This window comes from Paraburkholderia sp. BL6669N2 (assembly GCF_003387275.1).
Classification (GTDB): Bacteria; Pseudomonadota; Gammaproteobacteria; order Burkholderiales; family Burkholderiaceae; genus Paraburkholderia.
Window position 1 is genome coordinate 3,851,749 of the sequence record NZ_QUNA01000002.1, and the last position, 111,337, is coordinate 3,963,085.

At 60.7% G+C, this 111,337-nt stretch carries 109 protein-coding genes and 2 pseudogenes (2 of these 111 running past the window's edge); 56 read left to right on the top strand and 55 right to left on the bottom strand.

What is annotated here, in order from left to right:
• The 5 genes from B0G80_RS39830 to B0G80_RS39860 form a co-directional block, all read left to right on the top strand.
• Positions 1–187: the final stretch of a nucleoside hydrolase gene (locus B0G80_RS39830; protein ID WP_116123060.1), read on the top strand. The gene continues 917 nt to the left of window position 1, outside the view; the window shows 187 of its 1,104 coding nt (coding positions 918–1,104); its start codon lies off the left edge, out of view; its stop codon occupies positions 185–187.
• Between the two features lie 584 nt (positions 188–771).
• The gene (locus B0G80_RS39835; RefSeq protein ID WP_116123061.1) at positions 772–2,544 is read left to right on the top strand and encodes a CHASE2 domain-containing protein; all 1,773 of its coding nucleotides are present in this window, start codon (positions 772–774) and stop codon (positions 2,542–2,544) included.
• A 2-nt stretch (positions 2,545–2,546) separates the two neighbouring features.
• A complete protein-coding gene (locus B0G80_RS39840; RefSeq protein WP_116123062.1) occupies positions 2,547–2,936 on the top strand; it encodes a hypothetical protein in 390 nt (129 codons plus the stop codon).
• Positions 2,937–3,010: 74 nt separating this feature from the next.
• Positions 3,011–4,645: a M48 family metallopeptidase gene (locus B0G80_RS39845; protein WP_258879174.1), complete on the top strand. Its 1,635-nt coding sequence runs from the start codon at positions 3,011–3,013 to the stop codon at positions 4,643–4,645.
• Positions 4,646–5,109: 464 nt separating this feature from the next.
• Positions 5,110–5,442 (top strand): hypothetical protein, encoded by a 333-nt coding sequence (locus B0G80_RS39860; RefSeq protein WP_147309980.1) that lies wholly within the window; start codon positions 5,110–5,112, stop codon positions 5,440–5,442.
• A gap of 36 nt (positions 5,443–5,478) precedes the next feature.
• On the opposite strand, the gene B0G80_RS39865 is transcribed toward B0G80_RS39860, so the two are convergent.
• Positions 5,479–6,063, bottom strand: coding sequence for a hypothetical protein (locus B0G80_RS39865; protein WP_116123065.1), 585 nt, complete (start codon positions 6,061–6,063; stop codon positions 5,479–5,481).
• A 113-nt stretch (positions 6,064–6,176) separates the two neighbouring features.
• Between B0G80_RS39865 and B0G80_RS39870 the strand changes: the two genes are divergently transcribed.
• Entirely contained in the window at positions 6,177–6,719 is a 543-nt protein-coding gene (locus B0G80_RS39870; protein ID WP_116123066.1) for a MarR family winged helix-turn-helix transcriptional regulator, read from the top strand.
• Positions 6,720–6,784: 65 nt separating this feature from the next.
• Here the strand turns inward: B0G80_RS39870 and B0G80_RS39875 are convergent, their stop codons facing one another.
• Positions 6,785–8,008, bottom strand: coding sequence for an IscS subfamily cysteine desulfurase (locus B0G80_RS39875; RefSeq protein WP_116123067.1), 1,224 nt, complete (start codon positions 8,006–8,008; stop codon positions 6,785–6,787).
• Between the two features lie 276 nt (positions 8,009–8,284).
• Here B0G80_RS39875 and B0G80_RS39880 point away from each other — a divergent pair, with 276 nt between their 5' ends.
• The 11 genes from B0G80_RS39880 (at position 8,285) to B0G80_RS39930 (ending at position 18,112) form a co-directional block, all read left to right on the top strand.
• Positions 8,285–8,815, top strand: coding sequence for a flavin reductase family protein (locus B0G80_RS39880; RefSeq protein ID WP_116123068.1), 531 nt, complete (start codon positions 8,285–8,287; stop codon positions 8,813–8,815).
• A gap of 32 nt (positions 8,816–8,847) precedes the next feature.
• Complete coding sequence (locus B0G80_RS39885) at positions 8,848–10,326, top strand: 4-hydroxyphenylacetate 3-hydroxylase family protein (RefSeq protein WP_116123069.1); 1,479 nt, start codon at positions 8,848–8,850, stop codon at positions 10,324–10,326.
• 40 nt (positions 10,327–10,366) lie between these two features.
• Positions 10,367–10,753 carry a cupin domain-containing protein gene (locus B0G80_RS39890; protein ID WP_116123070.1) on the top strand — a complete coding sequence of 129 codons (387 nt, stop codon included), beginning with the start codon at positions 10,367–10,369 and terminating at the stop codon, positions 10,751–10,753.
• A gap of 2 nt (positions 10,754–10,755) precedes the next feature.
• Entirely contained in the window at positions 10,756–12,099 is a 1,344-nt protein-coding gene (locus tag B0G80_RS39895) for an amidase (RefSeq protein ID WP_116123071.1), read from the top strand.
• A gap of 59 nt (positions 12,100–12,158) precedes the next feature.
• The gene (locus tag B0G80_RS39900; RefSeq protein ID WP_116123072.1) at positions 12,159–13,394 is read left to right on the top strand and encodes an ABC transporter substrate-binding protein; all 1,236 of its coding nucleotides are present in this window, start codon (positions 12,159–12,161) and stop codon (positions 13,392–13,394) included.
• A gap of 56 nt (positions 13,395–13,450) precedes the next feature.
• Complete coding sequence (locus B0G80_RS39905; RefSeq protein ID WP_116123073.1) at positions 13,451–14,140, top strand: DUF2848 domain-containing protein; 690 nt, start codon at positions 13,451–13,453, stop codon at positions 14,138–14,140.
• Positions 14,141–14,190: 50 nt separating this feature from the next.
• On the top strand, positions 14,191–14,961 hold the full coding sequence (locus B0G80_RS39910) for an ABC transporter ATP-binding protein (RefSeq protein ID WP_116123074.1): 771 nt from the start codon (positions 14,191–14,193) through the stop codon (positions 14,959–14,961).
• The gene (locus tag B0G80_RS39915) at positions 14,942–15,712 is read left to right on the top strand and encodes an ABC transporter ATP-binding protein (protein WP_116123075.1); all 771 of its coding nucleotides are present in this window, start codon (positions 14,942–14,944) and stop codon (positions 15,710–15,712) included. Before B0G80_RS39910 ends, B0G80_RS39915 begins: the two co-directional genes overlap by 20 nt.
• A gap of 14 nt (positions 15,713–15,726) precedes the next feature.
• Positions 15,727–16,611: a branched-chain amino acid ABC transporter permease gene (locus B0G80_RS39920; RefSeq protein ID WP_116123915.1), complete on the top strand. Its 885-nt coding sequence runs from the start codon at positions 15,727–15,729 to the stop codon at positions 16,609–16,611.
• Positions 16,612–16,619: 8 nt separating this feature from the next.
• A complete protein-coding gene (locus B0G80_RS39925) occupies positions 16,620–17,666 on the top strand; it encodes a branched-chain amino acid ABC transporter permease (protein ID WP_116123076.1) in 1,047 nt (348 codons plus the stop codon).
• Between the two features lie 185 nt (positions 17,667–17,851).
• Complete coding sequence (locus B0G80_RS39930) at positions 17,852–18,112, top strand: hypothetical protein (RefSeq protein WP_116123077.1); 261 nt, start codon at positions 17,852–17,854, stop codon at positions 18,110–18,112.
• Positions 18,113–18,130: 18 nt separating this feature from the next.
• On the opposite strand, the gene B0G80_RS39935 is transcribed toward B0G80_RS39930, so the two are convergent.
• From B0G80_RS39935 to B0G80_RS46260, 3 genes are all read right to left on the bottom strand, one after another.
• Positions 18,131–19,468, bottom strand: a complete 1,338-nt coding sequence (locus tag B0G80_RS39935) for a HAMP domain-containing sensor histidine kinase (protein ID WP_116123916.1) — start codon at positions 19,466–19,468, stop codon at positions 18,131–18,133.
• A gap of 108 nt (positions 19,469–19,576) precedes the next feature.
• A complete protein-coding gene (locus B0G80_RS39940; RefSeq protein WP_116123078.1) occupies positions 19,577–20,311 on the bottom strand; it encodes a TetR/AcrR family transcriptional regulator in 735 nt (244 codons plus the stop codon).
• 124 nt (positions 20,312–20,435) lie between these two features.
• Positions 20,436–20,591 carry a hypothetical protein gene (locus tag B0G80_RS46260; RefSeq protein WP_181920165.1) on the bottom strand — a complete coding sequence of 52 codons (156 nt, stop codon included), beginning with the start codon at positions 20,589–20,591 and terminating at the stop codon, positions 20,436–20,438.
• A 233-nt stretch (positions 20,592–20,824) separates the two neighbouring features.
• On the opposite strand from B0G80_RS46260, the gene B0G80_RS39945 reads away from it, so the two are divergent.
• The 5 genes from B0G80_RS39945 to B0G80_RS39965 all read left to right on the top strand — a co-directional run bounded on the left by B0G80_RS39945 (position 20,825) and on the right by B0G80_RS39965 (position 26,338).
• Complete coding sequence (locus B0G80_RS39945; RefSeq protein ID WP_106278507.1) at positions 20,825–21,031, top strand: hypothetical protein; 207 nt, start codon at positions 20,825–20,827, stop codon at positions 21,029–21,031.
• Between the two features lie 319 nt (positions 21,032–21,350).
• Positions 21,351–22,862, top strand: coding sequence for a sugar ABC transporter ATP-binding protein (locus tag B0G80_RS39950; protein ID WP_116123079.1), 1,512 nt, complete (start codon positions 21,351–21,353; stop codon positions 22,860–22,862).
• A 17-nt stretch (positions 22,863–22,879) separates the two neighbouring features.
• A complete protein-coding gene (locus B0G80_RS39955; RefSeq protein ID WP_106278503.1) occupies positions 22,880–23,905 on the top strand; it encodes an ABC transporter permease in 1,026 nt (341 codons plus the stop codon).
• 85 nt (positions 23,906–23,990) lie between these two features.
• Entirely contained in the window at positions 23,991–24,929 is a 939-nt protein-coding gene (locus B0G80_RS39960) for an ABC transporter substrate-binding protein (RefSeq protein ID WP_116123080.1), read from the top strand.
• Between the two features lie 110 nt (positions 24,930–25,039).
• On the top strand, positions 25,040–26,338 hold the full coding sequence (locus tag B0G80_RS39965) for an L-fuconate dehydratase (protein WP_116123081.1): 1,299 nt from the start codon (positions 25,040–25,042) through the stop codon (positions 26,336–26,338).
• A 69-nt stretch (positions 26,339–26,407) separates the two neighbouring features.
• Here the strand turns inward: B0G80_RS39965 and B0G80_RS39970 are convergent, their stop codons facing one another.
• The 3 genes from B0G80_RS39970 to B0G80_RS39980 all read right to left on the bottom strand — a co-directional run bounded on the left by B0G80_RS39970 (position 26,408) and on the right by B0G80_RS39980 (position 29,524).
• Positions 26,408–27,478, bottom strand: coding sequence for a rhodanese-like domain-containing protein (locus tag B0G80_RS39970; protein ID WP_116123917.1), 1,071 nt, complete (start codon positions 27,476–27,478; stop codon positions 26,408–26,410).
• A 190-nt stretch (positions 27,479–27,668) separates the two neighbouring features.
• A complete protein-coding gene (locus tag B0G80_RS39975) occupies positions 27,669–28,325 on the bottom strand; it encodes a peroxiredoxin (RefSeq protein WP_116123082.1) in 657 nt (218 codons plus the stop codon).
• 356 nt (positions 28,326–28,681) lie between these two features.
• On the bottom strand, positions 28,682–29,524 hold the full coding sequence (locus B0G80_RS39980; protein WP_116123083.1) for a DMT family transporter: 843 nt from the start codon (positions 29,522–29,524) through the stop codon (positions 28,682–28,684).
• A 126-nt stretch (positions 29,525–29,650) separates the two neighbouring features.
• Between B0G80_RS39980 and gcvA the strand changes: the two genes are divergently transcribed.
• Positions 29,651–30,544, top strand: a complete 894-nt coding sequence (gene gcvA, locus B0G80_RS39985) for a transcriptional regulator GcvA (protein WP_116123084.1) — start codon at positions 29,651–29,653, stop codon at positions 30,542–30,544.
• 414 nt (positions 30,545–30,958) lie between these two features.
• Here gcvA and B0G80_RS39990 read toward each other — a convergent pair whose 3' ends face one another.
• Together B0G80_RS39990 and B0G80_RS39995 are read right to left on the bottom strand one after the other, a co-directional pair.
• On the bottom strand, positions 30,959–31,561 hold the full coding sequence (locus B0G80_RS39990) for an isochorismatase family cysteine hydrolase (protein WP_116123918.1): 603 nt from the start codon (positions 31,559–31,561) through the stop codon (positions 30,959–30,961).
• A gap of 244 nt (positions 31,562–31,805) precedes the next feature.
• Positions 31,806–33,482, bottom strand: coding sequence for an alkaline phosphatase family protein (locus B0G80_RS39995; protein ID WP_116123085.1), 1,677 nt, complete (start codon positions 33,480–33,482; stop codon positions 31,806–31,808).
• Positions 33,483–33,962: 480 nt separating this feature from the next.
• Here B0G80_RS39995 and B0G80_RS40000 point away from each other — a divergent pair, with 480 nt between their 5' ends.
• The 4 genes from B0G80_RS40000 (at position 33,963) to B0G80_RS40015 (ending at position 37,942) form a co-directional block, all read left to right on the top strand.
• Entirely contained in the window at positions 33,963–34,403 is a 441-nt protein-coding gene (locus B0G80_RS40000) for an SET domain-containing protein (RefSeq protein WP_116123086.1), read from the top strand.
• 77 nt (positions 34,404–34,480) lie between these two features.
• The gene (locus B0G80_RS40005; protein WP_116123919.1) at positions 34,481–36,235 is read left to right on the top strand and encodes an ABC transporter transmembrane domain-containing protein; all 1,755 of its coding nucleotides are present in this window, start codon (positions 34,481–34,483) and stop codon (positions 36,233–36,235) included.
• An 85-nt stretch (positions 36,236–36,320) separates the two neighbouring features.
• Positions 36,321–37,535, top strand: a complete 1,215-nt coding sequence (locus tag B0G80_RS40010; RefSeq protein WP_116123087.1) for a phytanoyl-CoA dioxygenase family protein — start codon at positions 36,321–36,323, stop codon at positions 37,533–37,535.
• A 161-nt stretch (positions 37,536–37,696) separates the two neighbouring features.
• On the top strand, positions 37,697–37,942 hold the full coding sequence (locus B0G80_RS40015; protein WP_116123088.1) for a hypothetical protein: 246 nt from the start codon (positions 37,697–37,699) through the stop codon (positions 37,940–37,942).
• 155 nt (positions 37,943–38,097) lie between these two features.
• On the opposite strand, the gene B0G80_RS40020 is transcribed toward B0G80_RS40015, so the two are convergent.
• From B0G80_RS40020 to B0G80_RS40045, 6 genes are all read right to left on the bottom strand, one after another.
• A complete protein-coding gene (locus tag B0G80_RS40020) occupies positions 38,098–39,858 on the bottom strand; it encodes a winged helix-turn-helix domain-containing protein (RefSeq protein WP_116123920.1) in 1,761 nt (586 codons plus the stop codon).
• Positions 39,855–41,144, bottom strand: a complete 1,290-nt coding sequence (locus tag B0G80_RS40025; RefSeq protein ID WP_258879175.1) for an MFS transporter — start codon at positions 41,142–41,144, stop codon at positions 39,855–39,857. The genes B0G80_RS40020 and B0G80_RS40025 overlap by 4 nt, the downstream gene beginning before the upstream one ends.
• 291 nt (positions 41,145–41,435) lie before the next feature.
• Positions 41,436–41,939, bottom strand: a complete 504-nt coding sequence (locus B0G80_RS40030) for a lipocalin-like domain-containing protein (RefSeq protein WP_258879176.1) — start codon at positions 41,937–41,939, stop codon at positions 41,436–41,438.
• 136 nt (positions 41,940–42,075) lie between these two features.
• Positions 42,076–44,313 carry a xanthine dehydrogenase family protein molybdopterin-binding subunit gene (locus B0G80_RS40035; RefSeq protein WP_116123091.1) on the bottom strand — a complete coding sequence of 746 codons (2,238 nt, stop codon included), beginning with the start codon at positions 44,311–44,313 and terminating at the stop codon, positions 42,076–42,078.
• Between the two features lie 24 nt (positions 44,314–44,337).
• Positions 44,338–45,345 carry a xanthine dehydrogenase family protein subunit M gene (locus B0G80_RS40040; protein WP_116123092.1) on the bottom strand — a complete coding sequence of 336 codons (1,008 nt, stop codon included), beginning with the start codon at positions 45,343–45,345 and terminating at the stop codon, positions 44,338–44,340.
• 11 nt (positions 45,346–45,356) lie between these two features.
• Positions 45,357–45,905, bottom strand: coding sequence for a (2Fe-2S)-binding protein (locus B0G80_RS40045; RefSeq protein WP_106278475.1), 549 nt, complete (start codon positions 45,903–45,905; stop codon positions 45,357–45,359).
• Positions 45,906–46,292: 387 nt separating this feature from the next.
• Here B0G80_RS40045 and B0G80_RS40050 point away from each other — a divergent pair, with 387 nt between their 5' ends.
• Complete coding sequence (locus B0G80_RS40050) at positions 46,293–46,580, top strand: DUF1330 domain-containing protein (RefSeq protein ID WP_116123093.1); 288 nt, start codon at positions 46,293–46,295, stop codon at positions 46,578–46,580.
• Between the two features lie 35 nt (positions 46,581–46,615).
• On the opposite strand, the gene B0G80_RS40055 is transcribed toward B0G80_RS40050, so the two are convergent.
• The 5 genes from B0G80_RS40055 to B0G80_RS40075 all read right to left on the bottom strand — a co-directional run bounded on the left by B0G80_RS40055 (position 46,616) and on the right by B0G80_RS40075 (position 51,089).
• Positions 46,616–47,050, bottom strand: a complete 435-nt coding sequence (locus B0G80_RS40055) for a YciI family protein (protein WP_116123094.1) — start codon at positions 47,048–47,050, stop codon at positions 46,616–46,618.
• Positions 47,051–47,192: 142 nt separating this feature from the next.
• Positions 47,193–48,437: a citrate synthase gene (locus B0G80_RS40060; protein ID WP_116123095.1), complete on the bottom strand. Its 1,245-nt coding sequence runs from the start codon at positions 48,435–48,437 to the stop codon at positions 47,193–47,195.
• A gap of 107 nt (positions 48,438–48,544) precedes the next feature.
• Entirely contained in the window at positions 48,545–48,934 is a 390-nt protein-coding gene (locus B0G80_RS40065) for a VOC family protein (protein ID WP_116123096.1), read from the bottom strand.
• A gap of 25 nt (positions 48,935–48,959) precedes the next feature.
• On the bottom strand, positions 48,960–50,276 hold the full coding sequence (locus B0G80_RS40070) for an MFS transporter (RefSeq protein ID WP_116123097.1): 1,317 nt from the start codon (positions 50,274–50,276) through the stop codon (positions 48,960–48,962).
• Between the two features lie 54 nt (positions 50,277–50,330).
• On the bottom strand, positions 50,331–51,089 hold the full coding sequence (locus B0G80_RS40075; protein ID WP_116123098.1) for an SDR family oxidoreductase: 759 nt from the start codon (positions 51,087–51,089) through the stop codon (positions 50,331–50,333).
• A gap of 313 nt (positions 51,090–51,402) precedes the next feature.
• Here B0G80_RS40075 and B0G80_RS40080 point away from each other — a divergent pair, with 313 nt between their 5' ends.
• On the top strand, positions 51,403–52,365 hold the full coding sequence (locus B0G80_RS40080; RefSeq protein WP_116123099.1) for a D-glycerate dehydrogenase: 963 nt from the start codon (positions 51,403–51,405) through the stop codon (positions 52,363–52,365).
• A 157-nt stretch (positions 52,366–52,522) separates the two neighbouring features.
• Here B0G80_RS40080 and B0G80_RS40085 read toward each other — a convergent pair whose 3' ends face one another.
• The 3 genes and pseudogenes from B0G80_RS40085 to B0G80_RS47565 all read right to left on the bottom strand — a co-directional run.
• Positions 52,523–52,996, bottom strand: a complete 474-nt coding sequence (locus B0G80_RS40085) for a PRC-barrel domain-containing protein (protein WP_106278459.1) — start codon at positions 52,994–52,996, stop codon at positions 52,523–52,525.
• A gap of 70 nt (positions 52,997–53,066) precedes the next feature.
• Positions 53,067–53,465, bottom strand: a complete 399-nt coding sequence (locus B0G80_RS47560) for a hypothetical protein (protein ID WP_258879177.1) — start codon at positions 53,463–53,465, stop codon at positions 53,067–53,069.
• Positions 53,438–53,584: pseudogene (locus B0G80_RS47565) on the bottom strand (haloacid dehalogenase type II); the annotation flags it as partial. The gene B0G80_RS47560 and the pseudogene B0G80_RS47565, both read right to left, overlap by 28 nt.
• A 50-nt stretch (positions 53,585–53,634) precedes the next feature.
• Between B0G80_RS47565 and B0G80_RS40100 the strand changes: the two are divergent.
• Entirely contained in the window at positions 53,635–54,144 is a 510-nt protein-coding gene (locus tag B0G80_RS40100; protein WP_116123101.1) for a hypothetical protein, read from the top strand.
• A 27-nt stretch (positions 54,145–54,171) separates the two neighbouring features.
• Here B0G80_RS40100 and B0G80_RS40105 read toward each other — a convergent pair whose 3' ends face one another.
• The 3 genes from B0G80_RS40105 to phaP form a co-directional block, all read right to left on the bottom strand.
• Complete coding sequence (locus B0G80_RS40105) at positions 54,172–54,498, bottom strand: H-NS family nucleoid-associated regulatory protein (RefSeq protein ID WP_116123102.1); 327 nt, start codon at positions 54,496–54,498, stop codon at positions 54,172–54,174.
• A 1,047-nt stretch (positions 54,499–55,545) separates the two neighbouring features.
• Positions 55,546–56,067 (bottom strand): hypothetical protein, encoded by a 522-nt coding sequence (locus tag B0G80_RS40120; RefSeq protein WP_116123104.1) that lies wholly within the window; start codon positions 56,065–56,067, stop codon positions 55,546–55,548.
• Positions 56,068–56,238: 171 nt separating this feature from the next.
• Entirely contained in the window at positions 56,239–56,733 is a 495-nt protein-coding gene (gene phaP, locus B0G80_RS40125; RefSeq protein ID WP_106278449.1) for a TIGR01841 family phasin, read from the bottom strand.
• A 415-nt stretch (positions 56,734–57,148) separates the two neighbouring features.
• Here phaP and B0G80_RS40130 point away from each other — a divergent pair, with 415 nt between their 5' ends.
• On the top strand, positions 57,149–57,637 hold the full coding sequence (locus B0G80_RS40130; protein WP_116123105.1) for an NUDIX domain-containing protein: 489 nt from the start codon (positions 57,149–57,151) through the stop codon (positions 57,635–57,637).
• Between the two features lie 135 nt (positions 57,638–57,772).
• On the opposite strand, the gene B0G80_RS40135 is transcribed toward B0G80_RS40130, so the two are convergent.
• On the bottom strand, positions 57,773–59,065 hold the full coding sequence (locus tag B0G80_RS40135) for an NRAMP family divalent metal transporter (RefSeq protein ID WP_116123106.1): 1,293 nt from the start codon (positions 59,063–59,065) through the stop codon (positions 57,773–57,775).
• A 403-nt stretch (positions 59,066–59,468) separates the two neighbouring features.
• Here B0G80_RS40135 and B0G80_RS40140 point away from each other — a divergent pair, with 403 nt between their 5' ends.
• Both B0G80_RS40140 and B0G80_RS40145 read left to right on the top strand, forming a co-directional pair.
• Complete coding sequence (locus B0G80_RS40140; RefSeq protein WP_116123107.1) at positions 59,469–60,275, top strand: transglutaminase family protein; 807 nt, start codon at positions 59,469–59,471, stop codon at positions 60,273–60,275.
• Positions 60,276–60,701: 426 nt separating this feature from the next.
• On the top strand, positions 60,702–61,238 hold the full coding sequence (locus tag B0G80_RS40145) for a hemerythrin domain-containing protein (RefSeq protein ID WP_116123108.1): 537 nt from the start codon (positions 60,702–60,704) through the stop codon (positions 61,236–61,238).
• A gap of 177 nt (positions 61,239–61,415) precedes the next feature.
• On the opposite strand, the gene B0G80_RS40150 is transcribed toward B0G80_RS40145, so the two are convergent.
• Both B0G80_RS40150 and B0G80_RS40155 read right to left on the bottom strand, forming a co-directional pair.
• Positions 61,416–61,808, bottom strand: coding sequence for a phasin family protein (locus tag B0G80_RS40150; RefSeq protein ID WP_116123109.1), 393 nt, complete (start codon positions 61,806–61,808; stop codon positions 61,416–61,418).
• A 210-nt stretch (positions 61,809–62,018) separates the two neighbouring features.
• Positions 62,019–62,294, bottom strand: a complete 276-nt coding sequence (locus tag B0G80_RS40155) for a hypothetical protein (RefSeq protein WP_116123921.1) — start codon at positions 62,292–62,294, stop codon at positions 62,019–62,021.
• 306 nt (positions 62,295–62,600) lie between these two features.
• Here B0G80_RS40155 and B0G80_RS40160 point away from each other — a divergent pair, with 306 nt between their 5' ends.
• The 6 genes from B0G80_RS40160 to B0G80_RS40185 all read left to right on the top strand — a co-directional run bounded on the left by B0G80_RS40160 (position 62,601) and on the right by B0G80_RS40185 (position 69,340).
• Positions 62,601–63,467, top strand: coding sequence for an SDR family oxidoreductase (locus B0G80_RS40160; RefSeq protein WP_116123110.1), 867 nt, complete (start codon positions 62,601–62,603; stop codon positions 63,465–63,467).
• Positions 63,468–63,767: 300 nt separating this feature from the next.
• Entirely contained in the window at positions 63,768–64,808 is a 1,041-nt protein-coding gene (coxB, locus tag B0G80_RS40165) for a cytochrome c oxidase subunit II (protein WP_116123922.1), read from the top strand.
• 33 nt (positions 64,809–64,841) lie between these two features.
• Positions 64,842–66,869: a cytochrome c oxidase subunit I gene (gene ctaD / locus B0G80_RS40170; RefSeq protein WP_181920166.1), complete on the top strand. Its 2,028-nt coding sequence runs from the start codon at positions 64,842–64,844 to the stop codon at positions 66,867–66,869.
• A 1-nt stretch (position 66,870) separates the two neighbouring features.
• Complete coding sequence (locus B0G80_RS40175) at positions 66,871–67,515, top strand: cytochrome c oxidase subunit 3 (RefSeq protein ID WP_116123111.1); 645 nt, start codon at positions 66,871–66,873, stop codon at positions 67,513–67,515.
• Positions 67,512–67,943: a hypothetical protein gene (locus B0G80_RS40180; protein ID WP_258879178.1), complete on the top strand. Its 432-nt coding sequence runs from the start codon at positions 67,512–67,514 to the stop codon at positions 67,941–67,943. The genes B0G80_RS40175 and B0G80_RS40180 overlap by 4 nt, the downstream gene beginning before the upstream one ends.
• A gap of 98 nt (positions 67,944–68,041) precedes the next feature.
• Entirely contained in the window at positions 68,042–69,340 is a 1,299-nt protein-coding gene (locus B0G80_RS40185; protein WP_116123924.1) for a cytochrome c, read from the top strand.
• Positions 69,341–69,401: 61 nt separating this feature from the next.
• On the opposite strand, the gene B0G80_RS40190 is transcribed toward B0G80_RS40185, so the two are convergent.
• On the bottom strand, positions 69,402–69,632 hold the full coding sequence (locus B0G80_RS40190) for a hypothetical protein (protein ID WP_309568808.1): 231 nt from the start codon (positions 69,630–69,632) through the stop codon (positions 69,402–69,404).
• A 243-nt stretch (positions 69,633–69,875) separates the two neighbouring features.
• Between B0G80_RS40190 and B0G80_RS40195 the strand changes: the two genes are divergently transcribed.
• Positions 69,876–71,030 carry a low temperature requirement protein A gene (locus B0G80_RS40195; RefSeq protein ID WP_116123113.1) on the top strand — a complete coding sequence of 385 codons (1,155 nt, stop codon included), beginning with the start codon at positions 69,876–69,878 and terminating at the stop codon, positions 71,028–71,030.
• A gap of 164 nt (positions 71,031–71,194) precedes the next feature.
• Here the strand turns inward: B0G80_RS40195 and B0G80_RS40200 are convergent, their stop codons facing one another.
• From B0G80_RS40200 to B0G80_RS40250, 11 genes are all read right to left on the bottom strand, one after another.
• Positions 71,195–71,872, bottom strand: coding sequence for an ABC transporter substrate-binding protein (locus B0G80_RS40200; protein ID WP_220377516.1), 678 nt, complete (start codon positions 71,870–71,872; stop codon positions 71,195–71,197).
• Positions 71,873–72,275: 403 nt separating this feature from the next.
• A complete protein-coding gene (locus B0G80_RS40205) occupies positions 72,276–72,587 on the bottom strand; it encodes a DUF4148 domain-containing protein (protein WP_116123115.1) in 312 nt (103 codons plus the stop codon).
• A 267-nt stretch (positions 72,588–72,854) separates the two neighbouring features.
• Positions 72,855–73,163 carry a helix-turn-helix transcriptional regulator gene (locus B0G80_RS40210; RefSeq protein ID WP_116123116.1) on the bottom strand — a complete coding sequence of 103 codons (309 nt, stop codon included), beginning with the start codon at positions 73,161–73,163 and terminating at the stop codon, positions 72,855–72,857.
• A gap of 170 nt (positions 73,164–73,333) precedes the next feature.
• Complete coding sequence (locus B0G80_RS40215) at positions 73,334–74,101, bottom strand: SDR family NAD(P)-dependent oxidoreductase (protein WP_116123117.1); 768 nt, start codon at positions 74,099–74,101, stop codon at positions 73,334–73,336.
• 203 nt (positions 74,102–74,304) lie between these two features.
• A complete protein-coding gene (locus B0G80_RS40220) occupies positions 74,305–75,216 on the bottom strand; it encodes a LysR family transcriptional regulator (protein ID WP_116123118.1) in 912 nt (303 codons plus the stop codon).
• Positions 75,217–75,393: 177 nt separating this feature from the next.
• The gene (locus tag B0G80_RS40225) at positions 75,394–76,365 is read right to left on the bottom strand and encodes an aldo/keto reductase (RefSeq protein ID WP_116123119.1); all 972 of its coding nucleotides are present in this window, start codon (positions 76,363–76,365) and stop codon (positions 75,394–75,396) included.
• Positions 76,366–76,458: 93 nt separating this feature from the next.
• Positions 76,459–77,250 (bottom strand): IclR family transcriptional regulator, encoded by a 792-nt coding sequence (locus B0G80_RS40230; RefSeq protein ID WP_106282789.1) that lies wholly within the window; start codon positions 77,248–77,250, stop codon positions 76,459–76,461.
• A gap of 36 nt (positions 77,251–77,286) precedes the next feature.
• Entirely contained in the window at positions 77,287–78,096 is an 810-nt protein-coding gene (locus tag B0G80_RS40235) for a sugar phosphate isomerase/epimerase (protein ID WP_116123120.1), read from the bottom strand.
• Between the two features lie 45 nt (positions 78,097–78,141).
• Positions 78,142–79,008 carry an intradiol ring-cleavage dioxygenase gene (locus B0G80_RS40240; protein WP_116123121.1) on the bottom strand — a complete coding sequence of 289 codons (867 nt, stop codon included), beginning with the start codon at positions 79,006–79,008 and terminating at the stop codon, positions 78,142–78,144.
• A gap of 10 nt (positions 79,009–79,018) precedes the next feature.
• A complete protein-coding gene (locus tag B0G80_RS40245) occupies positions 79,019–80,104 on the bottom strand; it encodes a maleylacetate reductase (RefSeq protein ID WP_116123122.1) in 1,086 nt (361 codons plus the stop codon).
• The gene (locus tag B0G80_RS40250) at positions 80,104–80,691 is read right to left on the bottom strand and encodes a nuclear transport factor 2 family protein (RefSeq protein WP_258879179.1); all 588 of its coding nucleotides are present in this window, start codon (positions 80,689–80,691) and stop codon (positions 80,104–80,106) included. The genes B0G80_RS40245 and B0G80_RS40250 overlap by 1 nt, the downstream gene beginning before the upstream one ends.
• A gap of 211 nt (positions 80,692–80,902) precedes the next feature.
• On the opposite strand from B0G80_RS40250, the gene B0G80_RS40255 reads away from it, so the two are divergent.
• Together B0G80_RS40255 and B0G80_RS40260 are read left to right on the top strand one after the other, a co-directional pair.
• Positions 80,903–81,658 carry an SDR family NAD(P)-dependent oxidoreductase gene (locus B0G80_RS40255; RefSeq protein WP_116123124.1) on the top strand — a complete coding sequence of 252 codons (756 nt, stop codon included), beginning with the start codon at positions 80,903–80,905 and terminating at the stop codon, positions 81,656–81,658.
• A 59-nt stretch (positions 81,659–81,717) separates the two neighbouring features.
• Positions 81,718–83,118, top strand: a complete 1,401-nt coding sequence (locus B0G80_RS40260) for an MFS transporter (protein ID WP_116123125.1) — start codon at positions 81,718–81,720, stop codon at positions 83,116–83,118.
• A gap of 28 nt (positions 83,119–83,146) precedes the next feature.
• Here the strand turns inward: B0G80_RS40260 and B0G80_RS40265 are convergent, their stop codons facing one another.
• A complete protein-coding gene (locus tag B0G80_RS40265; RefSeq protein ID WP_116123126.1) occupies positions 83,147–83,533 on the bottom strand; it encodes a MerR family transcriptional regulator in 387 nt (128 codons plus the stop codon).
• Between the two features lie 86 nt (positions 83,534–83,619).
• Between B0G80_RS40265 and B0G80_RS40270 the strand changes: the two genes are divergently transcribed.
• Both B0G80_RS40270 and B0G80_RS40275 read left to right on the top strand, forming a co-directional pair.
• On the top strand, positions 83,620–84,528 hold the full coding sequence (locus B0G80_RS40270; RefSeq protein ID WP_116123127.1) for an alpha/beta fold hydrolase: 909 nt from the start codon (positions 83,620–83,622) through the stop codon (positions 84,526–84,528).
• Positions 84,529–84,553: 25 nt separating this feature from the next.
• Positions 84,554–85,453, top strand: a complete 900-nt coding sequence (locus B0G80_RS40275) for an alpha/beta fold hydrolase (RefSeq protein ID WP_116123128.1) — start codon at positions 84,554–84,556, stop codon at positions 85,451–85,453.
• A 49-nt stretch (positions 85,454–85,502) separates the two neighbouring features.
• Here the strand turns inward: B0G80_RS40275 and B0G80_RS40280 are convergent, their stop codons facing one another.
• The gene (locus tag B0G80_RS40280) at positions 85,503–86,405 is read right to left on the bottom strand and encodes a LysR substrate-binding domain-containing protein (RefSeq protein WP_116123129.1); all 903 of its coding nucleotides are present in this window, start codon (positions 86,403–86,405) and stop codon (positions 85,503–85,505) included.
• A gap of 138 nt (positions 86,406–86,543) precedes the next feature.
• On the opposite strand from B0G80_RS40280, the gene B0G80_RS40285 reads away from it, so the two are divergent.
• The 6 genes from B0G80_RS40285 to B0G80_RS40310 all read left to right on the top strand — a co-directional run bounded on the left by B0G80_RS40285 (position 86,544) and on the right by B0G80_RS40310 (position 92,440).
• Positions 86,544–87,866, top strand: coding sequence for an FAD-binding oxidoreductase (locus tag B0G80_RS40285; RefSeq protein WP_116123130.1), 1,323 nt, complete (start codon positions 86,544–86,546; stop codon positions 87,864–87,866).
• Positions 87,867–87,895: 29 nt separating this feature from the next.
• Positions 87,896–88,636, top strand: a complete 741-nt coding sequence (locus B0G80_RS40290) for an amino acid ABC transporter ATP-binding protein (RefSeq protein ID WP_116123925.1) — start codon at positions 87,896–87,898, stop codon at positions 88,634–88,636.
• A gap of 49 nt (positions 88,637–88,685) precedes the next feature.
• On the top strand, positions 88,686–89,504 hold the full coding sequence (locus tag B0G80_RS40295; RefSeq protein ID WP_116123131.1) for an ABC transporter substrate-binding protein: 819 nt from the start codon (positions 88,686–88,688) through the stop codon (positions 89,502–89,504).
• A gap of 80 nt (positions 89,505–89,584) precedes the next feature.
• Positions 89,585–90,373, top strand: a complete 789-nt coding sequence (locus B0G80_RS40300) for an amino acid ABC transporter permease (protein WP_116123132.1) — start codon at positions 89,585–89,587, stop codon at positions 90,371–90,373.
• Between the two features lie 27 nt (positions 90,374–90,400).
• Entirely contained in the window at positions 90,401–91,738 is a 1,338-nt protein-coding gene (locus tag B0G80_RS40305) for an FAD-binding oxidoreductase (protein ID WP_116123133.1), read from the top strand.
• Positions 91,739–91,747: 9 nt separating this feature from the next.
• On the top strand, positions 91,748–92,440 hold the full coding sequence (locus B0G80_RS40310; RefSeq protein ID WP_258879180.1) for an SDR family NAD(P)-dependent oxidoreductase: 693 nt from the start codon (positions 91,748–91,750) through the stop codon (positions 92,438–92,440).
• A 544-nt stretch (positions 92,441–92,984) separates the two neighbouring features.
• Here the strand turns inward: B0G80_RS40310 and B0G80_RS40320 are convergent.
• Positions 92,985–94,274: an MFS transporter gene (locus B0G80_RS40320; protein ID WP_116123135.1), complete on the bottom strand. Its 1,290-nt coding sequence runs from the start codon at positions 94,272–94,274 to the stop codon at positions 92,985–92,987.
• Positions 94,275–94,349: 75 nt separating this feature from the next.
• A complete protein-coding gene (locus B0G80_RS40325) occupies positions 94,350–95,750 on the bottom strand; it encodes a M20 family metallopeptidase (RefSeq protein WP_116123136.1) in 1,401 nt (466 codons plus the stop codon).
• Between B0G80_RS40325 and B0G80_RS40330 the strand changes: the two genes are divergently transcribed.
• Positions 95,731–96,792, top strand: a complete 1,062-nt coding sequence (locus B0G80_RS40330) for a LysR family transcriptional regulator (RefSeq protein WP_258879181.1) — start codon at positions 95,731–95,733, stop codon at positions 96,790–96,792. The genes B0G80_RS40325 and B0G80_RS40330 overlap by 20 nt on opposite strands.
• Before the next feature lie 32 nt (positions 96,793–96,824).
• On the opposite strand, the gene B0G80_RS40335 is transcribed toward B0G80_RS40330, so the two are convergent.
• From B0G80_RS40335 to B0G80_RS40345, 3 genes are all read right to left on the bottom strand, one after another.
• Positions 96,825–97,298, bottom strand: a complete 474-nt coding sequence (locus B0G80_RS40335) for a hypothetical protein (RefSeq protein ID WP_116123137.1) — start codon at positions 97,296–97,298, stop codon at positions 96,825–96,827.
• A 583-nt stretch (positions 97,299–97,881) separates the two neighbouring features.
• Positions 97,882–99,459 carry a methyl-accepting chemotaxis protein gene (locus B0G80_RS40340; RefSeq protein WP_116123138.1) on the bottom strand — a complete coding sequence of 526 codons (1,578 nt, stop codon included), beginning with the start codon at positions 99,457–99,459 and terminating at the stop codon, positions 97,882–97,884.
• Between the two features lie 280 nt (positions 99,460–99,739).
• Entirely contained in the window at positions 99,740–100,249 is a 510-nt protein-coding gene (locus B0G80_RS40345) for an Lrp/AsnC family transcriptional regulator (protein ID WP_116123139.1), read from the bottom strand.
• Positions 100,250–100,408: 159 nt separating this feature from the next.
• Here B0G80_RS40345 and B0G80_RS40350 point away from each other — a divergent pair, with 159 nt between their 5' ends.
• On the top strand, positions 100,409–101,425 hold the full coding sequence (locus B0G80_RS40350) for a 1-aminocyclopropane-1-carboxylate deaminase (RefSeq protein ID WP_116123140.1): 1,017 nt from the start codon (positions 100,409–100,411) through the stop codon (positions 101,423–101,425).
• A gap of 284 nt (positions 101,426–101,709) precedes the next feature.
• Here the strand turns inward: B0G80_RS40350 and B0G80_RS46265 are convergent, their stop codons facing one another.
• The 4 genes from B0G80_RS46265 to B0G80_RS40375 form a co-directional block, all read right to left on the bottom strand.
• On the bottom strand, positions 101,710–102,111 hold the full coding sequence (locus tag B0G80_RS46265) for a hypothetical protein (RefSeq protein ID WP_181920167.1): 402 nt from the start codon (positions 102,109–102,111) through the stop codon (positions 101,710–101,712).
• Between the two features lie 294 nt (positions 102,112–102,405).
• Positions 102,406–103,716: an SUMF1/EgtB/PvdO family nonheme iron enzyme gene (locus tag B0G80_RS40360; RefSeq protein WP_116123141.1), complete on the bottom strand. Its 1,311-nt coding sequence runs from the start codon at positions 103,714–103,716 to the stop codon at positions 102,406–102,408.
• A gap of 129 nt (positions 103,717–103,845) precedes the next feature.
• Positions 103,846–104,649 (bottom strand): helix-turn-helix domain-containing protein, encoded by an 804-nt coding sequence (locus tag B0G80_RS40365; RefSeq protein WP_408969185.1) that lies wholly within the window; start codon positions 104,647–104,649, stop codon positions 103,846–103,848.
• A 255-nt stretch (positions 104,650–104,904) separates the two neighbouring features.
• Positions 104,905–105,372 (bottom strand): universal stress protein, encoded by a 468-nt coding sequence (locus B0G80_RS40375; protein WP_116123144.1) that lies wholly within the window; start codon positions 105,370–105,372, stop codon positions 104,905–104,907.
• A 290-nt stretch (positions 105,373–105,662) separates the two neighbouring features.
• On the opposite strand from B0G80_RS40375, the gene B0G80_RS40380 reads away from it, so the two are divergent.
• The gene (locus B0G80_RS40380; RefSeq protein WP_116123145.1) at positions 105,663–106,352 is read left to right on the top strand and encodes a FadR/GntR family transcriptional regulator; all 690 of its coding nucleotides are present in this window, start codon (positions 105,663–105,665) and stop codon (positions 106,350–106,352) included.
• Between the two features lie 188 nt (positions 106,353–106,540).
• Here the strand turns inward: B0G80_RS40380 and B0G80_RS40385 are convergent, their stop codons facing one another.
• Positions 106,541–107,134 (bottom strand): acyl-homoserine-lactone synthase, encoded by a 594-nt coding sequence (locus tag B0G80_RS40385; protein WP_116123146.1) that lies wholly within the window; start codon positions 107,132–107,134, stop codon positions 106,541–106,543.
• A 152-nt stretch (positions 107,135–107,286) separates the two neighbouring features.
• Here B0G80_RS40385 and B0G80_RS40390 point away from each other — a divergent pair, with 152 nt between their 5' ends.
• Positions 107,287–107,604, top strand: a complete 318-nt coding sequence (locus tag B0G80_RS40390) for a hypothetical protein (RefSeq protein ID WP_106276804.1) — start codon at positions 107,287–107,289, stop codon at positions 107,602–107,604.
• Here the strand turns inward: B0G80_RS40390 and B0G80_RS40395 are convergent.
• Positions 107,588–108,292: a LuxR family transcriptional regulator gene (locus B0G80_RS40395; protein ID WP_116123147.1), complete on the bottom strand. Its 705-nt coding sequence runs from the start codon at positions 108,290–108,292 to the stop codon at positions 107,588–107,590. The genes B0G80_RS40390 and B0G80_RS40395 overlap by 17 nt on opposite strands.
• Positions 108,293–109,176: 884 nt before the next feature.
• Here B0G80_RS40395 and B0G80_RS40405 point away from each other — a divergent pair.
• A pseudogene (locus tag B0G80_RS40405) lies at positions 109,177–110,117 on the top strand (SMP-30/gluconolactonase/LRE family protein).
• Positions 110,118–110,356: 239 nt separating this feature from the next.
• Positions 110,357–111,337, top strand: the 5' portion of a protein-coding gene (locus B0G80_RS40410; RefSeq protein ID WP_116123148.1) for an extracellular solute-binding protein. 189 nt of this gene lie beyond the right edge of the window; only the first 981 of its 1,170 coding nucleotides appear in the window; the start codon lies at positions 110,357–110,359; its stop codon lies off the right edge, out of view.

Consider the following 111,337-nt stretch of genomic DNA (forward strand, 5'->3'; position numbering starts at 1 on the left):
GAGTGCGTATCTGGATATCGATACGACGAGCGGTGAAGATCAGGGGCATGTGAAGGTATATCCGGACCAGCCGGCGGCAGGAGCTTCGCCGCAGAAGATCACTTATGTCACGCAGTTTGATAACGACCGGTTTTTTGGCCTTTATGTGGATCTGCTGACAAGGCCTGTGCCGATTGCGTTGCCGTAAGGTGATGGGTAAGCGTCCTGAGCCGGGAACGTTGCAGAGGCACACGCTCCCCGTTCAGACTTGATGGACGAGTTCTTCCGAGGGGCGTGCCATAGTTTCCGGCTGGTCGTCCGACTACTTAGCGCACGCTCGCCCAGCAGGGAGACGCCGCTCATTCCATTTTTCTCTTCAGCGCTCGCTTGATGCCACGCCGGTCGCAAAAGAAAGTGCGCCGAGCTCAATTGCCGATCTGGGCGAAAACGCGTGGCCACTGAATAGTCTTTATCCGCCAGTTGTACCTGCTCCGAACATCGTTTGCGAGCAGGGTTGGTGCGCAGGAGACTAATGGCGGCGAATGACTAACTATCGGCCGATGTGCCGGCGCTGACCCTGCCAGCGCGGAACAAAAGCAGTGGCAGAATCTTAGTCATCTAGACGAAAAAATCCAGGTTGCGGTCCGCGAACGACTTTATTCATACGTAAGGTGTTCACGCCCCGGACGCTTCGCCTCGCGTTTACCCGACGAAAATTAAGCTAACGTAAAGATAGAGGATTTTCTAGACTCCTTTCTGTTGTTTCGTTCCTCTGACATTTCAGGCCGGACAATGGCGAAGCAGAAAGAAGAACAGGGGCATAAAGATGCGAAGCACGAAGGCGGCGGCTTTTGGCATTTGTTCGGCCGGGCTGCTCTATCGGTAGTGCTGGGTATTGTGCTTGCTTTTCTGCTGCCCACACGGTTTGGCGAGGAAATGGGTGCGCAGACGATGGCGCGCTATGCGGCGCCGTTCTCAGGCTATCTGTTTGACCGCGCACGAGCGAAGGTGGTCGATAACAACCGGGTCGATTGGTACAGCAAGAGCATCACCGTGCTCGTAATCGATGCCGAGGTTCTCCGTGCTTGCAAAGAAGGCTGGCCGGCTCATTACTCTTTTTACAGCTGGCTTCTGCAATATCTCAACAGGTTTCCGCCGAAGGGTGTGTTCATCGACGTGATTCTTTCCCAGTCCAAGGGGCAGGATGCCGCGAAACGCAAAAAAGCCAAGGAACTCAAGGATCCAGAGGAACCCGAATGTCGCGATGAAACCGTTGATCCTGGTCCGATCGAGACATTGGATGAGTCTGACTTCGACCACTTCAGAAACGCGCTCATGCGCCTGACATCGCGGAATAATGTACCGGTGTTTCTGGCTGCTCGGCGGACGATTGAAAACACGCTCGTCACCAACCCGGATCTCGACAGCGATGACGACTTGAAGAAACTGAAACGTGTTGGCATTGAGTTCTCTGCCCATTCGGTCGACCGGCTGGCATGGACTTATCCACTCGTTTATCCCAAAGACGAATCGGCCGGCAAAAAAGAACCGAGCCTCGAGCAAACCGCGCATAGTATGCCGGAGCAACCCGGCACTTCGGAAGACGACTGTCCACGGAGCGCCGCCTTCTCGATTTTCAAGGAGTTGTACCACGGAACACTTGATGTGCCGTGCACCGAGGCTGCATTCATGTCGGTCACATGGCCGCTCGACACGGCGGCATACGGCTTGCATTGGCACGAGTCCATGGACGGAGAGCGGGAAGAGCGTCACGGGATCTGGCCGCGAGTGGATTCCAGGGACGGCGACGAGGACATGTACTGCACTTCGAACGAGAGTCAGATCAAACTCTTGTGGCGTGCGGAGGCACGTGCGTTCTTACGTCCATTGAGCCGGCCGCTCTGCGTACACTATCGGACTATTCACGCGAGCCAGTTACCAAAGCATATGGGTGACGGACCGAACGTTGCGATACCGAACGATCTGGAACTCAGCGACGCTGAACTCAACGACGCGTTCCGGGGCCGCTTCGTGATGATTGGCACGTCGTTCGCCTATTCCAATGACCTCGTGCTCTCCCCTCTTCAGGACCGTATTCCTGGCGTGTTTCTGCATGCCGCCGCGCTCGACAATCTCTTGACCGATCCCAACGATCTGGAAAAGGTCGAGGCCTGGGAACTCAAACTCAACATGCCCCTCAACCGGTGGCGCAAGATTCTCACGCTTGGCGGCGCCGGTTTCATCGGGTTCTTCATCATTGTGAGCATCAAGAAGAAAGTCAGGAAGGTATTTGCGGAGTTTCATCACGAGCGCACGCATTGGAGAAAGCGATTCCATCCGCACTGGTGGATCGCGAAGTCGATCACGGCCGGTTTCAATATCGCATTGCTTGTGATCAGCCTAGCTGTGCTCGTGTCATTCGGCGTGGCGATGATCCTGTTCGGCGCCTGGATGCATATTCCATTTCTCGTCGTGGCGCATATCCTCGCCTGCGCTATTGCAGTCGAATCGCTCGAGTGGAGCGAACATCTGTTCAACTGGATCACCGACAGCAAGGAGAAGTGATCATGCAAAAGGTTCGAGATGCCCGGCAGCGGGTCAAGCACGCCTTGCTGGCTGCAACGGCGGCCTTAGCGTTCGCTGCGACGGCAGGCGGCTACGTTTTTGCTCAAACACAGGCTTCTGTCGATGCGCTGAAACCTGGCGCAGCAGTGAAGCTTTACAGTGCGCCAGACACCAAGAGCAGTTCGGTGGACGCAGACGCCAAATCACTACCGCTTCCCATAGCGGGTGCGTCCCAAAAGGGCTTCTATCCCGTGAAAATCGGCCAGACGACATATTGGGCAGACGGCATGGCTGTGAAGATCGTTCGCAACGTGCAGGCCCGCTGCAGCCAATCTGCTGGCGTCCAGGCCGCCGGCACGCTGGGCGCTGCCGCCAACCGGTGTGGTAACTGATCATGCGCACCGGACGCCGATACTTTTGTGGTGCATGCGCAAGCCTTCTGCTTGGAGCGTGCGCGGACGTCAAAATGCCGGGCGGCTTGTCGAACCTGGGCATTGGCGGCGGTTCCGCGAAAGGACCGACGCTCGACACCGTCGGATCTCTTCCGCCGCCACCCGCTCGCAATTGGCCCGACATCAGGCTAGATCTGATGAACGCGCGCGCCGACGGCTGGGGCCTCGTGCCGATGCCCGAAATGGAAGCGTACCTGAACGGCCTGCTCGCAACGATCAAGAAAACCGCGGGTACGCCAAACTATCCGGGCTCAGTGCATATCATCTCGGAGAATGGACTCAACGCAAACTCGAGTCCGGGCGGGAACATTTTTGTGTCCGTGGGCTGGCTGCAATCGGCCGAATCGGAAGATGAGATATTTGCGATCCTCTCTCATGAGTTCGGCCATATCTACCTCAATCATCACGCGATCTTCGACGCGCGCACGGCCGGCGATACGTCGCTTGCCATTGTGTCGCTCGCCTGGACGGTGACGAACAAATCACCGACGTCCAGTTCATGGAGCGGCGTGGACAATATCGCGGTAGTGCAGACGCTCGGCACGCGGGTGCTGTTTCCCGCCTGGCAACGCAGCGTGGAGGAGCAGGCGGATCGGTTCGGCGCGACGATCAGCTTGCGTTGCGGCTATTCGTATGTCGACGGTTTCAAGGCTTTCTTCGAGCGCGTCATAGCATACGATCAGGATGCCAAAATACGACGTCAGAAGCTGCATGAAAAGCAGCTGCAGGCAGGGCGGGAGAAGGCGGGTCAACAGGCTGCGGCGCAGGCACACGCCCAGCCGGTCGCGCCGGTTGTCGGCGGTGGCGCAGCACAAACGGTGAACCAGCTCAGCAGCATCGGCGAGTTGCGTGACGCGGTCTCACAGTACACTTCCGCGCGTGCGGGGGCGCAGGCGAGCGTTGCGGAGAATCTCTTCGACGCGCGCGCGGTGATCGACGACCAGATCTCGGCCCAACTCGAAACGCTGCACGACGATCACGGCGATCCGGCCGCTCGCGAAGATAACCTGACCGAACTCGTGCGCCCGATGCTCGGAGACAAGCGGCCCGAGCCGCGCATCGAGCCGTGGAACGCCGCTCGAAAGCGCGGCTCGACCGCGCTCATTCTGGCTCACTATAAAGCCATCTCCGAGATGCAGGATCTGCAGGCTGCAGGTAACTACTCGCAGGCGCTGCAGGTAGCGACAACGGTCGCATCCGGTCCCACAGCGGACCATGCCTACCCCGTGTTTCTCCTGTCGAATCTGATGACGTTATCACGGTCTGCGCCGTCTGATACGCAGACGCTGGTGCTGCGGCGCAATCTCAATTCGCGCGACCGCTCATGGGCGGTACAGACTAATCTTGCCAATCGCATAGGGCAGAAAGACCCGAAGCAAGGCGAAGCGTTTTTGCTGCAACAGTTCGAGTACTTCGGCAGGACGTCGGTAACCTGGCCGAGCGTGGTCTCGTGGTATCGCGAACACGGAGATATCAACCACGCCAAGCAGTTGGCTACCACATGCTGGACAGAGCATCCGGAAATGCGTGCGGCCTGCGTCGCCGCTTCGCAGGCTCCGGCGCAAAACAAGAGCGACGGTCAGGCAGGCGGGTTCAGTAAGGCTTTCGACAAGGTGCTCGATCAGGCGAAGGGGCTGTTGCCGAAGTAATGGATCGGGTGACCGTGTGTCGAGGTGAACGCGGCAATCACCAATGAAGTGCATTACCCGGCGGCCAATGTGCGCGCACGCAAGTGCGCTCACCTGACCGTCGACCATCTCTCCCTCTGAGTTTCCCGAGACCAACTTGAGTCCGATGACCATATGGTCGACACGAAATTTCTGCCCGTGGCGCATCGGCATTCAATATCCGTGGATGCGGACGCGAGTGCTTTAATTGACAAGCTCCACAGCTACTCACGTGTCGATGTACCCAAGTGGCTATAGCATCAATCTTCGGCTAGCGCCCAGTCAAACAGATCGCGCTTCGTGCGAATGCCCAGCTTTGCGAACGCTCGTTTTACATACGACTCCGCGGTGGAGGGTGACGTCCAGGTGGCTCGCGGCGTTCGGAATAGTCTTTCCAGCGAGCAGCAACTTGCAGACAACTGAGTCCAGCGGGTACAGGTGTGGTCGTGCCGCGCGAAGACGGCTGGTTATTGCACACTAACCATTTCCTCGACCGCGCGTTCAGTGTGGACGAGAATTCGACAACTCGCTTGCGCTTCGAGCATCTTCAGCGGGTTGTGCCGCAGATGATCAGCGATAATCTGGCCGTTCGTGCGGACGTCATGTGCGGCGTCGACGGCGACGCGTCGCCGACTGGCTTTCACCCGGACATGACGCCGGCTGATATGCAGCGTTGGGAAACCTTACTCACTGTCGGGATCGACACTGCAAGCCGCGCTCTCGAATACGCGGCCGCGAATCCGTACGGCCTTTCCCAAAGCGGCCTCGTGCATTTCTAGTCCGGGTACAACCTGTCGCCGGACAGACGGACATACTTAATCGAAGGCCGCGGGTTGCCCGAACGGCAGGGCAAATGCAGCGTCCGAATACATGGCGATAAAGTCCGCCAGCCTGTCTTGTAGCTCAATAGGCGGAAGCCACGGATAAAGCAAGGCGCCTTGCAGTGCGCTCAACTTCTCCGCATGCGGGTCGGGCACGGCATCCATTCGTTCAATGTGAATATGCAGTTGGACGATCAGATCCTTGCCGCCCATTTCGCTACCGAAGCGCCAACGGTACATCCCTTTCCCGATCCGAAGCGACCCGGTCTCCTCTTGCCGCATGACAACTAGCCACGGCATCGAACAGGCTCGACCTTCATCCACCTGTGGCTTTGTGCACACGTAGTAGGTTCGGCACCTGTCGAAGCGTTCGCCGAAGTCGGCCACCAGCGTTTTGGCGATCGCGGGCGCGCCGATTACGCGACGGGGAAAATCGATGTTGTCCGTTGCAATTGAAAAGGTCAATTCAGCGTCGGGCGAGAAGCATTCGGATATCAACTCCGGGCGATTCAGGTCCTTCGCACGAAGGTAGCATTCAAGAAGTGACCGAACGGACGAAGTTGGAATGGCGGTGTTCATGTATGAGCCTCAGAACGGAAGCGAGAGGGGCGGCTGCGGCGGGGCGTTCTAACCTTTGAAGTATAATTACCTTTCAAAGGTAAAAGCGCGTGGCACCCAGGAGTGAAGATGTTATGGCAAAGAATCAAGAGGAGGTTGTTCTGACAGTAACGAACCCGGCCTGTCTGGTCGACGGCTCGGACGCGGAGTTTCGGCATCTGGTCAACGGATTGCTGCCGTTTGCGGCGCGCTTACTGTCGGTTCGGGATGGGTTCGGCACGCTGATCGGCCTCACGGGAATTCAGTATTCGTTGCTGATCGCCATTGCCCAGCTCTCACACGACGATGTCGTCACGGTCAACCAGTTGGCCGACCACCTGCATTTGAGCGGAGCGTTCATTACCATCGAAACCGGCAAACTCAAGAAACTGGGCTTGATCGACAAACGGTCTCATCCCGAAGACAAACGGAAGATGCGGCTGACTGTCACCGCAGCGGGTTCCAGGTTGCTGAAAGAGCTTGCCACGAAGCAGCAGCATATCAATGACGTGCTGTTCGAAGGTGTGACCAAAACCGAGTTCAAGGTGCTGTGTTCGGTGGTGGATCGGCTGGTCGCCAATGGCGATCGCGCCACGCTCGATCTTTCTCACCTGATCGCGCGACAGGAAAAACGCTGACGATTCGCTCACCGCTACCTGCCACGAAAGAGCGAATCGGCGCCGTGACCTTTCGCGCAGCCCACTCAGTGGGCGGCCCATTGAATCGTGTTCAGATCGATCCCTTCGAGATGCATGTCCCACAGCGGACTCAGCGCGCGCAGCTTCGTCACGGTGTTCTGAACCTGGAGAATCACCTGGTCGATTTCTTCCTCCGTGGTGAACCGTCCCAGCGTGAAGCGGATCGAACTGTGCGCCAGTTCGTCGCTGCGGCCGAGCGCCCGCAAGACATACGACGGCTCCAGCGAAGCCGACGTACAGGCTGATCCCGACGAGACCGCGACTCCCTTTATGCCCATGATCAAGGATTCGCCTTCCACGAAATTGAAGCTGACATTCAGGTTGTGTGCAATACGGTGCGTCATGTCGCCGTTGACGTAGACCTCTTTCATCTCTGTCAAACCTGCCAGCAGCCGGTTGCGTAAAGCCTCGACGCGGCGGCTCTCGGACACTATCTCTTCCTTTGCGATTCGAAATGCTTCACCCATGCCGACAATCTGATGGGCAGGTAGCGTTCCGGAGCGCATTCCCCGTTCATGTCCGCCGCCGTGCATCTGTGCTTCGATCCGAATGCGCGGCTTGCGGCGCACATACAGGGCACCCACGCCTTTCGGGCCGTACACCTTATGAGCCGTCACGGTTAGAAGGTCCACGTTCAGCGCGTTCACATCGATGGCAATCTTCCCCGCGGCCTGCACAGCATCGCAATGAAACACGATGCCTTTCGCGCGGCACATGGCGCCGATCTCTGCAATAGGCTGCACGACGCCGGTTTCATTGTTGACCATCATGACGGACACGAGAACCGTGTCGGGTCGTATTGCATTTTCTAGCGCACCCAGATCCAGCAGACCATCCTGCTGAACGTCCAGATAGGTCACTTCGAAACCCTGTCGCTCCAACTCACGGCACGTGTCCAGTACCGCTTTGTGCTCGGTTTTCACCGTGACAATGTGCCGGCCCTTTCCCTTGTAGAAGTTGGCCGCGCCTTTGATCGCCAGATTGTTACCTTCGGTCGCGCCGGAGGTCCAGACGATCTCTCGCGCGTCGGCCCCGAGCAACTCGGCAACCTGTGTGCGAGCCGTTTCCACTGCGTCGTCCGCTTCCCACCCGTAACTGTGGCTGCGCGATGCAGGGTTGCCGAAGCTCTCGTTCAGGAACGGAAGCATGGCTGCGACGACCCGCGGATCGACCGGTGTCGTTGCGCTGTAGTCCATGTAAATCGGGCGGGATAACTGCTTGGTTTGCATTGTTTCTATTCCATAAGGCTCGGTCGATTCGTATCGGGTGAATGCCGGTAGATGCAGCGAACGGAGTGTAGCGCGGAGTCGAGCGACTCCTGGCCAACATCCATCCAGCGAGTAGGGTCGTCGTTTCCATGCCATCTTCAAATCGGGGTTTACGATAACTTGATTAGCTTTATTGAGCAGCATGTAATAAAAGCTAAGCTACAAAGCTAATAAACAACGCTTTGTGTGATGAATTCTAGCATCGCCCGGTCGGCGGTGCACTGGAAGGAGGCCGAGATGAGTGAAAGCACCATGACGTCCGACGACAAGGTGGACACGCAACGCCAGTTTCGAACGGCATTGTCGATGTTCGCGACTGGGGTGGCCGTGATCACGGCGCCTAGAAACAATGCGCCGCCCATCGGTATCACCGTGGCGTCGTTCAACTCCGTTTCGCTCGATCCGCCCTTGATTCTGTTTTCCGTCGACCGGCGAAACCTGAGCTTGCCCGACCTGAGCGCGGTCGGAACCTACGCGGTGAACGTGCTCGAGGAAGCCCAGCAGGATCTGTCGAATCGATTCGCGAAGGCGAACAGCGACAAATGGCGAGGCATGCCGGGCGTTTCGGAAAAACGCGCTGAGGCGGTTCTGCTGCCCGACTCGCTGGCCACTTTCGAATGCGAACCCTATGCGCAGTACGACGGGGGAGACCACGTCATCTTCGTCGGACGCGTCAGGAAATATCAAACCCGGTCGGAAGGTCGGCCGCTCGTCTTCTTCGGCGGCCGATACCACACGCTCAACGGTGCGCACCAGCCTTCCGCCTGAGCGCGTAGCTGCCCCAATTTCTGGAGAACATCATGATCAAGAACGGCACTCAACATATCGCGTCGCTGCGCGACGGTCGGCAGGTCTACATCAACGGCCAGGCCGTGGGCGATGTGACGGCACATCCCGCGTTTCGCAATTCCATTCGCAGCTACGCGAATCTGTACGATTTCCAGGCTCGCCCGGAGAACGTTGAAAAGATGACCTTCGCGTCGCCGGATACTGGGCGTCGCATCAGCAAGATCTGGCAACTGCCGACTTCGTACGACGAACTGGTCGAGCGTCGCTCCGCGCTCGAAGCGTGGACGGAACTCCACTATGGCTTCATGGGCCGTTCACCCGATCACGTCGCATCGTGTATCTCGGGCATGTATATGGGCATCGATGTGTTCGAGCAGTACGATCCGGCGCGTGCCGGCGCCTTGCGGGATTACTACAAATACGCACGCGACAACGACCTCTTTCTCACCTATGTGATCGTCAATCCGCAGGCCAATCAGGCCAAGGCGGCGCACGAGCAGGAAGACAAGTATCTGGCGGTCGGCATCGTGGATCAGGACGCGGAAGGCATCACCGTGCGCGGCGCGAAGATGCTCGCCACCAGCGGCATCATGGCAAACGAGGTTTTCTGCAGTTGCATCCAGCCGCTGCGCCCAGGCGACGAGATGTATGCGTTGTCGTTCGCCATACCCATGAACGCCAAGGGTATGAAGGTGATGTCGCGCAAATCGTACGAAGAGAACTCGCCCTCGGTTTTCGACAACCCTCTGTCGAGCCGATACGACGAAAACGACGCAGTGCTGTACTTCGACGACGTCAAGGTGCCGTGGGAGCGCATCTTCGTGGCTGGCGACGTGGCGATGTGCGCGAAGCAATTCCACACGACACCCGCGCACAGCTATCAGAATTACCAATGCCAGGTACGCCTGATGGTCAAGTTGCGCTTCCTCGTCGGTCTGGCGATGAAGATCACGGAAATTAATGGGACCAACAGCTTCCCGCAAGTCCGCGAAACGTTGGGCCAACTCGCTTCTGAAGCGTCGATGGTGGAGGCGTGGGTCTACGGGATGGAAGCGAAAGGCCACGTGGAGAAGGGCTATTTCGTGCCGGACCGCAACATGGTTTACGGCTCGCAGGTGGTGACGCAGCAACTGTATTCGAAGGTGCTCAATACGCTGCGCGAACTCGCGGGCGGCGGAATGATCATGTTGCCGTCGAGCATTCGCGACTTCGAGAATCCGGACCTCCTGCGCATCATCGAAAAGACCCAGAAATCACCGGTCTGCAGCCCCGAGGAACGCGTCAAGTTTTTCAAGCTCGCGTGGGATGCCGTCGGCTCGGAGTTCGCGTCGCGTCACAACCAATACGAATTGTTCTATGCGGGGGCGTCGTTCGTGACGAAGGGCCACGCATTCCGCACGTACGACTGGCCGCGCGCGACGGGCCTTGTCGACGATCTGTTGTCGACCTATTCGCTCGGCGCCGAACTCGCGACGCTACAGGCCGCCTGATTTCACATTGCATCGATTCCAACTCACACAGGAGAGCAGCATGGCAATCAACAAACTTCATGACGAGTTCCGCACGCTGGAAATGCAGCGGGGCTGGAAATTGCCGGAAGGCTACGATCCCGCGTCCGGCGCGCAGGAACTGATTCTTTCCGGTTCGCTGGATACGGACAACAAGAAAGGCAGCCGCACGCGTTTGCTGCGCTTGCCTGCCGGGCTCTTTACGAAGAGACCGTTCGTGCACGACTACTGGGAAGAAGTGTTTCTGGTGGAAGGCGATCTGACGGTCGGCAACGATGAATCCGGTCAGGGTGGCACACCGTTCAAGGGCTACACCTATGCGGTGCGTCCGCCCGGCGCCTACCACGGCCCGTTCAAGTCGGAAAAGGGCTGCGTGCTGCTCGAGATTCACTACTTCGATCCGGCCTGATCATGTTGCCCGCCATCGACGCCCTGCTTATTCGGCTCGGCAATAGCCATCTCGATGCACAGGCACTGCTCGCCTCGTGCGTCGAGAACATCGAGGCCGATGCGGATGAGGGCCGGAGGGTCTTCCCGCATGGCATCAGTCCCGCGGCGGCCACGCAGGCGATGACTAGCGATGCGCTGCGTCGACACGGCATTGCAGGCCCACTCGCGGGAATCCCGATCTCGGTCAAGGACTTGTTCGACGTGCAAGGCGAGATCACCCGGGCGGGGTCGCGCATTCTGCCCGAGCAGGCAGCCGTGCGCGATACCGTCGCGATTGGCCGGTTGCGTGCGGCCGGCGCCGTATTCGTGGGCCGTACCAACATGACGGAGTTCGCGTACTCGGGTCTGGGCATCAATCCGCACTACGGCACGCCGGCGAATCCGTTTGATCGCGAGGTGGCGCGCATTCCAGGCGGGTCTTCGTCCGGAGCGGCGGTGTCAGTGGCGCACGGCATGGCGGCGGCCGCGATCGGCTCGGACACCGGCGGCTCGTGCCGGATTCCCGCGGCCTTGTGCGGCGTGATCGGTTTCAAACCCACCGCTTCGCGTATCTCGCTGGATGGCGCGGTGCCGTTGTCTTCCAGTTACGATTCGGTCGGGTCGCTGGCGCCGAGCGTCGCGTGTTGTGCATTGATCGATTCGGTCATGGCAGGTGACGCGGACGCGCCGACGCCGCTTGCTTCGGTGCGTGGCTTGCGGCTCGCCGTGCCGACGAAGCTGGTACTCGACGACATGGACACACACGTGGCCAGCGCCTTTGAGCACACGCTCTCCAGACTGACCGCAGCCGGCGCGATTCTGCGAGAAGTGGAATTCGACAGTTGGAACGCTCTCGCCGAGTTGACGCAGCACGGCGGTCTTGTGGCAGCGGAGGCGTGGGCGTGGCGCGTCAACATGATCTGCAGCCAGGCGAATCAGTATGACCCGCGGGTTCTGTCCCGCATCCGTTTCGGCAGCCAGCAAAGCACAGCCGAATATCTCCGCACCAAAACGCGCCGCTCGCTGCTGTGCAAGCAGGCTGACGTCGAATTGCAGCCGTTCGACGCCGTGGTGTGTCCGACGGTGCCCATTATCGCGCCGCGCATCGCGGATCTCGCCGACGAGCGTGTCTACACGTCCGCAAACCGGCTGCTGCTGCGCAATCCGTCGATCGCCAACATGCTCGATCTGTGCGCCTTGTCGATTCCCTGTCACGAGGTGGGCCGCGCGCCCGTCGGCGTGATGTTGATGGGGCGGCATATGAGCGACCGGCGCCTGCTTGCGGTCGGCGCAGGTGTCGAGGCAATTCTGCGTCAAACCGGCTGACAACGCGCACGGGTCAGCCGTCCGGCACCACGCTCGCTATCCATATCAAGGAGAAGTCCATGTTCAAACGTCTCGCGCTTACTGCCGTGCCAGCCGCGGCCATGCTATGCGCCGCTCTATCGCATGCTGCCGAACCGGCCATGACCAATGGTGGGGTAGTGAAAATCGGTGTGCTCACCGATATGTCTTCCATCTTCTCCGACATCGGCGGAAAGGGTTCGGTGGTTGCTGCGCAGATGGCGGCGGAGGATTTCGGCGGAAAGGTCAATGGCGTCCCCATCAAAGTGATCAGCGCCGATCATCAGAACAAGACCGATGTGGCCGCCACTGTCGCGCGAGACTGGTTCGATAACCAGCACGTGGACATGGTCGAGGATTTGTTGCCGTCATCTGTCGCGCTGGCGGTGTCGAACGTGGCGAAGGAAAAGCATCGGATCGCCATTGCGAGCGGCGCCGGGACCACGCGTCTCAGCAATGAAGACTGCTCGCCGTACACGATTCAATACTCGTACGACACGTATGCATTGACCACGAGTCTCGTGAAGTCGATGGCGCGCAGCGGCGACAACACATGGTTCTTTCTGACCGTCGACTATGCGCTCGGCGCGTCGCTGGAAAAGGATGCGACCGCCGCGCTGACCGCATCTGGCGGCAAAGTGGTGGGCAAGGCAAAGCATCCGATCAACTCGTCGGATCTGTCGTCTTATCTGTTGCAGGCTCAGGCATCGAAAGCAAAAGTGATCGGCCTCGCCAATGCGGGCAGCGACACCGTGAACGCGATCAAGACGGCGCGCGAATTCGGTGTGATCGGGCAAGGCAAGCAAAAGATCGCGGGCTTGCAGTTGTTTATCAGCGACATCAACAGTCTTGGCCTGCAGGCGGCGCAGGGAATGATGCTGACCACGCCTTTCTACTGGGACCGCGACGACGCAAGCCGCGCCTGGTCGCAACGCTTCTTCGCGAGAACCGGGCGCATGCCGACGCTGGTCCAGGCGGGCGTCTATTCGTCGACGCTCCATTACCTGAAAGCCGTTCAGGCGAGTGGAACCGATGCGGCCGATACCGTCATTGCGCAAATGAAGAAGACCCCGGTCGACGATTTCTTCGCGAAGAACGGCACGATTCGCGCCGACGGCCTGATGGTTCACGACATGTATCTGGCCGAGGTCAAGAGCCCGCAACAGTCCAGGAAGCCGTGGGACTACTACACGATCAAACAGGTCATTCCGGCGCAGGAAGCGTTCGCGCCGCTCAGCGCGAGCCGCTGCACGCTCGTCACCGCGAAAGCCAACTGAATCGAATTGCGTGTGGCCGAAGCATCGAACGGGCACACGCCTACAAGGAGTCTGTGATGAAAGCAATTTCGTTTGAGGTCGAAGACAGTCACGGTTCGTTCGAGCGAACCATCTCGATCGACACATTGGTTATCGCCGGCTGGACCGGTCGCGATACCGTCGCCATGGAAAACCACATTCGCGAGCTGGAAGAGTTGGGAGTCAAGCGCCCGGCTTATACGCCCGTCTTTTACCGCGTCGCGGCCGAACGCCTCGAACCGACACCGAAGATCCAGGCGACCGGCACGCAGAGCAGCGGCGAGGCGGAGTTCGTCCTGTTGAAAGACGCGGGCGAAACGTTCGTCGGTATCGCGTCCGACCACACCGATCGCGAAGTGGAGACCTACGGCATCACGGTATCGAAACAGATGTGCGGCAAGCCGTGTTCACGCAAGCTCTGGCGCTTGAGCGAAGTCGCCGGTCATTGGGACGATCTGGTGCTGCGCTCCTACGCGACGATCGACAGCGAGCGTGTGCTCTATCAGCAGGGCAAGGTGACAGCCATGCGCGCACCACAGGATCTGCTCGACGAGTTTGCCCGCCGTGACGGCCGCTTCGTGGATGGCACGGCGATGCTCTGCGGCACGCTCGCCGCGTTCGGCGGCATCAGGCCGGCCGAGCGCTTCGACATCGAACTGGAAGATCCGATCCTGCGGCGCTCATTGACGCATAGCTATGCGATCGAGACGCTCCCCGTGGTCGGCTGAAACCCTCTTTTTTTTACAACGCACGCGTCCAATGGACGAGGAGAGCGGGTATGGCGCACACCGACCTGATTCTTGAAACCAGCAGCCTCACCAAGTCGTTCAACGGCTTTACGGCTGTCAACGCCGTCGATTTGCGTGTCCGGCGCGGCACGATCCACGCACTGATCGGGCCGAATGGCGCGGGCAAGACGACTTGCTTCAACCTGTTGACCAAGTTTCTGACGCCGACGTCCGGGCAGATTTTCTTCGACGGTAAGGAGATCACGAGCGCGGCGCCGGCCTCGATCGCACGATGCGGCGTGATTCGATCGTTCCAGATCTCCGCGGTGTTTCCGCATCTGAGTCCGGTTGAGAACGTGTGTGTTGGTTTGCAACGCGCGCTCGGCGTGTCGTTCCGTTTCTGGATGGGTAGCGCGGTGCTGGGCCGACTCAGGAAGCGCGCGCTTGAATTGCTCGATGAAGTGGGCCTGGCCGCATTCGCCGACGTTAAAGCCGCCGAGCTTTCATACGGCCACAAGCGAGCGCTCGAAATTGCCACGACGCTCGCGATGGATCCGGTGCTGATGTTACTCGACGAACCGACGCAAGGCATGGGACACGAAGACGTGGATCGGGTCACGGCGCTCATCAAAAAGGTCTCGGCGGGCCGAACGATTTTGATGGTGGAGCACAACATGAAAATCATTGCCAGCATCTCCGACACGATCACTGTGCTCCAGCGTGGGGAGATTCTCGCGGAAGGCGCCTACGAAGTCGTCGCCGCCGACCCTCGAGTGCGGGAAGCCTACATGGGGACCGAAAATGGATCGCTTGAACACTGAACGCCTGGAGAGCCAGCCGTCGGCGGACAGCCAGCAAGCGCGTGCCGACGTTCTGAATATCAAGGGACTGCATTCGTGGTACGGGGAATCGCACATTCTGCACGGCGTCGAAATTCGCGCGGCACGCGGCGAGGTAGTCACGTTGCTGGGACGCAATGGTTCCGGCCGCAGCACGACGCTCAAGTCCGTCATGGGTTTGACCGACGCGCGTCGCGGGTCGATCTGCGTGAACGGCAGGGAAACGATCGGGATGCCACCGCAAGGCGTCGCGCGATTGGGAGTCGGTTACTGCCCGGAAGAGCGCGGTATTTTCGCCGGCTTGTCGTGCGAAGAAAACCTGCTGCTGCCGCCGCGGTTGCCGGTATCGAACGCGACTGGCATGTCGCTCGAAGAGATCTACGAGATTTTTCCAAACCTCGCGGAACGCAGAGCGAGTCAGGGCACGCGCCTGTCGGGCGGCGAGCAGCAAATGCTGGCCATTGCGCGGATTCTGCGCACAGGCGCCAACCTGTTGCTACTCGACGAAATATCGGAGGGACTGGCGCCCGTAATCGTGCAGACGCTGGCGCGCGTCATCACGCTTCTCAAGTCGCGCGGCTTCACGGTGCTGCTGGTCGAGCAGAACTTCGGGTTTGCGGCGCCTCTCGCCGACCGCTTTTACGTGATGGAGCACGGGCAGATCGTCGAAACATTCGACGCAGCCCTTCTACCCGAAAAGACGGGCGTGCTTCAGGAGCTGCTCAACGTTTGAACAGGAACATCATCGTGGAACTCTTCGGTATTCCGCTTGCGGCGTTCTCCAGCCAACTGGTCCTCGGTCTCATGAACGGCTGCTTCTATGCTGTCTTGAGTTTGGGCTTGTCCCTCATTTTCGGGCTGCTGAACGTCATCAACTTCACGCACGGCGCGTTCTTCATGCTCGGGGCGCTTTTCGCATGGATAGGCACGAACTATCTGGGTCTCGGCTATTGGCTAATGCTGATCGCCGCGCCGTTCGTGGCGGGCGCGTTAGGGGCGCTCGTCGAGCGGACCATGCTGCGCCGGATCTACAAGCTCGATCATCTTTACGGACTGCTGCTCACGTTGGGCCTGACGCTGATCATAGAAGGACTGTGCCGGTCCTTTTATGGCGCATCGGGCATGTCTTATTCCGCGCCCGAAGGGTTGATGCAAGGCATGCATTTGGGTTTCATGGTGCTGCCCGCGTATCGAGGATGGGTGGTGGTGGCGTCGTTGCTCGCGTGCGCCGGAGTCTGGTGGACGGTCGAGCGTACGAACCTCGGTGCGCTGCTCCGCGCGGCGACAGAGAACCCCAAGCTAGTCGCGGCATTCGGCGTCAACGTGCCTGCCATGGTTACGTTGACATACAGCGGCGGCGTGGCACTCGCCGCGCTGGCCGGCGTGCTCGCAGCACCCGTCATGCAGGTGTCGCCGCTGATGGGCCAGAGCGTGATCATCACCGTGTTTGCGATTGTTGTGATCGGCGGCATGGGGTCGATCGCGGGATCGGTCATTACCAGTCTGTGCCTTGGCCTGATTGAAGGGCTGACCAAGATGTTCTATCCGGAAGGGTCCGCGACGGTTGTATTCGTGATCATGGCGCTCGTGCTGCTCGTGCGCCCAAGCGGTCTGTTTGGCAATTCGAAGTGAGGCACATCATGCGAAATTGGATTGTAGGGGTTGTGGTGTTGGGCGGTTTGGCCGTCGCTCCGTGGCTGGGCGCCTATCCGGTGTTTTTGATGAAGCTGATGTGTTTCGCCCTGTTCGCGTGCTCGCTGGATTTGCTGCTCGGTTATGTCGGCTTGCTGTCATTCGGGCACGCGGCGTTTTTTGGCGGGGCCGCTTTTATCGCGGGCAGCGCCATGCGGGACCACGGCTGGCCTCCGGAAGTGGCGTTGCTTCTCGGTACCGGTGTGGGCGCGGCGCTCGGGTTGATATTCGGGCTTTTCGCGATTCGCCGCAAAGGAATCTATTTTGCAATGGTGACGCTGGCCTTTGCGCAGATGCTGTTCTTTTTCTGCGTTCAGGCGCCGTTCACGGGTGGTGAAGACGGTTTGCAACGCGTGCCGCGCGGGCGTCTGTTCGGCGTGCTTCCGCTCGATAACGATCTAACGCTGTATTTCGTGATTCTGTCGATCACGGCGGTCGTCTTTCTGTTTCTTGGCCGCGTCATTCATTCTCCGTTTGGAAGAATCCTCACGGCGCTGCGCGAGAACGAAGCGCGGACTATTTCGCTGGGTTACGACGTGGATCGTTTCAAGCTTCTCGCGTTCGTACTATCGGCGGCAATAGCGGGGCTTGCCGGTGCGATGAAGACGCTGGTGCTGGGTTTCGCGACGCTCTCGGATGTGCATTGGACGCTATCTGGCACGGTCATTCTGATGACGTTGATCGGTGGCCTTGGGACGCGGCTGGGTCCGGTGGTTGGGGCGGTGATCGTCGTCGTGCTGGAATCCAGGTTGGCTGCGTTTGGCGGCTGGCTGGCCGACGTGACGCAAATTGCTTGGTTTCAAGGGTTGGGCGAGTCGGTCAGCGTGTTGACCGGCGTGATGTTCGTCGCCTGCGTGTTGCTGTTCAGACGCGGCATCGTCGGGGAATGCGCGCAATGGCTGGAGCGGCGCAGGCGCGTGCAAGCCCTCGGCGCCGCACGCCCGGCGCAGCACGACGCAGTGCGGACAGGGCTGGCCGAAGGGCAAGGCGGGTAATTCGAACTTCCTCATTCAGCGCTAATTCTGGGCGCGCAATATGTATTCGTGGCTGGCCGGGGTACTTCGTAAAGAACCGCCGTTCAATTGGGAACGGAGTCGCGAATAACCGGCCAACAACTTCGCGATAACGCGAGATGTATTCCATACCCAGAATGAAGCGGGAATTTCGAAGGAGAAGGACAATGAACAAGTTTTTGCGTAACACACTGATCGCCGGCATGATCGCTTTGCCGACTGCGGCGTTCGCACAGCCCACTACGCCGATCGATGAAATGCAGGTCGAAACGGTGGCCTATGAAGTGATCGGTATCGATTCGCCGCAGATGTCGGCGCATACGGCTGCGGCTCTCGGCAGCAACGGCACGCATGCGAGTACAACCCCCGCTGAATGGTTGCATCCTGGCTATGACGTAGGCCTGAAGTCGATTTACTTGCGTCACTAAAACCGGATATGAAACGCATCAACCGGCACCATCCGGCTCGATCGGCAAACTGACCGTCGCAACGATGCCGGACTGCCCGTCATCGCGATTGCGCAGCGTGACCGTCCCGCCGTACCGCGTGACAATCGCTTTCACAATCGATAGCCCCAGCCCACTGCCTTCAATATCCGTATTGGCGCGAAAGAACCGGTCGAACACGCGGGGCAGCAGGGTTTCGTCGATACCGAAGCCGGTGTCCTTCACTTCGACAGAGACCATGCCGTCATGCACGCGAGTCGACAAATCGATCGTGCCGCCGTCGGGCGTATAGCGAACCGCATTGCTGACGAGGTTCTTGATCACCGTGCCGATGTCGAGTTCGATTGCGCGCACATTGGCGCTGACCATTTCGTTCGCGCCGATATCGATGCCACGCTGCATGGCAATCGGCAGCACGTCGGAAATAGCGTTGACGACGGCGGCCGCGACATCGACGCTGACCATGGCCCGTGTCAGCGATTGACCGACCGGCGGCGCGTCCGCGCGCGCGAGCCGCAACAACTGCGAAATCAGATTGCTGCTTCGGGTAATGCCGCCCTGGAGCGCGCGAAACCGTTCCTGATTGCTGGGCACAATGTCGCGTTGCAGATTATCGGCCTGCAATTGCAACGCCGTGAGCGGCGTGCGCAACTCGTGCGCGGCGTCGGAAATGAATTTGCGTTCACTCTCGATAGAGCGGGCAAGCCGCTCTATCATCAGATTGATCGAGCGGATGAAGGGCAGCAATTCGGTGGGTACGCGGGCGAGCGGCAGCGCCTGCAGATGGTTTACGTCGATAACGCGGACTTCGTTTCCAAGCCGGTTCAGTTCCCGCAACGAATGATTGACGACGAAGATAACAGCGGCCCACACGAGCGGAATGAACACGACGATCGGCCAGAGCGTCTTCGTCGCGGCGGTCTCCTCGATTTCATGACGTACTGAGAGGCGTTGCGCGACCTGCACGGTCTGAGCGCCGTCGCGAGCCGTATAGATCCGCCACCCTTCGCCATTCACTACCGGCGACGTGAAGCCCGCGGCCGCATCGCGCGGCAGGAGCAGCGATGGCTCGGTGGTTCGCACCGGCTGCGTCTCGCCATCTTTCCAGATGACGATGAAAATATCGCGCGCGTCTTGCGATCCGCGCGCCGGAACCTTCGGAATGCCCTCGCCGAAGCCGATTCGCAAACGCGATGCGACCTGTTCCATGCGCAGGTCGAGCACCGCGCTCATGCCGGCCACGCAGAACTGGTAGGAACTGACGCCCTGCAGAATGGCGAACAGGCTCACCACGGCGCCAATTGCGATAACGAGCTGGTTGCGGAGCGATTTGAGCATGTATGTGGGCGACAAGAGGAACGAGTGACCAAAACGCGAGAGCGTGCGCGCCATTGCGGCATTAACGTCAGGGTGGGCGCTCCGGCATTGCGACGTGAGGGCTCCCGCTCATTTCCGGCCTTTGCCTGCGGGGTCGGCGGGAACGATCTGGACGTGCTCGATCGCGGCTTCCACCAGGTCTTGGGCGCTGCGTATACCGTCGGCGGATGCGGCCAGCGCATTCAGGCGTCCGTCGATGAGAAGCAAAGCCAGCCCGTGAACGTACGCCCACGCCGCGGTCATGGCAATGGCCTGAGCCGCAGTGATTCTGCCTGGCGAGAATCTATCTTCCTCGGCGCGTTCGGTGGGCGCGCTGACTACGCCGGCCAAGGCGCGCGCCGACGCTAGCCGCGCCTGCACGAGGGCCGGGCGCGCCGCGTCGAGCATTTCGCTGCGCGACATGAGGTGCAGCAAATCTGGATTGGCGAGCGCAAAGCTCACGTAGCCGCGGGCGATGGCTTTGCGCCGCGCCTGACCCGCTTCGATACCGTCTGCCTGCTCCGCCATCGTCGCGGCGAGCCGCCGGTGTCCGCTGGCGGCGAGTTCGCTCAACACGCCGGCGGTGTCGCCGAAATGATGCTGGGGCGCCGTATGCGATACGCCGGCTTCACGTGCAATGGCGCGCAACGTCAGGCCGCGAATGCCGTCGCGCCGTAGCACGATCTCCGCCGCGTCAAGCAGCGCATGGGGCAGCGCGCCGTGATGATAGGGTTTCTCGCGTGACGCGTGATCGGCTGAGGTTTGGGCGGGGGCTGCGGCTTTAGGTGAGGTGGACGTCTTGCGGCGTGACGTTGCTTCTTTCATGGTTGCTGGTCGCGGGCAGTATTTTTACAGCGAAAAGATATAGTGACCGGCTGATAGGGAAAAGTCAAAGACGAGCGAGCGCATCATGCGGCGGGCCATGTTGTTCCAGTCGGGCAAGATAGAGTTACAGCGGTAAGATCCGGCCGGCATCACGATGTTTGACGACATGCCGGTGTGTCTCGCCGGCCACGCCGACCAGCAGCAGAAAGATCGAACCGGTGGCCGCGGCATTCGCGCTCGCCACCGAGATATCTATGAGCCATTCAAGGAAGTCGGCCATGGGTCGTCCCCTTCGTTACCATGGCGATGATCGTATCGGGCTTGAATTAGTGGTGAATTAGCGCGGCTTCCGGCTAACGTATGCTTCGCGCCTGGCGGGCGCGATACCGCGAGCCAGGCCGTGCGTCGCCAGACGGCCTGGACCATTGCCGGCCGACCTGGTAGCATCACGCGCAGAGACGCCGTGGCTAGTCGGCGGCCCTGCAACTCGCTGGACATCTGGATAGATTGGGTATGGAAAAGAAACGCTCGCGGATTCGCCGGGAAGCGCTGTGCCCGCCGATTGGCGCGCTGCTGCGCTATCAGGCGCGCATCGTACGCGTCGTGGCGGAAGCGCGCGGCCAAAGGGCGATGATCGAATCGCTCGACACCACGGGCCGCACGTTTGTCAGCACCGTGAAATGGAACAGCCTGCGCGAACTCGGCGCCCAACTGTTCTGATAGCAAAGGCCGTCGAATCGGCCGGAAATGAGCGGCAAATCAAATAGTGGGAAGCGGGCGTGCAGCACATTGGCTTCATGATATTAGGGAATGCCTAAGCTTGAGCCTGCGGCGTCCAGCGTCGTAAAATCGTCGCACATCGATTTGAGGGCCCAGCAATGCGTCTGGCTTCTCGTTGCGATTTCAACCGCGCCTTGCACCGCCCGTCTTTGCAGTCCGATACCCGGCGGCGCCCGGCCCGGCGGCGTTCCATGCTGTTTCAATCCGCTCCTCGCAATGAGGCTGGCGGCGCTCGCGGATTTGTCGTTCGATCCGCACCATGACTCCGCTCATTTCCGTCAAACGGCTCAGCAAGCGCTTTCCTGGCGTGAGGGCGCTTCACGAAGTCCAGTTCGAACTCATGGCCGGCGAAGTCCACGCGCTAATGGGTGAGAACGGCGCCGGCAAGTCGACGTTGATGAAAATCCTCGCCGGCGTGTACACACGCGATACCGGCGAAATTCTCTATGACGGACAGCCGGTCGATTTCCAGAGCCCGCGCGAGGCGCAGGCCGTGGGCGTCGGCATCATTCATCAGGAGCTCCAGCTGATGAACCATCTGAGCGTCGCGCAGAACATGTTCATCGGCCGTGAGCCGCGTGGACGCCTCGGCCTGTTCCTCGACGAAGACAAGCTCAACGCACAAGCTCACGACATACTCGCCCGCATGCACGTGACTCTCGACCCGCGCGCGGTGGTCAGCACGCTCACTGTCGCGCGGCAGCAGATGGTCGAGATCGCCAAGGCCTTGTCGTTCGATTCGCGCGTGCTGATCATGGACGAGCCGACTTCGGCGCTGAACGACGCCGAAATCGCCGAGCTGTTCCGCATCATTCGCGAGCTGAAGAACCGGGGCGTCGGAATCATCTATATCTCGCACAAGATGGATGAGCTGAAGCAGATTGCCGACCGCGTCACCGTGTTGCGCGACGGGGAATATGTGGCCACGGTCGCGGCGAAAGACACTACCGTGCAAGCGATCATCGGCATGATGGTCGGGCGAACCTTGACCGACGCCGCGCCTTCCCAGCACATCCCTAACGAAGGCGAGGTCGCACTCGAAGTCACCAACCTGAATGCCGGCCCGCTGGTGAGAGACGTGAGTTTCGCGCTGCGCAAGGGCGAGATACTGGGTTTCGCGGGCTTGATGGGCGCCGGCCGCACCGAAGTCGCGCGCGCGGTGTTCGGCGCCGATCCGATCGAGTCGGGCGAGATCGTCGTGAAAGGCGTGAAGGCATCGATCAGGAATCCGAGCGATGCGGTGGCGCGCGGCATCGGCTATCTCTCGGAAGACCGCAAGCGTTTCGGCCTTGCTACCGGCATGAGTGTCGAATCGAATATCGTGATGTCCAACTTGCGCAAATTCCTGTCGCTGAATTTTTTCCTGCGCCGCGCACAGATACGCAAGACCGCTGCCCATTTCATCAATCTGCTCGGCATTCGCACGCCTTCCGCGACGCAGGAAGTGCGGCTGCTGTCGGGCGGCAATCAGCAGAAAATCGTCATTGCCAAATGGCTCGAGCGCGACTGCGACGTGCTCTTCTTCGACGAGCCGACGCGTGGCATCGACGTCGGCGCCAAAAGCGAAATCTACAAGCTGCTGCGCGCGCTCGCCGACCAGGGCAAGGCAATCATAATGATTTCGTCGGAACTGCCGGAGATCCTGCGCATGAGCGACCGCATCGTCGTGATGTGCGAGGGCCGCATTACCGGTGAACTTTCAGCGGCTGGGGCGACCCAGGAGCGCATCATGCAACTGGCGACGCAGCGCGAATCCCTAAACGCGGCGTGAGCCTCGAGAGGTCTTTCATGACATTGCCATCGGATGCATCGGCGCTGGGTAATAAAAAGACGTTTTCGGGCCTGAGAGCCCGCGTTTTCACGCCGACCGCTTTGCAAAAGCTGCTCGCCTTCGGGAGCCTGATCCTGCTGTTGGTGTTTTTCAGCTTCGCGTCTCCCGCGTTCATGCAGATGGACAACATGCTCGGGATTCTGCAGGCAACGGCGGTAAACGGCGTGCTGGCGATTGCCTGCACGTTCGTCATCATTACCGGAGGCATCGACTTGTCCGTAGGTACGCTGATGACCTTCACCGCGGTCATTTGCGGCGTGTTCCTGACCTACTGGCATCTGCCGATGTGGACCGGCGTGCTGGCCGCGATCGGCACCGGGGCGATCTGCGGGACCGTTTCGGGCACGCTCACGGCGAAAATGAAAATACCGCCGTTCATCGCCACGCTCGGCATGATGATGCTGCTGAAAGGGCTGTCGCTGGTTGTCTCGGCCGACAAGCCGATCTATTTCACCGACACCGAAAACTTCTACATGATCTCGCAGGATTCGCTGATCGGTGACCTGTTGCCGAGCCTGCCCGTGCCGAACGCGGTCCTGATTCTATTTTTCCTCGCGGTGCTGAGTTCGATCACGCTCAATCGCACGGCGCTTGGCCGCTATACCTTTGCGCTCGGCAGCAATGAAGAAGCCGTGCGTTTGTCCGGCGTGAATGTCGACCGTTGGAAGATCGCCATTTACGGCCTGAGCGGAGCGATTTGCGGCATTGCCGGGCTATTGATCGCCTCGCGCCTGAATTCGGCGCAGCCGGCGCTAGGCCAGGGTTACGAACTCGAAGCGATCGCGGCCGTGGTGATCGGCGGGACTTCGCTGAGCGGCGGCGCGGGCACGATTCTCGGCACGATCATCGGCGCGTTCATCATGAGTGTGCTGACCAACGGTCTGCGCATCATGTCGGTCGCGCAGGAATGGCAGATCGTGGTGACCGGTCTCATCATCATTCTCGCCGTCTATGGCGATATTTTGCGGCGCAAGAAAAGCTGACGCGGCACGGGACAGGATAAGGAATGGAGCGCCATAAGCTCCCCAACGGCTGAAGTTGATAGCCCATCTTAGGAGGAGAAACACCATGTTGAAAAGAAAACTAATCGGTGTCGTGGTCGGCGTTGGCGCTCTCATTGGCGGGACGAGCGTGACATACGCGGACACCTACATCCCGCTTATTTCGAAAGGGTTCCAGCATCAGTTCTGGCAGGCCGTCAAATCCGGCGCCGAACAATCGGCGAAGGAGCACAACGTCAGGATCACCTTCGAGGGGCCGGAAACCGAAGCCATGGTCGACAAACAGATCGACATGCTCTCGGCCGCGCTCGCCAAGAAGCCGCAGGCACTCGGCATCGCCGCGCTCGATAGCAAGGCGGCCATTCCACTGTTAAAGCGCGCCCAGGCCGGCAAGATACCCGTGATCGCTTTCGACTCCGGCGTGGACAGCGATATTCCGCTGACAACGTGTGCAACGGATAACCTCGCGGCGGCCGCCCTCGCCGCCGACAAGATGGCCGAGGCGATCGGCAATGCCGGCGAAGTCGGCGTGATCGTGCACGACCAGACGAGCCGCACCGGCATCGATCGCCGCGACGGCTTCCTCAATGAAATGAAATCGAAGCACCCGAACATCAAGATCGTCTCGGTCCAATATGGCGGCGGCGACCATTTGAAGTCGGCGGAAATCGCCAAGACGATGATCCAGGCCAACCCGAATCTCAAGGGCATTTTCGGCGCGAATGAAGGCTCGGCGGAAGGTGCCGCGATCGGCGTCAAGGAATCGGGCAAGAAGCTGGTGCTGATCGGCTACGACTCGGGCAAGGAGCAGAAGGACGACATCAATTCGGGCTTGATGGCCGGCGCCATCACGCAGAACCCGGTCGGCATCGGCAAGTGCGTGGTCGACTCCGCGGTGAAGGCGCTGAAGGGCGAGAAGTTGCCGAAGAAAGTCGACACGGGCTTCTACTGGTACGACAAGACGAATATGACCGATCCCAAGATCGCACCCGTGCTCTACGATTGATCGCCGCCGCCTGATGCGGCGAGAGGGAAGGGTCGCGGCGTCTTTTCGATGCCACGGCCCTCTTGGCTATTAGACCGAAGTCGATGGCTGTCGCAGAGGAGTGTGTTCAGATGCCCACGATCACCAGGCTGTCCGTCCGTGACATTCGGTTTCCCACCTCGCGTTCGCTGGACGGCTCCGATGCGATGAACGCCGCGCCGGACTACTCGGCCGCCTATGTCACGCTCGAAACCGATTCGCCCGATGCGCTCACCGGCCACGGCCTCACCTTCACGATCGGACGCGGCAACGAGATTTGCGTCGCCGCGGTGGAGGCACTGGCTCCGTTGATCGTCGGTAAAAGGCTCGAGGATATCGTCGCGAACATGGGCGCTTTCTGGCGCGCGCTGACGTCGGATAGCCAGTTGCGCTGGATCGGCCCGGACAAGGGCGCGATTCATCTGGCGACGGCGGCTGTCGTCAACGCGGCCTGGGATCTATGGGCCAAGGCGGAAGGCAAGCCCGTGTGGAAGTTGCTCGTCGACATGAGCCCCGAAGAACTCGTGCGTTGCCTCGATTTCCGCTACGTGACCGACGCGATCACGCCGCAGGAAGCCATCGCGATGCTGCATCGCCATGCGAAGACGCGGGGCGAACGCGAAAAGGAAATGCTCGCGCAGGGCTATCCCGCCTATACGACATCGGCGGGCTGGCTCGGCTACGACGACGAGAAGATCCGCCGGCTCGCGCGCGAAGGCGTCGCGCAGGGCTGGACGCACTTCAAGCAGAAGGTGGGCGGCAATCTCAACGAGGACATGCGGCGCGCGCGCATTCTGCGCGAAGAAATTGGCGAAGGCCGGAAGCTCATGATGGACGCCAACCAGGTGTGGGATGTCGACGAAGCGGTCGCGAACATGCGGCGCCTCGCGGAATTCGATCCGTGGTGGATCGAAGAGCCCACGAGTCCCGACGACATTCTCGGCCACGCGGCCATCCGTCAACGGCTTCGACCGATCGGCGTCGCGACCGGCGAGCACTGTCATAACCGGGTGATGTTCAAGCAGTTGCTGCAGGCGCAGGCCATCGACTTCTGCCAGGTCGATAGCTGCCGGCTGGGCGGTTTGAACGAGGTCATTGTCGTTCTGCTGATGGCGGCGAAATTCGGCGTGCCGGTGTGCCCGCATGCGGGTGGTGTCGGATTGTGCGAGTACGTCCAGCATATTTCGCTGTTTGACTATATCTGCGTGTCGGCCTCGCTGGAAAACCGGGTGCTCGAATACGTGGATCATCTGCATGAGCATTTCGTCGACCCGGTCGTGATCCGCAATGGCCGTTATATGCCGCCGCAGCGTCCAGGTTACAGCATCGAGATGCATGCGGCGTCGCTCGACGAATATCACTTTCCGGAGGGGGCGGCGTGGAAGAGGTGAAACGGCGTTCGCCCCTGGTTCGATAACTTGACGCGTCGCCGGCATTGAAGGCCTGCACCGACTACACCGCTATGCGCTGCCGTTCTCCACCACGCGGCCTTCCGCGCGCCAGCGCAGCATGCCGCCGGGAAGGTTGGCCACCCGTTCGAATCCGGCCTGGCGGAGCATGACCGTGGCTTGTGCCGAGCGTCCACCGGCCCGGCAGACCGTCACGATCGGGCGATCCTTCGTCAGTTCCGCGGTCCGCCCGGCCAGTTCGCCCAACGAAATGAGCCTGGCTGCGGGAATGCGTCCCAACGGTCCGTCGAACTCTTCAGGTTCCCGCACATCGACGATTTCGACCGCGGGCAGATTTTCCTCCAGCCACTGAGCGCTAATTTCCCAAATGCCGGCAAAGCTGTAGGTCAGCGGCGCCCAATCGGGCTCGCTCATCTGCGTGGGGACGCTCGCCGCGAGGCCGCATTTCAGGTTCGCGGGCACCGCCACGTCGATTTGCTTCGGATGCGGCAGGTGCAGGTTCGTCATGTATCCGGTGAAATCGTCTTCACATAGTTCGCCGCCGAGGCGTGGATTGAAGCGCCGCTCTTCGCCCACGCTCGTGACCGTCAAACCGCGATAGTCGTGAGCCGGGTAGAGCAGGCATGCGGCGGGCAGCGTGAAAATCTGCGCATGCACCGCGCGAAACAGGGTGTGCGCGTCGCCGCGCTGAAAATCCGTGCGGCCCGTGCCTCGGATCAACAGGCAATCGCCGGTGAACGCCATGGTTTCGTTGTCGAGTACGAGCGTGATGCATCCATCGGTATGGCCCGGTGTCGCGCGTACCGTCAGGTATCGTGAGCCGAACTCGACTTTGTCGCCGTGGCTCAGATAGCGGTCCGCGCCTTCGGCGCCGCTCGCCGCCGAAATCGCAATGCGGCTGCCTATGCGGCGATTCAGCATCCACGCACCGCTCACGTGATCGGCGTGGACGTGGGTGTCGATCGTATAAAGCAGATGCAGGCCGAGTTCTTCGATCAGCGCGGCATCCCTGCGCACCTGTTCGAATACCGGATCGACCAGCACCGCCTCTCGCGTCGTGCTATCGGCAAGAAGATAGGTGTAGGTAGACGATTGCTGATCGAATAGCTGCCGGAAGATCAACACGTTTTCGCTCCGCGGCCCGCTCCTGCGAGCGCTTAAGATGGCGGCCCATGCGGTGCCGCCGATTACCCCACAGGCAGGCCGGTTGGGCGCTGCCCCGCTCAGAGGTCCGGGCGCATGACTGCACCCGGACTCACCTCGCGCGCCGGCCTTTGCACTGTTCGGCGCGCGTCGCTCCGATCCGCGTGCGTTACTTCGGTTGCTCGACGTACCGCAGATAAGGCTTCACGGTTTTGAAACCCTGCGGATATTTTTGCTTCGCGGCGTCGTTGGAAACAGATGTTGGAATGATGACGTCTTCACCCGGCTTCCAGTTCACAGGTGTCGCCACCGTGTGTTTCGCGTTGAGTTGCAGCGCATCCAGCAGGCGCAATACTTCGTCGAAATTGCGGCCCGCGCTCATCGGATAGACGAGCATGGCCTTGACCTTCTTGTCCGGGCCGATGAGAAACACCGAGCGTACGGTCGCGTTGTCGACCGCGGTGCGCGGGCCGCCGCCGCTCGCCTCGGGATGGATCATGTCGTAAAGCTTCGCGACTTTCAGGTCCGAGTCGCCGATCAGCGGGTAATTGACTGCGTGGCCCTGCGTCTCGGCGATGTCTTTGACCCACTCCGTATGGTCGCTGACCGGATCGACGCTGAGCCCGATAATTTTCGTGTTGCGCTTATCGAATTCCGGCTTGAGGCCTGCAAGGTATCCGAGTTCCGTGGTGCAAACGGGTGTGAAATCCTTCGGATGCGAAAACAGGACTGCCCAATGGTCGCCGATCCATTCGTGAAAATGGATCGTCCCTTCGGTGGTTTCCGCGGTGAAATCGGGAGCGTCTTCTCCTAATCGAATCGACATCATTAGTCTCCATAGGTCGGGTGCAGGGTTCGAGTGCCACGGTCGGAGCGAGGTCCGCCGGGCTGCCGGAGTATTGAGTGGCGATAGGACTGTCTCGAGATTACTTCCGGCCGGTTGCACCGTACCGCGCCGGAATAGCGTCTACGGCGTGCAGCGGAGTCTGTGGCTTCCCCGGATAGCCGTGATACGGGACAGACATCGAGACGCGCCGCGAACCGCACCTATAGCGTAGAACAAAAAAGACTTTTGTAGTTAGCGGACTGTAGGGCGAATCCGCCGTCGTGGCAGCGAAGTTGCTTGTACTCCGAAGAAAAAGAGCGGCTGCTTCAATTTGGGACGGTCGCGATCCTGTCTGATCAAAGCCCTAAACAAACCGCCCCGGTCGCGACGATCAGGCACGCGAGCCAGCGCCTGGCGCTCACCGCTTCCCGCAAAATCACGCGTCCGATCAGCACCGCGAACACCACGCTGGTCTCTCGCAACGCGGATACCGTACCCATCGCGCCCGACTGCATCGCCCAGATCACGATGCCATACGCGGCGATCGACACCAGGCCGCCAGCGAGCGACAACCCGACGGCGACGGGCTCCGCTCTCACGGGTGTCCACAGAGCGTCGAGCCCGCGCATCGCGACGAACAGCACCGGCATCAGCCAGTAGAACAGGAACATCCAGGCGGTATAAGCGAGCGCCTCGCCACCGGATAAGCGCACGCCGATGCCGTCGATCACGGTATAGAGCGCGATCGACGCACCGGTGGCCAGAGCGGCCAATGCACCTGCGCGCGACACGCGCCCGCCCTGCAGCGCGAGTGCGATGATGCCGCCCGAGATCATCGCGATCCCGAGCGCGTGCAAGGGGCCGATCGCCTCATGCGCGAAGAGCGCCGCGCCGAGTGTGACGAGCAGCGGCGACGAGCCGCGTGCGATCGGATAGGCCTGCGCCAGATCGCCGCGACGATAGGCTCGCACGAGGCAGACGTTGTAGACGATATGCACGAGCCCCGATGCGGCGACGTACGGCCAGGCCGCGTCGGCGGGCCGAGGCGTGAACACGATCACGAGCGTGGCGACCGCGGCGATGGCGATACTCATCCACGTCATGGAGAGGAAGCGGTCGCGGTTGCCGTGCAGCATCGCGTTCCAGCTCGCGTGAAGCAAAGCGGCAATGAGGACGAGACCGCCGGTGTAGCTGAGCATGCGGGTTCAGGAGAGGCAAAGAGTGTGGGAGAGCCAGAATCAGCGGCGCGATAAGAAGCTTATCTATCTTGTAGGGCCGGTACAAACCAGTTAAATTGGGAGTTCGTGTTAGATAAACTCTTGCGAATGAAGCGAACACTGCCGCCGCTCAATGCCTTGCGCGCCTTCGAGGCCGCCGGCCGTCTCGGCAGCTTCAAGGAAGCCGCCGCCGAACTGCACGTGACACACGGTGCGGTGAGCCAGCACGTACGCGCGCTCGAAGAGTGGCTCGGCGCATCGTTGTTCGAACGGCACAACCGGCGCGTCGCATTGACGCCGGCAGCGAAGGCTTATCTGGCGGAAATCGGTCCTTTGTTCGAGGGGCTCTCGCAGGCCACGGCCCGATACGGATTCCCTGAAACGCTCTCCCGGACACTGTCCGTGAATGCGCCCGCGACCTTCACCTTGCGCTGGCTGGTGCCGAGACTGACGACCTTCCGCGCCGCGCATCCCGACGTGGACGTCAGTGTGCACACATCGAACGAGTCGTTGGAGAGTCTGAAGGAGACATACGATGTGATCGTCCGGGGCGGCCCGGACACCTTCTATGGCTATTCGATGCGGCCTTTCCTGTCCGAGGAGCGAGTGCCTGTTTGTAGCCCGGCGCTCTTGCAGCGCCTGCCGCTCCGAACGCCGGACGATATGCGGCAGCATACGTTGCTGCATACGTCGAGTCTTCCGCGGGTTTGGCCGGACTGGCTGGCGAGCGCGGAGGTTCCAGCACTCAGGCCAGCCGCCGCGCTGACCTTCGACCACTTCTTTCTGACATTGCAAGCGGCCATCGACGGGATCGGCGTCGCGATGGGACCGACCGCTCTGATCGCCGACGACCTCGCGGCCGGCCGGCTCGTCGCGCCGTTCGCCGGTCCTCGCTTGCCGTCGCGAAGCTATTGCACTTATGTTCCGGATGCGAAGTCGGCGGATGAACTGGTCGTGCTGTTCCGCGCATGGCTCGAGCGCGAAGGATGCGCTCACTCATGAACGTCGACGGGAACCCGCCTGGACGCGTCCCTGTCGACCTGGTAGCATGCGATGCTGTGCGCGCAGTGTCTGTCGAATCAGGAGCGGTCTTATGCGGAAGCGGAAGTTCGCAGGAAAGATGACTGGAGAATCGAGTCTGCCGGAACTGCTGAACCGGCTCGAGTTGGCATTGGCCGGCATGCCCGATCACACGTCTGTCTGCAAAGCACTGTCGGATCTCAACAGGCGCCTCGGCTCCCCCGGCGAGCAAGCTTCCGTACGTAGCGGCCGACCCACGGCTTCGCGGCGCCCGCGCCCGCACCAAATGGCAATGCAGTCATTACCGCTGTTTTCTTGAACGCCAAAGATCGATCTGAATAGCGCACAGCGGAGCGGATGACTAGCATGGAAAGCCGAAAAAAACGTCGGTACACGCTAGGCGAGCAACAACAAGGCATCAGCGAGCGACAATACCGTCGTGCGCGAATCGAAGGCCGTTGAAAACAGATGATCGTGCACGACCTGATCCGGGTCGTAACAGCAATCCTTGACCGTCAATAAGCGGAAGTCCGCGTCACTCGCGTACGCAACCGACGACAGCACCACGCCGGTCGACGCTATCCCAACCATGATTAGCGTATCGATCCCCTGCGTCGAAAGACGCGCCTGCAGGTCGGTACCAAAGAACACGCTGGCACGATGCGCGATGATGAGCGGTTCAGTGGCCAGCTGGCCGAGTTCCGGCGCGATCTCGTCGTCGACGAAGAGACCCAGTTGCTTGATTCCCTGCCCGTTTCTATTCAGCGGACTGACTTCCGGATAGCCGGGACTGAAGTGGATCCTGGCGAAATAGACGCTGACACTTCTGGCCCGCGCGGCGTCGCACAGCTTGCGCGTGTTGGCGAGCAGAGAAGGGGCCACCGATGGAAATAACCGCATGATGTCCGTCTGATAATGCATGACCACCAGAGCGGTTCGCGCGGGCACGATCGCTGGAATCCGCATGTCAAGACTCTGCGTCGCGGCGGCGCTTTCCATGCCTTGTTGATGATCTGCCGGAGCGGCGGGTTCAGATTCAAGGCGTGGCGGCATAAGGGCTACGCGATAGCGAAAAAGATGCCCGACTCTAGCACGACCGCGTTCGAGTGAGCGGCCGGCCTGGAACTCTCCAGGCCGGCCACAGGCCACCGACTACACGACATGGAAGCGTTGAAGGTCCGAAAGAATCGCGCCGCTTCGCTTATTTGCCGTGGCCCATTAGCGGCAGAGTGCCGCCATTCGCCTAGAACCGCTCGCGATCGAACTCCGGCAGCGCGCGCGTTCCCTCAATAGCGACCGAGTGCAGCAGTTCAGGCTCAAGATCGAGCAACTGCAGGATCGTCGGCGCAACCTGGGTGGTCAGTACGCGCTCGTCGTTCACCTGTCCCGCGTGACGGGCGTGAGGCACGTAGACCACGAGACCGAGATGGTTGTCGTCGGGAGCGTTGCCGCCGTGCTCTTCGTCCTTGGTCGCGCTCGACGTATAGATGACCCCGGGGTTCGGCTGAACGACGATGTCAGGCGTGCGTCCGCGTGCCGGATCGCCGAACCGGCCGGCCAGTTGCGGGCCATACAGAATGTACGCTTGCGGGCCGTCCGCACAAATGCCGGGTGCGTTGCAGCTCAGGTTGTCCTTCAAGGTCTTCACGACAGCCGGCAGTTGGCGTTGATCGCGCAACCAGATCAGGCCGACGTCGTCGGTCTGCACGAATCCCGTGCCGGCGAGCCCGGTTCCGTCATTGAGGTTGCCGCTCTTCGTGCTGTTCTGCCCGAAGTTGCCGTTCGGATCCAGATAGTTGTTTGCTCCAAGCAGTTTCGAGAGTGTGTCGCCGTTCTTCACCAGCTTCGAATGGTCGGTCGGGGATTGCCCGTGCTTCGCCGTGACGATGATCGCCGTCGACGAATACAGGTCGCGTTGCTTCAATTCGGCCACGATGCGACCCAAGGCGTTGTCCAGATAGGCAATCGCGTTGGTTACCTGCGGACCCGGCGTGAAACTCGCATCCAGATAGCCGCCTCCATTCGCGACCGTTGCCTTCTGGGCGACGCTCAAAGTCTGGAAGTTGGTCCCAAACAGGGTGGGCACATCGGCGCCGGATCGGCCAGTCGAATCCTTGCCGTCAATTTCATCGATCAGCGACTGCACATGGAAATTGTCGAACTGTTCCGTGTGCGTGTAAAAGTCGGTGTAGTTCGTGTTGGTGGCGGGATCGATCGAATTGATCTCCGTGCGGGAAAGATCGTCGACGCCTTTGCCGGAAGGTCCATTGAGCCAGTCGTAGCCCCACGCATGTTTGTCCGCCCAGGCAGTGCGAGCGCCTTTCACGTTGCGTTTGACCACTTCGAAGACCGTGTTGGTCTTCACATAGTTATGCGGATAGACGGGCGTACAGACGCCATTGAGCAAAGCGTGCGGGATGGCCTGCGGATTGAACGCGCCGCCACCGTCGAGATGCGTCAGTGCGCCGCCGTTCTCGCCGTCGATGCCGGTAGTCTCGTCGAATACGACATTCCAGCCTTGCTTGCCGGTGCAATTGCTATCGGACGGCGCGTAGAGCGTGCGGTCATACGATACGTCGTAGAACAGGCCCGCGGATTTGGGTGAGCCACCGGTGACGAGCGCAGCGAGCCCCGGGAACGAATCCGAAAGGCCAGGCGTGTGCGCGTTGGTGTAGGTTGTCCCCGACTTCGCCAGCAACGCAAGATTCGGGCATGCATTCGATCCGACGCAGCGCGCAACATCCTGCTCGTGCAAACCGTCGAAGCTGATCAGCAGCACATGCTTCACTGATTCGCGATGGTGATCACGATGATCGTGATCATCGGCCGCCGTGGCGCCTGCCGGGTGCAGCGCCGCAAGCAGGACAGCGCCCAGGCCAACGGCGATTTGCGTTCGCTTCCAGATTCTGATCGTCTTCATTTCCCGTCCTTTAGGTTGCTGCGGAATATTTGGTAATCCGGGAAAGAATGTGCAGTGGAATTGAGTCGTCTGGATGAAGCGACGCTTTCGATTCCATAACTCATTAGTGATTGATGCGATGAGAAGAAAGATCCGTGAAATGAGGCTATTACTTCAGTTTTCCTTAAGGAATGGATGATCTATTGCGATGTTCATCTATCACCGTGTGCGGCCCTTGGGATCAATCCCGTTGGCCCGGTTCACTAAACATCCCGGCGAGCCAGGCTCAGAAAATCCTCACGCGCCGGCTGAGGTAGCGATTGCGAGGCTAAGCGACGTGGAAGGGTACGGCGTTGGTTCCGAGCCGTGCAGGAACGATATGGAGCATCATGGGCGACTGTCGTTCGACACGACGGCCATGTGTGCCGAAAGCCGGCACAAAATCATGCAAGCGCGCAATTGCACTCGTATACTGGTGCGTCAATCAGTCAAGGAACCAGTATGCGGCGCGTGATCGTACGGCGGTCGTCAGTCCACGGAAAGGGTGTATTCGCGATGCGGCCGCTCGCGGCGGGTGAGTGCGTGCTTGAATACCGGGGCGAATTGACGAGCTGGCGGGAAGCGGTGCGCCGGCATCGGCGCGAAGGTGTCGCGGGGCACACGTTTCTTTTCGGCCTGTCGGACGGGCGCGTGATCGACGGAAGCCGCGGAGGCAACAGTGCGCGTTGGCTGAACCACGCCTGCGCGCCGAACTGCGAGACCATTGAGGATGATGGCCGCATCTTCATTCACACGATCCGGCCGATCGAGGCGGGCGAGGAACTGTTTATCGAATACCTGCTGACGACCGACGATCCCGCGGACGAGGACGTTCGAGCCCAATACGCATGCCAGTGCGCCGCCGCGGGTTGTCGTCGGTCGATGCTGGCGGATGTCGCGTGATTCAGCCAACCGATGAGGTTGCACGGACTCAGTCCGCTGCCGCCAGTGTCTCGAAGACGTCGTCGCCGTCATCCCGTATCGGCCCGCTCTTTGCGTTATTTCCCTTCCTGCGCCCCTATGCCGGCCGCTGGGCGCTCGCGTTCCTCGCGCTGGTGAGCTCGGCGGGCGCCACGCTGGTTTTGCCGGTGGCGTTCAAATACCTGATCGACCGTGGCTTCGCCGCGGGCGACCGGGGGCACATCGACCGCTATTTCCTCGCGCTATTGGTCGTATCGCTGGTACTGGCCGGCGCCACGGCGCTGCGCTTCTACCTCGTGTCATGGCTCGGCGAGCGGGTCACGGCCGACTTGCGGCGCGCGGTCTACGATCACGTGCTGAGCATGAGCCCGCAATTCTTCGAAACCACGCAGACCGGCGAAGTGCTGTCGCGGCTCACTGCGGACACCACGCTCATCCAGACCGTGGTGGGCACGAGCTTGTCGCTGGGATTGCGCAACTTCTTCCTGCTGACCGGCGGCGTGGCGATGCTGGCGGTGACGAGCCCGGTGCTGTGCGGCTACATCCTCGCGACGCTGGTCGTGGTGGTCGCGCCTATCGTGATCTTCGGCCGCCGCGTGCGACGGCTCTCGCGCGCGAGCCAGGACAAGATCGCGAACACGAGCGCGCTGGCGGGCGAGGTGCTCAATGCCATGCCGACCGTGCAGTCATACACGCAGGAGCCTTTTGAAACGCAGCGCTTTGCGGGCGCGGTGGAGGCGGCCTTCGAGACCGCGCTCACACGCATTCGCGCGCGCGCCTGGTTGACCGCCGTGGTGATCGTGCTGGTGTTCACGGCCATCGTATTCGTGCTGTGGCTCGGGGCGCAGGCGGTGCTGGCCGGGCGCATGACGGCGGGCCAATTGTCCCAGTTCATTCTCTACGCAGTGTTCACGGCCGGCGCCGTGGGCGCGGTCGCCGAAGTATGGGGCGATTTGCAGCGCGCTGCCGGCGCCACCGAACGTTTGCTGCAATTGCTGGCGGCGCGCTCGCCGGTGGTCGAGGCCGAGAGGACGGTCGCGCTGCCGGCGCGCGGCGAGGGCATCCGTTTCGACGATGTCAGCTTCTCGTATCCATCGCGCCCGGGCATTGCGGCGCTTTCCGCACTCTCGCTCGAGGTCCGCCCCGGTGAACATGTGGCACTGGTCGGTCCGTCCGGCGCGGGCAAGACCACGCTGTTCCAGTTGCTGCTGCGCTTTTACGATCCGCAAGCCGGCCGCATTCTGATCAACGGCGTCCCCACGCGTGACGTGCCGCTCGTCGAATTGCGCAAGGAAATCGGCGTGGTGCTGCAGGAATCGGTGATTTTTTCTGGGAGCGTGCTCGACAATATCCGCTACGGCGCGCCGGGAGCCACGCTCGCGCAAGTGCAACGGGCCGCCGACATGGCGGCCGCGGCCGGCTTTATCGAAGAACTACCGCAGGGCTACGACACCTTTCTCGGCGAGCGCGGCGTGCGGCTGTCCGGCGGGCAGCGTCAGCGCATCGCGATCGCTCGCGCGATCCTGAAGAATCCGCCCATCCTGCTGCTGGACGAAGCGACCAGTGCGCTCGATGCCGCGAGCGAACGGCTGGTGCAAAAGGCGTTGGACAATGCCGCGCAGAACCGCACCACACTGGTCATCGCCCACCGCCTCGCGACCGTCCAGCAGGCCGACCGCATCGTCGTGCTGGAACAGGGGCGGATCGTCGCGCAGGGTCGTCACGCCGAACTCCTCCTGAGCTCGCCGCTCTATGCCCAGCTTGCTGCGTTGCAGTTTGGCGAGCAGATGGGGCAGACCGCGCCCGCGCAATGACAGCGGGCGGCTCTTGCGTCGATCCGTCATGCACCTGGCGAGTGCATCGACGTGGCGCTATCCTTGACGTACAGAGGAGAGAGACATGGGCCACGGCCAGGATCGCATCGAAAAGCGCGAGCAGAGTTGGTACCGCGAGCGCGATTGCGCATTAGATGAATTTGTCGCGCTGTTGGAGGGCGATGACCACGGCCCGACCCGCTATGCGTCGGAAGTCATGCAACGTATTCCCATTTACGACTGTCCACAACTCGATGGCGTGACACGCGATGCATCGCACAGAGCGCAGTTGCAGACGGAATGGGCTCGCGTCCTTCACGACGGCGCGGGGGTGCTGGTGCTGCGGCGCGCATTTGTCGATTCCAGACCGGTCGACGATGCCACGGCCGTCTTCGAATCCATTATTCATAGTGAGCGCGAGCAAGGCTCCAGTGCGGCAGACCATTTCGCAAAGGCAGGCGCGAATGACCGGATCTGGAACGCCCAGGAGAAGCTCTGCCTGAGAGCGCCCGAAGTATTCGCGCAATACTTTTCAAATCCAATGCTGATGATTGTGTCGCAAGCGTGGCTCGGACCGTGCTACCAGATGACGTCCCAGGTCAACGTAGTTAGACCGGGCGGCGCTGCTCAGCAAGCGCATCGCGATTACCACCTCGGTTTCCAGACGGCTGAAAAAGCCGAACGCTATCCCGCGCACGTCCATCGGATGTCCCCCTTCCTTACCTTGCAGGGCGCGGTGGCGCATAGCGACATGCCGGTCGAGAGCGGCCCGACGAAGCTCCTGCCGTATTCGCAGCGCTATGACGAGGGATATCTGGCGTGGCGCCGAGCCGAATTTCGCGAGTATTTCGAGGACCATTTCGTCCAGCTGCCCCTCTCCAAGGGCGATGCCGTGTTCTTCAGTCCCGCGTTATTCCATGCGGCCGGCGAAAATCGCACCACGGACGTACAACGCATGGCGAACCTCTTGCAGGTCTCATCGGCTTATGGCCGGGCGATGGAAGTGCTTGACCGCACGCGAATGTGCGAAGCGTTGTATCCGGTACTGCGCGAGCGCCGCGCTTCGGGGCGCATAACCGACACGGAAATTACCGCGGCAATCGCATCCTGCGCTGAGGGATATCCGTTCCCCACCGACCTCGACCGCGACCCACCGGTCGGCGGGTTGGCGCCGGAAAGCCAGCAGGAACTCATGCATCGCGCACTCGACGAGGATTGGGATTCGGCCCGATTCACGCTCGCCTTGAACGCGCAGGCTGCCCGACAACGTTCCGCCGATCCGCAATCGGGTCCGCGTTAACAATTTCTTTAGACTCAGTCGATGGTGCAAAAGACGATCTGATCGCAGGATTGACAAAGCGATAGCAGCGCGACGCCGCATCTTCGCGGGGACCGTCCGGGATCGCCTTACGGCCGGTCATGCACTGACCGTTTTCGCACTTTTGGGAAGGAGAAATTGACATGAAAACGCTTCGAATCGTGGCGCTCTGCGCGATCGGCATGTTCGTGGGACAAGCGTGGGCGCAAGACAAACCCGTACCGTCGGGAACCGCGCCGTCTGCTCAGGATGTCGGCGGCGTCAGCGACGCGTCGAGGGGTGAGACGGGAATGGCAATGAATCCGGCGCGGCAGTCCTATCCGGACCTCAACACCCTGCAATCCCCGGAGCAAAGCCGTATCGCGGCCAATACGTTCCGCCACCATTGACTGCAGCGCAACAGCTTTGCGCAACCGCGCGTTACGCACGGTGAGTGTCTGTGAATACACTCGTCGCGCGTAACGGTGGCACGCTACGGTTCGGAGCGGGACCGTCCGGCTTGACGGAGCCGGGCTCCGGGATCACCCGGAGCCGGGCTCCGGGATCAGTAGCCGATACGCTTTTCGACGTTGCGGAATCGCCCCATCGACCGATAGCGATGAAACCATGCGTTGGTACGAAGCTCGCACAGGCGCGGCGAATGCTCCGCAAGCGCCAGGTCGAGCCAATGAAACATCTCGTCCGGCTGGTCGAGCCGCGCGTAAATTTCCGCAAACAGAAACGGCGACGTATAGCGCCTTTGACGCCTCGCCGTCAAATCCTGCAAATACCATTGAAGGACTTTTTGATAGCCGCCGGCCTCCCAGATCGTGCGAATAGTCTCTGCGCGAGCGAATTCGCCGCACCGTGTTAGCGCGTCGATGGTCGCGTCGATTGCCTCCTCGTATTGACCCTGCTCTTCATACGCGGTCGCCAGCAGTTGATAGACGAGTGGGGAGCGATTGCCACGCCCGGCGTGCAGGCACTCGCGAATCACTTCGTCGTATTTGCCTGCCTGTACGAGTCCGAATACGCGCGATCCTTCGAACCCGAGCGGGTCGACCTTTTCGGCTCGCTCGAACTGTGCTCTGCCTTCCGCTTCTCGCCCGAGCACTAGCAGCAGGCGTGCATATAGGCGGCACGTTTCAGCGTGGCTTGGGTTCAGCCGCAACGCTTCGAGGAACTCTTCTTCGGCACGCCGCCAGTCCCAGTCATAGAAATAGTGCACGCCTGCTAGCGCCTGGTGGGCTTCAGGAAGACTGGCGTCCAGTTCCAGTGCTTGCAACGCGGCCTGCCGCGCTAGCGGATGGCCCTCCGACGGCGCACAGACTCCATGCGTCGCCGTGGCACCTAAAACATTCGACATCCCCACATATCCGAGCGCGTAAGTCGGGTCCCGTTCTATCGCGCGCTCGAAGTAGCCGCGCGCGCGCACGAAGTCCTCGTCGCTCAGCGCGTGATGCGCGGCAAACCCCGCATCGAAGTGCACGCGGCGCGTCCAGTAGTAACGGCCGCGCAGATACGCATCGTGTGCCGCCGGATCGACCGGCAAACGTCTCGTCAGCATGTGCCGCCGCTGTGCCGCGAGCGCGGGTGACACCTCCCGGGCGAGCGCCGCTCCCACCTCTTTCTGGATTTCCAGCGCGCCACGCGACATCGGCTCATACGCGCGGCTCCAGATCTGCACCTGATCGAAGCAACGGATCAATTGCGCCAGAATGCGGATTCTCACACCGTCGCGCTTGAGCGCGCCTTCCAGGACATAGTCGATCGACAACTCGCGCGCGATTTCCGCAATGCTCATGCTGACCCGTCTGCAGTGGGCGGCAGTCGTCCTCGAAATGACGAGGATGCGCTCTGGATCGAGCATGCCGATGCTGGCGGAAGTTTCGTCGGCCAGTGCATCGCAGAAGCTGTTCTGGCCGGCATCGCCGGTCTGGTTTTCGAATGGCAGAACCAGTATTCGCGCGGCTTCCTGCGGAGCGGGTACCGGCTCCTCCGGCATCGGCCGCACGTTATTCAGTCGATAGCCTTTGCCCTTCACCGTGATGATGTGCTGCGGATTGACCGGGTCGTCGTGCAGCGCCACGCGGATTTTCCGGATTGCCGTATTGATGCAGTTGTCCGTTTCCCGATACGCATTCGCGCCCCACAGTGCTCTTACAATATCCGCACGCGTGACGAGTTGCCCGTTGCGGGATGCCATCAGGATCAGCAGTTCCATCGGCAAACGCTCGAGGCTGACCTTCTCACCCGCGCGGCGCAATTCGTAGCGCTGAATGTTCAGCTCGACATCCGCAATCCGGATGGATTCTGGCGTGTTCATCTGCGCTCCTGCCATCGCGAGTTCCTGCTCACAGCGACTATGTCGGGGCGCCGCCGCTCGCGCTTCATTCCGAATGAAGCCGCGAATGCAATCGCCGAGCACAACACCATGACGAGCGCGGGTGCGGGCATCCAGTGCAGACCGGAAACGAGGAAATTTGCCGCGAGCGGCGTCAGTCCCAGCGACGCGGACAGACCGAGATTCATGGCCGTGGCAACGCCGCTGAACCGGACGTCGACGGGAAACATTTCCGCAATCGCGCACGCGAAGGTTCCGTTGGCGATCGAACTGACGACGCCGGCCATCAGGAACAGCGCGGGCAGACTCGCGTAGTGCCGGGCGGCCGCGATGAAGAAGAAGGGCGCAAAAAGCGCGGACAGGACGGTTCCCAACCTGAACACGTAGCGACGCGGCAACAGGTCGCCAGCGTGCGCCGTCACGAGAATGCAGGCAGCTAGGGCGATCAGATAGCACGTCTGCGCACTCGCGATCTGTTGCGTGTCGTATTGAAGCTTTTGCAGATGACCCGGCGCGAAGCCGATAAAGATGCCGCCCGACGCGCCCGCCAGCAGCGACGCTGCAGCGCCTGTCATCAGGGGAGCGAAATGGTTGCGAAACAGGACAGCAAGAGGCTCGCGATGGCGGGCGCCGATGGCCTGCGCGTACTCGTCGGTCTCCGCAAGCGTACGCCGCAAAGCAAAGCTCAACAGCCCGACCATTCCACCCAGCAGGAAGCCGATCCGCCATCCGAACGCGTTGACTTGCCCGGGTGTGAGCACCCATTGCATGACAAGATTCATGCTCGTCGCCAGAAGCAACGCAAGATTGACCGCGACGAACACGATGCCGCACAAAAGCCCCGGCCTGCCGCGCGCGGTTTCGACCGCGTAGACGACTGCGCCCGGCAATTCACCGCCGAGGCAGAGGCCCTGCATAAGCCGCAGCACGAGAAGGAGCGCCGGGGCGGCCGCGCCCCATGCCGCGTATGAAGGAAGTATTCCGATGAGAAGCGTCGAAACGGAGGCGATCATTGCCGACGAGATGAAGACGAGGCGCCGCCCGTGCGTGTCGCCGAATCGCCCGAGGAGGACGCCGCCGACCGGTCGGGAGAGATAGCCGATGGCCAGCACCGTGAACGACAACGTCTCCACCGGTACGCCGGTTACTGTCGGAAAGAACTCGCTGCCAATGCTTCTCGCAAAGAATCCGAAGATGACGAAATCGAACACTTCGAGCGCTCCCCCCGTGCTGGCGACCAGGATGGTCCAGCGTTGGTGCGCTGTCATCGAGCCTTGTCCGGATAGGGGCGAATCGTCGAGCATGGAAATCCCTGATATCGCCAGGCATAACTATTGTTTTGAGGGGAGGCCGCGGCGGAGGGACGTGTTAAGCCGCCACCGTCTCCATCACACTTCGATGACGGTGCATGATCGTTCTGGCTTAAATATGATGGACGACAATTCGCTTACAAGAAAGGTCTTTAGATTCGCCTTGTGGTTCCTGGTCGACGAATCGACGTGCGCCGCATTCGGGACTGGGCGCCGGCGATGGAGGTTATGCACCGCACGGCGTGCTGCTTACTTCATTCGTTGCCACACGACTTTCGATGCACCATATCCGAAACTCCCGGGCGTGAGGTAGGTCAGCCGGTCCCTATCGAGGGTGAATGGGCGCCGTTGCACATCGCCGTCCCAGTTCGGAAAGGTACTTTTCTGAATGTGGAAAACGATCACCTGTCCGGCCGGATCGACGGTATAGGTGCCAAAGTGCGCGAAGTTGCCCTGGACGATGCGCTCGTTCTCTTCGGAGGTACCCGACAAGCGGTTACCCGATGCGAACTTCGGCAAGTCCCCGCGAACGCCAAGCAGAACGTAGCGCCCATCGCTGCCGAAGATGAGTTGCCCGTACGGATGCGGACCGAGCACTTCGACTTCGCTGCCACTTCTCGAGACGGTCAACGAGACCAGAGACCATGAACCCGCCACGCCAGGCGCCGCCTGGGCAAAAGTCTTTGGCACAGCGAGACATAGTGCGAGGGCCACCAGCGCGGCGGCCCTCAGGGTTTGCAGCAAAGGAGTCATGGCGTTCTCCGGCACGCGCGAGGGCGGAACCATTCCCTTCGACTATCGGCGTGCGATGCCTGGTTCGTCTTCGATCATCGCAAGACAAGCTAATAGGATAGCTTTCCCGGCCACGACTTCCAATGAACATCGGTCCTCAAGTCATTTCCGCCGCCAGCAGATCTTCGATCATGATCGGCAGCTTGCGCACGCGCACGCCGGTCGCATGACAGGTTGCGTCGGTGATCGCCGCCGCGATGCCCGCGAGCCCGATCTCCGCAATCCCGCGAGCGCCGAGTTCGTTGAAGACGGTATCCGGATGATCGAGAAAGGTCACGTCGAGTTCGGGCGTGTCCGCGTTCGTCGCAACGATGTAATCGGCCAGGTTGCTATTGATCGGTGCGCCCGTCTGTTTGTCGTACGTGGTGTGCTCGAACAGCGCCATGCCGACGCCCATCACGACTGCGCCTTCGATCTGGTTGCGCGCGGCGCGGGGATTGACGATGCGTCCTCCATCGATCACCGTGACGACGCGGCTCACGCGCAACCGTGCGATCTCCGGCTGCCACGTGACTTCGACAAAGTGCGCGCCGTACGAATAGATGGAGAAGCGTTTCTTCAGCGGATCGTCGAAGCCGCCCTTGGCGTTGCCGCTGCCCGACGCGGCGCGCATCTTCGCTGCTTCGAGAATCTGGCCGAACGGCACGCCGCGCTCCGGCGCTTCGCCCTTGCGATGCACATGTCCCGCGCTGAACGCGAGTTCATCCTCACGTGCGCCTTTGAACGGCGAACCGTCGACGGCCGCCGCACGCGACAGCAAAATCTTGCTGGCCGCGCGCACCGCATCGAGCACGGCGGGAATCACCGATGCCGTCGCCGCGCTGCCACCCGAAATCGGTCCCAGCGGCAAGACGGAATCGCCGAGACCGACCTCGATGCGCGCGAGCGGAATGCCGGTTTCTTCGGCGACCAGTTGTGCGAGCACCGTGTACGTGCCGGTGCCGATGTCCTGCGTGCCGCATACCACCCGGGCGCTGCCGTCCGCTCGCAGATCGACGTCCGCCGCAGCGGAGAAGCGCAAGCCTGGCCAGACACAGGCGCCGACACCCCAGCCCAAAGTCAGGCCGTCGCGCCGCATCGAGCCGACACCCGGCGTCCGCTGCGACCATCCGAAGCGCTCGGCGCCGGTGCGCAAACATTCGACGAGATGCCGTGAAGAGAAGGGCAAACTCGTGCTCTCGTCCACGCGCGGTTCATTGCGCAGCCTCAACTCGACGGGATCGAGGTTCAGCACATGCGCCAGTTCGTTCATCGCCGATTCGATTGCGTACAAGCCGGGCACGGCACCCGGGCCGCGCATCGACGTCGGCGAGCCGACGTTGCGGCGCGCGAAGCCCGAGGTCACGCGCAGATTCGGCGTGCTGTAGATGAGCGGCGTGACCTCGCCACAGCTTTCCTGGTACTCGTCGGCGATCGCGGTGTGGTTGACGTAGTCGTGCTGCAATGACGTGAGCTTGCCGTCGCGGTCGGCGGACATCCGCACGCGCTGCTGCGTGACGGGGCGATGGCCGACGTTCTGAAACATCATCTTGCGGCTCACGACCAGCTTCACGGGACGGCCCATCTGACGCGTCGCCGCCGCCGCGAGCAGTGTGTGCGGCCACATCCAGAGCTTGCCGCCAAAGCCTGATCCAAGATAGCGGGAGATCACGCGGATCTTTTCCTTCGGCACGCCGAGCATCTGCGAGAGCGTGCCCAAATGGACCGTGATGGCCTGCGTGGTCTCGTAAAACGTGTAGTTCTCTCCGTCCCAGTCCGCGATCGACGCGTGCAGTTCGATCGGGTTGTGCGTTTCCGTCGGCGTCACGTAGGTTGCGTCGAGCGTCGCCGGCGCAGCGTCGAACGCACCATCCGGGTCGCCGCGCTCGCTCTCGACCTTGGGCTTCTCGTCGGCCTCGAGTTCGTCGCGCACGTCGTGCGGCGTGACTTCGTACCGGGCGGCGATCGCCGCCGATGCCGCGCTCGCCGCTTCGAAGGTATCGGCGATCACGACAGCGATGTACTGGCCGTAGTAGCGGATTACGTCGTCCTCGAAGGGTGGCCGCGCTTCGTCGACGTAGCCGGTCTCCATCGAGTTGCCGGAAATCCGGTAGAAGCGGCCGATATTGTCTCGATGCAGCACCGCGTGCACGCCGGGCATCGCCTCGGCCTCCGCGATATCGAGCGACACGAGCCGGCCGCTCGCGATCGTGCTGCACACCGGCACGGCAACCAGCAGATCGGGCAGATCCACGTCGGAGGTATAGATAGCGCCGCCGCTGACCTTCAGCGGTCCGTCGACGCGCGCTTGAGGCTGTCCGATCACGGACAGCACGGAGTCGGGCAAGGTGGACATGGTGCGTTCCTTTCGATGGACGGTTCAGGGCGTCGCGGCCGTAGCCTGGGTCAGCGCATGGACGATGCAGCGGCGCGCGAGTTCGACTTTGAAGCCGTTCTGGCTTTGCGGCTTCGCATTCGCAAGCGCGGCATCCGCGGCCTTGCGGAAGGTTGCGGCGTCGGGCGTTGCGCCGCGCAGCACGGCTTCCGCTTCTAGCGCATGCCAAGGCCGCGTGCCGACGCCGCCGAGCGCCACCCGCACATGCCCGATGCGTCCACCGTCGAGCGTCATGACCACGGCGGCCGACGCCAGCGCGAACTCGTACGATGCGCGATCGCGCAGTTTCAGATAAACGGAACGGGCACCCGCGGGAAGAGGCGGTAGTGTCACGTGCGTGATGAGGTCGCCTGCGTCGAGCACGTTCTCACGCTGTGGCGTTGCGCCCGGCAACACGAAGAAGTCGTCGATCGCGATGCTGCGCGCGCCGTTCGTCCCTTCGATGTGAATGGCGGCGTCGAGCGCGGTCAAGGCGACGTTCATATCCGACGGGTTGGTGGCGATGCAGGCGTCGCTGGCGCCGAGAATCGCCAGCGTGCGATTGAAACCCTGCATGGCCGGACAGCCCGAGCCCGGCTCGCGCTTGTTGCATGGCATCGCGGTATCGCGAAAGTAGACGCAGCGCGTGCGTTGCAGCAGATTGCCGCCGGTCGTCGCCATGTTTCGCAATTGGGCCGAGGCTCCGGCGAGCAGCGCCTGCGATAGCACGGCGTACGGCGTGCGGATCAGCGGATGCAATGCGAGGTCGGCATTGCGCGCCGTCGCGCCGATCTTTACGCCGCCGTCGGGTAGCGCTTCGATAGTGTCTAGCGGCAGCCGGCTGATGTCGATAACCCGCGTCGGCCGCTCGACGTTCAGCTTCATGAGATCGAGCAAGGTCGTGCCGCCCGCCAGAAAGCGCACTTGTGCGCCTTGCTGGGCGGTTGCCGAAGTCGCGCCCGCCGCGATCGCGTCACGCACACCGTTGGCGCGCGACAACTGGAAGATTTCCATGATGGGGCTCCTCAGGACTGGCCGCGCACGCGCTGGATCGCCGCGACGATATTCTGATAGGCGCCGCAGCGGCACAGATTGCCGCTCATCGCTTCGCGCACTTCGGCGTCGCCGGGCCCGACTGCTTCATCGAGCAGCGCGACCGCGGACATGATCTGGCCCGACGTGCAGTAGCCGCACTGGTAGCCGTCGCATTCTACAAACGCGGCCTGCATCGGATGCAGCGCTTCGGGCTGACCGATGCCTTCGATGGTGGTGATTTCGTCGCCGGCGTGCGTGCCGGCGAGCGACAGGCACGCATTCACGCGCCGTCCGTTTACGTGCACGGTGCAGGCGCCGCATTGGCCGTGGTCGCAACCCTTTTTGGTGCCGGTGAGGTGCAAATGCTCGCGCAGCGCATCCAGCAGCGTGGTGCGCGGATCGAGCGACAGCGTGTAGAGATTGCCGTTGACGGTCAACTCGACAGGCATCGTCGCGTTCGCGGAAGGCTGGCGGCTGGTTCGGGCGGCGTCGGGGTCGGCGCTCTGTTGCGGGGTGGTGGAGGCGGTCTGTTGCATCATGCGTTCTCCTCATGGCGAGAGAGGCCACGATCCGGCGACAATGGGCGCGGCCGGAGCGGCGGGCTGAAGCGGGATTTGGACCCATTGGTGAACGATTCGCCGGGTATCGGGCATTCGGGTAGCGTGCGTCGCAACACGCGTCGCGCACGCCAGGTGATGGTGCAGCAAATCTGATGCCCAGGTGCGCCGCCGCGGAAAGTGGGGCGACACACGGTCTACCGACGCGCTCGTCGAAGCGATTCATGCCACGACAACTCGATAGCTATCGCGACGCCAGAATGGAGGATGCAATAAGATTCGACTATGCGCCGACGCTGCGTATCGCGATCCAATACGCTCGCAGGGGAACGTCGTGCGCATCTTCACCACACTTCAGGAGCGTACGTTATGGCGACATTTATCGTCTTCACGAAGGAAAGCACGCGGGATCAGGCTGAACTCGACATCTATCAAAGCAAGGTGGGCGAGACTTTCAAGGGTCATCCCGTCACGATTCTCGCTGCCTATGGACCCCAGCAGGTTCTTGAGGGCGACGCGCCTGAGGGTGTGGTGATCGTGCAGTTTCCGTCAACAGAAGCCGCGCGTGCGTGGTACGACAGCCCGGCGTATCAGGAAGTCGCTCAGCACCGGTTCAAGGGCGCGCGTTACCGCGCGGTTCTCGTCGAAGGCGAGTGACGAGAGGCGGCAACGATCGCGCGTGCGGAGGTCTCTTACTCTTTACTTTGCTTCGATTCGATCTGCTGCCGAAGCCGCTCTTCGTTTTCCTGAAGCTCGGGCGTGAACGCCTCGCCAAAATCCGCAGCTTCGAAGAACGGACGAATTTCGATTTCCGAGTCGCTTGCCATCGGGTTCGGGCAGCGGCGCACCCATTCAATCGCTTCGTCCATTGATTGCACTTGCCAGATCCAATAGCCCGCGATCAATTCTTTCGTTTCAGCAAACGGACCGTCGACGACGGTTCGGTCCTGGCCGGAAAATCTGACGCGCGCGCCCTTCGAGCTCGGCTTCAGTCCGTCGCCGCCGAGCATGATGCCGGCCTTGACCAGTTCCTCGTTATATCGGCCCATCGCCTCGATCAGTTCCGTGCTGGGCATTTGACCGGCTTCGGATTCGGCGGTCGCCTTGACCATGACCATGACGCGCATTGGGATTCTCCTGTCTAAAGTTGGGCCCCGGATTATGTGGAAGATGTTCGGTGCCTTCAATCCCACGACGAACGAACGCGCGTGAAATCGACAGTCGCATCGAAAGTTTTGTGTTTTAGCTGAGATCGGGCAAACGCGCTTCTCAGCGCTCGACCACCTTGAATACCCGATTTTTGTCGAGCGTAGCTGGGTCGAGCGCCTTCTCGCCGCCGTCAGCGGGCAGCGTGGGGCTAACGTCTTCCAACGCGCGGCCGGTGTAGCGGCCCCGTGGCCGAATGACCTTGCCGACCCGGAGTTGCTCGATGCAATGCGCCAGCAAACCCACGCTTCGCGCCGTTGCGAACAGCGCGAACGACGCGTCGCGCGGCAACGCCAACTGCGCCGCCAATGCGGCAAGCGCAATGTCGATATTCGGCCTGAGGCCGGTCAGTTCAACCACCTTGTTGATGAACGACGTGAGTTCTCGAGGCGGATCGAGCACTTCGAGCAATGCGGCCGCGCGCGCATCGCCGTCCGGGTAGAGGTGATGCCCGAATCCTGGAATGGGCGTAGCCGACTGCAAATGATGCACGACGACATGCTCCGCGCCGAGTCTCCCGACGTCGTCGAACACGGCTCTCACGCGGCCTGACGCATCGCCATGCAGCGGGCCTGAGAGCGTCGCGAGCCCCGTGAGCAGGCATCCCGGCAAGGATGCGCCGGTGGAGGCGGTAATTCTGGCGGCGAACGCCGAACTCGTCGTCTCGTGGTCGGCGACGAGGACCATGGCGCGGCGGATGAGTTCGGCGCCTGCACGGTCCTGGCCCCAACCCAGCGCGAGCCGTTCATGCGTGGGTTGTGCATTCGTATTGCGGCGCGCGCCAAATGCCTGCGCGATCAGCGCCACGAGCCGGCCTGCCTCGACATGCAGTGCGCTGTCGGTGCGTCCGAGGGTGGAATGACCGCAGGCCGCGAGCGCCGCCAGCGACGTGAACGCGCATTGCCGGCCTCGCTCGCCGCCCTGTAGCGGCAGGTCGCCGGGTTCGAAGGAGATGGGCCCGCGCGCGTTCCAGAGTATGGCCGCCACGTCTTCGAGCGTCGCCGTGTCGGAAAGCCGGATGCTATCCCGTCCGCGGTAGTACGCCCGCCCTTTCGAGAAGGTGGTGATGCCGCTGTAAATGCACGGCTCGGTGCCGAATATGGTCCCGGCGGCGAGCGCCTCGCGCTTGCGTCCAACCTGTTTTTTGCGGCACAGACCGGCCACGTCTTCCGCACGATAAAGGCTCTTGCGCGGGTCATTCGGATCCGGCATGACCGCGATGTTGCCTCGACTGACGTACGCATAGATAGTCTGCGCCTGCACGCCGAGTTGTCGAGCCGCTTCAGTCAGCGTGATCCAGTTTCGCATGGGATGGCAGGCAAGGTGATGTAGCGGAACGGGTAGCAGAGCCGTAGCCAGGCGGATTGTGCCGTACGTTCGAGCGGAACCGGTCGAGCGTCAATATTGACGGCTTTTCAGGTAAAAGTCATCTCGGCGGGTCGCCGCTCAAGGATCTCGACCAGAATGTCCCCTGGCGATCGCACGAAGCAGGCTCTCACGCCGGGGCGAACCTGCTTGATCGGCTCGACGATTTCCGCGTCGCAGCGCGACAGATGCTCGAACGCGGCGTCGAGATCATCCACGACCACACCGAAATGATCGATGCCCTGTTTCCGCTCGCCATCGGCGCGGCCGGCTTGCGCGCTCGCCAACGCCGTGATGAAAAGGTTGATGCTGCCGATGCGCAAATCCACTCGCCCCGGACGACGCACGATCTCGGCGTTCAGACAGCGCGCAAACCATGCGGCGGTGGCTTCGGCGTCGGCCGAACACAGTTGCAGATGATCCCACTTGAATTCAATCATACGATTTCACCGATGGTCGGAGGCGTCATAGTTCGATGCGGGAGAGTTTCCCCAGCAGCACGGAGTAAGAGAACGCGCCGAGCAGGCATATCGCGCCCATCAGGTTGAGAGCCCAATAGAAGTGGCCGGTGTGGTGAGTGATATAGCCGATCATGAGCGGTGTCGTCACGCCCGCAATATTGGCCGCGAGGCTGGTGATGCTGCTGGTGAGTCCCACGTATTGGCGCGGCGCGATTTCGGAAACGGCGGCCCACGACATCGACCCGACACCCTGCGCGAAGAACGCGATAGTCAGGATGGCGATCACCGCCTCGTTCGACTCGACAAAATTGACGAGCATGATCGATGCTCCCAGCAGCGTGCCGATAATGAGCGGCGTCTTGCGTGCCGTGGAGATCGATACTCCGCGTCGAATGAAAAAGTCCGAGAGGGAGCCCGCGAGGAGAATGCCGGCCGTCGCGCCGATAAAGGGCAGTGCCTGGAAAATGCCGACCTTGATCATCGACATGTGCCGCGCTTCGATCAGATAGGTCATGAACCACGTGGTGAAGAAGACAAGCAACGTGTTGTTGCAGAACTTGCCTATGCAGATGGCGAGAATCTGCCGGTAACCGAGCAGCTTGAGCGCCATACGCCAATCGAACTTCTCGCGCGGCTTGCGCGCAGCCGTGGAGCCGTCGTTGATGTATTGAAGTTCGGCGGCATTCACACTCGCGTGCTGATGCGGGTCGCGATAGACCCGGTACCAGACAAGACTGAACAGAATGCCGACGCCGCCCGTGACGTAGAAGACCATGCGCCACCCATACGCGGCGGAAATCCACAGCAACAAACCGGTGAACAACGGCGTGCCGATGTATTGCCCCATGACATAGACGCTGGTCGCGAAGCCGCGCTCGCGGGCGGGAAACCACAACGTCACGGCGCGCGCGTTCGAAGGGAAAGCCGGCGCTTCCAGCGCGCCGATGGCGAGCCGCGAGCCGAGCAGCATGTGATAGCCGCTCGCGAGACCCTGCGTCAGCGTGGCGAACGACCAGCCGACGAGGGACAGCGCATAAGCGACACGCGAGCCGAGAATGTCGGTCAGTATGCCGCCGGGCACCAGCCCGATGGAGTAGGCGAGACCGAATGCAGCAAACAGCTCGCCCATCTGCATCTTGTCCAGCGCCAGGCCTTTCGAGAGGCCCGGCGCGACGATGCCGAGCGCCGACCTGTCCACGTAGTTGAGGATGGTTGCCGCGAGCAGCATCGAGAGCACGACGTATCGCACTCTGGAGCGCTTCGTGGTATCCGCGTAAGCCGGGTTTCGCGCCGACAATGTTTGTTCGTCTACGACTTTCATCGCTGTCTCCAGTGCATTGGCCGGTTGTTCTTTTTATAGTGGCGTGAGGGCGGTTTATCCGCGGCCGACGAACGGCATCGCGCTCGCCATGATCGTCATGTTGAGAACATTGGCTTCGAGCGGAAGGCTGGCCATATGCACGACGGCGTTCGCGACGTGCGTCACATCCATTCTTGCTTCAGGCGCCATGCGTCCGTCCGCTTGCAGTACGCCACGGTTCATGCGTTCCGTGAGCGATGTGGCCGCATTACCAATATCGATCTGGCCGCAGGCGATGTTGAACGCACGTCCGTCCAGCGCGATCGAGCGGGTGATTCCGGTGACGGCATGTTTTGTCGCCGTATAGGCGATGGTATGCGGTCTCGGCGAATGAGCGGAGATCGATCCGTTGTTGATGATTCGTCCGCCTTGAGGAGACTGCGCTTTCATCAAGCGATAAGCGGCCCGAGCGCACAGAAAGACGCCGGTCAGATTGGTGGCCACGACATCGTTCCAGAAATCGGCGTCGTAGTCTTCGAGCGGCACGGCTCCCGCGTTGCGGCCTGCGTTGTTGAAGAGCACGTCGAGCCGTCCGAATGCCTCGGCTATGCGAGCAAACGCCTGCTCGACCGATGCCGCGTCGGCAACGTCGGCCTGGAATACCTGCGCTTCTCCACCGCCCATGCCGATGGTTTCCTTCGTTTCCAGCAGCGGCTCGGCTCTGCGCCCGATCAGCGCAACGGCGAATCCCGCATTGGCGAGCGCCACGGCGGCGGCGCGGCCGATGCCGGAGCCGGCGCCGGTCACAGCAGCAAATTTCTTCGATGCAGGCATTTCACTTCCTCTCGACAGTTCGGTTGAACACGGGAAGCAGAGTTGCATTCGCGCTATCTGTCGAGCAATCTTGATTCATTGAATCAACATCTGGGCGCCTTGCCGATGGGGCGCGCACCAGGGTTTTCCTGATGCGCGTGTTGCCGGCAACGCACGGGTTCGGGCAGGGAAGAAAACGAATCGCAACGCGCAGGGTGCGCTGCGAACGAATAAACGGGTGAATCGTTTTCGATAGTTGATTCATCGAATCAACATTGACGGTCCCGTCCGCGGTTTCGTAGTCTCTCGACGTCTGCCTACCCAAGGAAACATCATGTCGGAAAATAACCGCACCAGGCTGTTGATTGCGCGAAAGGTGCCCACAGCCGTGGCGAATCGCGCGAAGACCGAATTCCATGCTTTCGTGACCGAGTCCGATATGGACGCGTGGTCTGTCGTCGACTTTTGCAAAAAGCACGAAATGCCGGCCGTATTGATCGGGAAGAAGTCCGGTTTGCAGGCAGCGCACATTGCCGCGCTGCCTTCGACCGTGAAGATCATTGCGAACGCCAGCGCCGGTTTCGATCACATGGACGTGGCGGCCGCCCGCGAGAAGGGAATCGTCGTCACGAACGCACCCGATGCGTTGACCGAATGCACGGCCGATTTTTCCCTGCTGCTCGTGTTGGCGGCCTGCCGACGCGCGTCGGAATACGAACGGATCATGCGCAACGGCTGGGGCAAATCATTCGGGATGACCGAGATGCTGGGTATGCGCGTAAATGGCAAGACGCTCGGCATTGTCGGATTCGGGCGTATCGGACGCGCGGTCGCGAAGCGTGCGCAGGGGTTCGGCATGCGCGTGATCTATACGGACATCGCACGTGCGGCTGCGTCGCTGGAAAATGGCGCGACCTTCTACGGCAGTCTCGACGACATGCTGCCGCACTGCAACGTGCTGACGCTGCATGTGCCGGGCGGGGGCGCCCCGTTGATGACGAAAAAGGAATTTGGGCTCCTGCCGACCGGCGCGGTTTTTGTCAACGCGGCGCGTGGTGCGCTGGTGGACGAAGACGCGCTCTACGAAGCGCTGACTTCGGGGCATCTATTCGCCGCAGGGCTGGACGTGTACCGGAATGAGCCCACGGTCGATAAGCGCTTTGCCGGACTCGACAATGTGTTCATGACGCCTCACATGGCGAGCGCCACGATCGAGACTCGAGATCAGATGGGTTTCACGGCGCTGGACAATATTGCCGCCGTGCTGGATGAGCGGCCTGCCTTGAATCCGGTCTGACGTTTGCTTCCTCCAATACCTGTCAGGTCTGCTCCATTCGAATACGGCATATGCATTGTTCGATGCGCTTGCGCCCACCGCAATGAGGCGCGGTGGGCGCAAGCACTGAAGCGACAGACTAGCCGTCCGCCTGGTACGGCTTACCTGTTGGCGTTATTTAGTGTTCGCTCGGTCTGATGGCGGGGTCGCCTTCCACCACGTCATGGGTCGCTGCCCAGTACGGCTGGCGGTTGTAGTAGCTGTAAGTCGACTCTCCCCACTTCGCGTCTGCCATCGTCGGCCAGTGGTCTTTGTCGAAACCCGGGTCGTCTTTCAGACGCTGTGCGGTAATGTCGACGAAGAAGCACTTCTGGTCCGTATCGAGCGTCAACGCACTCCATGGGATGGCGTGCAGGGTGGAACCCATTCCGAGAAAGCCGCCCTCGGAAAGTACCGCGTAGGCGATACGTCCGTTCCTGACGTCCAGCATGATGTCCGAAATTTTCCCGACGTGTTCGCCGTCAGAGGACATGACCTTGTTTCCGTCGAGCGTTGCCGCAGCCATGATGTCCGGCCCCGGTCCTTCGCCGATACCACCACCGACTATTTCCGCTCCGCGGCCGGTGTCACCTTGCGGATTGATTGAGCCCATGATTTACCTCCTTCGAAAAAAGGTAATCCAGTGGCGCGCAAGCGGCGTTCCTGAGTGGAGCAGGTTGGTGTCAGGTCTTTGAGTCGACCCAAATACGGCCCCAGACAGTGGCGTAATGGATTGCCTGTTCGTGGTCGTAGAACAGGTCCAACGAGGCGAAAGCTTGCGGTGGGCGTCCTGGCTGCTCGATAACGAGGTCGGCGGAATGCAGACCATCGCCGGTCGGCGTCGTACTTGCGCGGAGACCATACCCGCGATGAAAGCTGATTCCGGTGGCCGGTGTGTTCGGCAGAATTTGCATTTGATTTTTTTGGGGTAGCGACACCCCGCTTTCTCTCAGTGGCGCGATTGTCCCGTCAATATGTGAAGGCTCGATGACGAGAATTCGATTGCCGCTGGAAGCAATTTGTACGACAAAATGCCGGTGCGCGTAAGTCGAGCCTATCTCGGGCAGCCGAGGAAATCCCATCTCTGTTCAGCATGCAGGCCCCTCTGTTGGCTTGGGCCGTGTTCGACCCGGCGCACGATGAACGCCGTTTTCAAGCCACATCGACGTGCCGCTGCGAGGTCGCCGTTGGAGTAAGCTAACTGTATTAGAGGCGCGCCATGCCGCGCCGTATCAGACTGTGGAGCACGCCATGAAAACGCTGGCCGCAACGTCGCGCACGGGCCGCGTCGTTGCGTTGGTGGTCTCGTCCGCCGCTTTGTCCGGTTGCTACTATTACGTGCCGTACGGCTACGTTCCCTACGGCGATGTGCCGACGGTCGCTGGGCAGCAATATCCTTTCTCGACGGCCGGCACGGCGGCAGATGGTTCGGTTGTGTCAGATGCGACTGGGGCCACGAACAGCTATATCGCACCGGCCGTGCCCGTCTACGTTGCGCCTGCGTATTACCCGGTTGCGTATCCCTATTACGGCTCGCCCGCGTGGTGGGGCCCCTCGGTGTCACTGAGTTTCGGCTATTGGGGCGGCTGCTGTTATGGAGGCGGCCGATACGGCTACTGGGGTCACCACGGCTACTGGGGGCACGGACATCCGGGTGGTTGGGGCGGTCACGGCGGCTGGGGTGGCAACGGATATCCGGGCCACGGTATGGGTGGAGGCCACTACTATGGCGGTGGCGGAGGCCACGGTCGTTCGCATTGAACGCCCGGAGCGACGCACCCTGTCAGATCAAGACGCCCGAACTGTCGCGAGGCCTGTGCCCGCGAACGGGTCACGACTCCAGTCGATGACAGGCCGTTGACGGCTAGCCGATGTCGACGGTTTGTCGATCGCAAAGTGCGCCAGTGATTGCCCAGCGCTCGTGGCTTGCTTAAGCCACTGCGGCATGTCGCCCTTGCCGTCCCAGGTGTCGCCGAAAGCACTGCGATATCGCGCCGACTTTTGACGCGCCCTGTCTTCGGCGATTGCCGCCTTGAGGTCGCCCACCTTGATGCCCACGGTGGTCATCTTGCGGCGCAGATAAGCGATCATGCTGAGGCGTTTTTGCTCGTCCATGTCGGTTTCCCCTTCGAAGTTCCAGCCTCGTAGCGGGCTCGTGTCGTCTTGCCTTGCCGACACGTCCCGTCACCACACAATTCGGATGTGGGAAGTATCGTGTCGACGAAAGTCAGTGTCGATGTGCGATTTCTGAAAACACTGTTGCAGGCAGAGTGCAAAAACTTTTATGACTCTTGATGACAGATCCGGTCTCGACGCGTCACGAAAAATCGCTGCCGTGTTGTGTGGAGGTATCGGGTCAAAAAACATTCGCTTTCGTTTCGACTTTCCGCGCCCTATAACGTATTTGCAGGGGCGACTATTGCGTGTCGATGGGTCCATGAAATCGATCGGCATTGCCTGTTCGCACGCCATCTCGCGTCCACAGACCTTCGCTTGGCGCACTGCGCTTCGCTTCTTCCCAATTGCCTGAAACTTTGGCCTCGGGCGATTGGCCCACGGATTCGAAGACGGCTTCGCATCCGTACATCCGTATAGATTTGAACCGCGCGACACGCGAATAACCAATCACATGGATGGAACTCAATCTAGCTTAAGGAGCCGACATGAAATTACGATCGATGGGTGCTTCTGCTTTCGGATTGTTTATTGTGGCGGGGTTGGCGTATGCGCAAAGCATGCCCGATGCTGCACAACCCGCCCCCAGCAAAGCGCCGCAACTCAGGCTGATTCTTCGCCCAGTAGGGGGATGGAGGCCTACGGCGGCACGCCGGATACCCGTATGCAAAGCGGCGCGAGACATGCCAGGTCGTGCAGGGTGGACCCGCAGTGCAACGTTTTTTTCGGGGGCAGCTAAAACCAGCCGGCGGCGCGCGAGTCGGCAGCAGACGGTCCTGTTTGCTCGCGTCGGAAATGGGACCGGCACCCTTGGGCGGGCTGGCCGGTTCCCCTTTCATCCGTTGAGGTCCGCGCGCGTCCTGGTATGAAAGGTATTTGGATAGGCGAAGCGTCCGCCGGCCTCAGGAGCTGGCGGAAAACGCTTTGCGCTCGAGTTTGAGCGCTCGGGAATCTTGATCTCGAGGTAGGGGCCAACAGCGGCGCGCGTCAGGACGTTGACCGTGGTTCTGGCCAAGGCCAGCCTTTCTTCTCATCGCGCGCATTGACCTGCGCGGCCGGCACGACCTTAGCCGGTGCGTCGATCGCACCCACCTCATTGGAGACCTCGCGCGATGGTTCAGCCGGAGCGACTTTTCTATGATTCGAAAGTCCGGTGCCGAACCACTTCACTTTCTTCCGGAGGTAGCCGACATACGCATTCCAGCCGTCGGGATTTCCGTCAAACAGATTCCGCTGAACGGCCGACGCAAGAGCGCCCCGGTCGAGTTCCGCTTCAAGCAACTCACTCGGCCACAAGAAAAATGAGCGGCCGGCGCGTGTGCTGAATTCGACCACCGTCATTGTCGGCGCCAAGGCTTTGAGGAACGCGAAGTCCTGCAATGAAGCATGTTTCTGCACAAGATGCGCCACCGCGGCGCCCGGTTCGTTCGCGTCGTTTAAACAGTTCAACGCGGCGAGAATGTCGCCCAGGTGAAGCAGCAGTTCTCGTCGATCAAATCGATCGTCCATTGCAGAGTGTCCGGTCATTTCGTCCTTGGCTGAAGTGCGCTGCCTCGTGGTGCTGTTCTGAAGCAACCCTACGCAGCGTTAGTCGCTTCTCGATACATCCGGTTCAGAAAAAAGAAATGCGAACCGAAGTTCGCATTGGTAGACGCAAAAAGTCTGGAAAGACGCAGGTTCTTAGTGAACGGCGGACACGCTCGACACGAACTGCTTGGCGGCCTTGTTAGCCGATTCATACGTTGCATTCGCTGCCGACAGAACCGAGTTCCACGCGGCAACAGCGGATTCGCTTCCTGCCGGCGTGTTCTTCTGAAGGCTTTCCACGAAACCTTGCGCGTCCCGTTGGAACTGCTGGCCCTGCGCGGTCGCTGCGGCGGAGATTTCGCTCTGAACGCCGGACACGATTTCATGAACCTGGCGGCCGTATGCCACCACCTTTTCCGCCACAGGCTGGGAGAGGCTTGCTTGCAGCGCGAACAGCGCGCCCGGGTTGCCCGCGGAGAGTGCCTTGGTGACGATTTCCTGATTTTCGGCGAGGACCGCTTTGCCAACTTGCAAATTCAACGCGACCAGCTGCTCGAAACCTGCAAATGCTTTGTTCGTCAGGCCGAAAAGCGCCTCAAGGCTGGACTGTTGGGCGGCAACCAATTGTTGGGGAATAAGCGTGCTCATCACTGCTCCGTAAAGGTAAGGCGGCAAGAGTGCGAGGGGCTCTGAATGAAAACAAAACCGCGCGCCAAGAGGGGAAACGTAAATTGCTGCGCTGCAACAAAACCCATTGTACGGGGGAATATTGGGATGTCAATCGGTTTCGTCGTGCGGTCGAAGAATTTCTTTGCGGCTGCCAGTGCACCTCTCGCAAGACGACGCCAGCCGGGCCTGATGACGCAGGCTCCGTTGAATCAATTCGCCGCTACGCTGTCTGCACAGAGGTCACGGTCCAAGCTCGACGGACTGCGACGATGAGTGCTCGGGTGGCTAAACTACGGTTTCCCGGCGGTGCTGTGACGGACGCCGAATGATTGAGGCCGCACTCGCGCATCGCCCCGGGACACCCTCTTGATATGAAAAACAAAGGAGAGAATGCATGCCGAGCGTTGAACGAGCACGATCAGCTACGCTTATCGACTCTATCTGGCGCATGGTGCTTCGCCTCGGATTCCAGCTCGCTCGCGTCTGGTGGCACGTTCGGCGGCCTCGTCACGAAGGCGCGCTAGTAGCAATCTACGTCGGGCGCTCGCTGTTGCTCGTGAAATCGTCGTACCGGGCCGAGTGGAATTTTCCCGGCGGAAGCGTGCGGCCCGGTGAGGCTCCTGATGCGGCAGCGCGGCGCGAAATGGAAGAGGAGATTGGCCTGTCCTCTGGCACATTAGTCGCCGCGGGCAGTGTTTGCGGCGTTTGGGATGGGCGAAAAGACCAGGTGCATTTCTTTGAACTGCACCTCGATTGCATGCCGGAGCTGCGGCTTGATAATCGTGAAATTGTCGGCGCGCATCTGGCATCGCCAGAAGAATTGCACGGTATCGCGCTGACGAAGGCGGTCACTGCGTATCTCGGCAAGAATGTCCGCCGTTAGTCGGTCCTTTTCCTTTCGGGTCATCTCGACGGTTCCACGTGACGGGCGATAGCCGGCTGGTCACGCCTGATCTTGTCCTTGGCGGCATGCGATCAAACGACACCTACCTCGCTCGGCTGAAGTCGATTGGCGGGCTTAGCCTAGCCACTTGCACGCGAATTCAGCGACCAGCGCCGCCCCTGCAAATACCGTGGCAAGCCAGCACAACGCGCGCAAGGTCCAATGCGCGCTGAGATCGCCCACTGCCGAGCGTTTCATGCTCAGCAGCACAAGCATCACCATGACGGGCGTAGCTGTAGAGCCGTTGAGCACGGCGCTCCAGTAAAGCACCCGCACAGGCTCGATCGGCACGAGCGTCAGTGCCACGCCAATCAGGACGCCGAGCGCCATCACGACAAGCAGCGCCCGCGCAACCGGTCGGTTGCGTTGCCTGCCGGCGCGCCGGTCCCGCGCACTCACCGCGGCGTTGGCTGCGGACCCGGCGAGGGGTGGCAGCGCGAGCAGCCCGGTACCGATGAACGCCAGCCCGAGCACGTGCGTCGCATATCCACCGGCTAGTGGCCGCAGTACGCTCGCGGCATCCTGGACGTCGACAAGACCATGGCCGCTCACGTGGAGTGTCAACGCGGCCGCTGCCATGATAAATAAGCCAATGGCGTTCGAGAGGATCGTTCTGATGAGCGTGTCGCCGCGCAATTTCTTCAACTGACGGTCGCTCCCTGCGCGGTCCGCGATGCCCGCTTGAGGCGAGTGTTCTTCGATCTGCTGTTCGGCTTGGGCGAACAGCAGATACGGGCTGATTGTCGTACCTAGCACCGCCAAGAGCATGGTGAAGTAGTCGGCGCTCCATGTGATTCGCGGCACGACCGCGTGTAGAGCGAGTGTCGGCCATGACGGATGGCTTGTCAGCGTAACGCCGACGTATGCAAACAGGCACGCTGCAAGCCACTTGAGAATCCGCGCATAGCGCGCGTAGGGCACGAACCACTGGAGCGCAATCGACAGCATGCCGAAGACCGCGGCGAATAGCGGTACTGAACCGTGCCACAGGAATTGCGCGCCGACCCCCATCGCGACGACGTCAGCAGCGATATTGAGAATGTTGGCAACGAGAAAGCGCGTCACGGCGAGATAGAACAGGAGCCGCGAATAATGCTCGCGCATGTTCAGCGTCAGCCCTTTACCCGTTTGCGCGGCGATTCGTGCCGCGACAAGCTGGAACGCCACCATCGATGGATACGACAGAGCACACATCCACAGCATGTCGTAACCGAATTGCGCCCCGGCTAGCGAATACGTCACCACGCCGCTCGGGTCGTTGTCTGTGGCGGTTGAAACCAGTCCCGGGCCGACATGGGTGGCCCACGAATGCGCAGGCAACTCGTCGCGCGCATTCACACCTCGTTCATGTTCGCCGACTGCAGACATGGTTCTCCTTGCGCCGCCGCCGGCAAAACCCGGCCGTCTCGCGCGACCGGCTCACCTTCGCTGACGCTTATCTTCGATTGTTGCCGGGATGCCATTCAGGCGGCCGCGTTCGTGCTGTACGTTAAGTCAGGTGATTGCCGCCAGTCGCGCCATACGCCTCGCCTGGTATCGAACCTCGACTCTGCGGCGCGAGCAGCATTTTGCTTCGACGCACTTTTTGTGCCGGACTTGTGGTCGTGCCGTACCGGCATTTCTCCGAAGAGCGAACGCCAATTGATCGTGTCCGAGCGGTTTTCCCCGAGCATAAGGACAGGCTCCCGCAGGATCGCCCCTGCGCTGGGAACGAGCGTTGCTCTTTTCTAGTCACCACCTTATTCACAGTGCCGCCGCCAAAGGTAATCGAATGAAACTTCGCGTGGGTTACGAGTTGGTGTACGAGTGCGGGCAATCGACGCCGATGCTTCTGATGCTGAATACGCACAGCTCCCGCGCTCCAGACATGGTCGTTCCCGATCACGTCATTACGCATCCCTGGGTTTCGCTTCGGCAGTATCACGACTCGTTCGGCAACCTTTGCACGCGTCTCACCGCGCCGCCCGGCGTGCTCACGCTGTCGGCGCGCGGCATATTCGAGGTGCCGCCGCATCACGAGCTAATCGGGTCCAACAACTACCAGAACGCGGTTGAAGAGTTACCCGACGAATGCTTGATGTTTCTGCTCGGCAGCCGCTACTGTGAGACTGATTTACTTTCGGAGGTTGCGTGGCAAATGTTCGGCCACACGCCGCTCGGCGGAGCTCGCGTCCAGGCCATTTGCGACTTCGTGCACAGTCATATCCGCTTCGACTACAACTGCGCGCGGCCCACCAAAACAGCATGGCAAACGTGGCAGGACGGTGTCGGTGTCTGCCGCGACTACGCGCATCTCGCGGTCGCGCTGTGCCGTGCGATGAACATTCCTGCGCGCTATTGCACCGGCTACATTAGCGATGTGGGTCTGCCGCCTCCCTATCCACCGATGGACTTCTGTGCCTGGTTTGAGGCGTATCTGGGAAACAGCTGGGAAACCTTCGATCCGCGGAACAATGCGCCGCGCACGGGGCGCATCCTGATGGCACGCGGCAGGGATGCCGCCGATGTCGCGATCAGCAATACGTTCGGACCGACGGCGCTTACCCGATTTAAGGTCGTTTGCGAGCCAGATGGCTGAGCGTTGAGCGGTCGTTGCCGGTATCGTGCCGACGGTTTATATCCCGGCCGATGATCAAAAGATGAACGCGCGTCGTCGTCGATCTCTGGTGGGTTTAACAGAGCAGGGAGCGGGAATGGTCGTTGCGGGCGCATTCCTTCAAGTCTTCAGGAAATGACGGAAGTCGGATTCGAGGCAGTCTGTGAGAAGCCCGCGGAATTAGGTCGGCTCGAAAACCTCCTCTGACGATTGATCGGGCGAGAGCCGGCCGAAGCCTTTCCGGTCGCCACACCTCCGTCGCATGGCGCCTGACCGAATCTTGACCATCGTGTCGCCTCCCACGTCGCTTTAAGTCCCACGCTGTGTAGGCACGCGGGTTGCGATAGATCGTGCTCAACCGCTGCAACCACCCGCGTTGCAGTCAACCCTATGGCAGAGGAGATCGACATGGAAACCACGAAACAGGACAAAACAGAAACGGGCTCGGGCGCGCTCGACGCACTGGCTTTCCTCGAGGCCGAACATCGCGCTGTGGAAAAACTCTTCAAGGCATTCGAGAAAGCGGCCGACGACGATCTTGAAGCAAAGTCGGCGCTCGCGCAGCGTGCCTGCGAAGAGCTTTCCGTTCACACGATGCTCGAAGAGGAACTGCTTTATCCGGCCGCACAGGAAGCGTTACCTGACAGCGACGCGATAGACGTCGAGGAAGCGTATGTCGAACATTTCCTCGTCAAGAGCTTGATCGCCAAATTTGAAACCATGAAGGCTGGCGACAACGGCTTCAATGCGACCTTCAAAGTGATGAGCGAGATGGTGGGCCACCACGTCGAGGAAGAAGAGGAGGAACTCTTTCCGGAACTGCGCAAAACTAGCTGCAATCTTCGCGCACTGGGTGAAAAAATGGCCAAGCGTAAGGCGGAATTGCAGAGCAAGCTGGATGCGGCAGGTAGCAGGCTGGTCGGCGACAGGTCACTTACTGCCTAAATCCGGATGCGCGATAGCCGGCGCATGCGCGCCACGCTTCGGGACGATGCCCATGGCGCGACGGGCGCTGCGCTATCAATTGCCGATACTTCAATAGAGCGAGAGTTAGAGCGGCTGCGGACGCATTGATGCGACGCGCCGCAGCTTTATCTTCCCCGCTCTGCATCTATTCCGCTTCTACAACGCTCGCACACCGGGCGAAGCATTCTTCGCGATGTTCTCGGCGAATTCCTGTGCGTCACGCTGATATCGCTGGTACTGGGACGGCGCGGTTGCGGACAACGCAGTCTGAACGCCTGACATGATTTCGTAGACGTGACGGTTATATGCCGCGATTTTCTCCGCAGTGGGCTTCGCGAGGCTTGCCGATAACGCAAACAGTTCTTCAGGCCTCGAAGACAACGCCTTTGACATCAACGCCTGGTTTTCAGCGAGCGTCGCTTTGACCACCTGCAGATTCAACGCGGTCAGCTTTTCGATGCCATCGAACGCGTTGCTCGAGAACGCGAATAGCTGCGTGATAGCGGCGGTTTGTGTGTCGGCCAAACGTGGGGGGGTCAGTGTATTCATGGATGCTCCAGATAGGAAAACGACGAGTGCTTGAAATTGGATGAATTCGCGGGTGCGTACTGCGGGCAAAACAATTCCCGCGGTACAAGCAGAGGTAAATTCTGGCAAATAGGGCTCCTCCACGGAGCCCCTCTTACGTCCAATCGCGGCGGCATCAAGCTAGCGCGAATCAAATGAGCCGACCACGGGCGATGTCAATCGGTTCGTCAATCAGTTTCCGCCGGAACCAGGGTTTGTAGCCGATGCCGGCGTGGCGGCGCTGGGCTTCTTATGCATCATTTTCTTGTTCGAGGTGGTTCCGGAAGTTGCCATGCTGTTTGTCCCGGAGGCGCCCGAAACCGTGTCTGTCGAACCGTTTGCATTGGGCTTACTCATGCCAGTTCCGCCTTGGCCCGCGGCTGCCCCTCCGCCCGCGCCTTGTGCATAGGCGCTTCCTGAGATGGCTACAAACAGTGCCGAAATGAAAATACCTGTTGTGACTTTCATAAGAGTCTCCTCAAACATTTAGCAGTTGCCGGGATCGGCACAACGTCCGCGTCTCCATCCGCGCAATTCCTGTGCCGTGAGCGGGGGGCGCCGCGGCGCCGCGAAATGAAAATGTCGATTTCTCCTTGCGCTAGGCGGTGGGCCTCTGCATTCACATCCGGCGTATCGCGTCCGGAGTCCGTGTAGCCGCGTGTCTGACGGTGGTTCGGTTCGGCGCCCCGCGCGGGCCCGAACGTTGCTGTGAGCAAGCTAGCTGCGGCTTGCCACGGCACACCGCGTATGTCATTACTGCTTCTGGAGATTGTCATGACCGACACGCATCGTCCTACGCCACCTTTTCCGGATCAGCAGCAGGATCAGACACCCGGACAAACCGCGCCGATGAAGCCGCAACCCGATCACGGTGAACAGTCGTACAAGGGTTCGGGCCGCCTTGCCGGCAAGGCCGCCATCATTACCGGTGGCGACAGCGGCATTGGCCGCGCCGTCGCCATCGCGTTCGCGCGCGAGGGTGCGGACGTGTTGATCAGCTACCTCAATGAAGACGACGATGCGCGTGAAACCGTGCGCTGGGTGGAGGAGGCGGGCCGCAAGGCGTTGCTGCTGCGCGGTGACATCACCAACCCGGCGCATTGCAACGAGATCGTCGAGCGGGCGTTTGAGGCATTCGGGCGGCTCGACGTGCTGGTCAACAATGCGGCCTATCAGATGAGCTATCCATCGCTCGAAGACATTAGCGACGAAGAATGGGACAAGACCTTCGATACCAACATCGGCGCGATGTTCAGAATTACGCGGGCGGCGTTGAAGTATATGAAGCCTGGCGCCTCGATCGTGAATACGTCGTCGATTAACGCGGATCATCCGAATCCGGGGTTGATCGCCTACGCGACTACCAAGGGCGCGATTCAGAATTTCACTGGCGGCCTGGCTCAATTGCTGGCGGAGCGGGGCATACGGGCGAACTGTGTCGCGCCGGGTCCGATCTGGACGCCTTTGATTCCGTCGACCATGCCGGCCGAGAAAGTGCAGAAGTTCGGCGAACAGGTGCCGATGAAACGCCCGGGTCAGCCGGCCGAACTGGCCGCAGCCTATGTGATGCTGGCCTCCGATGAAGCCAGCTATATCTCGGGCGCAACGATTGCGGTGACGGGCGGGGCGCCGATTATCTGAGCCGGTGAAGCCGTCTTCGGGATTACTCCGGGCAGGCGTTGCTTCGATCGGCTGCTTTGCACGAGCGAGCAAGCAAGCAGGGGAGCTTTCGTGCGCGTTAACCGGACTGCAGCGCATGTTCCTTGCAAATGGCAGGCGGCGCGTTCAAACCGGCTTGGAGACAGTTCGCATCGCCAATTGAAGGCGACCGCGTCGCGGCGCGCGGCCCGATATTTGCTGGTGCGTCCTTACTCCAGCGCGGCGTTTTACGCGTGGCGGTTCGACTTCGGATCCGTCGGCGGAGGCCACGAGGAGACATGCATGCGATTGACGACGGCTGTTGCCCAACGCGCTTTTGTCGGCATTCGTTTCGTTGCCTTGACTCTGTCGACGACGAGGGCTCAAGCCAGTCCGATCGCGCCGCTCAACTATTTCCTCCACGCCGCCGGACCCGCCGCCGCGCCGACCATGCGTTTAGGCTGGGTCATGGCGGGTGTTTCGGTCACGGTGACAGTGGTCATTGCAGGCTTGCTGATCGCCGCGATCGCTCGCAAACGTCCCGCCGCCGCCAGCGATTCGCTTAACGCCGAATCCGGCGGCGAGCGCTGGATTTATATCGGCACGGGCGTTTCGTCGGTGGCCTTGCTGGCGATGCTGGTCTATATCCTCATCACACTCGAGGCGGTCGCAACGCCTGCCACGCATCCTCACTTGACCATCAGCGTGACTGCCTACGACTGGTGGTGGAAAGTCGACTACGCCGACGATCCCGATTCGGCGCGCAACTTCAGCACGGCCAACGAGATCCACATTCCCGTCGGCGAGCCTGTAAAGATAGCGTTGAAAAGCGCGGACGTCGTGCACGCTTTCTGGGTGCCGCAACTTGCGGGCAAAACGCAAACGATCCCCGGTCAAACCAACGAGCAATGGATCCAGGCCGATCGAGTGGGCATCTATCGCGGGCAATGCTCGCAGTTCTGCGGCGCACAGCATGCGCACATGGCGTTTGAAGTGGTCGCGCAGAGTCCGGCGGATTTCATCGCATGGCGTGACGCGCAGGGAAAAACGGCGGTATCCGCGACTGACAGCAGCGTCGCCGCGGGCCGTCATCTATTCGCCGAGCGCTGCGCCGGTTGCCACACGATTCGCGGCACGGACGCGGACGGTCGGCAAGCGCCCGATCTCACGCATCTGAACTCGCGTCGTCTGATCGCGGCGGGTGTGCTGACTAACACGCCGGATCATCTGCTCGACTGGATTCAACACGCGCAGTCGATCAAACCCGAGTCGTTGATGCCGAGCATCGCGCTCAACGCCGGCGAAGCCGCGGCGCTGTCGGCCTATCTGGCCACACTGCATTGAACCCTTGGCCCGCAATCAAAGGAGCGTCCTTTAATGTCCGATAACGCGAGGCCCGCTCTAACGCCACCTACACGGCAGGCCGCGTGCGAAGCGCTGCTGCTCGAACGCACGCCGCAATACGGCTGCGTCATGCCCGGCAGTGCCGAAGAAAAACGTCTTCACGAGATATGGGAAGCGCCGCCGGGATGGCGCGGCTGGCTCTCCACGGTCGATCACAAAACCATCGGTCTGCGCTATCTGGTCACCGCTTTCATTTTCCTGCTGATGGGCGGCATCGAAGCGCTCATCATGCGCATTCAACTGGCGCGGCCCAACGCGACGGTTCTCACGCCCGAGCAATACAACCAGCTGTTTACGATGCACGGCGTGACGATGATCTTTCTGTACGCGTTGCCGGTGCTGTCCGGTTTCTCGAACTATTTGTGGCCGCTGGTGCTCGGTTCCCGCGACATGGCGTTTCCGCGCCTGAATGCGCTTTCGTACTGGGTGTTTCTGTTTGCCGGCATTTTTTTGTATGCGAGCTTTCCGACCGGACAGGCGCCGGATGCCGGCTGGTTCAACTACGCGCCGCTCTCCGGTCTCGAGTACAGCACCGGACCGAACATCGACGTCTACGCGCTCGGCATGGTGCTGCTCGGCATCTCGACAACGGTCGGCTCGATGAACTTCGTGGTCACGCTGCTACGGATGCGCGCGCCGGGCATGTCGCTAGATCGCATGCCGGTACTGGTGTGGGGCACGCTCACGGCGTCCGGCGGGAATCTGTTGGCGGTGCCGTCGGTGAGCCTGGCGTTCTTTCTGTTGTGGCTCGACCGGCGCATCGGCACGCACTTCTTCGACGTGCTGAACGGCGGACGTCCGCTGCTATGGCAACACCTGTTCTGGATCTTCGCGCATCCCTGGGTCTATGCGGTCGTGCTGCCGGCCATGGGTATCGTCTCCGATGCATTGCCGGTGTTTTGCCGACGTCCTTTGGTCGGCTATGGGCCCGTCGCGCTATCGACCGTCGCGACGATGGTGATCGGTTTCGTCGTGTGGATTCACCATATGTTCGCAACCGGAATTCCGGCGCTCGCGCTATCGTTTTTCGGCGCCGCCAGTATGGTGATTGCGATTCCAAGCGCGGTCGCTACCTTTGCGTGGATCGCGACGATCTGGACGGGGCGGCCGGTGTTTCGCGTACCGTTTCTGTTTTTCGCGGGCTTTGTGTTTCTGTTCGTGGTGGGCGGCGTGTCCGGCGTGATGACCGCCGCCGTGCCGTTCGACTGGCAGCTCACCGACACGTACTTCGTGGTCGCGCATCTGCATTACGTGCTGCTCGGCATCAACGTGTTTCCCGTGATCGGCGGCATCTATTTCTGGTTTCCGAAATTCACCGGCCGGATGATGAGCGAACGGCTCGGCAAGTTCGGCTTCTGGGTGCTGTTCGCCGGCTTCAATATCGCTTTCTTCCCGATGCATATCGCGGGTCTGCTCGGTATGCCCAGACGCATCTATACATATCCCGCCGATATGGGCTGGAACACAGTGAATCTCGTTACGTCGCTGGGGTCGTTTCTGTTCGCTATGGGCGTGCTGATTTTCATGATCGATCTGCTCGTCAGCCTGAAGCGCGGCAAGCCGACCGGCGACAACCCGTGGGACGCGCCGACGCTCGAATGGTCGGTGAGTTCGCCGCCACCGCCTTACAACTTCGCCGTGGTGCCGACGCTGGCGAGCCGTCATCCGTTATGGGAAGGTCGGATCGAAGAGCCGGGTGTCACGCTTCACACGCGCTCGCGACTGCATGAAGGCTATCTGCTTGCGCAAGGCCGCGAGGCGCTCGGCACGACCGCGCTCGAAGCGAATCCCGACGTGATCCTGAAGATGCCGGGCGATTCATACGCGCCGTTCTGGCTTGCGGTGTTCGCGACGCTGGTATTCGCGGGACTCGCGATGAGCGCATGGACCTTTGCCGGCGCGATGCTGCTGGGGTGCGCGGTGTCGATTGTCGTGTGGCTGTGGCCGGAACGTGCGTTGATCCAGCGCGAACCGGCCAGCGTTCAAGACGCGGGAGGCTGACGTGAGCGATGCCGTGGACTTGAGTCAGACCGCCGCCCAGCCGGCTGAGCCGTTGCCGATCGGCAGTGCGGGCGAGCGCTCGGGCGGCTGGTGGGGCTGCCTCACGTTGATTGCGACTGAAGGCGCGTTGTTCGGCTATCTGATCTTTTCGTATCTCTATCTGGCCTCGCAGAGTACGCAGCGATGGCCGCCAGAAGGCTTGCCGAAGCTCGGGCTCGGCATTGCAAACACGATCATTCTGCTGTCGAGCAGCGTGTTCGTCTGGTTGTGCGAGCGCTGCGTGAGGCGCAAGCGCTTGAGATGGGCCGTGGCCTCGATGACGGTGGGCGTCCTGCTCGGAATCGTATTCGTGGGCATTCAACTGCTCGAATGGCACGATCATCCATACGGGCCGACGACGCATCTGTATGGCTCGCTGTATTTCACGATCACGGGGTTCCATATGGCACACGTCGTGGTCGGCATCATCGTGTTGCTGTTCTTGCTGCTGTGGACCGCGCTGGGCTATTTCGACGAAAAACGCTGCGCGGCGCTGACCATCGGCGGCCTGTACTGGCATTTCGTGGATGTCGTGTGGTTGTTCATCTTCAGCACGCTTTATCTGACGCCGTATCTGTTTCGGAATCTGTCATGGCCGGGAACATGAAACCGACGTTGAGCGCGGAACCATCTACCGTGCCGACCCCGCCCATGCGGCGCGTGCTGGTCGGCCTGCTGGTCGCGCCGTGCGCATGGCTCGCGCAGACGGTGATCGCCGAGACGCTGGCCGCGCAAAGCTGCTATCCGCTCGATCAGCCGCTGTCGTCGCCGGCATTGCCGTGGATGCGATCAGCGCTCGTTGTCATTAGCGTGTTATGTCTCGCGGCCGGCGCGTTCGGTGCGCTGACGGCATGGCGAAACGTTCGTCGTCTTGGAGCGGCGAAAGAGGGCGCGCCGGGCGGCATAGGCCAAAGGCGAAGCGGACTCGACGCTTTTCTGACACGTATCGCGGTGATGTGCAGTGCGCTGTTTCTGTTCGCGTTGATTGCAACTGATATCGCATTGGCGCTCGTGTCGCCGTGCAAGTGGTGGTGACAATGCGCGCCCCTAGTCCGTTTGTTTCACCAAGCCGCAAAGGGCCGCACGGGCGATGGTTGCGGCATGGCCCGCGCGTTGCCGCAGCGATGCTCGCCATGACGCTCGGCGCGCTCGCTTGCGGCTACACAGCCGATTCCGCACCCGCCAATGCGACGCCGGCCGACGCCGCGCAGATCGCACGCGGTGCCTATCTCGCGAAGGCCGCCGACTGCGCAGGCTGTCATACGGCCGCGCCACGCGTCATGCGGCCCGGCGCCGCGCCGACTCCGGCGACGCCGTTCGCCGGCGGTCTCGGCATGGCCTCGCCGTTCGGCACGATCAATTCGTCGAACATCACGCCGGACCCGCAGGCAGGTATCGGTCTCTATAGCTATGACGACTTCGCACGCGCGTTGCGCGACGGCGTTGCGCGAGGCGGCAAGCGGCTCTATCCGGCGATGCCGTACCCACCGTTCGCGAAGATCGACGATGACGACATGCACGCGCTCTACGCGTATTTCATGCATGGCGTGCAGCCGGTGGCCACGCCCGCTCCGCCAACCCGATTGCCGTTCCCGTTCAACCAGCGCTGGGCGCTCATGTTCTGGGACTGGGCGTTCCTGCCGGGCGAGCGCTTCAAGCCGGAAGCAGGGCGCGACGCGCAATGGAATCGCGGCGCGTATCTCGTGCAATCGCTGGGTCACTGTGGCGCGTGCCACACGCCACGCGGGCCGGCTTATGAGGAACGCGGCTACACCGAGGCGAGTCCGCTGTATCTGACGGGCGGCATCAACGATCACTGGTTCGCACCGAACCTCACGGCCGACCCCGGTTCGGGCTTGGGCCGAAGCTCCGCGGCGGACATCGCAGCTTTCCTGAAGCACGGCCACGGCGGCGGCCTGGTGACGTTCGGCAGCATGGTTCAAGTGGTGGAAGACAGCACGCAGTATCTCGACGATGCAGACCTCGCGGCCATCGCCACTTATCTGAAGAGTCTGCCGGCGCGCGCTCAGAGCGGGCACTTCAACGCAAGTTCGCGCGGCGCGCTACTGAGCGCGCGGGCGCTGAAGACGGGCGATGTCGAGCGGCCCGGCGCCGGCATCTACGCAACCTATTGCGCGCGCTGCCATCAGTCGAATGGCGCGGGCGTGCCGCAAAAATATCCGCGCCTTGCGGGCAATCCGGCCGTGCTCGCTCCACAAACGACCTCGCTGGTTCGTCTGCTCGTGGAGGGTGGCGGCAGTCCGAGCACGGACGGCGGCCCTGAACCGCGCAAGATGCCGGCCTTTGCGGACAAACTGACCGATAGCGAACTCGCGCACGTTCTGACTTTCATCCGTAATACGTGGGGCAATGCGGCCGAGCCGGTCACGACCCGTGACGTGTCCACGGTACGGCATGCCTTGCATAAATAGTGGCGGTGGAAAGCATGCATGAGGCGTGTCAGCGCGCGGGGTCGTACCAGCCTGAAGGAATTCATGGAATCCTCCACGTTCTGGCGTATGCGCGTGTGAAGTCTGACACTGGCAAGTGACGCGGCGAATTGGCGAGCATCCAACCACCGAGAACGTCCGTCTGCCAATGGGCGTGCGATTTCATGCGAGCAATGCCATCATAGAGCGGCAAAAGCTCAAGCGCCCGTACAGCAGGGTAGCGCCGTTCGTAGTGGACGATGAAAGGCGTCACGAAGCTGGCCTGGAGCGTCACTTCGCCGCTCGGAAAACTTTGTCCTCCCTAAACCCGGCATTCATCGACCCTGCGGCCCTTGCTCAGGCGCATGACCTCGGCAAGTACGTCGCCCTGGCGGTAGTCGATGACCTCGTCGGCGCTCACTATTCGATCATTATGTAAGCAATCCTAGATAATCTATGAGCCGCCTCGTCCTGCCATTCTTATCGCGACATAACCCGCGGACGTGCCCCCCCGGCGCAAGCACGACAATGAGGCTATATGCACAACATAAAGTATTTCGAGTCCAATCGCCGTACCACTTGGCTCGAGGCGTTCTTCGACCTGATTTTTGCGGTGACGATCGGTGACGTAACGCATATCTTGAGCCACACGCACGAGGGTCATCTTGACCCAGTCCAGTTCTGGAAATTCGTCCTGATTTTCGTAGCTTTGTGGTGGATTTGGGCCAGCCACACCATGTATGCCAATCGGTTCGATGCCGATGACCGGAAGCATCGGCTGGCAACCCTGTTCATCATGTTCCTGCTGATTATCATCTCAGGCCTGATCGACCGACGATTCCTGGCCAGCGTTGAGGCCATCATCGTCTGCTACGCCGGTTCAAAATACATCGTCGCCTTGATGTATTTCGTGTCCAGATACCGGCATAAGGAAAGCGAGGCACTCACAACGGCAGTTGGCTGGGTAATCGTCGCCGGCACCACCATCAGCCTCGCTTCGATCCTGTTCCCGGAGCCACAGCGATATGTCGTGTTTTACCTTGGAATACTGTTCGATCTGATCGTGTTCATCTTTTTTTTGCCGCGTCGTCTCCAGGTCATCCCAGTGCATACCGAGCACCTGATCGAGCGCGTGGGTCTGCTCACGATCATCATGCTGGGAGAGTCCGTTAGCAGCCTGTCCGCGGGACTGGCCAACATCAGCTGGACTGTGGAGAGGCTGCTGACGGCCGCCACCGGCTTCGTGATGATATCGGGCATCTGGTGGGTCTACTTTGACAGTTTTCACCTGCTGACCAAACAGAAGCTCACGACCGGCCATTCGGTCCTGTACTCGCACTTTTTTGTCTTCATCGGCCTGTCGATTGAAGCGAGCCTGATCCGGCACGCGACCCTGGACGACATGGTGGTATCCGATTTCCGAGCGCTGTCGGTCATCGGCGCGGTCTGCTTTTTCATTGGCAAGCAGTACGGCTATTTCATGGAGCGTCCCGAGTTGCGGCGCCAACTGGTCGTCAACACGCTGATCGTCTTCGTGTTGACCGGGTTTGCCCTGCTATTGTCCAGAACCTCTTACATCCTGCTCGGTCTTACCGCTGCGGTGATTTGTTATGCTTTCCTCAGTCTCAAATATTTGAACGTCCCGCCCCAGCGTCACGACCGTTCGCGCGACAGCGCTATCACAGGAGACTAGCCCTGAGCGACACCGCAAGTTCTCCAGCCACGATGCGCGGTTGCCGGGTGGTTCTCAACCTGAGGTGCACCGGGTCAATGACCGGATGCAACTGATTGAGTGGATGCTCGGAGCAGGCTAGCAAAGCCTCCAGAGGGCAATGACTCATCTGGAAACGCAGCCGATCACCGATCCACCGAAGGCGCACCTTGAGCCGCTTTATTCAGCATGCGGTGAGTAATTTGCGATCGAAGCGCCTGCAACTCCCCGCTTGCCCGCATATCCCGAATGACGGCCTCCACCCGGGGCACGAGTTCGCGGTTGCGCTCATTCAGGAAGTGATACATGTCGATATGCTGCAGGGGCGGCAACACCGCTCGCAACTGCGCATCCAGACCCAGCCTGCGTATGACGAGCATACCGCTGAAGAGATCATTGACGGCAACATCGATACGATCGTGGGCCAGCATCAACATCATTTGATCCATCGTCTCGGTGGCCTCAACCTGCGGCATTCCGGCCGTCCCGCGCTCAGACGAACCTACCCCGCGTATGATGCCGACGCGGTAAGGACGCAGCGATTCCCAACCGTTGACGTGGAAATTCAACTCCTTCACGAAGGCCGCTGGCTCGATATAGTTGAATGGCTCCCTGACAGCGACGAGCGTCGGATATTCTCTCTGTACATCGAGCAGGCGCTGAACCTCACCGTCCAGGCGGCCTGAACTCGACTCGATCAACGACCGCTTGGCCGGCACGTCGACAAATTCAACGTGGATGCCGAGCTTGGCATAGACGACCGTGAGAATCTCCGCACCAACCTCCTGGTCCGGGACATTCGCTATACGCGCGATCTGCAACACGGGCTGAGCTGGGACATTTATGCAGGCGAAACCGATCAGGCTGCATGTCAGCAGCCTTAAAACCCTCCCCGGGAGCATTGCAGCTCGGCGAAGCGCCGGACGCCTGGTCGTAAGCATGTCAGATTCCCGGAAAATGCCCAAGAGTCTAGCGTTAATGCCGCTCACTGTTGGCGGACGTCAGGCGAAAGATGGCCTCGTACGCGGACTGTTCGTTCTGCGCTGCTAGAACTACGTCCTCGGGAGATGGATGCAACTCTCAGATCTGATCTAGTAGCTTACCCGCGTCATACCGAAGAAAGTAGCGATCCGAGTGCCGCAATATTGTCGACGAACGGAGCGATGGCGTCGAACGACCGGAAGTGGCGGTCCCCTGACATCCGAGTCAGTCCTCGATCTCTCGGTCTCAGCCGGGCAGAAGGTGCTGGCACTCTGTTTGGAACCAATAGTCGACCAGGCGCTGTGCCGCTTGTAGATCATCCGGGTAATACGGATCATTAAACCAAGGTGACGGGTCGTAGCCTGCTTTCCTTAAGGCAGCGAGTTCGCTTTGGTGCTGCGCCATCGTAGGGGGTGCGTTTGTCTTGAGTGCCGCTAGGTCGCGGCACTCGATCGGAGTGAGGTGCGGCCCGGCATACGGCATGCCACCAGCGACACAGCCGGCGAGCAAAATCACCAGAACGGGAAGTATTGACCGCGTTCCAGGCCGATTTCTCATAGCACGTTTCCTTCCCTGCGTCGCGTCGTGAACCAACTCGTAGTGCCTTCTCGCCCATTTTGTGCCTTTCGGCCCTATCGCGCTCCTTCGGTCGATTCACCGCAGGAGACGCAAGCATCGTTCCTCCCGGCTATGGTGGAGGTTGATCAGCGAGGCTGCGCCGCGAATAGGATCGCCGGCCGCGTTCACAGGTAAAGCGGCCATCCGTCTTACCGGCAGCGGGACCAGAAAGACCATGCGTCCGTATCACTGATTTTTGTATCCTCCTTACCGGGAAAAAGGAGTCCTTGCGGAGTCAGCAAGGCAGATTTCAGTCAAAAAGTCGATAACTCCATGAATGGCATCCAGGCCCGCCGAATAATAGACGAAGGTCCCTTTCCGGTTGCTGGATACAAGGTTCGCGCGCGACATGTCCTTTAGGTGGAAAGACAGGCTGGACGGAACAATTCCTAACTGCGCAGAAATCTCTCCCGCGGGCAACCCACCAGGCCCCGCTGCAGTGAGCAGCCGAAAGATAGCCAATCGCGAGCGGTGTGCTATCGCGCTCAAAGCAAGCAATCTGGCGTCTTCGTCCATTTCCGTAGCTCAGCCGTTGTCGAAGGTCGTTTGCTCTCGCAGACGCGCGCGGCGACAACGTGGGAACCGCGTGCGAATGCTTTTGCGCCCGCACGCGCTCCGGACCGACGCGCACGTCTGCGAGCGAATCAAGCGTTGCAGCGTGCCAGCGAAAACGCTCGTCGGTTTCCTCAGGCAATCCATCCACCATCGACCGTCAGACTCTCGCCGGTCGTGTAGCCTGCTTCGGGGCTCGCGAGATAAGCTACAGCCGCGGCGATTTCCGCCGGTTTGCCGAAACGCCCCACGCTTGCGAGCTTTGTCATCGTTGCGTGGTCTTCTGTGCCGGGCTGCGGAGCCAGTTCTGTATCGATCGGGCCGGGCTGGACGGCATTCACGGTTACGCCATATTTGCCGAGTTCGCGCGATAGCCCGCGAGTGAAGCCTCTGAGGGCGAACTTCGATGCGATGTAGAGCGTCACACCAGGCAGTGGCGCGGCTTCGCCAAAGGCCGAGCCCACGTTGATAATGCGTCCCCAGCCGGCCGCCACCATTCGCGCTGCCGCGTCTTTTGCCAGTTCGATCGGCGCACGAACATTCAGGTTGAAGTGTGTGTCGTATGACGTCTCCGAAGAATCAAGGAAGGGTCCGTACTCCACCGTGCCAGCGTTGTTGACAAGTATGTCGAGCCGCCCCTCGAAGCGGCCACCGAACGCGCCGTTCAGCGCCTCAATGAGACTCTTGACGCCTTCTGGTTGCGACAGGTTGGCGCCGACAGCTTCAGCCTCGCCGCCGGCATCGCGGATCTCCTTGACAACTGCGTCGGCCCGCGCCGGACTCGACGCATAGTGAACGATCACCGATGCGCCGTCCCGCGCAAGACGTGCCGCAATAGCTGCACCGATTCCACGCGAAGCGCCCGTAACAAGAGCAAGTTTGCCTTTCAGAGCCTGGGTCATGTTTTCCTCAACAGATAGGATTCGAAGCGGTCCTCCGGGCTGAACAGCCGGAAGGGACTGCCACATCGGAGCCAATGTTTCGTGCATTGGTTGATGCGTATCCTCCGCTCAGGTGGCGTCGCCCGGTAGTCGCGGGTGAGGAATAGCTCCTATTCCTACTGCGAAGAGGCAGCCCGGGGCATTGGCGCCCTGGTACGCAGCGGCTAGGCGGTGAGGTCCTCGCTGGAGCGCTCATTGAGAAGGTGCTCGACAAACATGACGAAGGCACGCGCCTTCATGGTCGCCATGCGGCCGGACGGAAATACTGCCCACAGGTCAATCGGCGGCAACATCCAGTCAGTTAGGACGGCCTGAACCGCGCCGTTCGAGAGTTCAGGAGCGAACATCCATTCCGAAGCGACAGCAAGGCCCATGTGAGCGAGTACCGCCGTGCGCATGCCTTCAGCTGCGTTCACGCTTATTCGGCCGGACAAGGTTACGTTTGAGTCGGAACCGTCACTCCGGCTGAACAACCACGATTCACCGCCGCCTCGCACCGAGTAAACGACCGCCTGATGACGGCTAAGGTCGCCAGGCGTTTGCGGAATCCCCGCCTCCGCGAAATATGAGGGTGTGCCGACGACGACCCGCCGCCCGGTGGAGATGCGACGCGCCGTCATGTTCGAATCGTCCAGGGCACCCATACGTAACGCGACATCGACACCCTCTTCGAGCAAATCGACCGACCGATCGTCAAGTACGATATCGATGCTCAGATTGGGGTGTTGATCCAGGAAAGACTTTAATGCTGGCAAGACGTGTAGCCGGGCGAAGGTGACGGCTGCGCCAATGCGCAGTCGTCCGGACAAGCCATCCGACGAATCACGTACTGCCTGTTCTGCCCGCTCCGCCTCATCAATGGCCCTGAGTGCGTGATCGTAGAACCGTTGACCGGCATCGGTCGGCGCCAGGCCACGTGTCGATCTCAATAGCAAACGGGCCCCCAGACGTTCCTCCAACTGTGCGACTGTCTTTGAGACGGCCGGTTGGCCCAGCTTTAACCGGCGTGCCGCGGCGGAAAATGAACCCGCATCGACAACAGTTATGAAAGTCTCCATCGCCACCATGCGGTCCATGTGCAGCCTCCTGCCAGGTTGTCAGCGAAAGTGCGCAGTGTAGGGAAACGACGAGCCTCTTCGGACAAAGCACGCGTTATCGCGCGCCGGCGGCCCGTAGCGCAATCAGATGCGGCGGACCACTTGTTGGCCCTTCCCGAATTGAAGCAATTAAGCTCCTTCGCAACCTCCGGATAATCACCCTTCCCAATCTTTCGTCTCGACGAGGAATGCGTCCATCTCCTGCCAGAACTGATCCGACAAGCGTTCAGAAAGACGCGCGAACGATTCGTTGAATTCATCCGCATTCTTTGCGCCAAAAACGATCGTGCTTACCGCTGAATGCCTCAACGGAAAAAGCAGGGCAGCGGTAGCCAGCGACACGTGATGGCGCCGGCATATGCGTTCGAGTCCTTCCGTTTGCAACAGGGCTAGCCGCGTCGCGGGCCGCATGTTGTAGAAGGCGTCGGGACGCGAACCGGTAGCGAGAATGCCCGAGTTGAATGGCGACGCCGCGATCCAGGCAATGCCTTTCTCGACGCAGTGATCCAGCAACGCGGTGCTGCGCGTGCGAAGCAACGAGTACTCTCCCGCCGGCATGACGACATCTACGTCGGCCAGTTCGGCGAAGTCCAGACAGGCCTGCCAGTCCATACTGGCGACGCCTATCGCGCCGACCACTTTTTCATCCTTTAGGCGCTGTAAAGCGGGAAACGCACCTTCGACGGCCGTTTTGAGTTCCTCACGATACGCCGTCCGGGCAAAACCGGGATCCAGATCGTGAATAAAAACTGCATCGAGACGATCGACATTGAGTCGCGACAGGCTGCGCTCGACCGATCGGAGCGTCGTATCGTACGTGTAGTCCAGATAAAAGTCGCTACCGCCTGGCAAGGAGCTTGCGCCAGGCTGGCTCAAGTACCTGCCGAGCTTGGTCGATACATACAACTCGTCTCGCGGATACGCTGCCAGCGCAGCGCCAAGCCGTTGCTCGCTTTCACCGCCAAGATAAGCTGCCGAAGTATCGAAATATCGAACGCCGCTCGCCCATGCGGCGTGAATCATGTTGAAGAACGCCTGCTCGCCCGCGGCGTTTGCGAGGCTGCCGGCTCCGACTCCTACCCGAGGAAACTGAACGATTCCATTCGGCTCCGAAATTCGTGCGTTCATCAAGTTCGATATCCTTGATCAATAGTTCATAGAATCGCAATCGACTTAGTTGCGACCACAAAGACGAGGGCCGCCAAAAATGTGTCAGTAGGCTTACCTGGTATGTTCGTTTGCGGCGATGTAATCGCGGCGCACGCGTTCCGCGGAGGCCTTGAGAACGGCGACGGCCCGCGCGCCCACACGTTCCGAATAACGCACCGACGGAATCGCGACGTTCAGCGAGCCGAGCGGAAAGCCCGACGATGACAACACGGGCACGCCGACGCCGACGATGCCCGGCGTGTATTCGTCCATTGAATAGGCGACCCCGGTGTGTCGGATGGTTTCGATCTGTGCAAGCAGCGCCTTCTTTGATGTGATCGTCTTCGGCGTGATGGCTTGCATCTTTACGGTCTTGATGTACTCGCTACGCATCTGATCCGGAAGAAACGCGAGAATTACCTTTCCGCCCGACACTGCATACAGCGGTGCAAGATCGCCGAGCCGCAGATGCGATACCAACCGTTGCGGGCTGGTGACTGTCGCAACGACTTCCACCTGATCGCCCTTGATCTGATTGAGCGCGCACGACTCCAGCGTCTGCTGGGTGATCTCCGCCAGCACCGGCTGCGCGCAGCTGACGAGCGAGCGGCTATGCGTGGATTGCTGCGAAAGCCGGATCAGCGCTTCGCCGAGGCGATAACCCTTGGTGACAGGGACGAATTCGACAAATCCACGAGCCGTAAGATTCTTGAGCAGCTTGGTCAGCGAACTCTTCGGTATGTCCAGCGCTTCTGCGATTTCCGTATGGGACATTTCTCGTCCCCATCTCGCGAGCAACTCGATCACGTCGAGCACACGATCCGCCGATTTGACCACTGCATTCGATTCGTCTTCCAACAGCATATCCGGCTCCTGTTTACGTATGGAAACATACTAGCATCAGGACACTGGACCCGCGAGAAACGTCCGCATGCGTGCATGAATGCGTCTCGCCTGTTCTTCGAACGGCAGGCCACGCAGCGCGAGCGTCGGCGCCTCGACGGCGAGTGGAAGATCGGACCGCAGTCTCGACAGCAGTTCGCGCAGCGGCAATTCGCCATCGCCCGGCAGCAGCCGGGCCGTCCTCGCTTCTTGTCGCCGTGCTTCGAGGGACTGCGGTGCGGCGCTCGGTGCATCGCAAATCTGGATGTATTCGATCAGCGCCGGGTCGATTGCGTCGATTTGCTCGCACGTCACGCCCGCCCGAAAGTACTGCAGTGCGTCAATGAGTATTCGCGCGTTCGGCTGTCCGCTATCTCGCACGACATCGAGCGCGTCGGCGGGCGTACCCACCGCGCAGTATGTGATCGCTTCGAGCCCGACCGAAAGGTCAAAGCCGTCGGCCGCTTCGCAGAGGCGGCCGAAGTTGTCCCGCAGACGAGCGCGTTCGGTGTCGTTGCCGACGCAGAGCACGTGCCGCGCACCGAGCCTACGACCCGCTTCGAGTGCGGGCAGTAGTGACGCGACATCCGTCTGCGGACTCAGCCAGATGGCCTCGATATCCAGCAGCCTGACGCCGGTTGCGTCGAGTCGCGCACGTAACTCGCGGATGAGTGCGGGATGGTTCGCGACATCCACGATCGCGTCGGCAGCGGGGGGCGCGACCAGCCGCAAGCCGCAAAACTCAAATCCCGCAGCGGCGGCCGCATCGACGAGTTGCAGCGGATGCGCGTCGAGAATGGTCAGATGATGCAACGATAGTTCATGCATGGGAACACGTCAGTAACATAGAAAATGGCTCGTGGCGCACAGCGGTCAGGTCTGCGGCGGCAGCACGAAATCATAGGCAAGCAGGGCACTCGGAACCTCGACGAGATGACCGGCCGGACTCAGACCCGGTGCGAGCGGTACCAGTGGTTCGATCAGTGCGTCCTTCACGCCGAACACGACGTCCGAGTCCAGGTAGATGTCGCCGCTCACGAACACATGCGTAACGAGTGTCTGGAAGCCGGGTGCACTGACACGGAAGTGCACATGAGCCGGGCGGTACGGATGCCGCCCCTGCGCATCGAGCATGCGGCCAACCGGGCCGTCGTTCGGAATCGGATAGGCCGCGGGTACGATCGAGCGATACCAGAATGCACCTTGCGGATCGGTCAGGAAGCGCGCGCGCATGTGCAGGTTCTCCTTGCCCACCGCCTTCTGCACATCATAGAAGCCGTGGCTGTCCGCGTGCCACGTCTCGATCAGTGAGCCCGCGATCGGCTCACCGTTCAGATCGCGTACGGTGCCCTCGACCAGCAGAGGGTCGCCCGGCTCGCCATCGGCGATCGAAGCGCCGAGCGGCAGATTAGCCGCTTCTTCTACATAGAACGGACCGAGCACGGTAGTTTGCGTCGCGTCGCCCGGATAGCGATGATTGATCGCGTCCACCAGCATCGATATACCGAGCGTGTCGGAGAGCAGAATGAACTCCTGCCGGGTGTCGCTGCACATCTGCCCCGTCTGCGTGAGAAAGCGAATCGCGGCGGCCCATTCGTCTTCGGTGGGCTCGATCTCCTTCACGAACGCATGCAGATGACGAACCAGCGCGTTGCTGATCTGGTGCACGCGTTCGCTCTTGCTTCCCGCAAGACGCGCGATCACTGCTGCAGTGATGTTGTCTTCGTCGAAATTGCGCATCGCGTGTTCCTCACAGCGAATCGGGTTGTGGTGCCGCGCCGCGCCATGCCCTTTCGAGCATTGCCCTGATCGAGTCATGGTCGGGCGTGCGCGGATTGGCATAGGCCTGTTGCAACACCAGATCGGCCGCGCGCCCGATGCCATCGTGCGGCATGCCAATCTCCGCGAGAGACTGGGGAACGTGCAGCCTTGCAGCGAGCGCGTGCAGTCCGGACCATGCGTCGTCGGCTTCAAGCGCGTGTGCGATGCGGCCCATTGCATGCGGCGCCGCGCCAGCCTGGTAGGCAACGACGTGCGCAAGCATGATCGCATGGGTGTCGGCATGCGGCAGATCGAAGGTGCCGCCCAGCACATGACAGACTTTGTGATGCAGCGCCATGCCGACGGAGCCGAGGCACGTTCCGCACAACCACGCACCGTACTGGGCGCGGCTGCGTGCATCACGACTGGCGGGATTGGCGAGAATCTCGGGCAGCGCAGCGGCGAGGGCCGCGATACCCTGTTCAGCCATGATCGACGTGACCGGGTTGGCGTCGACGGAATAGAGCGCTTCCACCGCGTGAGCCATCGCGTTCAGACCGCTGGTCGCCGACAAGCGCGCGGGCAGCGTCAGGGTGAGTTCCACATCGTAGATCACCGCCTCCGGCAGCACGTCGAGCGTACGACGCGTACGTTTCTCGCCGTCCTGCGTTTCGCCGATGATTGGTGTGACTTCAGAGCCGGCGTACGTAGTGGGCAGCGCGATTTGCGGCAGGCCGGTGCGCAGTGCAAGCGCTTTGGCGAGGCCTATCGCCGAACCACCGCCGACAGCAATCCGGGAGTCCACGCCGGTCTCCTGCACGAGCGCGAGTGCGCGCGATGTCACGTCCCACGGCGTGTGCATCGCGGCCTCGGCAAAGATATGCGCCGGCGGACCGGTGAACAACGACGCGATGGCGTCGGCCAAATCCTTCTGCTCCGGTGTGCAGACGATCAACGGATGCGCGCAGTCCAGTTGCCGGGCGACTTCAGGCGTTTCCCGACGCCTGCCCGCGCCGAACAGCACGCGTGCCGGCAGCGCCCGGTAATCGAAGCGCATCGGCGAGACGTCCTCCATCATAGCGCTCCGTTTTGCAGATACTGGCGGCCGCGCGCATAAAGCGCTTCTACCTCCGGACCCGTCAGTGCCGGCATGTCGCGTTTGACCTTGTAGCCGATTCGGGTCTGCATATAGGCGAGATGCCGGTAGCCAACGGGGAACTCGGCCAGCAGTGCCGCATCGAGAACGGGACGGGCGTCCGGCTTGACCGGATCCAGACGATCCTTTTCGTAGATGGGCTGTCGAAGCAACAGCAGCCATCGGTCGCCGACCTTCTCGAAGAAGTCGTAGAAGCGGCCGGTGCACACGACGTCGCATAACGTGGCTTCCACTTCTCCACGCTGCGAGATGGTCATCTTGGTTTGCGCGACGGCACGCGAGCCGCTCACTTCGATCGACGTGCCGCCCAGAAAATGCAGAATGCTCACGCCGTTGGCCCAACCGGCCTTCGTCACTTCGATGAACTCACGGCCGCTTCCCTGAAACCACGTCGCCATCATGCGGCCGTCTGGATGCCACAGCGTCGCGAAACGCTCCCAGTCTCCCGCATCTCGCCATACCGCCCAGTTTTCGATCGCCTCGCGGATCGTCAATCGATCCATCATCGCCTGCTCCATGTATCGCTCCTCGTTGTTCACGTATAGAAATCAATTTCTATGTTGGTACTCATGACGCCGCGCGGTCAAGCGCTTTTTATCGCGAACCGGGACATTCCCTGGTTTGTTCCCCTATGTGAATGAATGGTGGGATTGCCGTTGACGAGCCGGAATATCGTTTCTAGGATAGGAACTACGTTATGTATAGGAACAAACGGAAATGGAAAAGCAATCGATAAATCAACGGAGATTTGAATCACGCACGGCCATCGTGACGGGCGCCGCGCGTGGCATCGGGCGCGGTATCGCAGAGCGACTTGCGGACGAAGGCTGCCGGGTCGCCTGTTGGGATATCGATTGTTCATCGTTTGAGATAGGCGGCGACTCGTTCGCGGCCCTTGTTCAGGCCGTCGATCTTGCGGACGCGCGTTCCGTTGAGGCCGCGTTTGCTGTCACGCTCGAGTCGTTCGGTCATGTCGACATACTCGTGAACAACGCCGGCATCAACGGCCCGGTCGTGCCGATCCAGGACTATCCGGTCGACGCATGGAACCGCGTTCTCGCCGTCGATCTGAACAGCGTCTTCCACACCTGTCGCCTCGCCGTGCCACACATGCGCGGTCGTGGCGCGGGACGCATCGTCAACGTGGCGTCGATCGTCGGCAAGGAAGGACATCCGAACATTTGCGCTTATGCGGCGGCGAAGGCGGGTGTCATCGGTCTGACGAAATCGATCGCGCGTGAATTGGCCGGAACGGGCGTCACGGTCAACGGCATCGCGCCTGCGATCACCGAAACGGATCTTTTCCGGGAGATGACGGAGGAGCACATCGAGGCCAGCAAAGCGCGCATTCCAATGGGGCGGTTTTTGACTGTTCCGGAAATCGCCGCCATGGTGGCATGGATCGCAAGCGACGAATGCAGCTTCACGACCGGCTTCACCTTCGACCTGTCAGGCGGCCGCGCGACGTATTGAGCGCAGACGGTACGCAAGCCCGGTTCACGACGGCCGACAAGACACATGCAGGAGACGAAATGACAGCAACGCATCAGCAGGGCAGTAATCAGGCACGAACCGCCACCGCGAGTGCGTGGATAGGCTCGGCGCTGGAGTACTACGACTATTTCATTTATGCGCAAGCCGCCGCGCTGGTTTTTCCGCAACTATTTTTTCCGTCCAGAGACAGTCGCGTTGCGATTGCCGCGTCGCTCGCGACGTATGGCGTCGGCTATCTCGCGCGACCAGTCGGCGCATTGGTGCTCGGCCGTCGTGGCGATACGCACGGCCGCAAGAACCTGCTTCTCACCTGCATGTTCATGATGGGGTTGTCGACGCTCGCTGTGGGTCTTCTGCCGACATTTGCGCAAGTGGGCTTCGCAGCGCCGATCCTGCTCGTGATCCTGCGGCTCATCCAGGGCTTCGCGGTCGCCGGGGAGATCTCCGGTTCCAGTTCCCTCGTGCTGGAGCATGCGCCACTCGGCCGTCGCGGCTACTTTGCGAGTTATGCGATGCAGGGCGTGACCGCCGGCCAGGTGTTCGCGGCGGCCATCTTCATGCCGCTCGCCTACTATCTCCCCGAGAAGCAGTTCCTGGCGTGGGGTTGGCGCGTCCCGTTCCTGCTGAGTGTGCTCGTGCTCGTAGCCGGTTATGTGATCCGGCGGAAAGTGTCGGAAACACCGGCTTTCGTTGATGAAGCGCAACAGCGGCAGATTCCCGCGTCGCCCGTCAAGGAAGCGTTGCGCGATGGCTGGCGGGATATCGTCCGCATTGCCGCAATCGCGTTGATTGCGATCATCCTCGCGGTGACTTCTATCTTCGGCGCGGCCTATGCGGTACAGCCCGCTTACGGTATCGGTCTTTCGAAAGGATTCTTTCTCTGGATTCCGCTGCTCGCCAATCTGACCGCGATGTTCTTCATTCCCTTCGCAGGCAGTCTGTCCGATCGATGGGGACGCCGGCCGCTCATCATATTCGGCGCGCTTGCCTCGGGTCTGCTCTCTTATGCGTATCTCTATGCGATCAGTCTGCACAATGCCATGCTGGCGATCGTCATTGCGATCGTGATGTGGGGCGTGGTGTATCAGTGCTTCAACGCGGTCTATCCGAGCTTCATGCCTGAGCTGTTCCCGACGCGTATCCGCGTTACCGCCATGGCGATCGGCCAGAACATCGGCACGGCCATTACCGCGATCGTGCCGGCGTTCATCGCGGCCGTCGTGCCGCCCGGCACGCAGCACATCCCGTTGATCGTGGGGACGATCACGCTGGTCGTCTGCGGCATCGGCGCGCTAGGCGCATGGACGGCGCGCGAAACCTACCGGCTGCCCGTCAACGCGCTCGGCCGGCGAGATGCAGCACCAATCAGCCAGGAGGAATACGACAGCCTGCGCGCGGATATTCGCAGGAAGAAAACGGCGTCCAACGTTCCCGTTTGAGGGCGATTTCCGTGTGCCGCGGTTCGAGTCAGTCGACGGGCGGCACCGCACCTTCGAGCAAGGTCTTGATGAGCCGCGCGCGACGCTTTTCGAGGTCCGCGATCTGACGATCGATGGCTTCGAGCCGTGTCCGCTGGACGTCGGTGATCTGGTCGCACGAGCGGGCGCCTTCGATCAGAAGCATGCAGTCCGGAAAGCCGCGAATATCGTCGATGGTGAAACCGGTCGCGATCATGCGCTGAATCTGCTTGACCTGCGTGACTGCCTTCTCGGGGAACATGCGATAGCCATTGTTCGCACGTACCGAGGCGAGCAGACCGTGTTCGTCGTAATGACGGACCGATCGCACGCTCGCGCCGGTGCGTTGCGAGAGTTGTCCGATTGTCAGCAGTTCCTGTGGAGGCTTGTCTTTCATGAAAAGCAGGCTAACACAATTCGCTTGACCCTCACATCAGTGTGAGGGTTGAGACTAGGCGCACTGACACTCTCCACGGAAAGGCAATGAGCTTTCGAACGTTCCCTCACTTTCTGATTTCCGCGCTTTCGGCGGCGACGTTGTTCGCGTCCGCAGCCGACGCCATGGCAGCACCGACCAGTTATACCGTCGCATCGACGGATGGTGTAAAGCTGGCGGTTCAGGAAAGCGGTAACCCGAACGGGCCGCCCATTATTCTGGTGCATGGGCTGCTTGGCAGCCGCCTGAACTGGGACGCGCAGGTGCGGAGCCCCGAATTGCGCCAATACCGGATCATTACGTATGATCTGCGCGGCCACGGTCTGTCGGACAAGCCATCCGGCCCGCAGGCATATCACGACGGAACCCGCTGGGGGGACGACCTCGCAGCGGTGATCCGGGGTTCACACGCGCTCAAGCCTGTCGTAGTCGGATGGTCGCTCGGTGGCGTGGTGATATCAAACTACCTCGCCAGGTATGGCGATCGCGCAATCGCGGGCGCCGTGTATGTCGATGGCGTGGTCGAACTCGCTCCCGGTCAGATCGTCGATCACCCCGACGTCTATCGGGACATGAATTCTCCCGATCTGCAGACGCATCTCGACGGTGAGCGCACCTTCGTCGGCCTTTGTTTCAACCATCGGCCTGACGCCGACACGTTCGACCGGCTGCTCGCGAACGCCGCCATGGCATCATGGGACATGCAAAAGGAAGTGCCAACGATGACGGTCTTTGCCGCGGAGGGGCTCGGCAAGGCTCGCGTGCCGCTGCTTTTTATTTACGGCGGTCATGACGCGCTGGTCGACACCCACGCGACGCTGGCGCGCGCGACCGCGCTGAATCCGCACATCGTCAGCAAGGTCTACGCGGACTCGGGGCACGCGCCGTTCATCGAGGAAGCCGAGCGTTTCAATCGCGATCTGGCCGAGTTCGTCAGGTCGGCGTCGCAGCAATGAAGTCACGTTTGACGGGGAGATAACCATGGAGCATGAAGTCGCGAAGGACTTCTTTCCGGGCTTCGCGAGGCTTGACGTCGAAGCAGACGATGTCTCGTTTCGCGGCAGGATCGGCGGGAGCGGACCGCCGGTTTTGCTTTTGCACGGGTACCCGCAAACTCACGTCGCGTGGCGGTTGATTGCGCCGACCCTCGCGAAGTTGCACACCGTCATCGTGCCGGATTTGCCGGGGTACGGCGACAGCCGCACCCGCAGCGATCAGCCGCGATGGACCAAACGTCGCGTAGCCAGCGCGCTGGTCGCGCTGATGGGCCGGCTCGGGCACGAGCGCTTCGCAGTGGTCGGGCACGATCGGGGCGCTCGGGCAGGATACCGGCTTGCGCTCGACCATCCTCGACGCGTCGCCGCGTATGCCTCGCTGACCGTGATACCGACGCTCGATGCATTTGCATCTATCGACAAGACGTTCGCGTTCAACGCCTGGCACTGGTTCTTCCTGGCACAGCCGGGCGATCTCCCGGAGCGGATGCTTGCGGCTGATCCGGACGCTTATCTCGACACTGCACTGGCGAAGATGGCGGGCGGTCTTGAGCGAATCGATCCCCTGGTCCTCGACGTCTATCGAACGGCCTTCAGAAATCCGCACGTGCGCCACGCCATGTGCGAAGACTATCGCGCCGCGGCTTCCGAGGACCTGGAGCACGATGCGAGCGATTTGGCTGCAGGCCGAAGGCTTGCCTGTCCGGTCCTGGTACTGTGGAGCGAGAGCGAACAGAAGGCGAGAAGCATCCTGCCCCTCGACGCGTGGTCCCGATGGGCAGCGAACGTGACGGGCAAGGGATTGCCCGGCGGCCACCTGCTGCCCGAGGATGCGCCGGATGAGGTGTTGGCGTCTCTTGAGAATTTTTTGGTCGGACAGAGTTAGCGTTGGCTACTGTGAAGACATTGACGATTCGGAGATCGATGACCCTGCACTACTGTGCAAACCGCTCGGCCATTTCGCGCATCGTTTCGGCAGTCAATGCCAGAAAAGCCTCGATAACCGGATTGGTGTGCTGCAGTTGCGGGCAAACGGTAAACCCACGGAACATCACATCGGGTGAAAACGGGCGGAACACGATGTGCTCTGGGTTCGCGTCCAGCGTGACAAGCGGATTCACAATGCCCACCCCCAGCCCGCGCGACACCATCGCGCAAATCGTCGCGCCATAAGGCGTTTCGATAGTCGGCACCTGGTTCGTTTCCGCTTGCCGAAGCACGCGGTCGAGCGACGAGCGCGTGTCGTCGGCATACGACGGCAGGATCAAACTCTGACCGCGCAAATCGTGCGCGCGAATCTGCTTGCGCGCGGCAAGCGGATGCGCGGCGGGCAGCGCGCACACGCCCGGCAACCGATAGAGTTCGGCGCTGGTGACGCCGAACGCATCCGGCGTGGTGGTGGCGAAACCGATATCGCAATACGCCGCCGACGCCCAGCGCTGGATCGTTCCTTCGCTGCGCATTTCCAACGACACCGCAATGCGCGGATACGCCGCGAGAAAGCGCTCGAGCACGGCCGGCACGAACGACAACGCGAGCACCGGCGCAGCCACGAGCCGCAAACGTCCCGTGCCCAACTGGCGAATCTCTCGGGCCGAATGCGCAAGTTTCTCCAGCCCGACGAAGCTCCGATCCACCTCGCGATAGAACGCGCTGCCGGAATCCGTGGCTTGTATCCGGCCGCCGTTACGGGTGAACAACGCGAGGCCGGTCGATTCCTCCAGCTCGGCAATCAGGCGGCTGATGCTCGGCTGCGACGTGCCGAGTTCCTCGGCCGCGGCCGTCATCGACCCGCGCAGCATCACCAGCCTGAATGCCTCGATTTGCCGCTGATTCATGCTGTTCACCCTGCCGGTTACGACAACATGCCGTTCAGCATGCCATATCAAAAATGAATGGCAGACGTTTTTGGCCGTATTTGACCGGATAAACAACGCAAACCTACACTGGGTCGCAACAGTCAACCGCGAGATTCCATGCGACCCGACGCGCTGCTTTTTCACGACGATTTCAAGCTCGCCCCCTACTGGTGGGATGCGGCGCCGCCCGAAACGGCGCGCGAGCCGTTGCCCGAGCGTGTCGATCTGGCGATCGTCGGTGGCGGTTACTGCGGGCTCTCGGCAGCCGCGGAGGCTGCCCGCCAGGGCGCGAGCGCAGCTGTGCTCGACGCCGCGGAAATCGGCGCGGGCGGCAGCACGCGCAGCGGCGGAATGGTGTCGAGCGGGCAAAAGCTCGCACTGACCAACGCGATTCGAGGCGTCTCTCCTGAGCGGCTGACCCGTCTCATGCACGAATCGATGGCGAGTGTCGAGTACCTGCAAGACATCATCGCCGACGAAGCGCTCGACGCCGATCTGCAGATCACCGGCCGTTTCTTCGGCGCGTTCACGCAAGGGCATTTCGAGCATCTGCGCAAACAGGGTGAACTGCTGCACGAAAAAACCGGCGTCACGGTGCACGTGATTCCTCGCGCGGACCAGCGTGCGCTGATCGGCTCCGATTATTACTACGGCGGCATTCTGGTCGACGAATACGGCGGGCTGCATACGGCCAAATATCATCGCGCGCTGCGGCAACTGGCGCGACGCCGTGGCGCGAGTCTGCATTCGCACGCCGCGGTGCAGCGAATCGAGCGGCACCGCGCGGGCTTTCTCGTGCATACCGCCCGCGGCCGCATCGACGCGAAGCAGGTGCTGATCGCGACCAACGGCTACACCGGTCCGCTGCTGCCGTTCCTGTCGCGTCGTGTGCTGCCGGTGGCGAGTTACCAGATCGCGACCGAGCCGCTGCCCGCCGGACTGATGGCCGCGCTCAACCCCGGGCGCAGAATGATCAGCGACTCGAAACGCAATCTGTTTTACACGCGGCCTTCGCCAGACGGCACCCGCATGATCTTCGGCTCGCGGCCGGCGATTCGCGAAGTGAGCGAACGCGAAGCCGCGCGAATTCTGTACGCGAAGATGATCGAGCTTTGGCCGGCGCTGCGCGACGTGCGCATCACGCACGCATGGAAGGGCTATGTGGCGATGACCGGCGACCGGCTCGCGCATATCGGCGTGCACGACGGCATCTACCATGCGCTGGGGTGCAACGGCAATGGCGTCGCGCTGATGAGCTATCTCGGGCAGCGCGTCGCGCGGCACCTGCTCGGCGTCGACGCCGAGCCGGGCGCATTCGGTGAAGGCGCATTCCCGGTGAGCGCCGCGGGCATCGCGAGCCGTTGGGCCGTGCCGGTCGGCACCGCGCTTTATCAACTCGACGACCTGTGGGACGGCCGCGCACGTGCCGCGCTGTCATGAAGCACGTCACTGTCAACCAGGAGCTGCTGATGATTTCGCTGCAGAACGTGTCGAAATGGTATGGCGAACATCGAGTGCTGAGCGATTGTTCGGCGCACATTCAGGCGGGCGAAGTCGTCGTGATCTGCGGACCGTCCGGCTCCGGCAAATCGACGCTGATCAAAACCGTCAATGGACTCGAACCGGTTCAGCAAGGCGCGATCGTGGCGGCGGGCATCGCGGTGGCCGGTCGACCGTCGGCGCTGAAAAAATCCGCGCTCGCCGAACTGCGCACGCGCGTTGGCATGGTGTTCCAGCAGTTCGAGCTGTTCCCGCATCTCACCGTCCGTGAGAACTTGATGCTCGCGCAAACCCGCGTGTTGAGGAGAAGCCGTGATGAAGCCACCGACAAGGCACGCGTGCTATTGCAACGCGTGGGCATGCGCGCTCACGAGGACAAGTTTCCGTCGCAACTTTCGGGCGGCCAGCAACAACGCGTCGCCATTGCGCGAGCGCTTTCGATGGACCCGGTCGCGATGCTGTTCGACGAGCCCACTTCCGCGCTCGATCCGGAAATGGTGAACGAAGTGCTCGACGTCATGACCGAACTGGCGCAGGAGGGCATGACGATGCTTTGCGTCACGCACGAAATGGGTTTTGCGAGGCGCGTGGCCGATCGCGTGGTGTTCATGGATCAAGGCGCCATCGTCGAGGACGGCACGAAGGACGCATTTTTCGACCGTCCGCGCTCGGCGCGCGCACGCGATTTTCTCTCGAGAATCTTGCACTGATTTCGCCGTCATTCTTTTCACCTGTGGTCTCTTCGTCGGAGCAAACATCATGCGATTTCGCCAATTCCTAAGCCTCGTTGCGATAGTCGTTCCGCTATCGCTCGCAGCCGCTGTTCCCGCGTTTGCCGACGACGTCGGCACCTTGACTCCCGGCAAACTGGTTGCCGGCGTGGATGCCAACAACAAGCCGTATTCTTACGTCGACAACGGCACGATGACCGGTTTCGACGTCGAACTGCTGCGCGCGATTGCCGGCAAACTTGGCCTGAGCGCCGACTTCCGCGCGCAAGACTTTAGCGGCCTGCTGCCGAGCGTGGTGAATCAGCAGATCGATCTGGCCGCCGGGTCGATCTCGATCACCAAGGATCGCCTGAAGATGGTCGATTTCTCCGAGGGCTACCTGACCGGACTGCTCAGCGTCGCGACGTTGCCCGACAGCCCGATTTCGAGCGATCTGGCGTCGGTGAAGGGCAAGCGGATCGGCGTCATACAGGGCACCATCGAAGACACGTACTCGGACAGCTACCTGCCCGGCGCGCAGATCGTGCGCTTTCCTAATCTGAACGCCGGGTTCCTGTCGCTACGCTCGAAGTACATCGACGGCTACTTCGTCGACAAGACGCTGGTGGCGGGGCTGCAGAGCAAGTACCCACAAGTGAACATCGCCGACAAGCTGGATATTTCCGCTGTGAATCTGCCGGCCGGTTTTCCGGTCCGCAAAGGCAACGCGAAGCTCGAAGCCGCGTTGAACAAGACGCTCAACGAACTGGTCGCGGACGGCACGTGGCTCAAGCTCTACCAGCAATTCCACCCGGGCTATCCGAAGCCGACAAGTCTGCCGCCGTATGCGATGAAAAGCGGCAGTTAACTTGAGCTGACGATTCAACCGGACGTTGAGTGGACGAGGCGGCAACGCGCTTGCCGCCGACGCACAGACTGGAGCGCGTCATGAATGCATTCCTGCAGAACTTTCTCGACTGGCCCTTGCTGATCGGCTCGCTGCCGTCGCTACTGTGTACTGGTCTCGTCAATACGCTGGTGCTGTCGGTGTTTTCGACGTTGCTCGGCATTGTCGCCGGCATGGTGCTCGCGTTGATGGCGGTATCGCACACGCGTTGGCTGATGCTGCCCGCGCAGGTGTTCATCGACGTGTTCCGCGGTCTGCCCGCGGCATTGGTCATTCTGCTGGTGGGCCAGGGTCTGGCGCCGGTGGGCCTGTCGATTTTCGGGCCCAATCCTTATCCGCTCGCCATCGTCGCACTGGGCCTGATTTCGTCGGCCTATATCGCGGAGATTTTCCGTTCGGGCATTCAAAGCGTCGGGCGCGGCCAGCTCTCCGCCTGTCAGGCGTTGGGCATGACGTACTGGAGCGGCATGCGTCACGTGATCGTGCCGCAGGGCATCCGGCGCGTTCTGCCGGCGCTCGCCAACCAGTTCATTTCGATCGTGAAGGATTCGAGTCTCGTCTACTTTCTCGGTTTGCTGACGTCGCAGCGCGATCTGTTCACCATCGGGCAGAACACGTCGGTGAATGTCGCCAATCTGTCGCCGCTAGTGGCCGCCGGCGCGGTCTATCTGTTGATTACCGTGCCGTTGACGCACGCGATCAATCACATCGACCGCTGGACCAATCGCTTCGCGAATCCCCGTCAAGGCAGCACGCGCCGCAAACAGCGAAAGGCGCAGGCCGCCGAAGCCGAAACACCTAACGCCAGCATCGCCAAACAACCTCAATAACCGCTATCGGCAGGGCAGCAAAATAATATGGGACCACAAGTCGACGTCGTCGCCGACGACACGAACGTACCCGCGGAAGTGGATGTCGTCGTGATCGGCGGCGGGATTATCGGCGTGAGCACCGCGCTGTCTCTCAGCAATAAGGGCTTGCGCGTGGCGCTCTGCGAGAAAGGCCATATCGCGGGCGAACAGTCCAGCCGCAACTGGGGATGGGTGCGCGTGACGCACCGCGACATGCGCGAGTTCGAACTGAGCATTGAAAGCCTGAAACTGTGGCGCAAGATCGACGAAACGCTCGGCATCGAAACCGGCTTCAACCAGTGCGGTATCCTTTATATGACCGAGGACGACAAGGTCATGGAAGGTCATCGTACGTGGCTGGACAACGCGCGGGGCGTAGCGGGCAACGCGTTCGATACGCGGCTGGTGGACTCGAAAGAGGTTGCCGCGTTGTTGCCGGGCGCGGCAAGAGCATTCAAGGGCGGTTTATATACGCCCGGCGACGGTCGCGCCGAGCCGCAAAAGGCCGCGCCTGCCATCGCCAATGCGTTGCGCAAACGCGGCGTCAGGATTCTCACGCCCTGTGCCGCGTGCGGCATCGAAACCAGCGGCGGACGGGTCAGCGCGGTCGTCACCGAGCACGGCACGATTCGTTGTCAGAGCGTGGTGGTGGCAGGCGGCGCGTGGTCGCGGCTGTTCTGCGGCAATCTCGACGTGGATCTGCCGCAACTGCTCGTGCGCGCGTCGGTGCTGCGTACGGAACCGATTGCGGGCGGCCCCACGTGCAGCGCCAGCAACAAGCATTTCGCGTTTCGCAAGCGCGCGGACGGCGGCTATACCGTGGCATACGGGTTTCGCACCCATAGCGATCTGACGCCCGACAGTTTCCGCCTGTTTTTCCAATACATCGAGGCGTTGAAGAGCCAGTTGGGTTCGCTGCGGATCGGCATCGGCGCGCGCTTTTTTGACGAATTGCGTCGTCCGCGTCATTGGGCGCTCGATCGGACCACTGTTTTCGAACAGACACGCACACTCGATCCCGAGCCGATCGCCGCTTATGTGGACGGCGGCCTGCATGAGTTCGTCAAGGTGTTTCCGCACCTCGCCGGCGCGCGTATTGCGCAGCGTTGGGCCGGCTATATGGATGTCACACCGGATGCCATTCCCGTGATCTCCGGCGTGGACGCCGTGCCGGGGCTCTTTATCGGCACTGGCTTTTCGGGCCACGGTTTCGGCATCGGCCCGGCGGCGGGCCAACTGATGGCGGACCTCGTCACCAACGACACGCCGCTCGTGAATCCTCACGCGTTTCGTCTGAACCGCTTCAGCGACGGCACGAAAATCGTGATCGACGCGGGCTTCTAGGGAGCAGCCATGCAAACTGTGCAAAAGGTGGCGATGATTTCCGGCGCGAGCCGCGGCATCGGCCTCGAGATTGCAAAAGAACTGGCGCGGCGCGGCTATCGTTTGTCGTTGGGCGTACGCGATCCGGCCTCGTTCGCGAACCGTTTCGACGCGTTCGTCTGCGCTTACGAAGCGCATGATCCGCAGGCGGGGCGCCGCTGGGTGGCGGCGACGGTCGAAGCGTTCGGCCGCATCGACGTGCTGGTCAGCAATGCGGGCATTTGCAAACCCATCGGTCTCGAAGACGGCACCGACGAGATGCTTGAAGAAACGCTGGACATCAACGTAAAGGCGCCGTTCCGTCTGATTCAGGCGGCGTTGCCGCATTTACGCCGCGCCGGCGCGGCTCGCGTGGTGCAGATCGCGTCGTTGTCGGGCAAGCGTGTGAAGAACCTCAATGCCGGTTATCAGATGTCGAAGCATGCGGTGATCGCGCTCAATCACGCGGTCAGGCGCGCGGGCTGGGACGACGGCATTCGTGCGACCGCGATCTGCCCGGGTTTCGTGAACACGGACATGGCGGCGGGGATCGCCGACCTGGCGCCCGAAGCCATGACACAACCGGAAGATTTGGCGCGCATTGTCGCCAACACGATTGAACTGCCGAACTCGGCGAGCGTCGCGGAAATCCTCGTCAATTGCCGGCATGAGGATCTTTTTTAGGCGAGCAGGTCCGGCGTTCCCCGAGCCAAACGTACCTAGCCAACGACAATCGCTCTTACCCGGTGGAGGCGGCCGTAAATCGCCACATCGGCGAGACGTCGGGTTCAGCAGAAACCTTGTTGCTTGAATCGCGTGGCAGACGGCGACTTTCCGAGATCGCGCACGACGTGGCTTCATCAAAGCCGCGCAAAACGAATGAATAGTCTCGCGCCGCAATGGATTGATCTGCCTGCACCGCAAACCCTCGACGAACCTGGCGCTGCCCGCGGCGACTACGTCAATCGCGTCAGCGTCGCTTACGCCCACCGCCAATCCACGGTGGATCCGCAAATACCTCCGCCATCCAGTCGATGAATGCGCGCACTTTCGCCGGCGTGTACTGAGCCGATGCGCGAATCACGTGCATCGTTTCATTGCCGGCAACCCAATTTCCGAGGTCAGCGAGAAGCGGGCGGTCGTCGTCGAGTCGAATCATGCTTAAAAGGCGGGTGCATCGCCCCGTCGAAGCCTATGAGGATGCAACTCAATTCGCAGGATGCCGGATTTAGCGCAACCGCAAAACGGTTTTGCATTTCCACAATGCCGCTAGACTCACTACGCCGAGAAATGCCAGGTAAAAGGCAGGTGAAAGCTTGTTGCCGGTGAGTTGAATTAGAGAATCAACGATTAATGGCGCGAACCCGCCGAAGACCGTTACGCCGATGTTGTAGCTGACTGCCATACCGGTCGCGCGTGTTTCTTTAGGAAAGGCGTCTGACATCAACGCGGGCAGAGCACCAAAATATACGCCTTTCAGCAAACCGACCCACGCCATCATTGCCATTAACGCGCCCAAGGTCGGATGACGGATCAATGCGTCAAACACCGGGTAAATTGACAGCGTGAAGATTACGCCAGAGGCCGCCATCAAGCGGATTCGGCCCACCCGATCGGAGAGAACGCCAACAAATGGCGGTACGAGCATCAGAATTGCACCTGTCAAGACAGTCGCTGTAAATCCGAACGACGATGGCATGTGGAGTTGCTTGACCGCATAGGTCGGGATATAAAGAATTACGTAGCTCGTGCCGGTCGAGGCGGCCAACACGCCGATCGAGAGCAGCATACGCAGCTTCTGATGCGCTAGAACGGTCCTGACAGGCGTATGGGAGACAGGCGATTTGTCCAGGCTATGCTCGTCCTTCAACTGCCTGCGAAGGTATAGTCCGACTGGACCGATCAGAATTCCAAAGAAAAACGGAACACGCCAGCCCCATGATTCCATGGAGGCCGTGTCCAGGGTGCTGGTCAGCACCGCGCCGAACCCCGCAGCCAGTAGATAGCTTAGCCCTTGACTCGCGAACTGGAAGCTCGCCATAAAGCCGCTTCGGTGCGGCGCCTGCTCGACCAGAAACGCGGTTGTACTTCCAAACTCGCCTCCCGCGGAAAAGCCCTGCAGCAGACGGGCAGCAAGCACAGCGATAGGTGCGGCCACGCCAATTGCTGCGTATCCTGGCATGACGGCGATGGTCAGTGTGCCGACCATCATCATCGTGATCGATACCAGCATCGACGCTTTTCGGCCGTGCCGGTCGGCGTAGGAGCCAAGTGCCAGCGCGCCAATGGGTCGAACAAGATAAGAAATGCCGAAAGTACCAAGCGTAACGAGCAGCGATAGTGACGAACTGGATGCCGGAAAAAACGTCTTCGCAATTGTAGTCGCAAAGAATCCATAAATCAGGATATCAAACCATTCCAAAGCGTTTCCGATAGTTGCAGCGAATATGGTTAGGTAAAACCTGGTTTTCGTCGGCTGAGAAAGAAAGCTAGTGCTCACGCTTGCGGGTGTATCCATGACATGCTCCATATAGAGAAATCGATTTGCCCGTTCGACGGCGCGAGCTCAGACCAGTCCATCGATCGTTTACTGTCATGACCTCCGGGCAAGAATGTCGGCACCGTCTTCGCCGAGGTCCCAAAACAAACCAGCCATCATTTGCAGTGCTTCTCGGGCGACGCTGCCGAGCAAGTGTTCATTGGGGGCGTGCTGGCAGCAAGCGCCATACGAATGGGGAATCCAGAGCGTTGGTAAGCCGAGAACATCGGCAAACGCGCTGTTGGGTATTGAGCCGCCGAGGTTAGGTAGCAGGTCCACCTTCTTGCCGGTCGTTGCTTGAATCGACTCGAGCGCCCAGTCGACCCACGCGTCATCCGGAGATAGACGCGTGGCGGCCATGCGATCGCCGACTTCGACGGACACGCAGTTGAAGCCGTGTTCGTCCAGGTGGCGACGTAAGATGGCCTCGAAATCGTCGCACTGCGTGCCGACCACATATCGAAGCTGGCAATGGGCGCGTGCGGTGGGCGGGATGGCTCCCACGGGATTGGTTGGATTGCCAGTCGTGAAAGCCAGCACTTCAAGCGTATTCCAACCATAAACTCGTTCGGACGGGCTCAGTGTGATTTCTCCCCAGTCCGTATCGACGACGGGATCACCCGGGCCGCCGCCCACGGCAATGTCGCGCAACGAAGTGCGCACCGCCTCCGGTATACACTGCGGACGCAACGCATCGACCAGTATCCTGCCGCGTGCATCCACCAACGCGGACAGCGCGTTAGCGAGCACGGTTCCCGGATTGCGCAGCAAACCACCCCAGTTGCCTGAGTGATGCGCACCCTCGCGCAGTTGCAGCGAGAGCGTGAAGTTAACAAGGCCGCGCGAGCCCAGAAAAATGCACGGCCGGTCCGCCTGGGCCCTGGGGCCATCCGACGCGATGAGTAGATCAGACGCGAGCGCGTCACGGTAGCGCTCGCAAAACTGGTCCAGTCCCGGCGAGCCGGTTTCCTCACCGGTCTCCATCAGCAGCTTGACGTTGAAGCCGAGTTTCTCGCCGCGTGCCTGCAAAACCGTCTCAAGCGCGGCCAGGTTGATCGAATGCTGTCCTTTGTTGTCCGCAGTGCCGCGGCCGTACCAACGATCGCCTTTCACCGTCACGCGCCACGGCGAAAGTCCTGGCTCCCATTGATCATCCTGGCCTCTGACTACGTCCGCGTGTCCGTAGAGCAAGACTGTAGGCAGCGACGGATCCTCGATACGGCTGCCAAGTAACATCGGACCGCCGCCTTCGACGGGATTGGCGAGCACCACGCCGCTGAATCCGAGCGGTTCGATACGCGGCAGTATCTCAGCGCGCAAATATTCATGGAGAACAGGCATTCCCGAGGCGCATTGACTTTCGGTGCGCATGCGAACCCGGCGATCCAGATCTGCGAGAAATCTTCCGGAATCGAAGCAGGAGGCGGCGTTGCCGATGCATTTACTGCGTGTCATGATGGACCTCCGTTTCTCGACTCTAGACTTCCGATTGACGAGAGCAGCGTACGAAGACAAAACTTGCATCGCAATTGACTTATTTGCAGGGTCCCGTTTCTTAATTTTCAAATGCGCCACCACCATCATGCTCAGTACACCGATGCGCTACTTTCTATCCGTCGCCAACACGCGTTCGCTTGCGGAAGCATCCGAGCAGATGCATGTCACCATTTCCGCTCTCAGCCGTCAGATCGCAAGGCTCGAGGAGGAGGTCGGGAGCAAGCTGTTCGACAGGCAGCCGCGCGGAATGGTGCTTAATCCGGCGGGGCGGTTGCTTGCGAACTACGTGCGCCGAACTTTGCTGGAAGAGAAGCAGGTGCTGGACGAAATCCATGCGCTTTATACGTTCGATCGAAGCGTAATCAAGATCGCCGTGTCGGAAGCATTCGCGCGCGACGTGGTGCCACGGACTATCGCGTCATTTTCCGAGCAGTCTCCCGGAACGCGTTTCGAGGTCTCGGTGGTCGCACCGAAAGAAGTGACCGTACTTGTCGGCAGTGGGAAAGTGGACCTCGGCCTCACTTTCAGCGTTAGCAGGGACGAGGATATCGTCGTCCTGCATTCCAGACAGGCGCCTATCTACGCGCTCATGCCGCGCTCTCATGCCCTCGCTGACATGGCGCGGGTTTCCCTTGTCGACCTTCATTCATTTCCGATTGCATTGCCGGACCAGGACACCACGATCCGGCAGATTTTCGAAATGACATCGATTCTGGAAGGGTTGAGATTCGATCCGATATTGACCTGCAACAATACCGGCATGCTGTACGTATTTACCCAACTGGCCGGCGCCGTTTCGCTAACGAGCCTCCTGACCGTTAAAGCTCGCCTTGAAATGGACGGACTGATCGCGATTCCAGTCGATCATCCGGCCATGCAACTGCGCAGTGTCCAGTTGCAATCTCTACGCGGAAGATTCCTGTCGGGCGCGCTCGAAACGTTCAGTACGATGCTCGTCGAGGAGCTTGAAAACGCTTCGGGCGGAACAGTCGGGGCTTAGCAACGAACTTGCTGTTAATACGTCTAATGTGGTCAATAACCGGTTGCCACATTGCACTTTACGACTTCGCGGAGAACAGCAAAGACTCGTTCGATCCCGAACCGAATAGCCGACGCCTCGTCCGTATCTATTCGATAACGCGTGTGCAAGACAGGCTGCCCATAAATACCGCCGAGCCAATCCAGCTCTTCCGGCGCACTGGACCATAGCAACAGTTTTACTGCTCGTGATAACGGCCGCATCGATTTGGCGGCGTCTCCTGTCACCGTGGCCACGGCGGATGTCTGGTGCTCGCTGTATTTACTCCATTCTCGATGCAGATGTGCAGGCTCGGGAATTCGCAGCAGCGAGACTTGAGGCACTGCGGAGAAACGCTTCGCCAGCGCCTGAGCAGCCGGAGTCGGAATGCTCTGGTCAACGACGATGCACAGTTGCGTAAATTCCGATGCCCGTAGTATCCAATCCCAATTCACGCTCGACATATCATGCGAATTGAGGCTACCCATTGCACCCTCCGGAAAGGCTAAGCTAGTTTTAAAACGCCTGGCAAGCTAGAGGCGATTAACAATGGGCCGATCAGTAGACTTGCGTTCATCGCCGCGTAGCGCTCCCCACGCTTTGCGAACACTGGACTTCGCCCGCAAGGTACGCATTCAGCCGCATTAGGGATGAATTGATGCAGGGCCGAAAGCAAGTAGGTAGCGAGGGAAGCATCTAAGACTCATGGTTCGAATTCTCGACATGTCGATGACTTTTGCTCGGCAGCTTAAAAGGGAAGATAGTTGCTGTACGCGGCATCTCTGAACCAAAGTGTAAAGAACTTTTCGAGAAATCTCATTGCGAAGAAAATACTAAAAATTAACTTTATGACATATCGCCAAGTCGGCAATGTACGAAAATTTTGTGTAAGTGAATATCCGCACAATAAAAAGATGCACAACTCGGCTGAACCGACGCCGCTCGTGTACCTGACCAACGGTGTCGATCGAGAGACTCTCCGCCAGTTCCGGAAGAAGGGGGCGATCCCGAATGTATCGCTCGCCGTTCAGGCGAAATCACAGTGCACTCGAAACGGTCGTCGCATTCCGCTCAACCCAGCGACGTGGCAACATCTGCGCTGCTGAGCTTGAAGATCGAGACGACCTGAACGAGTTCGTGTGCCTGGTTGCGCAGGCTATTGGCCGCGGCGGCCATTTCTTCTACGAGAGCCGCGTTTTGCTGAGTGGCCTCGTCCATCTGGGTGACCGCTTCGCCGATCTGCGCCACGCCCAGGGATTGTTCGTTGCTCGCGGCATCTATTTCACCCATGGTGGCGGTGACGCGGCGAATGGAGCGGACGACTTCAGTCATGGTGAGACCGGCTTGTTCGACCTGGGCCGAGCCTTGGGCTACGCGCTCCACGCTTGCGCTGATGAGCTTTTTGATTTCCTTGGCCGCGTCGGCCGAACGCGCGGCCAGACTGCGTACTTCATTGGCCACTACCGCGAAGCCGCGGCCCTGTTCACCGGCACGGGCGGATTCCACCGCAGCGTTCAAAGCGAGGATGTTGGTCTGAAAGGCGATGCCGTCGATGACGCCAATGATGTCGGAGATTTTGCTGGAACTGTCGTTGATACCTTTCATGGTATCGACGACCTGATTGACGACTTGGCCGCACTGAATAGCGACTTCAGATGTGTTCATGGCCAACTGGTTTGCCTGGCGGGCATTGTCAGCGTTTTGGCGCACGGTGGAACTGAGCTGCTCCATGGCGGCGGCGGTTTCTTCCAGGGCGCTGGCCTGGCTTTCAGTGCGGGCGCTGAGATCGTCGTTGCCCTGGGCAATTTCGGCACTGGCGGTGGCCACGGTTTCTGAGCCGGAACGGACGTTGGAGACAACTCGCACGAGGCTGGTTTGCATGTCTCTGAGGCTGTTGAGCAACTGACCGACTTCGTCGGCACCGCTATTATCGATACGGGCGGTCAAATCGCCTTCGGCGACCTGGCGGGCCACCCCGGTGGCTCTTACCAGTGGCCTGGTGATACTGCCGGAGATCAGCCACGCACAAACCATGCTCAGCAGCAGGCTAACCACTCCAAGAGCGATCATCAGCGTGCGGCTGAATTCGTAGTTGGCCTGGATCCGCGTGGCCACCCTGTCAATTTCATCGCGCTGCTGCTTCACTAACGCGTCGACCTTCGCCACAAAGAGCCTGGCGGCCGGAATAAACTGTTGCTCCAGCAATTGGTTCGCCTCCTCGGCTTTGCCTGCCTTTTTCAGCGCATAGATCTGGTCGCGCGTGGCGAGAAAAATTTTACGTTGTTCACCAATCGCGGCAAACAATGTCTTTTCCTCTTCAGAGGTCATCAAGACTTCTATCGAATTTTGCAACGCGCCTGAAACCTTGGACGAAGCCTTTGCTTCTTCCACGAAGTAACTGGCAAGGCCAGGGTCGGTGCTCTTGGCAATCGCGGTGGTGCGGGTGACGGCGGTATTGATATTGCGCGACCAGTCGTTGACAAGCCGTTCGGTCCGTATTGGATTGGCAACTAGATCGCGGGTTGCTCGCGCCACGGACGACAGGCGCGCAAGCCCTATGACAATGCTGATCATCGACATGATCAACACCAGAACAAAGCCCGCGCCCAGTCGCCTGGCGATGGGCAAATTGGAAATAAATGTTGGCATAATCAGTTTGCTCAGTAACTAAATAGTCAGATAGCCGCCGAAAATGCCGACTGCCGCTGTTCGTTCCTTAAGGTATACGGCTGCAAACGTCGAACGCTGAAGTGCTCATTCGATAACATGCGTGACATGGAGGTAGGGATAACCTATAGGGCAGCTGCCGTGAGTAGCCCGAATTTTTGGTAATGGATGCTTTGAGGGCCGCCCATCGAGCTTGGTCCGCAGCATCGCGATCCGGCGCGGTGTTGACCGCTTCCGATACACGATGAACGTTTGCTGTACGCTAGATGGGGAAACTGGTTGTCGATAGGATTTCCTTCAAGACCATGAAGGTCCTGACCTGCCGGACACCGGGCAAGTACAACAACTGTTCGGCGTGCAGGCGGTTAAAGCTCTCGCTGTCGCGCGTGCGTACCAGCATGAAGCAATCGAACTCACCCGTCACAATGTGACACTCCATGCATCCCGAAACCTTCTGCGCGGCTTTTTCGAATGCGGCGAAGGACTCAGGCGTGGAGCGATCCAGCACTACGCCGATGATGATCATCATGCCTGCGTTAAGCTTCTTTGGCTCCAGCAACGCCACGATTCCCCGAATCAGACCTGCTTGTTTAAGCCGTTCCACGCGGCGTAAGCACGCTGGCGCGCTCAGGTTCACCTTGGCCGCAAGCGCAACATTTGAAACGGATGCGTCGCGCTGAAGCAGCTTGAGGATTGCGCGGTCGACGCGGTCCAATTCAACGCCCGGATGATCGCTCACACGCGCGTCAGTACGAACTTTTGTTGCGTTCATAGCTATTTCTCCACACAGTAATTACGTTAGCTAGACATTCATTTGGTGAGAATTAAGCAAACAACAATATATTCGCAACCCAAATTCCGGCAAAGTTTTTTACCATACTTCTCATCGACGCAAGCTATGCGACGACTTGGTTGATCACCGGAGCGATACATGAACCTAAGGAAATTTCCTCGCCACGCGCTCACATTCGGGCCGACGCCGATCCAGCCGCTCGCACGGCTGTCAGAACATCTTGGCGGCAAGGTCGAGCTCTATGCCAAGCGCGAAGACTGCAACAGCGGCCTCGCATTCGGGGGTAATAAAACGCGCAAGCTCGAATACCTGATTCCGGAAGCGATCGCACAAGGCTGCGACACGCTGGTTTCTATCGGCGGGATTCAGTCGAACCAGACGCGTCAGGTCGCAGCCGTTGCCGCTCACTTGGGCATGAAGTGCGTGCTGGTGCAGGAGAACTGGGTGAACTACTCGGACGCCGTGTATGACCGCGTTGGCAATATCCAGATGTCGCGCATCATGGGCGCCGATGTACGCCTGGTTGCGGATGGTTTCGACATCGGCTTCCGCAAGAGCTGGGAAGACGCGCTGGAAAGCGTGCGCCAGGCCGGCGGCAAGCCTTACGCGATTCCGGCAGGTTGTTCCGACCATCCGCTAGGTGGCCTGGGCTTCGTGGGGTTTGCGGAAGAAGTGCGCCAGCAGGAGGCGGAGCTTGGTTTCAAGTTCGACTACGTAGTGGTCTGTTCGGTCACGGGCAGCACGCAGGCCGGCATGGTCGTGGGTTTTGCGGCGGACGGACGCGCGGATCGCGTGATTGGTATAGATGCATCGGCGAAGCCTGAAAAAACCCGTGAGCAGATTCACCGGATCGCGCGGCACACGGCCGAACAAGTAGAACTGGGACGTGACATTACGTCGAACGATATCGTGCTAGACGAAAGGTATGGCGGTCCCGAATACGGCTTGCCTAACGAAGGCACCCTTGAGGCTATCCGCCTGTGCGCAAAGCTGGAAGGTGTGTTGACCGACCCCGTCTACGAAGGCAAGTCCATGCACGGCATGATCGATAAAGTGAGACGTGGTGAGTTCCCTGAAGGCTCGAAAGTGCTGTATGCGCACCTTGGCGGCGTGCCGGCGTTGAACGCATATAGCTTTCTGTTTCGCGAAGGTTGATGCGAGGAACTACGAAGGTACGCTGGGGCGAACGTTGCTAGGCGGCGGGATTAACCCGCGCAGCCACGGCGTTAGACGCGCCCCCGCGGGGCGGCAGTGTTAATTCGCGCGGCGATCGGCTGGGCTGAAGCACGGAATTGCCCTCGTCAATAAATGTCTATGCGTATCGAACGCTTGTTTGGGACATCTATGTTGAACGCGTAGTTTCAACTCGCGAAGGCCGGTCAGCAAATGAGCAGAAGATCGCCGCCGCGCTGCCGCGTGCGGCTGTATGTTTAGCTAAGCTAAAAGGAGCGAAAGCTGTCGCGCAGGTGGTCGATGTACTGCGTTAAGCGCGATGCGCCGAAGCGCAAATTGCGGATCCCGCCGAACAGTAGTTCTTGTGCGCACATCCAGCGTTGACCGGCAAGCGACGGACCGATTGCAGTCACTAACCCGACCAAAATCGTGCGGCGGGAAAGTTTGTGACCGTAGCACGAAGTTGATGGCTGCGCCGGCACGTTGCGCACCTCACCTGCTATCGACGAGCCACGAAGAGCGCGGCTGAACTCGAGAAACTGCTGCCTGTGATACTTGCCGACACGCCGGACATAACATTCTCGATTTTTGCCGGGAGGCTGCGCGTGCACGAGAGGAGATTGAGCCAGTTGTTTCCGGACATGGCATCGGGGCTGCGCGAGCGACATCTTTTTATGGTTCGGCGGCGCAGATGGGGAAGGCTGCTCAGAATTGGGCGCAGACTGCGTGAGCTCAAGGCGCAATTTGAACGCGACGGGCTCGCGTTAGCCGGCATAACGTGTTCGCGTACAGCCGGATCATGATTCAGAGACGGAGCCGAGAAGAGCGGCTCTTCCTGTGGGTAAAGGAAAAATCTCCCGCTTGAAGTTCTTGAGTTTCACATCAACGGTCAAGCGATAGATGACTTTTCCAGGAATAAAGCAATAGCCGATTCTATGCGTCAGCTATCGCTTCATTCGTCATCACCTCACACACCGAAATCCCGCATACACAAACTGATAATGCGGCTGGAACCAATTCCGAAAAGCCGGCCGTAGCATGCACTGCGCGGTGCGTGCCGAACCGCCTTTGATCACATAGTGCTGGCCGTCGAAAAAGTTGGCCGAATAGCCCAGATAAAACGGAAAAGCTTCGAAGCCAGGCAAGGCATCGAACACCGTCGAGGTCCACTCCCAGCCGTTGCCGAATTGTCCTTCCACGCCGAACGCGCTGACGTTGTCCGGATACTCGTCTACCGGTCGCGGATCCCAGCTGCGAAAATCGAAATTTCCCGACGCGGCGTGCGGCGCGCCCTGTGCCGCACGTTGCCATTGCGCCTCGGTTGGCAATGCTTTGCCTGCCCAGCGTGCGTACGCACTGGCTTCGGCGTGGCTTACATACGCGGGCCAGTCGAGCGGCAGCGGCACCTCGTCGAACATGGTGCGAAATGTCCAACCGCTAGCCTCACCGTCTGCATCGTGCCGAGACCAGCACGCGGGATGCTCGATGCGCTCGGCTTCTTTCCACGCCCAATCCATCTCCGACCACCACTTTGGTTCGCGATAGCCGCCTGCCTCGATGAACTCGCGGAATGCGCCGTTCGTAACCATATGGCGGTCGATTTCAAAGGCGGGCACCTCGACCTGCATTTCGCCGAACTCGTTGTCCCATCCGAAGCGTCCGCCGTCGCGTGGCATGCCGAGTACAGTTGTGCCGGCCGGTATGCTGACCATCGACGACAATGCGTCCCGTGGTTCCCCACGCGTCACGACAGGCTCGCGCAATTCCGTGACCTTCTGCGCAAGCGGTAACTGATGGAGCATGTACGCCAGCGTTTCAGCATGCATCAACCGATGCTCGATCGCCACGTTCAACAATTGCTCCGAGGCGTCGGCTTGGGCACCGTTGCGGTCGAGTTGCGCGGCGTGTGTTAGCGCGTCGAGCTCACGGTCGATCTGTTCGCGCGCACGCGAGCCGTAGCCGCGAACGACGTCGAGCGACGGCCAGTCACTCGGTTGATCGGTCGGAAAACCGCCGTCGACGGGATCGATGCCGAAGGCAAAAAGCTGGTCGAGATGCGGATCGAACGCCGGCAGATCGCACAGGCGCTGATCGAACAGATTACGATCGAAAGCTTCCAGATGGCCGATGTAAAACACGATCCGGTGACGCTCGCGGATCGGCCGTTCATACAGAAACTCAGGTTTCACGATGGAAAACAGTGCGTCAGTCACTTGACGCGCTTCGATCAGCCGCTGCACGAGCGGGTGATGCGGGGCGGGGTCGCGATTCATTCGCCGGGTCTCCTTGCGGGGGACGGACTAAAGACTGTACCCGCTCGCAGGAGCCATGCCAAGACGAAAGCGCGTGAAAAATGAGTGCGCGAGGGACGGCGGCGGCGCGGGCCGTCTCCCGCCGCAAGCCTAGACTTGCTGCAAACCGTCCAGATCGACGATCCGGATGTGCTTGCCCTGTGTGTCGATCAGGCCGCGCTTTTGAAATCTTGACAGGGTGCGGCTCACGGTTTCGAGCGTCATGCCGAGGTAGCTGCCCATGTCCTCGCGTGTCATGCGCAGATTGAATTCCGCCGACGAATAGCCTCGCCGCGCGTTCCGTTCGGAGACGTCGAGCAGGAATGCCGCGACCCGTTCGTCCGCCGAGAGCGAGCCGAGCACCATCATCTGCGCGGCTTCGCGGACGATCTGCTCGCCCAGCAGCTTGTGCATGCGTTCCTGCATCGAACTGATTTCGCGGCACAGCGACTTGAGCGCGGTGTACGGGACGATGCAGACCGTGCTGTCTTCGAGGGCGAGCGCGCTGCAGGCGTGCACGTCGTCGCTGATACCGTCGAGGCCGAGCGCTTCGCCCGCGAGCCGCAAACCGGTGACCTGTTCGCGGCCGTCGCGGTGCGCCATGACGGTTTTCATCGAACCGGAGCGCACGGCGTAGATATTGTCGAAGCGGTCGCCGCTGCGATACAGCGCTTCGCCGCGCTGAACGGAGCGCGCGGAACAGATGAGCGTTTCGAGTTTCATCAGTTCGTCGGGCGACAAACCTTGGGGCATGCAGAGCTGCCGCATGGCGCAACTCGAACAGCGAGCGGCGGAACGCGCGCTTGCCCTTGACGGCGCCGCGCGACGGCTGCCGCGCACCGGCAACGAACTTGCGGCGGAGGCTGCGGGTTCGGCAGTGCCGGCGAAGTGCGTAACAGCGATAGGAGTGAGCATGTTCTGCAGCCAGTGGTGGGGTACCGACAGATTGTCCCATCTGCCGCGTTGCCCGCTTCGCGTCAAAATGACACGTTCGGGCAGTCAGGCGTGTTGAGCAATGTCACACCGGTGTTCGTGAATTTGTTGATGGACTGCTATGAAGGGTGAGCAGGCAAGCCCGGCTCATACCCTGGCAGAAGGAGATTGCTTTGCTGATTGAGCGCGCGCGGTCGATACGAGAGGCAATCGCATTGCGCACCAGCGCGGCGCGAATCAATCCGTGGCGCCGGACTTGCCCGCTGCGGACGGAATGAGCAGCACGGGCAGGCTCGCCTGCCGCACGCAGCGCTCGGCGACGCTGCCGAGAATCAGGCGCTGAAAGCCGCGTCGCCCGTGCGTGCCCATGACCAGCAAGTCGGCGTTGAAGTCGGCGGCGGCCTTGAGCACGACCACGGAAACGTCGTCGATCGTGGATGCCTCGCTCACCACCAGATCGCCTTTCACGCCTTGCTCGATCATGGCCTTGGCGAACTCGGCGCCGAGTTCCTTGCCCTCTTCGACGAGACGATTGCGCAAGACGGACGGGTCGTAACCGGGCGCTTCGAAATACATGGGTGTGTTCTCGACCACATAAAACGGCTGCAAGACCGCGCCGCTGGATTTGGCGAGCGCGAGCGCTGCTTCGAATGCACGGCGGGAGGTGTTGCTGCCGTCGACCGCTACAAGAATGCGTGTGTACATTTCGACTCCGCGTCTGAAGGATCCGGATGCCGCAGCTGTTTTCAAGCGCTGGGCGCAATGACGATCATTGCTGATGCAAGCCTTCATGATCGCCGAAAAACATGCGCTCCACCTGGATGTAAATCAAACTCTTATCAAATTTTTCGTTTGCGCCGGCTGGTTCAGCAAGCGCCGGTGGGCAAGCGTCGACGGGACTTTTGGTCCCATTCGTAGCGCATATCCGCGTCCAAGGCAGAGCGAGGTTTGCCTTACAATTACAGTCTACTCAGACAAGTTGCTTCGGTCCGCTGATGAACGAGCGCAAAACGACGGGCTTGCCCGACAAGATCTACGGCGACATTCTCAACCGCATTGTCGAAGGCGAGTACAAGGAAGGTGAGCGCTTGCCGACCGAGCATGCGCTGGCCGAGCGTTTTGCGACGTCCCGGCCGACGGTGCGCGAAGCTCTGGCGCGCTTGCGGGCGGACGGCATCATCATGACCCGGCACGGATCGGGCACGACGGTGGCGCGCCGGCCGGACCCGGACGTGCGCCGCTTCGCCCCGCTCGAAACGCTGTCCGATATCCGTCGCTGCTATGAGTTTCGCATCGTGACAGAAGCGGGCGCCGCAGAGCATGCGGCGCTCAAAGCCGACGCCGACGACATTGCCGCCATTCAGCACGCTTGGGACCAATTGGAACGGATCGTCGAGACGCAGGGGATCGGCGCGAAAGACGACTTCATGTTCCACCTGGCGGTGGCGCGTGCGTCGAAGAACCCGTTTTTCATCACGGTCATGTCGTTCATCGAGGAGCAGATCCTGTTCAGCATGAACCTGTCGCGCAATCTTTCGCTGGTGAAGACGGTGGCGCGGCAGCGGCTCGTGCAGGACGAGCACAGGGCTGTGCTCGATGCCATTCGCCGCAAAGATGCGCGAGGCGCTGCGAACGCCATGCGGGCGCATCTCGAGAACGCGCTCGAGCGCATGTTCGGTTCCTGATCTGCCGCCCGCTCTCGCCGCGCGCCAGGGCTGCGGCGAGCTGCCGAGCCACCGGGCCAATGCGATCCTAGGGCACCCTGGCGCGGCGTCTAACCGCGACTTACGCGGCAGCGAACCGGCCGCGCGATAAGAGCCAAGCAGCAGGCAGGCAGCAGCCAGGCTGCAACTGAAGCGCAACCAGGCGAGCGCTACGCCGCAACGGCCATCGGTCCGAACAGCGCGGTACGAGTCTTCGGACTCACCGCGATATCGAGCGCCACCGCTCGTTCCACGCCGATCTGCAATGGCGACCCGAGCCGGCTGACGTCGATGCCGGTCTTGCGCAGCAGCCGCTCGATCGGCGTCGTGGTCACGGTGACGTACCGCGTGATGCCCATCTGGTCGGCGAACGTCACCAGTTCGTGGATGGCCTGCATGGTCAAGTCCGCAAAGCCGAAAGATTGCTCCTCGCCGATGGTTTCGATCGCGAACCGGCTCAATTCCCAGATGTGCCGCCCTACCGGCGCCTCTGCGCCATGCAGCAACTGCGGGAAGGTGTCTTTCAGCATATTCGGGCCCTCGGTCGGCATCAGGCGCCAACAGCCGCGCACTTGCCCGTCGTCGGCCTGGATCAGCATGTAGTGCGGCCCGAGCGCGTCATAACCGTCGATCTCCATGCCCGCGATGGTCGGGATTTCCCATCCGAGCCGCCCATGAAACACCCGCGCCCGCAGGCGGTACATCTCGTTGATATCCGCGTTGTCGAATTCCTGACGCATTCCAATCCGGATTGCTGTTTGCATGACGTTCTCCTGAACGTGTTGGGGTACCCAATACGCAAGAAAACTTATGCATTTTGAATGTTTCTGCCACCTACCTACCTGGATAGGTGTGCATGCTTATCGGGTAACGCAAAATTCGAGACAAGCACTGCACTCAACCGACAGGACCGAAAATGGAACTCCTCGAAAATCATTGGCAACCGCAAACCGGCCTTCAAACCCGCCCGGCGGAGCCGTCCACGGCGGTGGACCGGGTTCTGATCATTGCTTACCGCAAAAAGAAAAAAGAAAGCCAACGCCGCTTCTGGGCCCGCTTCGGCGTAACGCAGTCGCGCGGCAGCCGGTTCGAATCGGGTGCTGAAATCCCGGCGCCGGTCTCGATCCTGCTGGGTCTGTATTTCACCAAAACCGTTTCCGACGCCGATCTGGGCCGCGCCGAGCGTGTGCTGTACAGCCGCGACGCCGCCGCCTTGCTCAACCCGGGTCAATAAGCCCGAGTTGCGCTGCGATCACGGCCGCCGCACGCCGCGAATTCACACCGAATTTCGTTCTGATGTTCTTCATGTGGAAGTTCACCACGGCTTCCGAACAGTTCAGGATGTGGGAGATTTCCCAGGTGGATTTGCCGCGTGCGGTCCATTTCAGGCATTCGCGTTCGCGCGGCGTCAGTTTGGGCATTAAAGACTGAGCGTGCGTATTCAAATGCCGCTGACTCGTGTCGATTACCAGGTCGCGCAATAACACCAGATTCGGCAATGCCACGTTGATATGGCGCCAGAATTCATCGTTCGGATTGCTGTCATTGACGAAGCACATCATGCCGGCTTCCTGGTTCGGCCCGTGAATCGGCAATGTCACGCCGGAGCGCAATCCGTGCGAACGGGCTTCCTCGTACATGGAAAGCTGCGCCGCGGTCGTGAAAATGTCCGGCGACCAGATCAGCGGCGTGGCGCGCGTCGCGCAATGCGCGACGGTCGGGTCGATGTGAACCAGTCCCTGCTCGTCATAAGTACGGCGCCACGCGGGCGCGTACGTGCTGCGCACATAAGCGTCTTCCAGGCGAATGGTCGGACGCGGCAGCATGGCGATTAAAAGCCTGTCGAAGCCCCACGTCTCGGCGAGGCCCGCGATTGCACCGAACCATTCCGTTTCGTCGGCGGCGTTCAGTAGCGGTGCCATCTGCTCGATAAAATGTAGCGACAATTTTCACTCTCTCAGGCTCGCAAACATCCCGTTGCGGTTAATTGCGGTACGGCATTCCGTCCGGTGGTTTTTATCTGCACAATCTATCACCAAAATTTATTTCGCAAAGCGAGAAGTGAATTCTAAACAATGCCAGGCACGGCGCTTTGGTGAGAATGCGAATGAACCGCTCTTTGTAACTGATTTCTTTGATCGAATTAACATTCACCGATCGTTTATGTGGGTAATTTTCTCGTAGTAGCCGTTTTGATGCCATTCATTGGCAACATTATTGGAAGCATTCCAATTAGCGGTCGCTGCCAAAATTCCGGTCAAAATCGCACTAATTGCCGATCTTGTATGCCCGCAGGTGGGACGGCTACCGCGAGATAAACGCCACCGCAATAAGCTGTATTGTCATACAAAAGCGACATGACATAGTTTGCAACGTCCGCGCCTCATGCGGAGATTCGCCAGACCGAACTCGTCACCAGGTTGTTTGACAACATTTTCAGCCCAGCGCTACCGCTCGTGCATCTGCGCAAATTCGGTCGCGCCGCATGAACCGCCGCCTCGGGAGCATCGCGCCGCGCATGGTCACCGCCTTGCTGCGAGCGGTCAAAACCTGTGGTCGCGAGACGGCGCAACGTCTTTACGACACCTTCTTGCCGCTCGAAACTTGCGCGACGACATCTCCCTGACTCCCGTGCTCCACAACGCCGTGACGTTTCCAGGATCGCCGACACCAGGCCGATTTTGCCGTTGCTCAGTTCGACGCCGCCCGAGCATCGTGCGAAGATCGAGCACGCCGCGCGGGTGCTGCTCGCGTTGCAGCATGAATTCGCGCAAGCCAACCCTACCTTGAGCCTTGAACCGCCAGCATGAACGACAACAGCCGACGCTATCCCGATCCCTCCATCCGCGTGCTCGATCCGCGCTTCAAACCGTTGATCCTGGCTTCCGCGTCCGTCGAGTGCCTGTATCAGGGCGCGCGCTGGTCCGAGGGCCCGGTCTGGTTCGGCGACGGCCGCTATCTGCTGTGGAGCGACATTCCGAACGACCGCATCCGGCGTTGGGATGAACCAAGTGGCACGGTGTCGACCTTTCGCCAGTCGTCGAACAATGCCAACGGCCACACGCGCGACCGTCAGGGCCGTCTCGTCAGCTGCGAGCATCTGACGCGCCGTGTCACGCGCACCGAATACGACGGCTCGATCACCGTGCTCGCCGACCGTTATCGCGGCAAGCGCTTCAATTCGCCGAACGACGTCGTCGTGAAATCGGACGGCTCGATCTGGTTCAGCGATCCGACCTTCGGCATCGACAGTTTCTATGAGGGCGAGCGGCAGGAGTCGGAATTGCCGGCGTGCGTGTACCGCATCGACGGCCAATCCGGCGAAGTCACCGTCGTTGCCGACGACGTGCTCGGCCCCAACGGTCTGGCGTTCTCGCCGGACGAGTCGGTGTTGTATATCGTCGAATCGCGCGGCGAGCCACGCCGCAAAATCCGTGCGTTCGACGTCGACAACAACGGCGGCGCGCTGTCGAACAACCGCGTGCTGATCGACGCCGGTCCGGGCACGCCGGACGGCTTTCGCGTCGACGTCCACGGCAATCTGTGGTGCGCTGGGGCATGGGCACCGACGAGCTCGACGGCGTGCGCGTCTTCACGTCGCAAGGCGAGCCGCTCGGCCACATTGCGCTGCCGGAGCGCTGCGCGAATGTATGCTTCGGCGGGCGGCATCGCAACCGGCTGTTCATGGCGGCAAGCCACGGACTTTATTCGCTCTACGTGAACACGCAAGGCGTGCAAGGCGGCTAGTTGCCTGACAAGTCGTCGTCAGAGTTCGTGCTCGGCTTCGGGTTTGCCCTCGGATGGAGCGCGCAAGCCATTGAGCGGCAAGGATTCATCAGGAAAACCGCGGTTTTCGGGGGCCGGTTGCCGCCACGAGTATTGGCTTGACATCAGCTGTCCCGCTTCGCTATGTTCCATTGGTAGAAAGACACCGCCAGCAGCGCATTCGACCGGCGGATTTCCATACCAAGAAGCGAGGAGACGCAATGACTGTTTCAGACAGGTTGGCGCTCAGGCTGGTGTCCGTATGTCTCGCGGCGAGCGCCGCTTTCGCATCCGCCGCGCACGCTGCCGACCCGGTCACGCTCAATATCGTCGACGTGGCCGGCGACCTTCAACTCACGCAAAAAGGCTTCGAGGCCTTCAAGGCGAAGTATCCAAACCTCGTCGCCAATCTCACCTTCACGAATGCGCCTGCGCCGCAACTGCCCGGCAAGATCAAGGCGATGCAGGCCGCGGGCCGCTCCGATATCGATCTCGTGCTGACCGGCACCGACGCGCTCGCCGCGGGCATCGAACAGGGTTTATGGATGAAGTTGATGCCCGAGAACGCGGCGGCGTTCCCCGGCGTGCTCGACAAATACGCGCCGGGTCCGCGCAAGATGCAGGATCTCGCGCAAGGCTACGGGCTCGAAGTGGCGTATATGCCTGCCGGCCCGCTGCTCGAATACAACCCCGCCAAGGTCAGCGACCCGCCGAAGACGCCCGAACAATTGCTGCAATGGTGCAAGGCGCACCCGGACAAACTGATCTATGCGCGGCCGGCGAATTCCGGTCCGGGCCGCACGTTCCTGATGGGCTTGCCGTACGTGCTCGGCGACAAGGATCCGCAGGATCCAATTCACGGCTGGGACAAGACGTGGGCCTTTCTGAAGCAACTGAACGATTGCATTCCTTACTATCCGGGCGGCACCTCGGCGGTGATGAAGGAGCTCGGCGAAGGCACGCGCGACATGACCGTCACCGTGACGGGCTGGGACATCAATCCGCGCGCGCTCGGTATTGTGCCGGCCGAATTCCGCGTGCAGGCGTTCGACAACATGACGTGGGTGAACGACGCGCACTACATGGTGATTCCGAAAGGCGTGCCGAAGGAAAAGCTCGACGTGCTCTACAAGCTGATGAACTTCATGCTCGAGCCGGCGCAGCAGGCCATGACCTATGACGACGGTTATTTCTATCCCGGC

What these genes read in the sequence shown, in the direction of transcription:
- B0G80_RS39935 (WP_116123916.1), bottom strand. Translation starts at nt 19,468, where the DNA reads ATGCTCAAATCGCTCCGCAACCAGCTCGTTATCGCAATTGGCGCCGTG.
- B0G80_RS40020 (WP_116123920.1), bottom strand. Translation starts at nt 39,858, where the DNA reads ATGAACACGCCAGAATCCATCCGGATTGCGGATGTCGAGCTGAACATT.
- B0G80_RS40180 (WP_258879178.1), top strand. Translation starts at nt 67,512, where the DNA reads ATGAAACCGACGTTGAGCGCGGAACCATCTACCGTGCCGACCCCGCCC.
- B0G80_RS40035 (WP_116123091.1), bottom strand. Translation starts at nt 44,313, where the DNA reads ATGTCCACCTTGCCCGACTCCGTGCTGTCCGTGATCGGACAGCCTCAA.
- B0G80_RS39845 (WP_258879174.1), top strand. Translation starts at nt 3,011, where the DNA reads ATGCCGGGCGGCTTGTCGAACCTGGGCATTGGCGGCGGTTCCGCGAAA.
- B0G80_RS40345 (WP_116123139.1), bottom strand. Translation starts at nt 100,249, where the DNA reads ATGAACGCAACAAAAGTTCGTACTGACGCGCGTGTGAGCGATCATCCG.
- B0G80_RS40195 (WP_116123113.1), top strand. Translation starts at nt 69,876, where the DNA reads ATGCACAACATAAAGTATTTCGAGTCCAATCGCCGTACCACTTGGCTC.
- B0G80_RS40140 (WP_116123107.1), top strand. Translation starts at nt 59,469, where the DNA reads ATGAAACTTCGCGTGGGTTACGAGTTGGTGTACGAGTGCGGGCAATCG.
- B0G80_RS40295 (WP_116123131.1), top strand. Translation starts at nt 88,686, where the DNA reads ATGCGATTTCGCCAATTCCTAAGCCTCGTTGCGATAGTCGTTCCGCTA.
- B0G80_RS39870 (WP_116123066.1), top strand. Translation starts at nt 6,177, where the DNA reads ATGGCAAAGAATCAAGAGGAGGTTGTTCTGACAGTAACGAACCCGGCC.
- B0G80_RS40205 (WP_116123115.1), bottom strand. Translation starts at nt 72,587, where the DNA reads ATGAGAAATCGGCCTGGAACGCGGTCAATACTTCCCGTTCTGGTGATT.
- B0G80_RS40255 (WP_116123124.1), top strand. Translation starts at nt 80,903, where the DNA reads ATGGAAAAGCAATCGATAAATCAACGGAGATTTGAATCACGCACGGCC.
- B0G80_RS40105 (WP_116123102.1), bottom strand. Translation starts at nt 54,498, where the DNA reads ATGGACGAGCAAAAACGCCTCAGCATGATCGCTTATCTGCGCCGCAAG.
- B0G80_RS46260 (WP_181920165.1), bottom strand. Translation starts at nt 20,591, where the DNA reads ATGGCCGACTTCCTTGAATGGCTCATAGATATCTCGGTGGCGAGCGCG.
- B0G80_RS39915 (WP_116123075.1), top strand. Translation starts at nt 14,942, where the DNA reads ATGGATCGCTTGAACACTGAACGCCTGGAGAGCCAGCCGTCGGCGGAC.
- B0G80_RS39890 (WP_116123070.1), top strand. Translation starts at nt 10,367, where the DNA reads ATGGCAATCAACAAACTTCATGACGAGTTCCGCACGCTGGAAATGCAG.
- B0G80_RS40015 (WP_116123088.1), top strand. Translation starts at nt 37,697, where the DNA reads ATGAAAACGCTTCGAATCGTGGCGCTCTGCGCGATCGGCATGTTCGTG.
- B0G80_RS40150 (WP_116123109.1), bottom strand. Translation starts at nt 61,808, where the DNA reads ATGAATACACTGACCCCCCCACGTTTGGCCGACACACAAACCGCCGCT.
- B0G80_RS46265 (WP_181920167.1), bottom strand. Translation starts at nt 102,111, where the DNA reads ATGTCGCTCGCGCAGCCCCGATGCCATGTCCGGAAACAACTGGCTCAA.
- B0G80_RS39865 (WP_116123065.1), bottom strand. Translation starts at nt 6,063, where the DNA reads ATGAACACCGCCATTCCAACTTCGTCCGTTCGGTCACTTCTTGAATGC.
- B0G80_RS39940 (WP_116123078.1), bottom strand. Translation starts at nt 20,311, where the DNA reads ATGAAAGAAGCAACGTCACGCCGCAAGACGTCCACCTCACCTAAAGCC.
- B0G80_RS40300 (WP_116123132.1), top strand. Translation starts at nt 89,585, where the DNA reads ATGAATGCATTCCTGCAGAACTTTCTCGACTGGCCCTTGCTGATCGGC.
- B0G80_RS40310 (WP_258879180.1), top strand. Translation starts at nt 91,748, where the DNA reads ATGCAAACTGTGCAAAAGGTGGCGATGATTTCCGGCGCGAGCCGCGGC.
- B0G80_RS40350 (WP_116123140.1), top strand. Translation starts at nt 100,409, where the DNA reads ATGAACCTAAGGAAATTTCCTCGCCACGCGCTCACATTCGGGCCGACG.
- B0G80_RS40325 (WP_116123136.1), bottom strand. Translation starts at nt 95,750, where the DNA reads ATGACACGCAGTAAATGCATCGGCAACGCCGCCTCCTGCTTCGATTCC.
- B0G80_RS40365 (WP_408969185.1), bottom strand. Translation starts at nt 104,649, where the DNA reads ATGCTCACTCCTATCGCTGTTACGCACTTCGCCGGCACTGCCGAACCC.
- B0G80_RS40270 (WP_116123127.1), top strand. Translation starts at nt 83,620, where the DNA reads ATGAGCTTTCGAACGTTCCCTCACTTTCTGATTTCCGCGCTTTCGGCG.
- B0G80_RS40225 (WP_116123119.1), bottom strand. Translation starts at nt 76,365, where the DNA reads ATGAACGCACGAATTTCGGAGCCGAATGGAATCGTTCAGTTTCCTCGG.
- B0G80_RS39875 (WP_116123067.1), bottom strand. Translation starts at nt 8,008, where the DNA reads ATGCAAACCAAGCAGTTATCCCGCCCGATTTACATGGACTACAGCGCA.
- B0G80_RS40075 (WP_116123098.1), bottom strand. Translation starts at nt 51,089, where the DNA reads ATGCCTGCATCGAAGAAATTTGCTGCTGTGACCGGCGCCGGCTCCGGC.
- B0G80_RS40305 (WP_116123133.1), top strand. Translation starts at nt 90,401, where the DNA reads ATGGGACCACAAGTCGACGTCGTCGCCGACGACACGAACGTACCCGCG.
- B0G80_RS47560 (WP_258879177.1), bottom strand. Translation starts at nt 53,465, where the DNA reads ATGGGATTTCCTCGGCTGCCCGAGATAGGCTCGACTTACGCGCACCGG.
- B0G80_RS40060 (WP_116123095.1), bottom strand. Translation starts at nt 48,437, where the DNA reads ATGCGAAACTGGATCACGCTGACTGAAGCGGCTCGACAACTCGGCGTG.
- B0G80_RS40280 (WP_116123129.1), bottom strand. Translation starts at nt 86,405, where the DNA reads ATGAATCAGCGGCAAATCGAGGCATTCAGGCTGGTGATGCTGCGCGGG.
- B0G80_RS39930 (WP_116123077.1), top strand. Translation starts at nt 17,852, where the DNA reads ATGAACAAGTTTTTGCGTAACACACTGATCGCCGGCATGATCGCTTTG.
- B0G80_RS40100 (WP_116123101.1), top strand. Translation starts at nt 53,635, where the DNA reads ATGAAAACGCTGGCCGCAACGTCGCGCACGGGCCGCGTCGTTGCGTTG.
- B0G80_RS40065 (WP_116123096.1), bottom strand. Translation starts at nt 48,934, where the DNA reads ATGATTGAATTCAAGTGGGATCATCTGCAACTGTGTTCGGCCGACGCC.
- B0G80_RS39900 (WP_116123072.1), top strand. Translation starts at nt 12,159, where the DNA reads ATGTTCAAACGTCTCGCGCTTACTGCCGTGCCAGCCGCGGCCATGCTA.
- B0G80_RS40395 (WP_116123147.1), bottom strand. Translation starts at nt 108,292, where the DNA reads ATGGCACCGCTACTGAACGCCGCCGACGAAACGGAATGGTTCGGTGCA.
- B0G80_RS39945 (WP_106278507.1), top strand. Translation starts at nt 20,825, where the DNA reads ATGGAAAAGAAACGCTCGCGGATTCGCCGGGAAGCGCTGTGCCCGCCG.
- B0G80_RS39995 (WP_116123085.1), bottom strand. Translation starts at nt 33,482, where the DNA reads ATGAAGACGATCAGAATCTGGAAGCGAACGCAAATCGCCGTTGGCCTG.
- coxB (WP_116123922.1), top strand. Translation starts at nt 63,768, where the DNA reads ATGCGATTGACGACGGCTGTTGCCCAACGCGCTTTTGTCGGCATTCGT.
- B0G80_RS40380 (WP_116123145.1), top strand. Translation starts at nt 105,663, where the DNA reads ATGAACGAGCGCAAAACGACGGGCTTGCCCGACAAGATCTACGGCGAC.
- B0G80_RS40340 (WP_116123138.1), bottom strand. Translation starts at nt 99,459, where the DNA reads ATGCCAACATTTATTTCCAATTTGCCCATCGCCAGGCGACTGGGCGCG.
- B0G80_RS40210 (WP_116123116.1), bottom strand. Translation starts at nt 73,163, where the DNA reads ATGGACGAAGACGCCAGATTGCTTGCTTTGAGCGCGATAGCACACCGC.
- B0G80_RS40290 (WP_116123925.1), top strand. Translation starts at nt 87,896, where the DNA reads ATGATTTCGCTGCAGAACGTGTCGAAATGGTATGGCGAACATCGAGTG.
- B0G80_RS39880 (WP_116123068.1), top strand. Translation starts at nt 8,285, where the DNA reads ATGAGTGAAAGCACCATGACGTCCGACGACAAGGTGGACACGCAACGC.
- B0G80_RS40010 (WP_116123087.1), top strand. Translation starts at nt 36,321, where the DNA reads ATGGGCCACGGCCAGGATCGCATCGAAAAGCGCGAGCAGAGTTGGTAC.
- B0G80_RS40330 (WP_258879181.1), top strand. Translation starts at nt 95,731, where the DNA reads ATGCATTTACTGCGTGTCATGATGGACCTCCGTTTCTCGACTCTAGAC.
- B0G80_RS40250 (WP_258879179.1), bottom strand. Translation starts at nt 80,691, where the DNA reads ATGATGGATCGATTGACGATCCGCGAGGCGATCGAAAACTGGGCGGTA.
- gcvA (WP_116123084.1), top strand. Translation starts at nt 29,651, where the DNA reads ATGAAGCGAACACTGCCGCCGCTCAATGCCTTGCGCGCCTTCGAGGCC.
- B0G80_RS40275 (WP_116123128.1), top strand. Translation starts at nt 84,554, where the DNA reads ATGGAGCATGAAGTCGCGAAGGACTTCTTTCCGGGCTTCGCGAGGCTT.
- B0G80_RS40025 (WP_258879175.1), bottom strand. Translation starts at nt 41,144, where the DNA reads ATGACAGCGCACCAACGCTGGACCATCCTGGTCGCCAGCACGGGGGGA.
- B0G80_RS40130 (WP_116123105.1), top strand. Translation starts at nt 57,149, where the DNA reads ATGCCGAGCGTTGAACGAGCACGATCAGCTACGCTTATCGACTCTATC.
- B0G80_RS39925 (WP_116123076.1), top strand. Translation starts at nt 16,620, where the DNA reads ATGCGAAATTGGATTGTAGGGGTTGTGGTGTTGGGCGGTTTGGCCGTC.
- B0G80_RS40260 (WP_116123125.1), top strand. Translation starts at nt 81,718, where the DNA reads ATGACAGCAACGCATCAGCAGGGCAGTAATCAGGCACGAACCGCCACC.
- B0G80_RS39905 (WP_116123073.1), top strand. Translation starts at nt 13,451, where the DNA reads ATGAAAGCAATTTCGTTTGAGGTCGAAGACAGTCACGGTTCGTTCGAG.
- B0G80_RS40055 (WP_116123094.1), bottom strand. Translation starts at nt 47,050, where the DNA reads ATGCGCGTCATGGTCATGGTCAAGGCGACCGCCGAATCCGAAGCCGGT.
- B0G80_RS40360 (WP_116123141.1), bottom strand. Translation starts at nt 103,716, where the DNA reads ATGAATCGCGACCCCGCCCCGCATCACCCGCTCGTGCAGCGGCTGATC.
- B0G80_RS40085 (WP_106278459.1), bottom strand. Translation starts at nt 52,996, where the DNA reads ATGGGCTCAATCAATCCGCAAGGTGACACCGGCCGCGGAGCGGAAATA.
- B0G80_RS40070 (WP_116123097.1), bottom strand. Translation starts at nt 50,276, where the DNA reads ATGAAAGTCGTAGACGAACAAACATTGTCGGCGCGAAACCCGGCTTAC.
- B0G80_RS40120 (WP_116123104.1), bottom strand. Translation starts at nt 56,067, where the DNA reads ATGGACGATCGATTTGATCGACGAGAACTGCTGCTTCACCTGGGCGAC.
- B0G80_RS40285 (WP_116123130.1), top strand. Translation starts at nt 86,544, where the DNA reads ATGCGACCCGACGCGCTGCTTTTTCACGACGATTTCAAGCTCGCCCCC.
- B0G80_RS40385 (WP_116123146.1), bottom strand. Translation starts at nt 107,134, where the DNA reads ATGCAAACAGCAATCCGGATTGGAATGCGTCAGGAATTCGACAACGCG.
- B0G80_RS39955 (WP_106278503.1), top strand. Translation starts at nt 22,880, where the DNA reads ATGACATTGCCATCGGATGCATCGGCGCTGGGTAATAAAAAGACGTTT.
- B0G80_RS39895 (WP_116123071.1), top strand. Translation starts at nt 10,756, where the DNA reads ATGTTGCCCGCCATCGACGCCCTGCTTATTCGGCTCGGCAATAGCCAT.
- B0G80_RS39990 (WP_116123918.1), bottom strand. Translation starts at nt 31,561, where the DNA reads ATGGAAAGCGCCGCCGCGACGCAGAGTCTTGACATGCGGATTCCAGCG.
- B0G80_RS39960 (WP_116123080.1), top strand. Translation starts at nt 23,991, where the DNA reads ATGTTGAAAAGAAAACTAATCGGTGTCGTGGTCGGCGTTGGCGCTCTC.
- B0G80_RS40320 (WP_116123135.1), bottom strand. Translation starts at nt 94,274, where the DNA reads ATGGATACACCCGCAAGCGTGAGCACTAGCTTTCTTTCTCAGCCGACG.
- phaP (WP_106278449.1), bottom strand. Translation starts at nt 56,733, where the DNA reads ATGAGCACGCTTATTCCCCAACAATTGGTTGCCGCCCAACAGTCCAGC.
- B0G80_RS40040 (WP_116123092.1), bottom strand. Translation starts at nt 45,345, where the DNA reads ATGGAAATCTTCCAGTTGTCGCGCGCCAACGGTGTGCGTGACGCGATC.
- B0G80_RS40240 (WP_116123121.1), bottom strand. Translation starts at nt 79,008, where the DNA reads ATGCGCAATTTCGACGAAGACAACATCACTGCAGCAGTGATCGCGCGT.
- B0G80_RS40390 (WP_106276804.1), top strand. Translation starts at nt 107,287, where the DNA reads ATGGAACTCCTCGAAAATCATTGGCAACCGCAAACCGGCCTTCAAACC.
- B0G80_RS39950 (WP_116123079.1), top strand. Translation starts at nt 21,351, where the DNA reads ATGACTCCGCTCATTTCCGTCAAACGGCTCAGCAAGCGCTTTCCTGGC.
- B0G80_RS39975 (WP_116123082.1), bottom strand. Translation starts at nt 28,325, where the DNA reads ATGTCGATTCGATTAGGAGAAGACGCTCCCGATTTCACCGCGGAAACC.
- B0G80_RS40135 (WP_116123106.1), bottom strand. Translation starts at nt 59,065, where the DNA reads ATGTCTGCAGTCGGCGAACATGAACGAGGTGTGAATGCGCGCGACGAG.
- B0G80_RS40375 (WP_116123144.1), bottom strand. Translation starts at nt 105,372, where the DNA reads ATGTACACACGCATTCTTGTAGCGGTCGACGGCAGCAACACCTCCCGC.
- B0G80_RS39835 (WP_116123061.1), top strand. Translation starts at nt 772, where the DNA reads ATGGCGAAGCAGAAAGAAGAACAGGGGCATAAAGATGCGAAGCACGAA.
- B0G80_RS40265 (WP_116123126.1), bottom strand. Translation starts at nt 83,533, where the DNA reads ATGAAAGACAAGCCTCCACAGGAACTGCTGACAATCGGACAACTCTCG.
- B0G80_RS39885 (WP_116123069.1), top strand. Translation starts at nt 8,848, where the DNA reads ATGATCAAGAACGGCACTCAACATATCGCGTCGCTGCGCGACGGTCGG.
- B0G80_RS39840 (WP_116123062.1), top strand. Translation starts at nt 2,547, where the DNA reads ATGCAAAAGGTTCGAGATGCCCGGCAGCGGGTCAAGCACGCCTTGCTG.
- ctaD (WP_181920166.1), top strand. Translation starts at nt 64,842, where the DNA reads ATGTCCGATAACGCGAGGCCCGCTCTAACGCCACCTACACGGCAGGCC.
- B0G80_RS40030 (WP_258879176.1), bottom strand. Translation starts at nt 41,939, where the DNA reads ATGACTCCTTTGCTGCAAACCCTGAGGGCCGCCGCGCTGGTGGCCCTC.
- B0G80_RS40215 (WP_116123117.1), bottom strand. Translation starts at nt 74,101, where the DNA reads ATGACCCAGGCTCTGAAAGGCAAACTTGCTCTTGTTACGGGCGCTTCG.
- B0G80_RS39910 (WP_116123074.1), top strand. Translation starts at nt 14,191, where the DNA reads ATGGCGCACACCGACCTGATTCTTGAAACCAGCAGCCTCACCAAGTCG.
- B0G80_RS40000 (WP_116123086.1), top strand. Translation starts at nt 33,963, where the DNA reads ATGCGGCGCGTGATCGTACGGCGGTCGTCAGTCCACGGAAAGGGTGTA.
- B0G80_RS40235 (WP_116123120.1), bottom strand. Translation starts at nt 78,096, where the DNA reads ATGCATGAACTATCGTTGCATCATCTGACCATTCTCGACGCGCATCCG.
- B0G80_RS40245 (WP_116123122.1), bottom strand. Translation starts at nt 80,104, where the DNA reads ATGGAGGACGTCTCGCCGATGCGCTTCGATTACCGGGCGCTGCCGGCA.
- B0G80_RS40160 (WP_116123110.1), top strand. Translation starts at nt 62,601, where the DNA reads ATGACCGACACGCATCGTCCTACGCCACCTTTTCCGGATCAGCAGCAG.
- B0G80_RS40145 (WP_116123108.1), top strand. Translation starts at nt 60,702, where the DNA reads ATGGAAACCACGAAACAGGACAAAACAGAAACGGGCTCGGGCGCGCTC.
- B0G80_RS40335 (WP_116123137.1), bottom strand. Translation starts at nt 97,298, where the DNA reads ATGGGTAGCCTCAATTCGCATGATATGTCGAGCGTGAATTGGGATTGG.
- B0G80_RS39965 (WP_116123081.1), top strand. Translation starts at nt 25,040, where the DNA reads ATGCCCACGATCACCAGGCTGTCCGTCCGTGACATTCGGTTTCCCACC.
- B0G80_RS40080 (WP_116123099.1), top strand. Translation starts at nt 51,403, where the DNA reads ATGTCGGAAAATAACCGCACCAGGCTGTTGATTGCGCGAAAGGTGCCC.
- B0G80_RS40155 (WP_116123921.1), bottom strand. Translation starts at nt 62,294, where the DNA reads ATGAAAGTCACAACAGGTATTTTCATTTCGGCACTGTTTGTAGCCATC.
- B0G80_RS40185 (WP_116123924.1), top strand. Translation starts at nt 68,042, where the DNA reads ATGACGCTCGGCGCGCTCGCTTGCGGCTACACAGCCGATTCCGCACCC.
- B0G80_RS40230 (WP_106282789.1), bottom strand. Translation starts at nt 77,250, where the DNA reads ATGCTGTTGGAAGACGAATCGAATGCAGTGGTCAAATCGGCGGATCGT.
- B0G80_RS40045 (WP_106278475.1), bottom strand. Translation starts at nt 45,905, where the DNA reads ATGATGCAACAGACCGCCTCCACCACCCCGCAACAGAGCGCCGACCCC.
- B0G80_RS40220 (WP_116123118.1), bottom strand. Translation starts at nt 75,216, where the DNA reads ATGGACCGCATGGTGGCGATGGAGACTTTCATAACTGTTGTCGATGCG.
- B0G80_RS39980 (WP_116123083.1), bottom strand. Translation starts at nt 29,524, where the DNA reads ATGCTCAGCTACACCGGCGGTCTCGTCCTCATTGCCGCTTTGCTTCAC.
- B0G80_RS40050 (WP_116123093.1), top strand. Translation starts at nt 46,293, where the DNA reads ATGGCGACATTTATCGTCTTCACGAAGGAAAGCACGCGGGATCAGGCT.